Source organism: Flavobacterium sp. GNP011, assembly GCF_056428925.1.
Genome location: NZ_JBWJVJ010000016.1, coordinates 1 through 96,450, shown reverse-complemented (window position 1 = coordinate 96,450; position 96,450 = coordinate 1). Strand labels below are relative to the sequence as shown.

At 32.5% G+C, this 96,450-nt stretch carries 86 protein-coding genes, 1 tRNA gene and 1 pseudogene; 51 read left to right on the top strand and 37 right to left on the bottom strand.

Annotated elements, in window-relative coordinates; genetic code table 11:
• The 3 genes from AC061E_RS13120 to AC061E_RS13110 all read right to left on the bottom strand — a co-directional run.
• On the bottom strand, positions 1 to 814 hold an 814-nt coding region (locus AC061E_RS13120), incomplete at its 3' end, for a hypothetical protein (protein ID WP_478286648.1).
• Positions 815 to 1,157: 343 nt separating this feature from the next.
• Positions 1,158 to 1,628, bottom strand: coding sequence for a T9SS type A sorting domain-containing protein (locus tag AC061E_RS13115; protein WP_478286647.1), 471 nt, complete (start codon positions 1,626 to 1,628; stop codon positions 1,158 to 1,160).
• A 310-nt stretch (positions 1,629 to 1,938) separates the two neighbouring features.
• Positions 1,939 to 5,160: a cytochrome c biogenesis protein gene (locus AC061E_RS13110; protein ID WP_478286646.1), complete on the bottom strand. Its 3,222-nt coding sequence runs from the start codon at positions 5,158 to 5,160 to the stop codon at positions 1,939 to 1,941.
• Positions 5,161 to 5,355: 195 nt separating this feature from the next.
• On the opposite strand from AC061E_RS13110, the gene AC061E_RS13105 reads away from it, so the two are divergent.
• From AC061E_RS13105 to AC061E_RS13055, 11 genes are all read left to right on the top strand, one after another.
• Positions 5,356 to 6,129 (top strand): Rossmann-like and DUF2520 domain-containing protein, encoded by a 774-nt coding sequence (locus AC061E_RS13105; protein ID WP_478286645.1) that lies wholly within the window; start codon positions 5,356 to 5,358, stop codon positions 6,127 to 6,129.
• A complete protein-coding gene (locus tag AC061E_RS13100) occupies positions 6,113 to 6,640 on the top strand; it encodes a KdsC family phosphatase (RefSeq protein WP_478286644.1) in 528 nt (175 codons plus the stop codon). The genes AC061E_RS13105 and AC061E_RS13100 overlap by 17 nt, the downstream gene beginning before the upstream one ends.
• 70 nt (positions 6,641 to 6,710) lie before the next feature.
• Positions 6,711 to 7,631 (top strand): geranylgeranylglycerol-phosphate geranylgeranyltransferase, encoded by a 921-nt coding sequence (locus AC061E_RS13095; RefSeq protein WP_478286643.1) that lies wholly within the window; start codon positions 6,711 to 6,713, stop codon positions 7,629 to 7,631.
• On the top strand, positions 7,624 to 8,205 hold the full coding sequence (locus tag AC061E_RS13090) for a Maf-like protein (RefSeq protein WP_478286642.1): 582 nt from the start codon (positions 7,624 to 7,626) through the stop codon (positions 8,203 to 8,205). Before AC061E_RS13095 ends, AC061E_RS13090 begins: the two co-directional genes overlap by 8 nt.
• Before the next feature lie 5 nt (positions 8,206 to 8,210).
• Entirely contained in the window at positions 8,211 to 8,747 is a 537-nt protein-coding gene (locus AC061E_RS13085) for a mechanosensitive ion channel domain-containing protein (RefSeq protein WP_478286641.1), read from the top strand.
• Positions 8,748 to 8,900: 153 nt separating this feature from the next.
• On the top strand, positions 8,901 to 10,106 hold the full coding sequence (locus tag AC061E_RS13080; protein WP_478286640.1) for an AI-2E family transporter: 1,206 nt from the start codon (positions 8,901 to 8,903) through the stop codon (positions 10,104 to 10,106).
• 168 nt (positions 10,107 to 10,274) lie between these two features.
• Positions 10,275 to 10,592 carry a hypothetical protein gene (locus AC061E_RS13075; protein WP_478286639.1) on the top strand — a complete coding sequence of 106 codons (318 nt, stop codon included), beginning with the start codon at positions 10,275 to 10,277 and terminating at the stop codon, positions 10,590 to 10,592.
• 103 nt (positions 10,593 to 10,695) lie between these two features.
• Complete coding sequence (locus AC061E_RS13070; protein ID WP_478286638.1) at positions 10,696 to 11,196, top strand: hypothetical protein; 501 nt, start codon at positions 10,696 to 10,698, stop codon at positions 11,194 to 11,196.
• 164 nt (positions 11,197 to 11,360) lie between these two features.
• A complete protein-coding gene (locus AC061E_RS13065) occupies positions 11,361 to 11,894 on the top strand; it encodes a hypothetical protein (protein WP_478286637.1) in 534 nt (177 codons plus the stop codon).
• Positions 11,895 to 12,047: 153 nt separating this feature from the next.
• Positions 12,048 to 14,579: a PIG-L family deacetylase gene (locus AC061E_RS13060; RefSeq protein ID WP_478286636.1), complete on the top strand. Its 2,532-nt coding sequence runs from the start codon at positions 12,048 to 12,050 to the stop codon at positions 14,577 to 14,579.
• A 120-nt stretch (positions 14,580 to 14,699) separates the two neighbouring features.
• Positions 14,700 to 16,427 (top strand): sodium:solute symporter family protein, encoded by a 1,728-nt coding sequence (locus tag AC061E_RS13055; protein ID WP_478286635.1) that lies wholly within the window; start codon positions 14,700 to 14,702, stop codon positions 16,425 to 16,427.
• 303 nt (positions 16,428 to 16,730) lie between these two features.
• Here AC061E_RS13055 and AC061E_RS13050 read toward each other — a convergent pair whose 3' ends face one another.
• The 5 genes from AC061E_RS13050 to AC061E_RS13030 all read right to left on the bottom strand — a co-directional run bounded on the left by AC061E_RS13050 (position 16,731) and on the right by AC061E_RS13030 (position 20,375).
• Positions 16,731 to 17,576 carry a DUF2911 domain-containing protein gene (locus AC061E_RS13050; RefSeq protein WP_478286634.1) on the bottom strand — a complete coding sequence of 282 codons (846 nt, stop codon included), beginning with the start codon at positions 17,574 to 17,576 and terminating at the stop codon, positions 16,731 to 16,733.
• A 51-nt stretch (positions 17,577 to 17,627) separates the two neighbouring features.
• Positions 17,628 to 18,302, bottom strand: coding sequence for an HAD family hydrolase (locus AC061E_RS13045; protein ID WP_478286633.1), 675 nt, complete (start codon positions 18,300 to 18,302; stop codon positions 17,628 to 17,630).
• 63 nt (positions 18,303 to 18,365) lie between these two features.
• Positions 18,366 to 19,079 (bottom strand): tRNA threonylcarbamoyladenosine dehydratase, encoded by a 714-nt coding sequence (locus tag AC061E_RS13040; protein ID WP_144891724.1) that lies wholly within the window; start codon positions 19,077 to 19,079, stop codon positions 18,366 to 18,368.
• Positions 19,080 to 19,119: 40 nt separating this feature from the next.
• Entirely contained in the window at positions 19,120 to 19,773 is a 654-nt protein-coding gene (locus tag AC061E_RS13035; protein WP_478286632.1) for a TatD family hydrolase, read from the bottom strand.
• Entirely contained in the window at positions 19,773 to 20,375 is a 603-nt protein-coding gene (locus AC061E_RS13030; protein ID WP_478286631.1) for a DUF1684 domain-containing protein, read from the bottom strand. The genes AC061E_RS13035 and AC061E_RS13030 overlap by 1 nt, the downstream gene beginning before the upstream one ends.
• Before the next feature lie 211 nt (positions 20,376 to 20,586).
• Here AC061E_RS13030 and AC061E_RS13025 point away from each other — a divergent pair, with 211 nt between their 5' ends.
• The 4 genes from AC061E_RS13025 to AC061E_RS13010 all read left to right on the top strand — a co-directional run bounded on the left by AC061E_RS13025 (position 20,587) and on the right by AC061E_RS13010 (position 24,490).
• On the top strand, positions 20,587 to 21,810 hold the full coding sequence (locus AC061E_RS13025) for an MDR family MFS transporter (RefSeq protein ID WP_478286630.1): 1,224 nt from the start codon (positions 20,587 to 20,589) through the stop codon (positions 21,808 to 21,810).
• A 282-nt stretch (positions 21,811 to 22,092) separates the two neighbouring features.
• Positions 22,093 to 22,461 (top strand): BlaI/MecI/CopY family transcriptional regulator, encoded by a 369-nt coding sequence (locus tag AC061E_RS13020; RefSeq protein WP_478286629.1) that lies wholly within the window; start codon positions 22,093 to 22,095, stop codon positions 22,459 to 22,461.
• 37 nt (positions 22,462 to 22,498) lie between these two features.
• A complete protein-coding gene (locus tag AC061E_RS13015; protein ID WP_478286628.1) occupies positions 22,499 to 24,271 on the top strand; it encodes a M56 family metallopeptidase in 1,773 nt (590 codons plus the stop codon).
• A gap of 78 nt (positions 24,272 to 24,349) precedes the next feature.
• On the top strand, positions 24,350 to 24,490 hold the full coding sequence (locus AC061E_RS13010; RefSeq protein ID WP_478286627.1) for an SsrA-binding protein: 141 nt from the start codon (positions 24,350 to 24,352) through the stop codon (positions 24,488 to 24,490).
• On the opposite strand, the gene AC061E_RS13005 is transcribed toward AC061E_RS13010, so the two are convergent.
• Positions 24,487 to 24,999: an adenine phosphoribosyltransferase gene (locus AC061E_RS13005; RefSeq protein WP_478286626.1), complete on the bottom strand. Its 513-nt coding sequence runs from the start codon at positions 24,997 to 24,999 to the stop codon at positions 24,487 to 24,489. The genes AC061E_RS13010 and AC061E_RS13005 overlap by 4 nt on opposite strands.
• A 94-nt stretch (positions 25,000 to 25,093) precedes the next feature.
• On the opposite strand from AC061E_RS13005, the gene AC061E_RS13000 reads away from it, so the two are divergent.
• Positions 25,094 to 25,167, top strand: a tRNA-Arg gene (locus AC061E_RS13000).
• A gap of 210 nt (positions 25,168 to 25,377) precedes the next feature.
• Positions 25,378 to 27,531: a S9 family peptidase gene (locus AC061E_RS12995; RefSeq protein ID WP_478286625.1), complete on the top strand. Its 2,154-nt coding sequence runs from the start codon at positions 25,378 to 25,380 to the stop codon at positions 27,529 to 27,531.
• A 77-nt stretch (positions 27,532 to 27,608) separates the two neighbouring features.
• Here AC061E_RS12995 and AC061E_RS12990 read toward each other — a convergent pair whose 3' ends face one another.
• Positions 27,609 to 28,652 carry an NAD(P)-dependent alcohol dehydrogenase gene (locus AC061E_RS12990; protein WP_478286624.1) on the bottom strand — a complete coding sequence of 348 codons (1,044 nt, stop codon included), beginning with the start codon at positions 28,650 to 28,652 and terminating at the stop codon, positions 27,609 to 27,611.
• 240 nt (positions 28,653 to 28,892) lie between these two features.
• Here AC061E_RS12990 and AC061E_RS12985 point away from each other — a divergent pair, with 240 nt between their 5' ends.
• The gene (locus tag AC061E_RS12985) at positions 28,893 to 29,423 is read left to right on the top strand and encodes a pentapeptide repeat-containing protein (protein ID WP_478286623.1); all 531 of its coding nucleotides are present in this window, start codon (positions 28,893 to 28,895) and stop codon (positions 29,421 to 29,423) included.
• A gap of 74 nt (positions 29,424 to 29,497) precedes the next feature.
• Here AC061E_RS12985 and AC061E_RS12980 read toward each other — a convergent pair whose 3' ends face one another.
• Both AC061E_RS12980 and glyA read right to left on the bottom strand, forming a co-directional pair.
• Positions 29,498 to 30,091 (bottom strand): MiaE family protein, encoded by a 594-nt coding sequence (locus AC061E_RS12980; protein ID WP_478286622.1) that lies wholly within the window; start codon positions 30,089 to 30,091, stop codon positions 29,498 to 29,500.
• Between the two features lie 129 nt (positions 30,092 to 30,220).
• Positions 30,221 to 31,495 carry a serine hydroxymethyltransferase gene (gene glyA / locus AC061E_RS12975; RefSeq protein WP_478286621.1) on the bottom strand — a complete coding sequence of 425 codons (1,275 nt, stop codon included), beginning with the start codon at positions 31,493 to 31,495 and terminating at the stop codon, positions 30,221 to 30,223.
• A 108-nt stretch (positions 31,496 to 31,603) separates the two neighbouring features.
• Between glyA and fahA the strand changes: the two genes are divergently transcribed.
• From fahA to AC061E_RS12915, 12 genes and pseudogenes are all read left to right on the top strand, one after another.
• Complete coding sequence (gene fahA / locus AC061E_RS12970; protein ID WP_478286620.1) at positions 31,604 to 32,887, top strand: fumarylacetoacetase; 1,284 nt, start codon at positions 31,604 to 31,606, stop codon at positions 32,885 to 32,887.
• Between the two features lie 152 nt (positions 32,888 to 33,039).
• Positions 33,040 to 34,224, top strand: a complete 1,185-nt coding sequence (locus tag AC061E_RS12965; protein ID WP_478286619.1) for a hypothetical protein — start codon at positions 33,040 to 33,042, stop codon at positions 34,222 to 34,224.
• Between the two features lie 458 nt (positions 34,225 to 34,682).
• The gene (locus AC061E_RS12960) at positions 34,683 to 35,300 is read left to right on the top strand and encodes a GNAT family N-acetyltransferase (RefSeq protein WP_478286618.1); all 618 of its coding nucleotides are present in this window, start codon (positions 34,683 to 34,685) and stop codon (positions 35,298 to 35,300) included.
• A gap of 217 nt (positions 35,301 to 35,517) precedes the next feature.
• Positions 35,518 to 36,710 (top strand): annotated as a pseudogene (locus tag AC061E_RS12955) (argininosuccinate synthase).
• 223 nt (positions 36,711 to 36,933) lie between these two features.
• A complete protein-coding gene (argC, locus tag AC061E_RS12950; protein WP_478286617.1) occupies positions 36,934 to 37,911 on the top strand; it encodes an N-acetyl-gamma-glutamyl-phosphate reductase in 978 nt (325 codons plus the stop codon).
• A gap of 82 nt (positions 37,912 to 37,993) precedes the next feature.
• Positions 37,994 to 39,130 carry an aspartate aminotransferase family protein gene (locus tag AC061E_RS12945; protein ID WP_478286616.1) on the top strand — a complete coding sequence of 379 codons (1,137 nt, stop codon included), beginning with the start codon at positions 37,994 to 37,996 and terminating at the stop codon, positions 39,128 to 39,130.
• Positions 39,131 to 39,220: 90 nt separating this feature from the next.
• Positions 39,221 to 40,165 (top strand): N-acetylornithine carbamoyltransferase, encoded by a 945-nt coding sequence (locus tag AC061E_RS12940; RefSeq protein ID WP_478286615.1) that lies wholly within the window; start codon positions 39,221 to 39,223, stop codon positions 40,163 to 40,165.
• 76 nt (positions 40,166 to 40,241) lie between these two features.
• The gene (gene argB / locus AC061E_RS12935) at positions 40,242 to 41,027 is read left to right on the top strand and encodes an acetylglutamate kinase (RefSeq protein WP_478286614.1); all 786 of its coding nucleotides are present in this window, start codon (positions 40,242 to 40,244) and stop codon (positions 41,025 to 41,027) included.
• 81 nt (positions 41,028 to 41,108) lie between these two features.
• A complete protein-coding gene (locus AC061E_RS12930) occupies positions 41,109 to 42,179 on the top strand; it encodes a M20 family metallo-hydrolase (RefSeq protein WP_478286613.1) in 1,071 nt (356 codons plus the stop codon).
• A 154-nt stretch (positions 42,180 to 42,333) separates the two neighbouring features.
• Entirely contained in the window at positions 42,334 to 43,617 is a 1,284-nt protein-coding gene (argH, locus tag AC061E_RS12925; RefSeq protein WP_478286612.1) for an argininosuccinate lyase, read from the top strand.
• A gap of 150 nt (positions 43,618 to 43,767) precedes the next feature.
• Positions 43,768 to 44,766 carry a DUF2157 domain-containing protein gene (locus AC061E_RS12920; protein WP_478286611.1) on the top strand — a complete coding sequence of 333 codons (999 nt, stop codon included), beginning with the start codon at positions 43,768 to 43,770 and terminating at the stop codon, positions 44,764 to 44,766.
• A complete protein-coding gene (locus AC061E_RS12915) occupies positions 44,753 to 45,913 on the top strand; it encodes a hypothetical protein (RefSeq protein ID WP_478286610.1) in 1,161 nt (386 codons plus the stop codon). Before AC061E_RS12920 ends, AC061E_RS12915 begins: the two co-directional genes overlap by 14 nt.
• A gap of 70 nt (positions 45,914 to 45,983) precedes the next feature.
• Here AC061E_RS12915 and ytxJ read toward each other — a convergent pair whose 3' ends face one another.
• The gene (ytxJ, locus tag AC061E_RS12910) at positions 45,984 to 46,370 is read right to left on the bottom strand and encodes a bacillithiol system redox-active protein YtxJ (RefSeq protein WP_478286609.1); all 387 of its coding nucleotides are present in this window, start codon (positions 46,368 to 46,370) and stop codon (positions 45,984 to 45,986) included.
• A 197-nt stretch (positions 46,371 to 46,567) separates the two neighbouring features.
• Between ytxJ and clpB the strand changes: the two genes are divergently transcribed.
• From clpB to AC061E_RS12895, 3 genes are all read left to right on the top strand, one after another.
• Positions 46,568 to 49,174, top strand: coding sequence for an ATP-dependent chaperone ClpB (gene clpB, locus AC061E_RS12905; protein WP_478286608.1), 2,607 nt, complete (start codon positions 46,568 to 46,570; stop codon positions 49,172 to 49,174).
• 242 nt (positions 49,175 to 49,416) lie between these two features.
• The gene (locus tag AC061E_RS12900; RefSeq protein ID WP_478286607.1) at positions 49,417 to 50,286 is read left to right on the top strand and encodes a DUF808 domain-containing protein; all 870 of its coding nucleotides are present in this window, start codon (positions 49,417 to 49,419) and stop codon (positions 50,284 to 50,286) included.
• A gap of 99 nt (positions 50,287 to 50,385) precedes the next feature.
• Entirely contained in the window at positions 50,386 to 50,640 is a 255-nt protein-coding gene (locus AC061E_RS12895; RefSeq protein WP_478286606.1) for a hypothetical protein, read from the top strand.
• A 75-nt stretch (positions 50,641 to 50,715) separates the two neighbouring features.
• On the opposite strand, the gene AC061E_RS12890 is transcribed toward AC061E_RS12895, so the two are convergent.
• Positions 50,716 to 51,546: a M57 family metalloprotease gene (locus tag AC061E_RS12890; RefSeq protein WP_478286605.1), complete on the bottom strand. Its 831-nt coding sequence runs from the start codon at positions 51,544 to 51,546 to the stop codon at positions 50,716 to 50,718.
• Between the two features lie 569 nt (positions 51,547 to 52,115).
• On the opposite strand from AC061E_RS12890, the gene AC061E_RS12885 reads away from it, so the two are divergent.
• Complete coding sequence (locus tag AC061E_RS12885) at positions 52,116 to 54,827, top strand: S8 family serine peptidase (protein WP_478286604.1); 2,712 nt, start codon at positions 52,116 to 52,118, stop codon at positions 54,825 to 54,827.
• 46 nt (positions 54,828 to 54,873) lie between these two features.
• Here the strand turns inward: AC061E_RS12885 and AC061E_RS12880 are convergent, their stop codons facing one another.
• Entirely contained in the window at positions 54,874 to 55,443 is a 570-nt protein-coding gene (locus tag AC061E_RS12880) for a Crp/Fnr family transcriptional regulator (RefSeq protein ID WP_478286603.1), read from the bottom strand.
• 228 nt (positions 55,444 to 55,671) lie between these two features.
• On the opposite strand from AC061E_RS12880, the gene AC061E_RS12875 reads away from it, so the two are divergent.
• Positions 55,672 to 56,784 carry a pectate lyase family protein gene (locus tag AC061E_RS12875; RefSeq protein ID WP_478286602.1) on the top strand — a complete coding sequence of 371 codons (1,113 nt, stop codon included), beginning with the start codon at positions 55,672 to 55,674 and terminating at the stop codon, positions 56,782 to 56,784.
• A 181-nt stretch (positions 56,785 to 56,965) separates the two neighbouring features.
• Positions 56,966 to 57,853 carry a carbon-nitrogen hydrolase gene (locus AC061E_RS12870; RefSeq protein WP_478286601.1) on the top strand — a complete coding sequence of 296 codons (888 nt, stop codon included), beginning with the start codon at positions 56,966 to 56,968 and terminating at the stop codon, positions 57,851 to 57,853.
• A 75-nt stretch (positions 57,854 to 57,928) separates the two neighbouring features.
• Here the strand turns inward: AC061E_RS12870 and AC061E_RS12865 are convergent, their stop codons facing one another.
• Positions 57,929 to 59,455: a choice-of-anchor I family protein gene (locus tag AC061E_RS12865; protein ID WP_478286600.1), complete on the bottom strand. Its 1,527-nt coding sequence runs from the start codon at positions 59,453 to 59,455 to the stop codon at positions 57,929 to 57,931.
• A gap of 175 nt (positions 59,456 to 59,630) precedes the next feature.
• Between AC061E_RS12865 and AC061E_RS12860 the strand changes: the two genes are divergently transcribed.
• Entirely contained in the window at positions 59,631 to 60,671 is a 1,041-nt protein-coding gene (locus tag AC061E_RS12860) for an agmatine deiminase family protein (protein WP_478286599.1), read from the top strand.
• Positions 60,672 to 60,745: 74 nt separating this feature from the next.
• On the opposite strand, the gene AC061E_RS12855 is transcribed toward AC061E_RS12860, so the two are convergent.
• Positions 60,746 to 63,013 carry a M1 family metallopeptidase gene (locus tag AC061E_RS12855; RefSeq protein ID WP_478286598.1) on the bottom strand — a complete coding sequence of 756 codons (2,268 nt, stop codon included), beginning with the start codon at positions 63,011 to 63,013 and terminating at the stop codon, positions 60,746 to 60,748.
• A 155-nt stretch (positions 63,014 to 63,168) separates the two neighbouring features.
• On the opposite strand from AC061E_RS12855, the gene AC061E_RS12850 reads away from it, so the two are divergent.
• The 3 genes from AC061E_RS12850 to AC061E_RS12840 all read left to right on the top strand — a co-directional run bounded on the left by AC061E_RS12850 (position 63,169) and on the right by AC061E_RS12840 (position 65,240).
• Positions 63,169 to 64,020, top strand: a complete 852-nt coding sequence (locus tag AC061E_RS12850) for an aldose 1-epimerase family protein (RefSeq protein WP_478286597.1) — start codon at positions 63,169 to 63,171, stop codon at positions 64,018 to 64,020.
• Between the two features lie 9 nt (positions 64,021 to 64,029).
• Complete coding sequence (locus AC061E_RS12845; protein ID WP_478286596.1) at positions 64,030 to 64,581, top strand: GNAT family N-acetyltransferase; 552 nt, start codon at positions 64,030 to 64,032, stop codon at positions 64,579 to 64,581.
• A 107-nt stretch (positions 64,582 to 64,688) separates the two neighbouring features.
• On the top strand, positions 64,689 to 65,240 hold the full coding sequence (locus AC061E_RS12840) for a DUF3575 domain-containing protein (protein WP_478286595.1): 552 nt from the start codon (positions 64,689 to 64,691) through the stop codon (positions 65,238 to 65,240).
• On the opposite strand, the gene AC061E_RS12835 is transcribed toward AC061E_RS12840, so the two are convergent.
• Entirely contained in the window at positions 65,237 to 65,461 is a 225-nt protein-coding gene (locus AC061E_RS12835) for a VF530 family protein (RefSeq protein WP_478286594.1), read from the bottom strand. The two genes, AC061E_RS12840 and AC061E_RS12835, sit on opposite strands and share 4 nt — an antisense overlap.
• Positions 65,462 to 65,519: 58 nt before the next feature.
• Between AC061E_RS12835 and AC061E_RS12830 the strand changes: the two genes are divergently transcribed.
• Positions 65,520 to 66,005 carry a histidine phosphatase family protein gene (locus tag AC061E_RS12830; RefSeq protein ID WP_478286593.1) on the top strand — a complete coding sequence of 162 codons (486 nt, stop codon included), beginning with the start codon at positions 65,520 to 65,522 and terminating at the stop codon, positions 66,003 to 66,005.
• Between the two features lie 37 nt (positions 66,006 to 66,042).
• Entirely contained in the window at positions 66,043 to 66,495 is a 453-nt protein-coding gene (gene smpB, locus AC061E_RS12825) for an SsrA-binding protein SmpB (RefSeq protein ID WP_086454511.1), read from the top strand.
• A 190-nt stretch (positions 66,496 to 66,685) separates the two neighbouring features.
• On the opposite strand, the gene AC061E_RS12820 is transcribed toward smpB, so the two are convergent.
• Entirely contained in the window at positions 66,686 to 67,327 is a 642-nt protein-coding gene (locus AC061E_RS12820) for a protein-L-isoaspartate(D-aspartate) O-methyltransferase (protein WP_478286592.1), read from the bottom strand.
• A 144-nt stretch (positions 67,328 to 67,471) separates the two neighbouring features.
• On the opposite strand from AC061E_RS12820, the gene AC061E_RS12815 reads away from it, so the two are divergent.
• From AC061E_RS12815 to AC061E_RS12785, 7 genes are all read left to right on the top strand, one after another.
• Positions 67,472 to 68,437 (top strand): Gfo/Idh/MocA family protein, encoded by a 966-nt coding sequence (locus tag AC061E_RS12815; protein ID WP_478286591.1) that lies wholly within the window; start codon positions 67,472 to 67,474, stop codon positions 68,435 to 68,437.
• Between the two features lie 81 nt (positions 68,438 to 68,518).
• On the top strand, positions 68,519 to 69,406 hold the full coding sequence (locus tag AC061E_RS12810; RefSeq protein ID WP_478286590.1) for a 3-hydroxyacyl-CoA dehydrogenase family protein: 888 nt from the start codon (positions 68,519 to 68,521) through the stop codon (positions 69,404 to 69,406).
• Between the two features lie 82 nt (positions 69,407 to 69,488).
• Entirely contained in the window at positions 69,489 to 70,709 is a 1,221-nt protein-coding gene (locus AC061E_RS12805) for a DUF1015 domain-containing protein (RefSeq protein ID WP_478286589.1), read from the top strand.
• Between the two features lie 23 nt (positions 70,710 to 70,732).
• Positions 70,733 to 71,395 (top strand): YggS family pyridoxal phosphate-dependent enzyme, encoded by a 663-nt coding sequence (locus AC061E_RS12800; RefSeq protein WP_478286588.1) that lies wholly within the window; start codon positions 70,733 to 70,735, stop codon positions 71,393 to 71,395.
• Between the two features lie 67 nt (positions 71,396 to 71,462).
• Positions 71,463 to 72,824: an exonuclease domain-containing protein gene (locus AC061E_RS12795; protein ID WP_478286587.1), complete on the top strand. Its 1,362-nt coding sequence runs from the start codon at positions 71,463 to 71,465 to the stop codon at positions 72,822 to 72,824.
• A 219-nt stretch (positions 72,825 to 73,043) separates the two neighbouring features.
• Entirely contained in the window at positions 73,044 to 73,961 is a 918-nt protein-coding gene (gene miaA, locus AC061E_RS12790) for a tRNA (adenosine(37)-N6)-dimethylallyltransferase MiaA (RefSeq protein ID WP_478286586.1), read from the top strand.
• 31 nt (positions 73,962 to 73,992) lie between these two features.
• Complete coding sequence (locus AC061E_RS12785) at positions 73,993 to 74,733, top strand: acyl-[acyl-carrier-protein] thioesterase (protein WP_478286585.1); 741 nt, start codon at positions 73,993 to 73,995, stop codon at positions 74,731 to 74,733.
• 39 nt (positions 74,734 to 74,772) lie between these two features.
• Here the strand turns inward: AC061E_RS12785 and AC061E_RS12780 are convergent, their stop codons facing one another.
• The 12 genes from AC061E_RS12780 to AC061E_RS12725 all read right to left on the bottom strand — a co-directional run bounded on the left by AC061E_RS12780 (position 74,773) and on the right by AC061E_RS12725 (position 86,640).
• Positions 74,773 to 75,486 (bottom strand): response regulator transcription factor, encoded by a 714-nt coding sequence (locus tag AC061E_RS12780; RefSeq protein WP_478286584.1) that lies wholly within the window; start codon positions 75,484 to 75,486, stop codon positions 74,773 to 74,775.
• 3 nt (positions 75,487 to 75,489) lie between these two features.
• Positions 75,490 to 77,073 carry a sensor histidine kinase gene (locus AC061E_RS12775; RefSeq protein WP_478286583.1) on the bottom strand — a complete coding sequence of 528 codons (1,584 nt, stop codon included), beginning with the start codon at positions 77,071 to 77,073 and terminating at the stop codon, positions 75,490 to 75,492.
• A 59-nt stretch (positions 77,074 to 77,132) separates the two neighbouring features.
• Entirely contained in the window at positions 77,133 to 77,729 is a 597-nt protein-coding gene (gene coaE, locus AC061E_RS12770; protein WP_478286582.1) for a dephospho-CoA kinase, read from the bottom strand.
• A gap of 1 nt (position 77,730) precedes the next feature.
• The gene (locus AC061E_RS12765; protein ID WP_478286581.1) at positions 77,731 to 78,732 is read right to left on the bottom strand and encodes a glycosyltransferase family 2 protein; all 1,002 of its coding nucleotides are present in this window, start codon (positions 78,730 to 78,732) and stop codon (positions 77,731 to 77,733) included.
• A 124-nt stretch (positions 78,733 to 78,856) separates the two neighbouring features.
• Entirely contained in the window at positions 78,857 to 80,047 is a 1,191-nt protein-coding gene (gene fabV, locus AC061E_RS12760; RefSeq protein ID WP_478286580.1) for an enoyl-ACP reductase FabV, read from the bottom strand.
• Positions 80,048 to 80,127: 80 nt separating this feature from the next.
• Positions 80,128 to 81,780: a DNA repair protein RecN gene (gene recN, locus AC061E_RS12755; RefSeq protein WP_478286579.1), complete on the bottom strand. Its 1,653-nt coding sequence runs from the start codon at positions 81,778 to 81,780 to the stop codon at positions 80,128 to 80,130.
• A 41-nt stretch (positions 81,781 to 81,821) separates the two neighbouring features.
• Complete coding sequence (porD, locus tag AC061E_RS12750) at positions 81,822 to 82,706, bottom strand: type IX secretion system protein PorD (RefSeq protein ID WP_478286578.1); 885 nt, start codon at positions 82,704 to 82,706, stop codon at positions 81,822 to 81,824.
• A gap of 55 nt (positions 82,707 to 82,761) precedes the next feature.
• Positions 82,762 to 83,979 carry a bifunctional phosphopantothenoylcysteine decarboxylase/phosphopantothenate--cysteine ligase CoaBC gene (gene coaBC, locus AC061E_RS12745; protein WP_478286577.1) on the bottom strand — a complete coding sequence of 406 codons (1,218 nt, stop codon included), beginning with the start codon at positions 83,977 to 83,979 and terminating at the stop codon, positions 82,762 to 82,764.
• A gap of 8 nt (positions 83,980 to 83,987) precedes the next feature.
• Complete coding sequence (locus AC061E_RS12740; protein WP_026709525.1) at positions 83,988 to 84,305, bottom strand: DNA-directed RNA polymerase subunit omega; 318 nt, start codon at positions 84,303 to 84,305, stop codon at positions 83,988 to 83,990.
• 8 nt (positions 84,306 to 84,313) lie between these two features.
• On the bottom strand, positions 84,314 to 85,108 hold the full coding sequence (locus tag AC061E_RS12735; protein ID WP_478286576.1) for an outer membrane protein assembly factor BamD: 795 nt from the start codon (positions 85,106 to 85,108) through the stop codon (positions 84,314 to 84,316).
• Between the two features lie 131 nt (positions 85,109 to 85,239).
• The gene (dapA, locus tag AC061E_RS12730) at positions 85,240 to 86,121 is read right to left on the bottom strand and encodes a 4-hydroxy-tetrahydrodipicolinate synthase (protein ID WP_478286575.1); all 882 of its coding nucleotides are present in this window, start codon (positions 86,119 to 86,121) and stop codon (positions 85,240 to 85,242) included.
• 6 nt (positions 86,122 to 86,127) lie between these two features.
• A complete protein-coding gene (locus AC061E_RS12725; protein ID WP_478286574.1) occupies positions 86,128 to 86,640 on the bottom strand; it encodes a DUF6913 domain-containing protein in 513 nt (170 codons plus the stop codon).
• 53 nt (positions 86,641 to 86,693) lie between these two features.
• Between AC061E_RS12725 and AC061E_RS12720 the strand changes: the two genes are divergently transcribed.
• Positions 86,694 to 87,476, top strand: a complete 783-nt coding sequence (locus AC061E_RS12720; protein ID WP_478286573.1) for a 5'-nucleotidase C-terminal domain-containing protein — start codon at positions 86,694 to 86,696, stop codon at positions 87,474 to 87,476.
• A 145-nt stretch (positions 87,477 to 87,621) separates the two neighbouring features.
• A complete protein-coding gene (locus AC061E_RS12715; protein ID WP_478286572.1) occupies positions 87,622 to 88,533 on the top strand; it encodes a bifunctional metallophosphatase/5'-nucleotidase in 912 nt (303 codons plus the stop codon).
• A 716-nt stretch (positions 88,534 to 89,249) separates the two neighbouring features.
• Here AC061E_RS12715 and ligA read toward each other — a convergent pair.
• The 6 genes from ligA to AC061E_RS12685 all read right to left on the bottom strand — a co-directional run.
• Positions 89,250 to 91,268 (bottom strand): NAD-dependent DNA ligase LigA, encoded by a 2,019-nt coding sequence (gene ligA / locus AC061E_RS12710; RefSeq protein WP_478286649.1) that lies wholly within the window; start codon positions 91,266 to 91,268, stop codon positions 89,250 to 89,252.
• 290 nt (positions 91,269 to 91,558) lie between these two features.
• Positions 91,559 to 92,032 (bottom strand): DUF6495 family protein, encoded by a 474-nt coding sequence (locus AC061E_RS12705; protein ID WP_478286571.1) that lies wholly within the window; start codon positions 92,030 to 92,032, stop codon positions 91,559 to 91,561.
• A gap of 119 nt (positions 92,033 to 92,151) precedes the next feature.
• Positions 92,152 to 95,328, bottom strand: a complete 3,177-nt coding sequence (locus tag AC061E_RS12700) for a TonB-dependent receptor (RefSeq protein ID WP_478286570.1) — start codon at positions 95,326 to 95,328, stop codon at positions 92,152 to 92,154.
• 98 nt (positions 95,329 to 95,426) lie between these two features.
• Positions 95,427 to 95,867: a 50S ribosomal protein L9 gene (gene rplI / locus AC061E_RS12695; protein ID WP_086454223.1), complete on the bottom strand. Its 441-nt coding sequence runs from the start codon at positions 95,865 to 95,867 to the stop codon at positions 95,427 to 95,429.
• Positions 95,868 to 95,931: 64 nt separating this feature from the next.
• Positions 95,932 to 96,228, bottom strand: coding sequence for a 30S ribosomal protein S18 (gene rpsR, locus AC061E_RS12690; RefSeq protein WP_086454224.1), 297 nt, complete (start codon positions 96,226 to 96,228; stop codon positions 95,932 to 95,934).
• Positions 96,229 to 96,233: 5 nt separating this feature from the next.
• Positions 96,234 to 96,450 (bottom strand): 30S ribosomal protein S6 (locus AC061E_RS12685; RefSeq protein ID WP_478286569.1); only part of this gene is annotated, 217 nt, incomplete at its 5' end.

The following is a 96,450-nucleotide window of genomic DNA, read 5'->3' as shown; positions in this document are numbered from 1 at the left end:
CGCTAGTGTTGTCTACATTCGATAATCCCACCATCGTTTTATCAATTCCTGAAACCGTTCCTGTAAATGTTGGTGAAGCTAAATTCGCTTTTAAATCTAAAGCTGATTGTGTTGCTGTAAATAGAGTATTTACTCCTGTATCCACATACGATTTAACTGCTTTTACAGTTGGAAACTTAACATCCGAACTTCCATCTTGCACTAAATTAGTACTTTTATTGGCTATATCTTCTTTCAATTGGAGTGCAGTTTTCGTAGCATCACTAATTGGCTTTCCTGCGTCTGTTGTATTATCAACTTGATCCAGTCCCAAGTTCGTTTTTGCACCTATAATAGTTGTAGCATTCGTACCTCCATTTTCAACAGCTACAACACCTGTTACATTCGTACTATTTGTTGCGGCATAAGCAAACGGAACAGTCGTAAAAGGCTGATTGCTAATTTCAGTAAATGACGAACAATCACCGGAAATGTTAATACTCACAACCAACTTTTTTTGAGCCGCAACCCATGCTATATTATCAAAAGATGATGCATATCCTCCATTACGAGTACCAGTACCTATTACAAGATTTACCATCCCGTATTGATCTGTAGTGGTTTGCATCACTTCCTGATATTCGATTTTTGAAAACTCATCTACAAACTGGAATTGCATGCATACGTTTTTGTTTGCTACAGGCATATTTTCACTAGTTACTGAAGAAATTTTATTAGTGGGTTTCAAAATAACGGCCTGATAGGTAATTCCATTGCTTTGTGAAAAACCCTTTGCACAAAGAAAAAAGATGAAAAGCAAAATAATTTTTTTCATAATTTGATTCATTAAATGTGATACATTTTAAAAAAATAAGATTGAAGTTGTTCTAGAAAAAATTAGAATTGCCTATACGTTTTCGATAGCACTTTTGGAAGTTCCACCACAATGGGAAGCCTAACAAAACTTAAATTGCTATTTTGAATATTCTGATTGGAGAAAACTTTAATAATTCTGCATTGAATTAGAAGAAATTGTTGCAGAAAATCGGAGAAGAGTAAAGTCAAGTTTCGTCCGGCTGCAAACGGAAAAAAAATAAAAGCATGCTTGGACAAAAAAATTATTTTTTTTATTCTCAAAAATGTTGATAAATACTCAAATAAGGAAGTGTAATTTTTTGTCATAGTTTTATGATTTTGGTGTAAACTGAAAACGTTGAAGTATTTAAGTGAACTAGGTATTCTCCTCTTGATAAAAACGGAAGTAAAACAGTCAAGAGGAAATTATCTGCTTTTTTACTTTGATTAAAAACCAACCTACCACTGATATCAAAAACATTTACTTCAATATCTTCTGAAATAAGTTTTGAGAATTCAAAATTTAGTGTCCTAATAAATGGATTGGGATACGTATTAAATTTTATTTTCTCGGGTGGATTTGAGGCAATATACTTTCCCCAAAAACTCTGTTGAAATCCCTGCTGAATCACAAAATCAAAACTTAAAGTTCCAACATTACTGTTTTGGCCAATCGTTTGTGAAACTGAAATCCCATCTGGTAATTTTTTGGAAGCTCCTTGTGCAGAAACCATCTGATGATGTAAAACTTGACCTTGAAAAGTCACCGTAAATAATATAAGTAAGTACCTCATAAATATAATATTTTATACAATATTACATAAATAAAATGTATTTCAACGATAAAATTTGCATTTAATCGGAAATAATAAATATTAACAAGTGTATAATCACATATTATAAATACATGATTAACAATACAATATAAAATCGAAACTTTTCTTTTTAGATACAAAGTGAAAAGTAATTAGCAGCCTATCACCACACGTACAATTTTGAAATAACCAGTAAATACAAAACAAAAAAGTTCAAGGTGATATACGAAACAAAAAAAGGGTTTAACCCTACTACAGTTAAACCCTTTTCAATACATAGCAATAAAATTTATTTCTTATAATACTTTCTATATTTTGGATAGGATAAAGCACCAAATAATGCAATTACTCCACTAGTATACCAAATCCAACTTAGTGAATGTGCTTCACCACTTGCATACGAATGTAATCCTACCAAGTGAAAATTCACTCCATAATACGTAAACAATGTAGAAATAAAGGCGAACATACTCATTAGATTAAAAAACCATTTACCACGCAATGAAGGGACAAAACGAGCATGAATTACAAATGCATAAATCATAATGGTAATCAAAGCCCAAGTTTCTTTTGGGTCCCATCCCCAATACCTACCCCAACTTTCATTGGCCCATTGCCCTCCCAAAAAGTTACCAATGGTAAGCATGATAAGTCCAATTGTTAATGCCATTTCATTGATATAAGTAATTTCTTGAATGTTTAAATCCATTTTTACTTTATTTTTTTCAGTAGTACACATGATTAACAATAATGCAACAGCTCCTAAAATCATTCCTAAAGCTAATGGCCCGTAACTTCCTACGATTACCGCAACGTGAATCATTAACCAATACGAGTTCAAAACAGGTTGTAGGTTTGCGATTTCGGGATCAATCCAGTTCAAGTTTGCTGCAAATAAAATCATTGCTGTTACAAATGCTGAGGACGCCACAGTAAGTTTTGATTTACGGTCAAATGCCAATCCAAAAAACATAGTTGCCCATGCAATATAAATGATTGATTCATAAGCATTACTCCAAGGTGCATGTCCAGAAATATACCATCTTGCAATTAAACCTACTGTATGTAAAACAAAAAGTAAACCTATTATTATATGCATCCCATTTACAGAAAATTGCAACCATTTACGTTCTTTGAAAATTTGTAAAATGGTTAAAAACAACATTGCAATAGCCGCTAAAATATACCAAGTGGTCAATTTACTAAATATATCGTACTTATTATACAAAACCTCTGATGTAATTCTGTCCTCACTTGGTCTTACTTTACTACCAAAACGTTTTTGAAAGCCAGTAATACTCTCTACTAATTCATCAGCAGTTTTAAAATCTCCTGTAGTAGCCGCATTTGCAAGTGAGCCAAAATACAAAGGCAAAACATTTTTGGTATATGTAGCCTCTATGCCATTAAAACCAGCCTCGTTCAATTCTAAAAAGGAAACCCACTTATTGTTTTTATCCTCTGGAATAGGGAAAATTTTTAGGATACGACCACTCAATGCAGACTCCATAAGATTTACCCTTTTGTCTGTATCGATAAAATCTTTCTCAAATCGATTAGGATTAGCCGCTTTATAGGACTCGTCTAGGTATTTAGAAAGTTTGTAATTCCCTTTTTCGTCAAAAAATGCTACAAACGGAGCAACTTTGGCTTTCTTGTCTACCCCAATTATCTTCCGCAAACTGTCGTTTCCACTTCTTAAATGAATGATAGGAATCTCAATCCAATAATTGGCATACTGAGTTATGGACAAGAAAACTTGATCTGAATTCATATCATTGTAAGAATCACTTTGGCTTACTTTTCGCAATAATTCTGATGAAAAAGTGTTGATTGGTTTCATTCTTCCACCACCATCTTGAATCACTAATCTCCCAAACTTTGCTGCATGAGCCTCAGAAACCTTATATTTTGTTATTAAAGCCAATAATTCCTCTTGGCTTAATTTTTTCTTAGAATGACTGTTGTGTTGCGCTGGTGCTTCGCTCGCAGGCGCTTTAGTAGCTGGTGCCTCATTATGAACATGACCTTCATGTTCAGCATGATCGTGTTCTTGAGCCATACCACCGATGCTAAAAAACAAGAGGCACACTCCTAACAATTTTGCTTTTTTGGATTTCACAACATCTAATTTTCTTTTTAGATCAGCAAATCTTGAATATTTGGTAAACATAATGGCCATCATAGCAAAATACAACATAAAATAACCGATATACGTTAATAAAGTACCCCAAAAATCATGGTTTACGGATAAAATAGTACCTTTTTCATCCGGGTCAAATCCCGATTGAAAAAAACGATATCCTTCATAATCTAAAACATTATTCATATAAATTCGGGCATCAAATGGCTCTTTATCTTGAACCGTTACTTTACTTTCAAAAGAGGAATAACTTTTCTCTGTTCCTGGGTATTTTTGAGCAATAAAATCATTCAATTTTATTTTAAAAGGTAATACATAGGCTTTGCTTCCGTAGAAAAACGAATAATCTATTTTTCCAATTTTAACCGTTTTAGACTCCCCTACTTTACCTTTGGTTCCTAAAAGAGTAACTATTTTTTCCTGACCTTCAGCTTTTATTTTAAATGTAATAGCATCTTCATGCGTTTTAGCTTTAAAATCATTATCCGATTCGTAGTCTATTACTCCTTTTACGGCAGGATCTGGAAATACAAAACGCATGTCACCTATGCTGTATAAAGAACGCATCATTAAGGGTTGTGCATTATCCTTGGTCACTTTACCTTGTAACTTATCGGCCATGCGCATAAAATTCCCTTCAAATGGAGTTTGAATGGTATATTCCTTTCCAGTTGTGGTAATATTAATAGCTCCATCGGTAAACTTATTGAGTGAAAACAAAACGTTATGAATGTTTTGAACTTCACCTTCTTTAAGGAAATGTTCGTGCCTGCCACCATCACCGGCTTCAACAATTTTTAAGTATACAATTCCCTTAGGGTCAGGTTTTATAATTTCTTTGGCACCCATTACAAAGCTTTCATATTCAACTTCAAATGGGGTATCGGCAAATTTTCCAGTAATACTAAAATCATTATTTGTAACAGGTGAAAGTAAAACTTGTTTTTCAAAAACCCTACGCTTCATTTCTCCTTTATATTCGCCATCAACAAAGACAGTAAGAAACGTTTTCTCTGAAAAAATCTGATTTTCAGCAGCTCCTTCACGAATTGGCATTACTCCTTCATAACTGATGTAACGCGTTACAAATGCCCCTATAATGATGAAAATAAAAGACAAATGGAGCAACAAGGTAGCCCACTTTTCTTTTTTTAATAATTGATATCGCTTAATGTTACCAATAAAATTAATCACAAAAAAGACATGAACGGCCTCAAACCACCAAGCATTGTAAATTAGGATTTTTGCTGTGTCTGTATTGTATTTACTTTCTATAAAAGTTCCGGTACCCATAGCAACTGCATATGCTATAAACAAGAAAGCCATCAAACGTGTAGAAAACAAAAAAGAAACTATTTTTTTTTCCATTTTTAGGAGATTATGTTTTGTAAAATTGCCACAAAAGTACTTAAAAATGTTGAGTACTTTTAGCTGACATTTGTTAATTAAATCAAAATTAAGGAGGTGTTAAGAGAGAAAAACATTTATTTTCGGTTTCAAATGGTTACATTTTTACAGTAATCTCTAATTGAATTTTTTTTATATTTTTTTTTCTAATTTTGTATGATGCATAAAGTAGTTATTATAGGTTCTGGAAATGTAGCTCAACATTTAGTTGAGGCTTTTAAAATTGAGGAACAAAACAAAGAAATTGAATTAATACAAGTATACACAAGACAAAAATCAGCACTGTCTCACCTACTGTCTTGGAATCAAATTACAGATGATTTTAATTCCCTTGCCGAGGCTGATGTATACATTATATGTGTTGCCGATGATGCTATTGAAGAGGTTTCAGCAAAGCTCCCTTTTAAAAACCGATTAGTAGTACATACATCAGGTAGCATTCCACTTACCGCAATCCATGAAGACAATAGAAAAGGTGTTTTTTATCCTTTACAAACTTTTACAAAAAATAAAAAAGTAGACTTTTCTAAAATACCTATTTGTCTTGAAAGTGAAAACGCACCAGATTATCATATACTTCTTAAAATAGCACAATCTATTTCTAAAAAAGTGTATGCAATCAATTCAGAACAACGAAGAGCATTGCATGTTGCTGCAGTATTTGCCAATAATTTTACCAATCATTTGTTCCAGATAAGTCAAGAAATTTGTCAAGACAACCAAATTCCTTTTGAAATTTTGAAGCCATTAATTTTTGAAACTGTTGATAAGCTTGAAATTTTAACTCCACAAGAAGCCCAAACTGGGCCTGCAAAAAGGAACGACCAAAAAACCATTGAAGCGCATGAAACTTTTTTGGCACACAAAAAATATTTAAATATTTATACAATTCTAACCCAATCTATACAAGAAAATGTCAAAAAGTTATAAGGAAATAATGAATGATATCACTACATTTATTTTTGATGTAGATGGTGTGCTTACAGACGGATCAGTTTTTGTGACCAATGAAGGTGAAATATTAAGAACAATGAACATTCGCGATGGATATGCCATGAAAGCAGCTGTAGAAAGCGGATATAAGGTATGTATCATTTCTGGCGGAAGTAACGAAGGTGTTCGAGTACGCTTACGAAATCTAGGTATAACCGATATTTATTTGGGCACACCTAATAAAGTGGAAACCTTTGATGAATATACCGGTTTGTACCAAATAAAACCTGAAAACGTATTATACATGGGTGATGATATTCCAGATTATCATGTAATGAAATTAGTAGGTTTGGCTACCTGCCCGCAAGATGCTAGTCCAGAAATAAAAACTATTTCAGGCTATATATCTCATAAACATGGTGGTAAAGGGGCTGTGCGTGATGTTATAGAACAAGTTATGAAAACTCAAGGAAAATGGAATACCCATTTTGAAGGTAATCATGATTAGTTAATACTATTTTTTTTACTCATACTTCATAAAATCAATTTAGTTTTAAAATGATTTTAAACGTAAAATTATGCACTATTTAAAACTCATTCGATACCAAAATCTATTAATGCTTGCTTTGATGCAACTCATTTTTAGATTTGGTTATTTTCAATTCGAAAATGTAACATTGGCACTCAAAGATTGGCAATACCTTTTGCTTGTTCTATCTTCTGTATGTATTGCAGCGGGTGGCTATGTGATAAATGATATTTTTGATCAAGGTACAGATGCCATCAACAAACCCAGTAGAATGACCGTTGGAAAAAGCATTTCAGAATCTCAAGCTTACAATTTATATGTGGGACTCACAATTGTAGGTGTAGGAATAGGTTTTTATCTTTCAAATGTAATTTCTAAACCTGGTTTTGCCTCAATTTTTGTATTGATAGCAGCAACGCTCTACCTTTATGCAACAAGTTTAAAGCAAATGCTACTTATAGGCAATGTAACTGTAGCACTTTTATTGTCTTTTAGTGTTGTAATTATAGGTATTTTTGATTTATATCCTGCCACCGGACCTGATAATAAACAGCAAATGGGTATCTTATTTTCAATACTTCTTGACTATGCAGTTTTCGCTTTTATGATTAATTTTATGAGAGAAATAGTAAAAGATATTGAGGATAATGATGGTGATTTTAATCAAGGTATGTACACGCTGCCCATTGCGATAGGAAAATCTAGAGCTGCAAAAACTGTTTTTGTTCTAAGCTTTATTCCTCTTGCAGCGATACTATATTATATTAACAGTTACTTATTAAACTTATTTTTTGTAACTATTTATTTGTTAGTCTTTGTGGTAGGCCCGCTATTATTTTTTATTGTCAAAATATATACTGCAAACACAACAAAAGATTTTAAAAATTTGAGCGTTGTACTCAAGTGGATACTCTTTTTTGGAATTTTATCATCAGCTATTATCCGAATAAACATCAAATACAATGCTTAAAAACAAACTGAAAGATTACAAAATAATTTTGGCATCAGGTTCGCCAAGACGCCAACAATTTTTTAAAGATTTAGATCTCGATTTTGAAATACGACTCAAAGAAATAGAAGAAGTTTATCCGCCTGAACTAAAAGCTCATGAAATAACTGATTATTTAGCAGTTTTAAAAGCATCGGCTTTTGAAAACGAACTGGATAAAAATGAACTTTTAGTAACTAGTGACACCATTGTTTGGCATGAAGGTAAAGCTTTGGGTAAACCAAAGGATAAAGCAAATGCTTTTGAAATTCTAAAATCCTTATCGAATGCGACACATGAAGTAATTACATCGGTTTGTTTTAAAACTTCGGAAAAAATAGAGGTTATTCATGAAATTACAAAAGTTACCTTTAATATTTTGAGTGATGAAGCTATTGCCTATTATTTGGAAAATTACAAACCTTATGATAAAGCTGGATCTTACGGAATTCAAGAATGGATTGGTTTTATAGGAGTTTCAAGAATTGAAGGATCTTATGCAAACGTAATGGGAATGCCTACAGACAAAGTGTTTGATTACCTTTCAAAACTATAAAGCCTATGTTAATTCAATTGGTAAACGAATATTCTAAAGAAATTATAGTTACAGGAATTGTAGGTGTATTACTCTTTTTTTTACGATACGTCACAACAAAAATTGTGAGAAGATATGCAAAGTCTAATTTAACAATTGAGCACAGAACTAATTTAGTGATCAAATACCTTCACTTGTTCATCAATATATTGGTAATAATTGCGTTGATTATTGTTTGGGGAGTACAACCCAAAGATATTATTATTGCGTTATCTTCATTTACTACCGTTGTAGGTGTAGCCATGTTTGCGCAATGGTCTATTTTAAGCAATATTACCTCTGGAATTATTTTATTTTTTTCATTTCCGTTTAAGATTGGTGATGTGATAAAAATTCATGATAAAGATTTCCCCATTCAAGCAGAGATTGAGGATATAGGTGCATTTCATGTTTTTTTATTGACCGATGAAGGTGAAAAAATCATTTTTCCAAACAATTTATTACTGCAAAAAGGGATTTCGATTATTAAAAATAAACATGCTGATCAAGAATTTACAGATTAATAGATTCCTATAGTAAAGGGTAACAAGAATTGATTATGTGATAATATTGTAATCATTTGAAGTAATGATGTAATTACTAGTTGAGGTTTTTTATTGATTTTTGTACTGTAAATTGTTCTTATATATTTGTAAGACAACTCAAACTATTTCTATATGAACGAAGAACTGAAATTTCCTTTTTACGCAAAGCTTACTTTTATCACATTGGGTTTAATTGCCCTGATTTTTATATTTTACATGGGGCAAAACATCCTTGTACCCATCATTATGTCGTTTTTATTTGCTATTTTATTATATCCAATTGCTCAGTTTTTAAAGTTAAAACTTAGGTTTCCCAACGTCTTAGCAGTAATGATTGTTGTAATTTTATTTATCTTGTTCTTTATTGGACTTTTTGTTTTTTTATCCTATCAAATAAGTGATTTTGCTGAAGATTTTGATAAGATTGAGAAAAACTTAAACATCCATTTGTCAAATATTCAAGGTTTCATTAGAGATACGTTTCATGTAAGTTCAAGAGAACAAAAACAATATATTGATACTGCAGCCGAAGATTCATTAGAAAAAGGGAAAGAGATTTTAGGCACAACCTTAATGTCATTTACAGATACTCTTGTAAATTTAACCCTAATACCTATTTATACTTTTTTAATACTATTATACCGAACCCACTTTTTGATGTTTTTATCAAAACTTGTTGATAAAGAGCACCATCAAAAACTGAAAGATATTTTAACTAACATACGTATTGCTATAAACAGTTATATCGTGGGGTTAATTATAGAAATGATATTAGTAGCTACAATGACAACAATTGGATTGATTTTAATAGGTGTTAAATATGCCATATTATTAGGAGTGATGACCGGAATTTTAAACTTGATTCCCTATATAGGAATTCTTTTTGCGGGTGTTTTAAGTATCGTGGCCACTTTAACAGGCACACCAGATTTATCTATAATTATTGGTGTTATTGCAGTTACTGTAGTTGTTCAACTTATTGATAACAATATTTTGGTACCGTTAATTGTAAGTTCAAAAGTTGAAATCAATGCATTTATATCTATTATTGCTATTATTATTGGTGGTGCCATAGCTGGAGTTTCTGGAATGTTTCTTGCACTGCCACTACTTGCTGTATTAAAAGTAATTTTTGATCGAATAGAATCTCTAGAACCTTGGGGTTACCTCATGGGTGATCATTTACCCAAAACATATACGTGGCGAAATATAAAGTTACCCCTTTTTGATTCAGAGGAAGAGTCAAAACCCAATATAATAATCACTGAGGTTCAACTTCCAAAGTTTACTGAAACTACAACTGAAAATTCTGTATTAAACTCAAATGAGAAAAAATAATTTTACAAATTATTCTTTCTTAATACTTTTTTAGAACAAACTAATTCTTAAATTTAAATCTGAAAAACAGTGAATTAAATAATTTTTAAATGTAATTATGTAACAGGCACTTTTGAAAAAATAGGTAATTTTTCAATCAAAATAATTTTTAACCAAACTATAAAAAAAATGAATAAAGTAACTTTTTACCTTATGTTAATGTTTGTAACATTGAGCATGATCCCAAGTCAAGCATTTGCAGCAGAAAAAAATCCAATTGAAAATGTAAATTCTCCAAAAGAAGTTCCTGCAGAAGTTAAAGTTTTATTGAATCGTCTTGATGAGATAAAAGCAATGGACAAATCAGAAATGAGTCGAGCTGAAAAAAAAGAACTTAGAAAAGAAGTTCGAGCTATAAAAACAGAATTAAAATCTACGGGGAATGGTGTCTATTTATCTGTAGGAGCCATTATTATAATTATTCTTTTACTTATATTGCTTTTGTAAAGCAAATTTTAAAGATTTGAAGAGGAAACGTAAATGCGTTTCCTCTTTTTTTTTACATTATACCTACATTATATTACTAAAACAATTAAATAAATTTTAAATTATGAAAACCATTCAAACAATACTAATTGGAATACTATTTATGACTTGTTACTTTTCCATAAAAGCACAAGTATCTGTAAATGTAAATATCGGTTCGCCTCCCGCTTGGGAACCATCGGGATATACAGCTGTTGACTATTATTACTTACCGGATATTGAAGCATATTATGATGTAAGAGCAACAGAATTTATTTTTTTAGGTAATAGTGGATGGATCAGATCTAGAAATCTACCCAATCAATATCGAAACTATAACTTATATAATGGATACAAGGTAGTGTTGAATGATTATCGTGGTAAAACTCCTTACGCTAATTTTAAAACAAACAAAACAAAATATTATAAAGGGTACAAAGGTAAACCTCAAAAAAATATTGGAGTTTACAAAGTGAATAATTCAAGTTCAATCAAAGCCAATAAAAATTACAAAAGCGAACAAGGAAATCACGGAAATAATAAAAAAGACAAAGGAAATAAAGATCATGGAAAAGGTAAAAATTAATTTTTAATTATTTAATTACCAATAATTTAAATATAAAATAAACCTTTTGATATATTTCCCTCTTTCTTTAATAAATAGTACTTAATCTGTTTTGGCACAGTTGTTGAAAATTGTTTATAGATATAAAAAAACATTTTTTTAATAAATCAATAAAATAGAATAATATGAAAACGATTAAATTAATAGCTGCTGGAATTATTTTATTAGTTTCAAATTCAATACAAGCACAAGTTTCTGTAAATGTAAATATTGGTAGTACTCCTTCTTGGGGTCCTGTAGGAAATATAAATGCTGAGTATTATTACCTCCCAGACGTTGAAGCGTACTATGATGTAAGAGCTACACGATTTATTTATTTTGACAGCGGAAGATGGATACGCGCAAGGTTTTTACCAAACCAATATAGAAATTACAATCTAAACACAGGGTGTAAAGTAGTTCTTAATGATTATCATGGGCCAAGTCCTTACAATCATTTTAGAACCCATAAAGTAAAATATTATAGAGGCTATAGAGGTAATGAGCCCAGAAATGTAGTGTATCATGTAGATAGAAGAGTGTATGTAAAAAATAGAACTGATAATCGAGGTTATTATAGAGGAAATAGGGACAATGATCGTCGTGATGATCACAAATACTACAAACACAAAGATAAAAAAAACGATAGAGATCACGGACGTGGACATGATAGAGATTAAGTGATAACATATTTTCAAAAGGGAGAAAGACATTAGTTGTTTTTCTCCCTTTTGTCGTTTAAAAGATTTTATAAACAGTATTGAATGTTAAAAAATTTTGTAAAAAATATTTAATCCCTACATTTGGAGTTAAAGGAATAATATATTTAGATAATGTATAAAAAAAGCTACTTAATCAGTATTGTATTGCTAATTTGTTTGCAAATCACAAATGCACAACAACCTCAAAAACTTAATTCAGTTGAAATTTACAATCAAATTGAAAAACTCAATTTTCTAGGCTCAGTATTATACATAGCCGCACACCCTGACGATGAGAATACGAGACTTATTTCTTTTCTTGCCAATGATCAAAAAGCACGCACAGCTTATCTCTCCTTAACCAGAGGGGATGGTGGACAAAATTTAATTGGTACACAGTTACGAGAATTACTGGGTGTTATTCGAACACAAGAACTTATAGAAGCTAGAAAAATAGATGGCGGGGAGCAATTTTTCTCAAGAGCAAATGATTTTGGCTTCTCAAAAAATCCATCTGAAACCTTATCCATTTGGGAAAAAGAGAAAGTATTAGCTGATGTAATTTGGGCCATTCGAAAATTCCAACCAGATGTAATTGTAAATCGCTTTGATCACAGATCTCCGGGAACAACTCACGGGCATCACACCGCATCAGCAATGTTAAGCGTTGAAAGTTTTAAGATGGCTAATGATCCGACTGTTTTTCCCGAGCAATTACAATTTGTAAAGCCTTGGCAAACTAAAAGACAATTTTTCAATACTTCATGGTGGTTTTATGGTACCATGGAAAAATTCAATGCTGCTGATAAAACCAATTTACTTAGCCTTCAAACAGGAACTTATTACAGTAATTTAGGAAAATCAAACCAAGAAATTGCTGCTTTGAGTCGCAGTCGCCATCAATCACAAGGTTTTGGTAGTACAGGTGTACGCGGTGAGGAGACTGAATATTTAGAATTCATAAATGGAGAAGCTTTAAAAGATAAAAAATCTCTTTTTGAAGGTATAGATACTTCTTGGAATCGTGTAAAAGGAGGTGCTCCTATTGGCGAACTACTCGCAATCATAGCAAAGGAATTTGACTCAAAAAACCCTTCGGCAAGTATTCCAAATTTGACCAAAGTATACGCTATGATGCAAGCCTTAGAGCCTAATCAATGGTCACCTGTAAAAGCTGCCGCAGTAAAAGAAATCATTGCTGCTTGTGCTGGTTTATATTTAGAAGCCGTGACTCAAAACCAAGAGGCAACTACCGGTAGTACTCTAAAATTAAAACTAGAGGCAATAAACAGAAGTACCATTCCTATGGAGTTGATAAGTGTTAAAACAATACCAAACAACACTCTTTCAAGTCAAAACCAAGATTTAAAAAATAATGTACTCAAAATTATAAATCTTGATTTTAAACTTCCTGAAACCCTAAATTATACACAACCGTATTGGTTACAAGACAGTGGCACAACTGGAATGTATACCGTAAACGATCAAAATAAAAGGGGTATTCCTGATATTTTAAGAGAAGTGAAAGTAGAATTTAATATTCGTATCAACGGAATTGAAATTCCATATGAGCGTACCATTGTTTACAAATATAATGATGACGTAAAAGGTGAAGTTTACAATTACCTTGATATTGTTCCAGATGTAACTACTGCAATTACAGATAAGGTTTTGCTTTTTAAAGACACAAAAACGAAACAAGTAGGTGTTAAAATTAAAGCTGGTAAAGATAATATTAAGGGAAATTTAGAGCTTGAACTTCCAAAAAACTGGACAGTAACACCTCAAAACATTCCTTTTTCAATTGAAAAAAAGGGAATTGAGCAAATTTTTTATTTTGATGTTACGGCTCCAAAAAAAGCAGAGGAAACAATAGCAAAAAGTGTTGCAATTATTGATAATAAAAGATTTGATAAAGAACAAATTATCATTTCTTACGATCACATTACGAAACAGCAAGTACTACAAACAGCTTCGGCTAAATGTATCAAAACCGATTTAAAAACTAATGAAGAAAGAATTGCTTATATCATGGGTGCAGGTGATGAGGTGCCAAATAGTTTATCCCAATTAGGCTATAAAGTTACTTTGCTTAAAGCTGAAGATATCACTCCAGAAAAGCTAGAAAACTTTGATGTAGTAATGACAGGAGTTAGAGCTTACAATACCATTAATGCATTGGTTAACAAACAAACAATCCTTTTTGATTTTGTAAAAAACGGAAAAACCATGGTTGTTCAATACAATACTGCAGGTGATTTAGTGACCAATGACATAGCACCTTATCCTTTAAAATTATCTAGAGATCGTGTCACCGAGGAGGATGCTGAAGTTCGTTTTTTGGCTCCAAACCATCCCGTTATGAATTATCCTAATACAATAACGGCACAAGATTTTAAAGGTTGGAAACAAGAGCAAGGATTATATTACCCAAATGAATTTGACAAGGCGTTTACCCCTATTTTTTCATCAAATGATAAAGGAGAAACACCTAAAAATGGCGCTTTGTTAATTGCGCCTTACGGCAAAGGACATTATGTATATACGGGCATTAGTTTTTTTAGGGAACTGCCAGAAGGTGTTACGGGTGCTTATAAATTACTCTCAAATATTATCTCTTTAAAGCCTTCACAAACCATATCAATTCAAAACAACAAGCTCTAATTTATAACTATGGAACCATTGAAACAAAAAACTTGGAAGAAAAATTATACTTGGGTATTGGTGGCTAATGCTATCTACATTGCGATTTTTTGTCTTATTATGAAATTATACTCTTAAACTATGCAATTATTTGACTGGATTATACTAATTGTTACATTACTTTTTATTGTTGTTTACGGAGCTTGGAAAACAAAAGGAAGTAAAAACGTTGAAGATTTTATACTTGGTAATAACGAAACTCCGTGGTATGTCGTAGGACTATCTGTAATGGCAACGCAAGCAAGTGCAATTACTTTTTTATCTACTCCAGGTCAGGCTTATCATGACGGAATGGGTTTTGTGCAGTTTTATTTTGGTTTGCCTATTGCCATGGTTATTATTTGTGTAACCTTTATTCCTTTGTACCACAAGTATAAAGTGTATACAGCCTACGAGTATCTCGAAAAAAGATTTGATTTAAAAACTCGCTCTCTTGCTGCCATACTTTTTCTTTTTCAAAGAGGTTTAGGAACTGGACTAACTATTTATGCACCTGCAATAATTTTGTCTGCAATACTCGGTTGGAACCTTACTTATATGAATATTATCATCGGTTTCTTGGTAATTATCTACACGTTTTCTGGAGGGACAAAAGCTGTAAATGTGACTCAAAAACAACAGATGTTTGTGATCATGTCTGGAATGTTTATCACATTTTTTCTTATTCTGTATTATTTACCTAATGATATGACGTTTTCTAGTGCTCTTCATATTGCAGGTGCTAATGATAAAATGAACATTGTCAATTTCTCTTTTGATCCCGAAGAAAAATATACTTTTTGGAGTGGTATAACAGGAGGTTTTTTCTTGGCACTAGCCTATTTTGGAACAGATCAATCTCAAGTGGGTCGCTACTTATCGGGTAAATCTGTACGTGAAAGTCAAATGGGATTGATTATGAACGGACTTTTAAAAGTTCCTATGCAGTTTTTCATATTACTTACAGGTGTCATGGTGTTTGTTTTTTTTCAGTTTAATCCGGTGCCTTTGAATTTTAATCCAAATAATAAAACATTGATTGAAAAATCAGCATACAAAGGAGAGTACAACGCATTAGAACAAAAACTAAATGATCTTTCTGAAGATAAAAAAGTCATAAACTTACTATATATTGATCAGCTTAACCAAGATTATGACAATCCTATATTGAGAAAAGAATTGGTTGCATTGTCTAATAAAGAAAAAGATTTAAGAGACAAAGCCAAAGAAATCATTCTAAAAGCAGATGGTACTAGCGAAACCAATGATAAAGATTATGTGTTTTTTCATTTTATTCTTAATTATTTGCCCAAAGGCCTTATTGGGTTATTATTGGCTGTAATTATATCGGCGGCCATGTCATCAACTGCCTCAGGACTTAATGCCTTAGCTTCTACAACTGCTATAGATATTTATAAAAGAAATGTAAAAGGTGAAAAATCAGATAAACATTATTTGTATGCAACCAAGTTTTTTACGCTTTTATGGGGAGTAATTGCCATTCTATTTGCCTGCGTAGGAACCCTTTTTGAAAACTTAATACAACTCGTAAATATCATTGGGTCAATATTTTACGGAACAGTTTTAGGAATATTTTTAGTTGGTTTTTACATCCAGAAAGTACAATCAAAAGCTATTTTTTATAGCGCAGTGCTAAGCCAACTCACCATTTTTATTATTTTTTACTATGCTATTTATGTCTATCCTAGCGGGCAGGAAAAATTAGGCTATTTATGGCTGAATTTTATTGGCGCCATGCTAACTATAATTATTTCATTGCTGTTTCAGTTTACAATTTTTAGAAACTCCCAAAAAGAAGTAGCGCACTAAATCCTGTGCTTATTCCTGACAAAAAATCTTATTCTTGTTTTATAGTTTTAAAACCAGAATAAGATTTTTTTATTTAGTCTTCGTTCCTAAAATAATTAGACAAGTGAGAGTCAGCAAATTTTAGAACATTTATTGTCCAATTTATTCTTATTGAATTTAAACCTACAGATTATAGATAAGAAAATACCTGTTTACCGATTATTAAATAAGAAAGTAGCTTGTTTAAAATCCCATTCTACCATATATCAAAAAAAATCCCGAACTACCATGGTAATTCGGGATTTAAAATATTTGTTTTGCTTTTTAGCTTTTACTCCACTCTGCAATACTGTCTTTATTCATTTTTACATAATCTTGATTTTTTGCAATTTCAGCTGCTGCAAGAGATGCTTTTGCTGTTTCAATAGCACCTTTTTTATCGCCTAATTTTGCTTGAATCAACGATTTCAATCTGTTATACCAAAATGGTTTTTCTTTAGACATATCCAAAGCTTTGTTTACATATTCTAATCCTTTGGCATTATCACCATTTGATTGGAATAAAAACTGAGCTGCAGAGAAATAATCACCAGCAGATGGACCTGCCAACACTTTGTCTATATTAGCAGTAGTTTTTTGCTGTGTAGGCACTTCAAACTTTACTGCTGCATATGAATTTTCCCAATACATTTCTAAATAGGCAAAATTATTATCTAAGGCACTCAATCCAATGGTAAAAGTCTCTACTTTTTTGTTCAGAACTTCTGGTTTAACAGTTGTTTTTAAAGCAATATTTTCTTCTTTCCATTCTTCTGGATTACCCCAGTTATCAGTAGTTTTATAGAAAATAACATCCCAACTTTCAATTTTTGGAATTGTAAATAATGAATACTTCCCTTTTTTTAAGGTTTTTCCATCAATAACAACATCATCACTAAAAGAAACGATTGTATTTTCATTAGCTCCCGTTCTCCACACTTTTCCAAATGGAATTAAATTACCAAAAACCACTCGGCCTTTAGCACTTGGTCTGGAATATACAACTTCAACATCAGTCAAACCTACGGCCTGTGTTACTGTAGATTTTGGACTCGATTGTGGTGTTTTCAACTGCGCTTGTGCATTTAAACTCGCGATACATAACGCTAATGCAACGATAATTTTTTTCATGTTTTAATTTTTTTTGAATTCCAAATTTACAAATTCAACAGCTTTCAAATGTTAATTATTTCTTAATTTAGCCTTGATTTCCTGCACCATTTCAAAATTCAATTCGTTAAAATGATTGATGATCACATCTGCAATTGACAAATCTTGAGCAGCAGAATGAATACTGTTGTAACCTACACAAAAAATTCCTGCGGCATTTGCCGCTTTAATGCCATTGGTACTATCTTCAATCACGATACAATTTTCTTTTTGGCCAATAGAAAGGCTTGCGGCATGTTCAAAAATGGCAGGATGTGGTTTTGATTGTGCAAAATCTTCCCCGCTTATTTTATGGGTAAAATAGTCGTGTAGCTTAAACCTATTAAAAACACGTTCAATGGTTACCTTAGATGCTGATGAGGCCAAAATCAATTGCATCCCATTTTGATGTAATTCTTTGATTAAATTTTCAACACCTTCAAGCAATTCTAAATCAGCCTTACTGTCAAAAGCATCATTAAAAATAGTACGTTTCCGTTGAATTAATTCCTCTACTTCTTGGTCAATTGTAAATAACTCTTTCAATTTCTGAAAGGTATTTCGTGTGGAAAAGCCAGTAAATGAAGTGTACATTTCCTCCGTAACAGCAATATTTAGCTCTTCAAATTGCTTGAAATAGGCGTAGCGGTGAACCGGCTCTGTATCGACGATTACGCCATCCATATCAAAAATTACTGTTTGTATCATTTTAAATTATGAGTTATGAATTATAATTATTAATCCCTGAAAAGAGGAATAAAAAACAGAATATTATTTTTTTAGCAAGTATCGTATTACTGTTTCTGCGGCATACAAGCCAAATAATCCTGGCATGTAACTATTAGTTCCGTAAAACGATTTTTTATAATTAGATCCATCGGTCATTCTTAAACTGGATTCGTCTTGAATTTCAGAGGAGAAAACTACTTTTAATTTATCAATTTTCAGTTCTTTCAAGCGTCTGCGAATGGTTTTGGCAAAAAAACAATTTACAGTATTCGTAATATCAGTCACTTTTACTTTAGAAGCTTCCATTTTTCCACCCGCACCCATGCTGCTGATGATTTTTACTCTTTTGCGTTTCGCAGCAACAATTAAATTTAGTTTTGGCGTCACACTATCTATGCAATCCAAAACATAATCAAACTCCTCAGTAACAATCTCAAAAGCACGCTCAGGTGATAAAAATTCTTGTACTCGTGTTAATTGCAATTCTGGGTTAATATCCATCAATCTATCGCCCACGATAGTGATTTTTGGTTGCCCAACTGTAGAGTGTAAAGCTGGCAATTGTCTGTTAATATTGGTAATATCCACCACGTCTCCATCTACAATTGTCATTTTGCCCACTCCGGCTCTCGCCAAAAATTCAGCAGCAAATGAGCCTACGCCTCCTAATCCTACCACTAATACGTTTGCATTTTGTAAATTAGCCAAACCTTCTTTTTTAAATAAAAGTTCTGCTCGTTCTGTCCATTCTGCCATTTTTTATGTTTAAAAGTGTCCTGTTTTACATGTTATCCAATTAAAATTGAATTCCAAAAACAGTACTAAAGTTATTATTTATGATTTTTTGAATTTCTTCGACTGTGGTTTCTTTGTATTGGGCAGCACGTTCATAAACGGCTTTTATCCCATCTTCTACAGTATCAGTTTCTAGAAAAAAACGTTCATGGGGAATGCTTTTAAAAACCGACTCTAATGCTGGATTACGCAATAAATATTTTCCAAAAGAAAGGTAAAATCCCTGCTCTAACAATTTCTTGGCCACGATTGCATTTTTAGAAAATCCATGAATTAGTATCGGAACTGAGATGTTGAGCTTTCTTTTAATGACAATCAATTCATCAAAAGCAGCCACACAATGAATGACAACTGGTTTATTGTATTGTTGTGCTAAAAACAATTGCTTTTCAAAAACCAATTGCTGCAATTCTAGCGGGATGTCAATGCGTTTATCCAGGCCACATTCGCCTACTGCAAAACAATTAGATTTTTGTAATTGTGTTTCAATGATTTTTAAATCAGCGTCAACTCGTTCTTCTGTGATATACCAAGGATGAATCCCGATAGAATAAAAAGGGAATTTCGCATCAAATTCATAAGGATATTGATTCACCAACTCCAGTATTCCAGGTTGATTTGTAAAGTGATGCGTATGTAAATTAAAAAATTCCATTACTCGTGAAACTTTTTAACACCAGCCTTAATAGCTATACTCAAATCATTTTCTAATGGAACTAAGGGACAAGAATAACCGGGATTATAGGCGCAATACGGATTGTACGCCTTATTAAAATCTATTGTTATAACATCACCCTCAGGTATTTGTAAATCTATGTACCGCCCGCCAAGGTAACTTTCATCACCTGATGTTACATCCGAAAATGGTAGAAATAAGTAATTTACATATTCCTTTTGTTTAGACAATTCTATATTTTGATATACATTCAACTTAAATTTTTGCCCATCTATAGTAAAATAAACTTCTCCATATTTAATGTAAGTTGGTTTTCTATCGGTTGATGTTTTCATTAAAAAAGGTTGCTCCATAGGTGTTCTAACTAATTTTGCAGTCACAAAATAAGTTGGGTTTGCAGGAAAAAATTCCAAAGATTTAAAAACTGCTCGATCTTGTGCCGTGAGCGGACTTTTTTCTGGGTTTGAATACTGCGCATTTAATTCTTGTTGAAACTGAGCTACGGCCTTAGCATTATAGGACTCTTGCGCTGCAACAAAAGTGAGTTGTAAACAGATAAAAAAGGTCAGTACAGTTTTCAATGGTTTGATTTTTATGCAAAAATAGTGTAAAAGTTACAATACCACAACGAAAATTAAGGAGCAAGAAACGTCATGAAAAGCCTATTCCTTAGCCCAGATAGCAGCGAAAATCCTTGTATTTTTTTCTTTTAGAAAAAATACAAGATTGTAGCGAATAGCTGGAAAAAGCTCCTAAAAAACATTGTAAATTTGCAACTCACAAAACTACTTTATGCTGCAAACTGCTTTTCAACGCTATATCAATAATTTTAGAGGATTTACCAGAGAAATTTGGATCCTTACCTTAATTACTTTTATTAATCGTGCCGGAACCATGGTGCTCCCGTTTTTATCTAAATATTTAAAGGAGGATTTACATTTCTCCTACGCGCAAGTGGGCTGGATTATGGTAGCTTTTGGTTTTGGATCCATGCTTGGCTCTTGGTTGGGAGGTAAATTATCAGACAAAATAGGGTTTTACAAAATTATGATATTCAGCTTATTTACCAGCGGACTGCTACTTTTTATGGTTCAGTACATTCGGACTTTTTGGGGATTGTGTGCCGGGATGTTTGTGATCATGACCGTTGCAGATATGTTTCGTCCCGCCATGTACGTCTCGCTAGCCACCTATGCAAAACCTGAAAATCGTACAAGAGCCTTGACCTTAGTGCGCCTTGCGGTAAACCTTGGTTTTACGGCAGGACCAGCATTAGGAGGATTAATCATCATGAATATGGGCTACAGCGGCTTATTTTGGGTTGATGGGAGTTCCTGTATCATCTCCATTTTAATTTTTACACTGCTCGTAAAAGAACGCAAAAAACCATCTGATTTGAATAGCAGTACCAGTGAAACTGAGATTCCAGCATCAGTTTTCAAAGACAAAATATTTTGGATTTTTCTTTTTGTATGCTTTATAACTGCTGTATTGTTCTTTCAACTTTTCACCACTTTACCGCTGTATCACAATGAAAAATTTGGATTAACAGAGTTTCAAAGCGGACTTTTATTATCCCTGAATGGGCTTTTAATTTTCTTTCTGGAAATGCCCATTGTAAGTTTTAGCCAAAGAAAAGGCATTGAAAAACTCAAAATAATATTGTGGGGATCGCTATTAATGTCTCTCAGTTTTTACGTTTTAATGTTCAACATTTGGGCTGGAATCTTAGTGGTTAGTATTATTTTTATCACTTTTGGCGAGATGTTTATATTTCCCTTCTCCAATTCCTTTGCCCTTAGTAGAGCGCCAAAAGGTCACGAAGGCCGCTATATGGCTTTGTTTACCATGAGTTTTAGCTTAGCGCATATTGCAAGTTCAAAAACAGGTTTGGAAATTATTGACAGTTGGGGTTATCAAGTAAATTGGTTTGTCATGGGAACATTGGGCGTATTGGCCGTTGCGGGCTGCATGTGGTTGCAAAAACTGGTACAGCAGGAAAAACGATCTAAATAATTTTATAATTTGGGCGTGACCCTAATCTAAAAAAGGGGCTTATCAACATAGTGTTGAATATGCCCCTTTTTTAGATTACGGTCGGGCTATCTGCACCGCTGCGGCGGTTTGCTCCTATCCCTCTTGCGGCCCAACCTGAAATACTAAACCATACTAAAACAGATATTTACGTTATATAAACGACAATAACATATTTCAAAAACTATAATTTTAGTTAAATAACTATAAAAATAGTTTGCAAACTATAAAAATAGTTGTAAGTTTGAATCAAATAAAAACATCATGCAAAAATTGACCAATAAAGAAGAGGAAATCATGCACATTCTATGGAAGCTCAAAAATGCTTTTGTAAAAGAAATCTTAGCCGAAATCACAGAAGATCAACCGCATTACAACACACTCTCAACCATAGTGCGCAATCTTGAAGAAAAAGGATTTGTATCACACAATGCCTTTGGAAACACACACCAATACTTTCCCGTAGTATCCCTTGAAGAGTACAGAAAACGTTTTATGCACACCGCAATTGATCATTACTTTAACAGTTCTTATAAAAATATGGTAAGCCATTTTGCCAAAGAAGAAAAAATATCAGCAGCTGAATTGCGTGAAATTTTAGCCATGATTGAGCAACAAGAACAAAACAACTAAGCTATATTAAACCAACTAACCAAAAACCAAAACCAGCATGGAAGTACTTTACGTATATCTCATAAAATCCAGTGGCTTACTAGCACTTTTTTTCGTAGCGTATCATTTTTTGCTTCGCAAAGAAACTTTTTTTACCAGCAACCGATGGTTTTTAGTATTGGGTTTATTCACTTCGGTTGTTTTGCCATTGATGGCTTTTACAAAAATTGTTTGGGTTGAACCAAGCACCAACACCATTGACTGGTCCCAAATTCCACTAACCACTAGTTCTGAAAAGGATATTTCGGAAATCAATTGGTACTTAGTTATTGGAATGCTATACGCCATTGGCATGCTTCTTTTTATACTAAAACTTGCTTTGGATTTTTATAGTTTACACCGTGTATTAAAAGGAAAACACTTTAAAAATCAAGCCGATTTTAAATACATTGACACCACAGAAAATATAGCGCCCTTCTCTTTTTTTAATACTATTGTTTACAATTCATCCTTGTACAGCAAAGCCGAATTAGAAAATATTTTGGAGCATGAAAAAATCCACAGCGAGCAAAATCATACTGTTGACGTATTAATTTCAAGACTGTTTTGTGTTATATTTTGGTTCAATCCTTTTGCTTGGTTGTACAAAAAGTCAATCTTGCAAAATCTAGAATTCATTGCTGATAGTGAAGCAACTAAAAAAATATCCGACAAAAAAGCGTATCAATACACGCTCTTAAAAATAACAACACACGAAAATTGTGTTGCCATTACCAATCATTTTTATCAATCATTAATCAAAAAACGAATCGTTATGTTAAACAAAAATCAATCAAAAAAATGGAATTCATGGAAATATGCAGTAATTGCTCCAGCTCTAGTAGCGTTTGTACTTTTATTTCAAATTGAAGTAATTGCACAAGAGAAAAAACAAGTTACAAAAGAAACCACCTTAAACTCAGTCACCACTGAATTAGAAATAAACGCAACCTCAACAAAAGAAGAGCTAAATGCTGAAAAAGATTTTTTTAAAGAAGAATTTGGCATTCAAGTCACTTTCAAAGAATTAGTATACAATGACAACAATGAAATTATTCAAATAAACGTTGAATTAAAAAGCAGCAACAATGAAATAAAAATTTATCGAGTTAAAGAAACAACACCCATAAAGCCTTTTAAAATCTTTGCAAAAACCGAAAATGATAAAAAAGTTATTTTTGGTTTCAAAGCTGATAAAAAGAAAAATAGTCACCTGAGCAACCATTTTAAAGCCACAGAAAAGAATGATGAGAAAATTGAAATTGAAGTAAATGATAGCAATTCAGGAACAAACGAATCCAATCATGACGATTATTTATCAATTAATAATTTTGAAAAAGATGGAGTAGCATATTTACTCGTTATCAATGGAGTTAAACAATCAAAAAACCAACCCATTCACTTGGCAATTAATGATGACATAGTAAGTCAAACGATAGTAGAACCCAAAGAAGCTATTGCAAAGTATGGATCTGATGGTGCAAATGGAGCGTATGAAATTACAACTTCAATGAATACAATAAAAAACGAAAAAACAATTAGAACTGTAATAAATAAAAAAAGGAGTCTACAGGAACTAGAAATTCAAAATGATGAAATTCATAATATTATAGATAATGAACAAGCTAAAATAGATGCAATGCAAGCTAGAAAAGATGCCATTCAGGCTAAAAAAGATAACGAACTAGCCAGAAAAGATGCAATGCAAGCTAGAAAAGATGCCATTCAGGCTAGAAAAGATAATGAACTAGCTAAAAGAGATGCAATTCGAGACAATTTAGACAAACAATAATATAATTTTCATTATTACAAAAAAGACGGTCCAAATCATGACCGTCTTTTTTTATATCTTTGTGAAAAATTAAATTGCATGTATAAAATTCTTGCTCAAATCAACAGAATCATTCTTCCTAGCTTTACAAAACAACGTTTGGACTTGGCCAAAGCCAAAAAATGGCAGATGGCGATTATTGGTTACAGGTATTATGTTACCACTCGTGCCTTACGCTAGTAATTCATAGCGGCAAATACAACGTGATTTAAAATTTTATCTCTTCCGTTCAAAAAAGGCAGTTCCATCAAGAAATTACATTGAACAACCACACCGCCTAGCTTTTCTACAAGTTCACAAACTGCCTTTGCCGTTCCACCTGTAGCCAAAACATCATCATGGACAAGCACACGATCCCCTTTTTGTATGGCATCTATATGAATTTCTAGACTATCTGTTCCATACTCTAAATCATAACTAGCCGAAATGGTCTCATAAGGCAATTTATTAGGCTTCCGAACAGGGATAAAACCCACCTTCAATTCTTGAGCTAATAAAGTTCCAAAGAAAAATCCACGACTCTCTACCCCAACAACCTTATCAATTTCTAAATTTTCCACACCTGATAACAGTATTTTAAGGCATTCATTCCTTGCTTCGGGATCAAGAAGCAGTGGAGTGATGTCTTTAAACAAAATTCCTTCCTTTGGAAATCCCTGAATATCACGGATATAATTTTTTAAATTCATTTTTTTTATTTTTTTACAATTTTACACTTGCAAATTACACATTTATGCCTATATTTGCACCCGCAAGCAAGACAATATGTCGCTTCGCAAAAAAGGCCTTGTGGCGCAACTGAATAGCGCACTTGATTACGGCTCAAGAGGTTACTGGTTTGAATCCAGTCAAGGTCACAAAACTCCAGCATTTGTTGGGGTTTTTTTATGTTTTATACTTTTATAAAAAAACGTGACAGCAACTTCGAGAACTTTAAGCAAAGCCTTTAAACTTATACTAATTTAGCAATAGCGATCATCCTTTTTCTGTTTCATATTTCTATTTTGATATCTGTGTTAAATGTTCTAATTTAGAACAAAACTAATTTGTTACCAAAAAAAGATTTCATGAAAAAAATTATATGCTTTTTATTATTTATTCCCATTCATTTTGCAACCGCGCAAAACGAAAGTGATCGAATTGAACTAACCGATCTTTTAAAAATTAAAAACGTAAACAACATTACTAGTTCAACTGATGGCAAAAAAGCTGCTTTCACTCTTACCTCCATTGAAAGTGACGAAAACAGTTCATTAGATTACAGCTATCGCACCCAGATTTACTCTTGGACTAAAGAAAATCCAAACACTTTAAAACAAATTACATCAGATAAAAATGGCGCATCAAGACCAGCATGGAGTCCTGACGGCAAACAACTCGCCTTTTCAAGATTTATAAAAGATAAAATGCAAATCTTTGTTCTTAGTATGGAAGGCGGAGAAGCCACGCAACTCACTAATTTTAAATATGGTGCCAATAATCCAAAATGGTCACCAGATGGAAAAAAAATACTCTTTTCAGCTAGTATTTCACTACAAGAACTTTTGAAAGACTCCATTTTAAATCCTAAAAAAATAGTTCCGAGTTGGAATACTGAAAAACCTGGTTTTAAATCGAATGATTATTTAGCCAATACTAAAATCAAAGCCAATCCTAATGGTTCATTGGCAGAAGTAAGAGCGTATTTAAACCAAAATGCCACTGACAAAAAAGCTATTGTTTTAAATAAATTAAACTTTCAAAGCGAAAGTAATTTATCTTCTGAACTAAATTTTAACCATTTTTTTGAAACAGTAGCAGAGCAAAACAGCATCCCAAAAGCCATTACCAGTGGATTTTATAGCTTTTCATCGGCGGAATATTTTGCAAATGGAACTCAAATATTATTATCTGGTGACGTAGACAATCTCGAAAATCCAGACCGTTCCCAAGAAAGTGAATTATTTACGGTAGCCCCTGACGGTAGCAATTTTAAAATGATTTTAGGCGATAATGGAAAACGCTTTAGCAATGCTTCTGTTAGTAATTCTGGAAAATGGATCGCATTTTTATCTGGAGCAACTTCATTCGTGAGTATTCCAACTTTATCTATTATGCCACTAAACGGTGGGGCAGAATCAATTCAAACGATTCCTTTTGACCGCAACATCTCTAATTTAAAATGGAGTAAAGACGACAAATTCCTTTATTTCACATCACAAATGAACGGGGGAAACGTTTTAAACCGTGTATCATTGGCTAACAAAAAAATTGAGGCTTTATCGGCAGCCGATCAAGGTATCTCTAGTTATGATTTAGTTGCAGATGGTTTTGTTTACAGCAAGACTCAAGTGAGCAATCCATCTGAATTTTACACCGCTGACTCTAATTTTAAGAAAGAAAACAAAGTAAGCACATTCAACAATTGGGTTTCAACCAAAAAACTATCTTATCCTGAAAAGAAAAGTTTTGTAAACGAGTTAGGACTCATCGTGGAATATTGGGTTATGAAACCAACTCAAATCACAAGTGGTGAAAAAGCACCTTTATTACTAGAAATTCATGGCGGACCATCTGCCATGTGGGGACCCGGTGAAGAAAGTATGTGGCATGAATACCAATATTTTTGCAGTAAAGGATATGGCGTAGTATACAGCAATCCGCGTGGATCAGGAGGATATGGTCTTGACTTTTTGAGAGCCAATGTTAATGATTGGGGCAAAGGACCAGCAAGCGATGTTTTGACAGCTCTAGACAAAACTGTTGCCGATGGTTGGGCAGATAAATCTAATTTATTTATTACTGGTGGTTCTTATGCTGGATATTTAACAGCTTGGATCATAAGTCATGACAATCGCTTTAAAGCGGCTTGTGCTCAAAGAGGTGTTTACGATTTGAATACATTTTTTGGAGAAGGAAATGCATGGCGATTGGTGCCAAATTATTTTGGAGGTTATCCTTGGGAACCAAAAGTTAAAGAAATACTAGCGCGTGAATCACCTATTAACTACGTTCAAAACATTACAACACCTTTTATCATTTTTCACGGAGCCAACGATCGTAGAACAGGGTTTGTACAAGCAGAAATGATGTTTAGAAGTTTAAAAGTTTTAGATCGTCCAGTAGAATTCGTTGTTCACCCTGGAGCAACACACGAGATTACTCGTAATGGTGACAACAGACAACGTATGGATCAAATGTTGAGAACTTACGAATTTTTTCAACGTTTTTTGACCAAATAATAAAATCCACATAAACAAAAAAATCGCTACCAATAATTGCTGGTAGCGTTTTTCATCTTTTAAACAGTATCCTTTTATTATAATGTAGCCATATCAATTACAAAACGGTAACGCACATCTCCTTTTGTCATACGTTCATACGCTTCATGAATGTCTTTCATATCGATTAATTCAATATCTGATACAATACCATTGGCAGCGCAGTAATCAAGCATTTCTTGTGTTTCAGGCAATCCTCCTATTAATGAACCTGCTAAACTTCGTCTTCCTCCTATTAAACTAAAGGCATGAATTTCATAGGGTGTTGGCGGTACTCCCACACATATATGCACACCATTAACACGCAATAATGATAAGTAAAGATTTAAGTCATGAGGAGCAGATACGGTATCTAGAATAAAATCAAATGTTCCTGCTGCCTTTGCTAATTGTTTTTCATCTTTGGTCACAATAAAATGATGCGCCCCTAGTTTTTTTGCATCTTGTTCTTTATCTGGTGAAGTACTCAAAACAGTAACTTCAGCACCAAAAGCAACACCAAACTTAACAGCCATATGTCCAAGTCCACCAAGACCTAATACAGCCAGTTTATGTCCTTTTCCTACTTTCCAATGCCTCAAAGGTGAATATGTTGTTATTCCTGCACACAATAACGGAGCTACTGCCGCTAAATCTAATTTATCTGAAATATGCAACACAAAATCCTCATGAACTACAATGGTGTTTGAATACCCTCCGTATGTAGGTGTAACACCATCTTGACCAAGTGCATTATACGTATCTGTTCTTCCGTTGATACAAAATTGTTCTAATCCCTCTTTACAATTTTCGCAAGTTCTACACGAGTCCACAAGACAACCTGTTCCCGCTAAATCACCTACTTTAAAGCGTGTTACCTTTTCCCCTACTCCAACTACTTTACCAACAATTTCATGACCAGGAACCATTGGGTAAATAGATCCTCCCCAATCATTCTTTATTTGATGTAAGTCACTGTGACAAACACCACAAAATTGTATATCAAACTGAACATCATGTGGTCCAAGAGCTCTTCGTTCAAAATTCCAAGGCGCTAAATCTGATTTAGCATCATGTGCCGCATATCCTTTTGTAAGTATCATAATAAGTAAATTTAATTGTTATAAAATTATGAAAATTTAACTCATCAATAATTTTAAAGAGTTACATAATTCCCAGTATAAACTATTCAACCACATCTTTTATTATGAAACTGCCAGAGCCTTTTAAATAACATAAAATTACTTCTACTATCTGAAAACTAATTTTAAGAATAGATCTGTTTCCAGCAAGATAATTTGTTACTTTGTGCAACTACATTTTACAAATCATCAAACTTTTAAATGGCTTCATACACCTATGACAATCAATTTACTGACATTCTTTATAGCGAACATGAGTTAAATCATAAAGAGTTTGAATGTTGCACTTTTATCAATTGTTCTTTTTCCGAATGCCATTTTATATCCGTTACCTTTATTGAATGTACTTTTATAAACTGTTTTTTTACATCAGCAAAAATAAATCACGTGTCGCTAAGAAATGTAGTATTTGAACACTGCGAAATTAAAGATGTAAACTTTGCTATGTGTGATGCATTTATCTTTACAATTGGATTTAATAACTGCATTATTGATTTTTCGAAATTTTATAATTTAAATCTAAAGGAAACACAATTTACAAAATGCAGTCTCATAGCCGTAGATTTCATGAATACCAATCTAACTCATGCTATATTTGATCATTGTGATTTATATAAAAGTGAATTCTCAGGTGCAAATGCGCATCATACTGATTTTAAAACAAGTTATAATTATACCATTGATCCCAAAAAGACAAAACTAAAAACGCCCTTTTTTCAAAAAATGAAGTAAAGGGTCTTTTATACCAGTACGATTTAATAATTAATTGAATAACAACAATTCATGGCAAGTATAAGGAGCAACCATTAACCATGAATAGTTTCACTGTTTCCATATTTTGCAATAACTGATTCTTCATAAAATAGCCACTCTCGCCAGCGTTTTTCAACATCAATTCCTTCACCGTATTTACGTGCATAGGTTATAAAAGTGGTATAATGACCTGCTTCACTTTCCATTAATTCTCTATAAAAAAGAGCTAATTCTGGATCCTTAATATTCTCAGATAAAACTTTAAATCGCTCACAACTTCTGGCTTCAATCATTGCTGAAAAAAGCAAACGCTCTACCAAACTGGATACTCTACTGCCGTTACTGCTTTTTTTCATATACAGGTAGAGCTCATTTACATAGTCGTCTTTTCGCTCTCTGCCCAGTTTTAAGCCTCGCTTGATAATAATGTTATGCACTTGCTCAAAATGATCAATTTCTTCTTTAGCTAGAGCTAATAAATCTTGAACTAAATCCTGATGTTCGGAGTTGTTCGTAATAATTGTAATGGCATTTGTAGCTGCTTTTTGCTCGCACCAAGCATGATCTGTTAAGATTTCTTCAATATTTTTCTCCACAATATTGACCCATCTTGGGTCTGTTGGCAATTGTAATCGTAATACACCCATTTTTTTAGTCTTAAAGTTAGGAAGTCGAAAGTCATAAAGTCAAAAGTCGAAAGCCAAAACTAAGAAAGAATATTAAATTCTATACAAAGACTTTCGACTTTCGACTTTAAAACTTAAAAACATATTTATTTAGAAAACAAAAATAGCTCTTTCGCTCATCATTTCGTTAACTTCATTAGCTACCGCTTCAATTACATCTTCGTTTGTATGATCTACTAAAACTCTGTCAATTAAGGCTACAATAGTTTCCATATCTTCTTCAACAAGACCACGAGTGGTAATAGCTGCAGTACCTACACGAATACCAGAGGTAACAAATGGTGATTTATCATCAAATGGAACCATATTTTTATTGACTGTAATTTCAGCTTTAACCAAAGCATTCTCAGCCTCTTTACCAGAAATATTTTTATTTCTTAAATCAATCAACATCATGTGATTGTCAGTTCCTCCCGAAATAATTTGGTAACCACGTTTTACAAAAGCTTCAGCCATAGCCTTAGCGTTTTTTTGTAATTGTAACGCATAGGTAAAAAATTCGTCTTGTAATGCTTCTCCAAAAGCAACCGCTTTTGCAGCAATGATATGCATTAAAGGTCCACCTTGATTACCCGGAAAAACAGCCAAGTCTAGCAAAGATGACATCATTCTTATTTCTCCTTTTGGAGTAGTTAAACCAAATGGATTTTCAAAATCCTTACCCATCAAAATTAATCCTCCACGAGGTCCACGTAATGTTTTGTGAGTCGTTGTAGTAACAATATGACAATGAGGTAAAGGATCATTCATCAAGCCTTTTGCAATAAGTCCTGCAGGATGAGAAATATCAGCCAATAAAATAGCACCTACGCTATCAGCAATTACTCTAAAACGCTCAAAATCCATGTCACGCGAGTAAGCAGATGCTCCAGCTATAATCAGTTTTGGTTGTTCTCTAGTTGCAATTTCTTGAATTTTATCATAATCTAGTAAACCCGTTTCTGGATCTACTCCATAAAAAGAAGGAGTGTATAAACGTCCCGAAAAATTTACAGGTGAACCGTGTGTAAGGTGTCCGCCATGAGCCAAATCAAATCCTAATATTTTATCACCTGGCTTTATACAAGCATGATAAACTGCTGTGTTAGCTTGGGAACCAGAGTGTGGTTGTACATTGGCGTAAGCCGCACCAAAAAGCTCTTTGGCTCTATCAATAGCAATTTGCTCTACCACATCAACTACCTCGCAACCGCCGTAGTATCTTTTGCCAGGATATCCCTCGGCATATTTATTAGTAAGAACAGATCCTGCTGCTTCCATCACCTCGTCACTTACAAAGTTCTCTGATGCTATAAGTTCTAATCCGTGTATTTGTCTTTCTTGTTCTTCTAGAATAAGGTCAAAAATTTGTTCGTCGCGTTGCATTTTTTTGATTTTCGTTAATTTATAGCAAAAATACAAAAAAACGTTTGGTTAATACTTAGATTATAATATATTTGATGAGTAATTTTTTAACAAAATAATTAACATCATATGCCAATAACAGCAAACGATACCAATAGAAAATCATGGTTAGAAGTACCTGAAAACAGTGATTTCCCTATTCAAAATATACCCTTCGGAGTTTTTCTAACAAAAGAAAATATTGTAACTGTAGGAACAAGAATAGGCGATTATGCCATTGATTTAGGTGCACTACAACAACTCAATTATTTTGAAGGTATTGAACTTACTGATGATATGTTTATGCAGGATACGCTGAATGACTTCATATCAGATGGAAAAAAAACATGGAGACTAGTAAGAAACCGCATTGCTGAACTCTTTGATGCCAATGATACCAAACTGCAAAATAATATTAAGGACAGAGATATTGTAATCTTTAGAATGGAGGATGTTGAAATGCAATTGCCTGTTTTAATTGGTGATTACACTGATTTTTATTCTAGTAAAGAACATGCAACTAATGTTGGGAAAATGTTTCGTGATCCTGAAAACGCATTATTGCCTAACTGGCTTCATATTCCAGTAGGTTATCACGGCAGAAGCTCTTCTATAGTACCCTCAGGAATTCCTGTTCACAGACCCATGGGACAAACATTACCTCACGGGGAAACAAGTCCAGTTTTTGGTCCTTCACGTTCTGTTGATTTTGAACTCGAAACTGCGTTTATCACCACTGACGTCAATATCATGGGTGAAAATATTCCTGTAACCGAAGCCGAAGATTATATTTTTGGGATGGTGTTATTAAATGACTGGAGTGCTCGTGATATACAAAAATGGGAATACGTTCCGCTAGGACCATTTTTGGCTAAAAATTTTGCCTCTTCAATTTCACCATGGATCGTTACTATGGATGCACTAGAACCTTTTAGAACAAAAGGTCCTAAACAAGAGCCTACTCCCCTACCGTATTTACAACAAAAAGGAAAACACTCCTTTGACATTAACTTAGAAGTAGCCATTCAACCTGAAAATAGTGAGGCTACTGTAGTTTCTAAGTCCAATTTTAAATACATGTATTGGACAATGAGTCAACAATTAACACACCACACCTCAAATGGATGTAGAGTAAACTCTGGAGATATGATGGGATCAGGAACGATATCAGGACCTACTGAGGATAGTTTTGGTTCTATGCTTGAACTTACTTGGGGTGGAAAAAACCCAATAAAAATGAGCGACAACACAGAGCGTAAATTTATAAATGATAATGATACAGTTATCATGAAAGGTTTTTGCAAAAACGGTCATGTACGTATTGGTTTTGGAGAAGTTTCAAGCAAGCTATTACCTCCTTTTGTACGAAAATAAAATTTATATAAAATTACCTTTTAAAACCTAACAATTATACTATTTTTGTTAGGTTTTTTTTGGCATTATATTTGAATTTAGCTTTTTGAAATATTCTTTTCGCTACAATCAAAAAAATATTACTCAACATTCTACCTCTAAAATTAACGCTTATGAAAAAAATTACTACTCTATTTATCTTATTTATTCTAATTTCCTCTTGTGGAGTAAAGCAAACCCAAAATGCATTAAGCTCAGGCAATTATGATCAAGCAATTGATAATGCTATTTCAAGTTTAAGAAGTAACAAGGATAAAAAAGGAAAACAAGATTATGTTTATCTCCTTGAAGAGGCTTTCGCCAAAGCTAAAGATAGAGATCTTAACTATATTAACTTGTGGACTAAAGAAAATAATCCTGCACAGCTAGAGAAAATTTACAACACCTACGTACAGTTAAATCAAAGACAAGAAAACATAAAACCAATTTTACCCTTAAAATTATTAAACGAAGGTAGAAATGCCATCTTTCCCTTTGATGATTATAGTGATAAAATTGTAAGTAGTAAAAATGCACTAGCGGCTTATTTATATGCAAATGCAAAGAAATTAATGGTGTCTAATGATAAAATGAATTTTAGAAAAGCATTTAATGACTTAAATTATCTCAACCAGATCAATCCAAACTATAAAGACGTTTTAAAATTAATGGATGAAGCAAAATTTAAAGGCTGTGATTTTGTTTCGGTTACAACAAAAAATGAGACAAACATGATCATTCCTGTACGTTTGCAAAATGATTTGTTAGATTTTAGCACATTCGGATTAAATGACGCTTGGACGGTTTATCACAACAACAAACAAAAAGGTATTGTTTATGATTATGGAATGGTTATCAATTTTAGAGATATTTTTATTTCACCAGAACAAGTTAAAGAACGTGAATTTGTAAAAGAACGCGTTGTAAAAGATGGTGTAAAAAAACTTATTGATGCTAATGGTAAAGAGGTTCTAGATGAAAAAGGAAAAGTAGTAATGGTTGACGATTTAAAAACGGTAACCGCCAGAATTTATGAATTCAAACAATTTAAATCTTCGCAACTTACAGCTAAAATAGATTACGTTAATCTAAGAACAAATCAACTAATTCAAACATTTCCTTTGACAAGCGAGTTTGTTTTTGAAAATATTTATGCTACATGTAATGGAGACAGACGCGCCTCGGACGATAACTATTTTGCATATTTTGACAGAAAACCTGTTATGTTTCCAAATAGTGAACAAATGATTTATGATACTGGTCAAGATTTAAAAGCAAAAATTAAAAACATCATTACTCAAAATAGATTTAGAAACTAACCTTTATAAATCTTTCATTATCAAAACTCTTGGAGCGCTGCGTTCTAGGAGTTTTTTTTTTGAAATAACACAATAGCTCCATAATTTGTTACAAATAAAAATTAAATAGTTGTAATTCAAAAAAAAATGTACTTTTGCAACAGTGAATAATACAAACGTACATATAACTTCTTTGTCACGGACAAACATGCTAACCGCTTCTCCCGAAGTACGGACACTATAACTATAGTTTCCTAGAGCTGTTTCTCATTTATTCATACTTTCATTTTTTTTGTTTTGACATTATCAAACTCTATTGGATTATTATATCCTTTATTTTTTATAGTATTTACTGTATTTTATTGTAAATCAATACGGTACATCTATTCATTAGATTTTAGCGCAAATTCATATTGCCTAAAATTCGTTTTAGTTTCTAATCAAAAATCATTTTATAACATCCAAATTCTACTTTTGAAATGAATATTTCCATCGTCACAACTCAGGAAGAGCACTACAAATATGCGCAAGAAATATGCGAAACAATAGAGTTATCAGCACTTTTAAGAGGTACTGGTATTGCTAAAAGAACGCCTGAGTATATCCAGAAAAAAATGGAGACCAATGATGCCGTTATTGCACTTGACAACGGAAAATTTGCAGGTTTTTGTTATATCGAAAGTTGGCAACATGGCCAGTTTGTAGCACATTCTGGCTTGATTGTTCATCCGGATTATAGAAATCTTGGTTTGGCAAAAAAAATAAAGTCATTTGTATTTGATTACTCACTAAAAAAGTATCCAGAAGCAAAAGTTTTCGGAATTACAACAGGCTTAGCAGTAATGAAAATAAATTCCGAATTAGGATACAAACCAGTTCCTTTTTCTGAGCTTACAAATGACCCAAGCTTTTGGAAAGGCTGTCAAACCTGCACCAATTATGAAATTTTGAAAAGCAAAGACAACAAAATGTGCTTGTGTACCGGCATGCTATATGATCCAAATGAAAAACCAAAAGACCCTCCTAAACATCCTTTCAATGTCCGGATTTGGAACCGTTTGAAGAAAATAAAACAAGCGGTATTTTTAGATCAATAAATTCCCTCACCTCCCGAATCCTCAGAAGTTAAAAAGGGAAATGAGCCAAGAGATAGAAAAAAAGTCACATAAAATAATATTCCCTTTTGCCACTATTGGACTCAATACTTCAAAGAGAAGGCGACCAAGATAAAAAAGTTACATAAAATAATATTCCCTTTTGCCACTATTGGCTCCCCCTCCTTCGGAGGGGGCCGGGGGGAGGAAAAACAAAAAAATGAAAAAAGTAGTATTAGCATATAGTGGAGGTCTTGATACTTCCTACTGCCTGAAATATTTAAAAAATGAAAAAGGATTTGAAGTTCACACAGTCCTTGTAGATACCGGTGGATTTACTGCTGAAGAGCTAGAAAGTATAACAACAAGAGCGTATGAACTTGGAAGTGCAAAACACACCAATCTGACCATTGTAGATAAGTATTATGATAAAGCCATCAAGTATTTAATTTTTGGAAATGTATTAAAAAACAATACCTATCCACTTTCTGTGAGTGCTGAACGTGTTTTTCAAGCTATCGAAGCGATAAAATACGCAAAATCTGTTGGTGCAAGTGCCATCGCTCACGGAAGTACTGGGGCTGAAATGACCAAATTCGTTTTGATCTAATTTTCCAAACCATTGCACCCGAAATTGAAATCATCACTCCTATTCGAGATTTAAAATTATCAAGACAGGAAGAAGTAGATTATTTATCTAAAAACGGCGTTTCTTATTCTTGGGAAAAAGCACAATATTCTATTAATAAAGGATTGTGGGGAACAAGTGTGGGCGGAAAAGAAACTTTAACATCACATCAAGCACTTCCTAGCGAAGCCTACCCTTCTCAATTGGTAAAAGAGGGCGCAGAAAAAGTAACATTAGAATTTTCAAAAGGGGAATTAACTGCTGTAAATGGCATAAAAGACAAACCATCAGCTAATATCGTTGCTCTTGAAAAACTGGCTAATGCCTACGCAATAGGTAGAGACATTCACGTAGGTGACACCATTATTGGGATTAAAGGAAGAGTAGGTTTTGAGGCCGCTGCACCTTTAATCATCATCAAAGCACACCATTTATTAGAGAAACACACACTTGGAAAATGGCAGCAATACTGGAAAGAACAACTAGGCAACTGGTACGGAATGCTGTTTCATGAGGGACAATTTCTAGATCCTGTGATGAGAAATATCGAAACTTTTTTGCAAGACACCCAACACACTGTAAACGGAAAAGTAACTGTTACACTAAAACCATATCATTTTTCGCTTGACGGAATCGAATCTGAAAATGATTTAATGAATACGAGTTTTGGACAATACGGAGAAATGAACAATGCATGGACTTCTGATGATGCCAAAGGATTTATCAAAATTCTTGGAAATGCTCAAAACATATTTTCATCAGTAAATAATGAAACATACGAATAATAAGTAGCGTTTTTTAAGGAGCAGAAATATTTTGCATTTCCAGAAACATCGTCCCGCTTTACGCTACAATCTTTTCCTTTTTGAAAAAAAAGGAAAAGGATTTTCACTGCAATCGGGGCTAAAGTGAAAAATAGTGCTTTTTTAGAAACATAAAAAGAGCACTATCCAATTTGTGGAAATCAGTAAAAACTGTGACAAAAATAATTCGAAAAAATAGAAGATTATGATTACTATTGGTATAATAGGTGGATCAGGATATACAGCAGGAGAATTAATTAGAATTCTAATGTTTCATCCTCATGCAACCATTGATTTTGTTTTCAGTACAACAAATGCTGGAAAGCCGCTTTCTGTGGCGCACCACGATTTACTCGGTGATATCGAAATGAATTTTACCGATACCGTAAATCCAAACGTGAACGTAGTTTTCTTGTGTTTAGGTCATGGAAAATCAAAATCATTTTTAGAACAAAATCAATTTGCAAGTCATACTAAAATTATTGATTTGGGTAATGATTTCAGATTGACAAAAGACAAAGAATTCGATAGTAAATCATTTGTTTATGGTTTACCTGAATTGAACAAAGCAGCCATTAAAAACGCTCAATTTATTGCAAATCCAGGTTGTTTTGCAACAGCAATTCAGTTGGCATTATTGCCTTTGGCGAAAGCCGGAATACTCACAACTGACGTTCATATCAATGCTACAACAGGAAGTACGGGAGCCGGAGTTACCCCTTCAGAAACAACACATTTTAGCTGGAGATCAAACAATATGTCGCATTACAAAGCTTTTGAACACCAACATCTAGGGGAAATTAACCAAAGTGTCCACCAATTGCAAGCGGATTACGCAAACGAATTGATTTTTATACCCAACAGAGGTGATTTTGCCAGAGGAATATTCGCCACATTATACACAACAATAGAAGAAAGTTTAGAAGACATACTTTCAAAATATGAGACTTATTACCAAGACCAACCTTTTGTTACGGTTACTACCACAGGAATCAACATGAAACAAGTGGTGCAAACCAATAAATGTATTATTAGTTTAATGAAAAAAGGAAACCGGTTATTGATAACTTCAGTAATCGATAATTTAACAAAAGGAGCCTCAGGACAAGCCATACAAAACATGAATTTAATGTTTGGATTAGATGAAACCACAGGATTACATTTGAAACCAAGCGGATTTTAAAAATTTGTTTCAAGTTTAAAGTTTAAGGTTGCACTCGTAACTTGAAACTTTAAACCTTAAACCATTTAAACAAAAAAAGAAAATGAACTTATTTGACGTTTACCCATTATACAGCATCACTCCAGTAAAGGCGCTAGATTGCACTATTACAGACGAAAACGGAGTGGAATATTTAGATTTATACGGCGGTCATGGCGTAATTTCCATTGGACACACCCAACCAGATTATGTCACTGCCTTAAAAAAACAATTAGACAACATTAGTTTCTATTCAAATGCGATTCAGAATCCACTGCAAGTTGAATTAGCCCAAAAGTTAGGGAAACTTTCAGGATTAGAGGACTACACTTTATTCTTGTGCAGCTCTGGGGCTGAAGCCAATGAAAACGCTTTGAAATTAGCCTCGTTTCACAATCATAAATCGCGAGTAATTGCTTTTGAGAATTCGTTTCACGGAAGAACTTCGGCAGCAGTAGCAGTCACTGACAACAAAAAAATTGTGGCACCAATCAATGCACAGCAAATTGTTACTTTTTTACCCCTGAACAACATTGAATTGGTTGAAAACGAACTCAAAAAAGGCGATGTCTCTTCGGTAATAATTGAAGGTATTCAAGGAGTGGGCGGCTTAGACCAAGGTACCACAGCATTTTTTCAGGATTTAGAAAAAATATGCGCAGCTTATGATGTTGTTTTAATTCTAGACGAAGTACAATCCGGATACGGAAGAAGCGGAAAGTTCTTTGCACACCAACATCATGATATTAAAGCCGATATAATTTGCTTGGCAAAGGGAATGGGGAACGGTTTTCCTATAGGTGGGATTATGATTTCTCCAAAATTCACAGCTAGTTACGGATTATTAGGAACTACTTTTGGAGGAAACCATCTAGCGTGTGCAGCCGGTATTTCAGTTTTGGACGTAATGGAAAAGCAACAATTAATGGATAATGTAAATGACGTTTATGCCTATTTTCTGGAAGCAATCAAACAAATCCCTGAAGTAATTCAAGTTAAAGGAAGAGGATTAATGCTGGGCGTAGAATTTGATTTTGACGTAAGTACACTTCGTAAAAAGATGATTATCGACCAACATATTTTTACTGGAAATGCAAATAACAAAAACTTACTTCGAATTTTACCTCCTTTAACAATAACAAAACCAGCAATCGACTTGTTTATAAAGGCTTTAAAAGAAGCTTTAGTAGAGATTCAATAACATAAAGTAATGCTATTTGTAATAGAACTTAAACAACTAAAAATGAAGTTGCTATTATAAAATTAGTAAGACTTAATAAAAAACAAAATCATGAATTACAACGCTGTCAATAACATAGATGTACTGGAAACATGGGTTAAAAAAGCCTTAAAAATCAAGAAGAAACCCCTCAAAAATAAAAAGTTAGGTAAAAACAAAACACTAGGATTATTGTTTTTCAATTCTAGTTTAAGAACTCGATTGAGTACGCAAAAAGCAGCCTTAAATTTAGGAATGAATGTCATGGTGATGAACTTTACCAATGAAGGCTGGACCCTAGAATTTGAAGAAGGTGCTGTAATGAACTCGGGAGCCTCAGAGCATATTAAAGAAGCCGCTGCAGTTGTTTCTCAATATTGTGATGTCATTGCTATAAGAGCATTTGCTGGATTGGTTGATAAAGAAAAAGACAATGCCGAAATAGTACTGTCTAGTTTTATAAAATATGCAACTGTTCCTATTATTAATATGGAGAGCGCCACGGGACATCCATTACAAGCACTAGCTGATGCTATTACCATTGAAGAATTTAAACCCAAGCACCGACCCAAAGTGGTTTTAACATGGGCACCACATCCTAAAGCATTACCTCAAGCTGTTGCCAATTCTTTTATAGAAATGATGCAGTTACAAAAAAATATGGATTTTGTAATCACTCATCCAAAAGGGTATGAATTGAATCCTGAAATTACGAAAGATTCAAAAATTGAATACGATCAAGACAAAGCATTTGAAAACGCTGATTTTATTTATGCCAAAAACTGGAGTAATTATATTGAATACGGACAAATTACAAATTCTGATCCAAACTGGACGGTAACTGCTGATAAAATGAAATTAACTAACGATGCTAAATTTATGCATTGTTTGCCTGTAAGACGTAACATGATCGTATCAGATGAGGTGATTGATGGTCCTAACTCAATTGTAATTGAACAAGCCAATAATAGAACCTTCGCAGCACAATTAGTGCTTCAAAAAATATTAAAAAAATAAGGCACTGAGATACAAAGGTTCTAAGGCATTAAGTCCTCAGAGCCATTGCATCTAAGAACCTCAGAAACTTTTTTAAATGGAAAATAAAAAACCGATAACGATAATAAAAATTGGTGGGAATATCATTGATAACCCGATGGAATTGGCTCATTTTTTAACAGATTTTTCTAAGATCGAAGGCTACAAAGTACTCGTTCATGGCGGTGGACAATCAGCTACAAAATTAGCCGAAAGTATGGGTTTAGTTCCACAAATGATCGATGGAAGACGAATCACCGATGCCGCAATGCTAGAAGTTGTAGTCATGATTTATGCTGGTCAAATCAACAAAAATATTGTAGCACAATTACAAGCCAATTCCACCAATGCAATCGGTTTTTCTGGAGCTGACGGGAATTTAATTCAATCACACAAACGAAATCACCCCACAATAAATTATGGTTTTGTAGGTGATGTCAATAAAGTGAATACACCCCTACTAGAAACGTTACTTTTAAACAATTTAGTACCCGTATTTTGCGCCATCACACACGATGGTAGCGGACAATTATTAAACACAAACGCAGACACCATTGCTAGCGAACTAGCAATCGCTTTATCAGAAGTTTTTGAGGTAACTTTGAATTATTGTTTTGAAAAACCAGGAGTTCTATTCGATGCCGAAGACGATGCTTCACTTATTGAAAACATAAATTCCGAATTATATGCAAAATTAAAAGCCGAAAAAACCATACATTCCGGAATGATTCCCAAACTGGACAACTGTTTTAATAGTTTAAACAAAGGAGTTCAAAAAATAAAAATAGGGCATCACCGCATGTTGCAAGATGCAACTGCTAATTGTACAAATATCAAATTATAAAAGTGAAACACAAGTTTCTCCGATTTTGAAAAATTTCTTTATCGATTTTAAAAAATCTGCGAATCTGTGGCTAAAATAAGTATGAAAAACATAGAAATCCTTACACAAGAAGCCATTGCGCTATTAAAAGCACTGATTGAAACACCTTCATTTTCCAGTGAAGAAGATCAAACAGCACTTTTAATCGAAAATTGGTTTACACAAAATAACATACCTTTTAAACGCGAGAACAATAATGTTTGGGCTTTCAACAAACATTTTGATGCAAAAAAACCTACGCTATTATTGAATTCTCACCACGACACGGTAAACCCAAATCAAGGCTATACCAATGATCCTTTTCAAGCCATTGAAAAAGAGGGTAAATTATTTGGTTTAGGCAGCAATGATGCTGGCGGATGTTTGGTTTCTCTTTTATCTACTTTTGTTCATTTTTATTCCCATGAAAATCTACCTTACAATATGGTAATGGTAGCCTCAGCTGAAGAGGAAAGCAGTGGAAGAAACGGCTTAAACAGTGTTTTAAAGCACTTGCCTGAACTAGATTGTGCCATTGTGGGCGAACCCACTTTAATGCAATTGGCTATAGCCGAAAAAGGTTTATTAGTTCTCGATGTCATCGTAAAAGGGACCGCCAGTCATGCCGCACATCAAAATCTTGACAATTCCATTTATAAAGCAATTCCCGTAATCGAGTGGTTTAACAGCTACAATTTCGAAAAAATTTCAGAGGTTTTAGGTCCTGTTAAAATGACCGTAACCCAAATTAATGCCGGAAAACAACACAATGTAGTTCCTGCAGAATGTCATTTGGTTGTAGATATCAGGGTAAATGATTGTTACAGCAATCAAGAAATTCTAGAAACTGTAAGAGCAAATGTTGCTGCAGACATTAATCCAAGATCCATGCATTTAAACGCTTCTTCCATTCCTGTTTCTCATGGATTGGTGCAGGCCGGAATCGCATTAGGAAGAACCACCTACGGCTCGCCTACCCTTTCAGATCAATCGGTTTTGAGTTGCAAATCATTGAAACTAGGACCTGGTGAAACCCTGCGGTCACACTCTGCAAACGAATTTATATTTATACATGAAATAACAGAAGGAATCAAACTGTATATCAACATACTAACTGATTTTTTAAAACAATAAAATGATTAGGAGCTAATCCCGCTATCCGTTACAATCTTTTATTTTTTTAAAGAAAAAAATAAAAGGATTTTCACTATTATCGGGGCTATGGAAACGATTCCTATAGATCATGCAAGTTTCAAGATGAAACTTTAAACCTGAAACAAAAAACAATATGAAACTTTGGGAAAAAGGAATACCAACAGATAAACAAATCGAACATTTCACTGTAGGAAACGACAGGGAACTGGACTTGGTTCTCGCAAAATACGATGCTTTAGGTTCAATTGCCCATGCAAAAATGTTGGGACAAATCGGGCTTATAACAGACTCCGAAACCGTTTATTTAGTTTTGGCTTTGGAAGAAATAATAAAAGACGTTGAAAACGGTAATTTTGAAATCGAAGACAGTTTTGAAGACGTACATTCCAAAATCGAATATTTACTGACCGTAAAACTGGGAGACGCTGGAAAAAAAATACACACTGCTCGTTCTCGCAACGATCAAGTTTTAGTAGATGTTAATTTATATTTAAAAGATGTCGTTAAAGAGTTGAAAGAGCAAGTAAAAAGCCTTTTTGATTTACTGATGGCATCAGCAGAGAAACATCAAAATGTATTATTACCTGGCTACACCCATTTACAAATTGCAATGCCATCTTCTTTCGGGATGTGGTTTTCTGCTTATGCCGAAACTTTGATTGATGATATTACAATGTTGAATGCCGCTTTGAAAATTGTAGACCAAAATCCATTAGGCTCTGCCGCAGGCTACGGTAGCTCCTTCCCTATTGATAGAACTTTTACAACTCAAGAATTGGGTTTTGAAACTTTAAAATTCAATTCAGTTGCCGCTCAAATGAGCCGTGGCAAATCAGAAAAAACGGTCGCTTTTGCTATGAGTAGCGTGGCTGCAACTTTAGCTAAATTTTCTATGGATGTTTGTTTGTATATGAGTCAGAATTTTGATTTCATTACTTTACCATCGCATCTTACAACAGGTTCCAGCATCATGCCACACAAGAAAAACCCGGATGTTTTTGAGTTAATTAGAGGGAAATGCAATAAAATCCAAGCCTTACCTTATGAAATTACTTTAATTACAAACAACTTGCCGAGTGGTTATCACAGAGATTTACAATTGTTGAAAGAGGGATTATTTCCAGCCATTCAAAACCTGAAAGCCTGCTTAGATATTGCAATTTTCTCCATAAAAGACATTGAAGTAAAAGACAATATTCTTGCTGATCCAAAATACAATTATTTATTTACGGTTGACACTTTAAATGAAATGGTCGTTGCAGGAATGCCTTTTAGAGATGCATACAAAGCAGTTGCAGAACAATTGGAAAACGGAACTTTTACATCCCCAAAAGAAACCAAACACACACATGAAGGTAGTATCAACAATCTATGCTTTAACGAGATTATAGAAAAAATGAGATTGACCTACTACTAAATAACAATCACAACTATTTTTATAAATCCATTCTGTAAAAAGAATGGATTTTTTTGTTTCAATAAAATTCAACCTTAATAAATTTTACTCTTATTGAGAAGTTAACACTTTAAACCTATATTTGAATTTAAATTTTAAGACAGTATGAGTATGAAAAAATTTAAAGAAGAGGCAACAAAAAGTCTTTTAGAAAAAGAATTAATAACCCCTGAACAATATGATCAAGTGCAGGCCTATCGAAATTTAAATCTTTTTTCATTACATACTGAGCTTAAATTATTTTTGTACGCCTCTGTATTACTATTTACTTCAGGTATCGGTATTTTAATTTACCAAAACATAGATAGCATTGGACACATCGCTATTTTGGCTATACTATTGTTGATTACCGTTTTTTGTTTTTACTTCTGTTCTAAAAACGCTATCGGATTTAAAAAACAACAAACTCAATTTGAAAATCCTATTTTTGATTACCTCATTTTAGCGGCAGTATTATTAAGTTGCATTTTTGTTGGCTATCTACAATTTCAATACACTGTTTTTGGTACCCATTACGGATTAGCTACTGTTGTTCCTACTGTAATAGCTTTCTTCTGTGCTTATTATTTTGATAATAAAAGTATCTTATCAATCGCAATCACGGGTTTAGCAGCATATATTGGTTTATCCGTTTCTCCACAGTCTTTACTTCACAATGATTTTAACGAAAACAATACCCTGAGCTATTCAGCTATTTCATTAGGTATTTCATTAGTAATTTGGACTATTTACAGTTCAAAAAATGACTTAAAAAAACATTTTAGCTTAGTATTTCTCACTTTTGCTTTGCACATTATAAGCATCGCTTGTATCAATAATTTATTCGATAGCTATTGGGGCATTTTTATAATACTATTGGCTGGTTCCTGCTACTATTTTTACCCTACCAGTTACCTCATTAAATCGGTTTCTTTGTTTGTCTTTACCTTAATTTATGCCTATATCGGTCTAAATATATTCTTGTTCAAATTATTAGAATTGAGCAATATTGATAGCGAATTATTTATCTCTTTCTTTTTCTTAGTTCCCTTTTACTTTATTGGTTCTATCATTTACTTTATTCGACTTATTAAACAATTCAATAAAAAAGCTAGTCATGATACAATATAAAAAAACCGAATTAGAGCAAGAGTTTCTAGTTTCAGAAGGCCACTCTTTAAAAAATGCAGGATTTATAGACGAAAGTCAATTTCGCATAATTGATAAAAATTTAACCATTCTTAAAAGTCAAAAAAACATCTTAATACGAATTGGATTTTTTCTGTTAGGGAGCTTTTTATACTCCTCCATTTGTGGCTTTCTTACTTTAATCAGCCTAGATGCTATTAGTGAAAATTATCAATTTCTGGTTTATCTTTTTGCTATTATTGGTTTCATTGGCACTGAAGTTTTAACCAATCAAAAATATTATGGTTATGGACTTGACGATGCGTTTCTACTAGGTTCTCAATTGTGCTTAGCAATTGCAATAGGCATTTCTTCAGAGGGAAACGAACTTACCATTTCCCTAATACTCTCGATAACCTCTTTGCTATGTTATCTTAAATATGTACAGCTATCAATGGCTATCATATTTTGTGTAACACTCACTTGTTCAATACTTTTCTTGATGTTTGAATTAGGCGCTTTCGCAAAAACGATACTACCTTTTACTATGATGTTTTTTGCAATTGCTATCTATTTCAGCAGCAAAAAACTACTAGCAAAATTAACACTTCCATTTTATTACAATGGCATTATTTTTACCCAAGCTTTTGCACTGATTTTATTCTACTTATCAGGAAATTATATGGTGGTTAGAGAACTTTCAAGCGAATTAATGGGTGTAATTGTTGGTGCAAATAACGATATTCCGTTTGCCTTTTTCTTTTATGGATTCACCTTTATAGTCCCATCGAGTTATTTGGTTTTGTCTTTATACAAAAAAGACCGCTTTATGCTTTGGATAGGAATCCTAGCTCTTTGTTTTTCAATATACACCATTCGTTTTTACTATGCCGTTTTACCTGTTGAAATTACCCTAACCATTGGTGGTTTTGTATTATTTGCATTTACTTTTTTTGCTATAAAAAAGATTAAAAACAATACTAATGGTGTTACTTTTCAACCAGATCGTTTCTCAAACGGAAATCTATTTGGCACAGCCGAAATACTTATGGCGACACAATTGGGATTAAAACCAGAAACTACGGTGGAATCTCCAATGGAATTTGGTGGTGGAGATTTCAGTGGTGGAGGTTCTAGAGGAAGTTATTAAAATAAAAAACCAAGGATAAACAAACTAATATTTGTAAATCCTTGGCAATTTCTTTGATTGGTTATTGCAACTATAATTTAGCTCCCAATTCTCCTGCATCAATATCACTGTGAGAAACATTGTATACCGCCTTACCATCTTGAATCAAAATCAATTGTGGTGATTGATGCGTAACCCCAAAGCGAGAAGCAATCTCATTTGAAACATCACGAAAAGCAATTAAATCTAAAAAATAAGGCGTCACTTTCTCAGGAAAGTTAAACTCATTCTCAAACTGTTTCAAAGCCATTCTACTTACACTACAACGAGTACTATGCTTAAAAATGGCAACAGGTTTTACTTGAGATTGAGCTACTATTTCATCTAGTTGTTCTAATGCTTGCAAAGGCTCCCAAGTCATTGAATTAGTTTCGTCGTTAGAATCACTACTACCAAAAATATTTTTTAAAAAACTCATAATTTGTCGGTTTTTCAGTCATTTTGACTGTTCAATATGATATAAATCATATTTAAACAGCCATTTTGTCTGTAATTTTACTATGGAATATTAATTGAATAATCAGATACAAAGATAAAATAAATTAATAAGAAACTGTGATTAAAGTATTTTACTAACAAAAACAGGCAAAAACTTGTTGCAAAAAACTAAAAAAAATGAATATCAATAAATTTACCATCAAATCTCAAGAAGCTATCCAACTTTCGCAACAATTAGCACAAAGCTATGGACAGCAACAAATTGAAAACGAACATCTTTTTAAAGCTATTTTAGAAGTTGATGAAAACGTAGCACCATTTATATTAAAAAAACAAAATGTAAATGTTCCCTTATTTATTCAAATACTTGAAAGTACAATTCAAAATTTCCCGAAAGTTACTGGTGCCGAAATAATGCTTTCTAGAACTGCAAATACCACGCTAAACGAAGCCGAAATAATTGCAAAAAAAATGAATGACGAGTACGTTTCGGTAGAGCACTTGATACTTGCTATTTTTAACTCGAATACTAAAGCGTCTCAGATTTTAAAAGATCAAGGTGTGACCGAAAAAGGATTGAAAGCCGCTATTGATGAACTGAGAAAAGGAGAACGTGTTACCTCGGCTTCTGCTGAGGAGACTTATAATTCATTAAATAAATATGCAAAAAATCTAAACGAACTTGCTAAATCTGGTAAGCTAGATCCTGTAATAGGTCGTGACGAAGAAATAAGACGTGTTTTACAAATACTAACGCGCAGGACTAAAAATAATCCGATGCTAGTTGGAGAACCTGGAGTAGGTAAAACTGCCATTGCTGAAGGATTAGCACATAGAATTGTAGATGGAGATGTGCCTGAAAATCTAAAAGATAAAATTGTATTTTCACTAGATATGGGTGCATTAATTGCAGGTGCTAAATACAAAGGCGAATTTGAAGAACGTTTAAAATCAGTAGTGAAAGAGGTTACCGCTGCCGATGGGGACATCGTTTTGTTTATTGACGAAATTCACACGCTAGTTGGTGCTGGCGGTGGCGAAGGTGCTATGGATGCGGCAAATATTTTAAAACCAGCATTGGCACGTGGAGAATTACGCGCTATTGGGGCAACTACATTAGACGAATACCAAAAATATTTTGAAAAAGATAAAGCGCTGGAAAGACGTTTTCAAAAAATACAAATTGAAGAGCCAGATACTGATAGTGCTATCTCCATACTTCGTGGTATTAAGGAAAAATACGAAACCCATCACAAAGTTCAAATAAAAGACGAAGCTATCATAGCAGCTGTTGAATTATCCCAACGTTACATCACAAACCGATTTTTACCAGATAAAGCCATCGACTTAATGGATGAAGCAGCTTCAAAAATCCGAATGGAAATTAACTCAAAACCAGAAGAGCTGGATGTTTTGGATCGAAAAATAATGCAACTTGAAATTGAGATTGAAGCCATTAAAAGAGAAAAAGATGAAAGTAAACTCAAATCTCTTGGTCTAGAACTGGCTAATCTTAAAGAGGATAGAAATACAATTTATACCAAGTGGAAATCAGAAAAAGATGTTGTTGATGGCATTCAATTGATTAAAAAAGAAATTGAAGATTATAAATATGATGCGGAACGCGCTGAACGCGATGGAGATTACGGAAAAGTAGCCGAAATACGTTACGGTAAAATTAAAGAAGCTCAAGAACGACTTGGAATTTTACATCAAGAACTTATTGTTAATCAAGCCGGTGGAAGTTCCTTAATTAAAGAAGAGGTTACACGCGAGGATATTGCTGAAGTTGTAGCAAAATGGACTGGAATTCCTGTGCAAAAAATGCTTCAGGGAGAAAGAGAGAAACTTTTACATCTTGAAGAAGAATTACACCGCCGTGTAGTAGGTCAAGAGGAAGCCATTGAAGCCGTAAGTGATGCTGTACGAAGAAGTCGCGCGGGATTACAGGACATGAAAAAACCGGTGGGAACCTTTCTTTTCCTTGGGACAACAGGAGTGGGAAAAACCGAATTGGCAAAAGCCTTAGCTGAATATTTATTTGATGATGAAAACGCTATGACCAGAATTGATATGAGCGAATATCAAGAACGACATAGTGTAAGTAGATTAGTGGGTGCGCCTCCAGGATATGTGGGTTATGACGAAGGCGGACAACTAACAGAAGCCGTACGCAGAAAACCATATTCTGTTATTTTATTGGATGAAATTGAAAAAGCACATCCAGATACTTTCAATATTTTATTGCAGGTACTTGATGAAGGACGTTTAACAGATAATAAAGGTCGTCTTGCTGATTTTAAAAACACTATTATCATCATGACTTCTAATATGGGTAGCCAAATCATTCAAGATAAGTTTGAGAACTTAAAAGGAAATGTTGAGGCTGCTACCGAGGCAGCCAAAGTTGAAGTTTTAGGTTTATTAAAACAAACTGTCCGACCAGAATTTATTAATCGTATTGATGAAATTGTGATGTTTACTCCTTTGACAAATGCTAACATTACTAAAATTGTTAGTTTACAGCTTAAATCTGTAACTAAAATGCTGGCACTACAAAACATCACTATGGATGCCACACCTGAAGCAATAACTTATTTAAGTGCTAAAGGCTATGATCCGCAATTTGGCGCCAGACCAGTAAAACGTGTCATTCAGCGTGAAGTACTTAATGCTTTATCCAAAGAAATCCTTGCTGGGAAAATAACTACCGATAGCATTATACTGCTTGATGCATTTGATAACAAACTAGTCTTTAGGAATCAAAGCGAGTTAGTTTCTTAAATTTTTTTAACCACCAGTTTGACACTGGTGGTTTCTTTTTTTGCTTCAATGATTCATTATAAATTGAAGCCTCTCCCTAATTAAGACATGAAGATTATAACTAGTGTAAATTTTTACTTTTTGGCATTTTTAAAATTAATTTTTAAATAAAAAGTTTTAGCTTCGCAAAACATAAAAATCAAAAATTAAATAACCTTAAAATTCATATTTAGGGTAATCAAACAACTTTTAAAAAGAACATAATGGCATCAGGTTTCCTCGTACTTTTGGATGATATAGCTGCAATAATGGATGACGTTGCTGTAATGAGTAAAGTGGCTGCAAAAAAAACTGCAGGTATTTTAGGAGATGATTTAGCTGTAAACGCTGAAAAAGCTTCTGGATTTATTTCCTCTAGAGAATTGCCAGTTTTATGGGCTATTGCTAAAGGGTCTTTGGTAAATAAAATCATAATTCTACCAATAGCTTTTTTGTTGAGTAACTATTTACCAATTGCTGTAATTGTAATACTTATACTAGGAGGAATCTATCTGGCCTATGAAGGAGCTGAAAAAATATTTGAATATTTTTTCCCACATGAACACAAAAATGAAGATATAACTTCCCAACCAATGACCGAAGAAGAAATTCTATCTTTAGAGAAAGTAAAAATTAAATCTGCAATTGTCACTGATTTTATTTTATCTATAGAAATAGTAATTATCGCTCTAGGAACTGTAATAGGAGAACCTATTTCATCACAAATAGTGGTTGTTTCTATCATTGCACTCGTAGCAACGATAGGTGTTTACGGTATAGTAGCATTGATTGTACGCATGGATGAAGCAGGTCTTAAATTAATCAGTATGAGTAAAAACGAGAACAGTATAGGAACAAAAATCGGTAGTGTATTAGTAAAAGCGTTGCCTATGGTTATTAAAAGTTTATCAGTAATTGGTACAATAGCTTTATTACTTGTTGCCGGAGGTATTTTTATGCATCAAATTCCTTTTTTACATGGAATATTACCTCAAATACCTTTAATCATAACTGAATTTACTGTAGCACTAATCATTGGATTAATTACACTAGGTTTTGTAATGCTTTTCAAAAAGTTATTTGCAAAAAAATAAACAACACTTTTCATTTTTAATCATTTTTGCTTTTGAATAATTAATCCCTAAGTCAAAGCTAACTGCAAATAAATCGTATCATTTTTAATTTTCAGAATTATGGACATCGTAAAATTTAAAATCACTCCCAAAACAATTAAAGTTGAAGTACGTAACTCTAATAATTATGTTTTTGATTTTAACAATACAGTATCCATTGCCAAAGAAGATAAAGATGTACTTTTGAAACTGTATAATGCACTCGATTTACTTTTCAAAAAAGAGGCAACTGTTGAAGTAAAAAACTATATTGCTCCAAATCAAACAAATATCTTAGATCAAATTAAAGAAGTGGGTGAGACAAACGAAGATTAAAATTAAAAATCAAAAGGCTGTTTCTAAATAAGAAACAGCCTTTTTTATATTTTGTAAAGTGTTCTTAGTTATTTACTAATATAAATAATTCAAAGCAGTAACATCGTTACTATTAAAAGCTCCTGTATCACTTGAACTAAAACATGCTCTCATGTATGAAGTAGCATCATAACCAGATGGTGTTCCAGGAATAAGTACGGCTCCCACGCCAGCAGTTCCCTCATTACTATTTTGTCCACAACTTTGACGGCTAAACCAGTCTGTGTGACGCAAACCTATACAATGCCCAATTTCGTGAGCAGCAACATGTGAATTCACTCCTACTGAGTACGTATCCATTCCAGAATATAAAGTCACAGAGTTAAAAGGATTACCACCAGATGGGAATCCAGCTACTCCACCTGCGCTACCAGTAGCTCTTCTAACTACGATGTTAGCACCAGTAGTGTTAGTACTAAAAGTTAATGTAAAGGTAAGAGACAAACCTAAACTGTTGTATCTATTAACAGCTGCTTGCAATCCTGAACGCATGTTTGCACTTAAAGCAGACGTTCCTGTTCCTGATAAACCTACAATTCTTATAGTTCTTGGTCCAGAAACAAGATTGTTTGTATGGTATTGCTCAGTAGTAATGCCTCCGTGTAGATCCATCTTATTTAATTGATCTTTGGTCATAACAATATCGCCTTCTATCAAGAAAGCATCTTCTGTAGTGCCATTAGGGTTAGTATGCTTAACCACTTTCACATCTTTATTATTTAAAGACAAAGCACTAATTTTTGCTAAAATTTCAGGAGTTATTTTAGTTGCTTCTGGTTGTGTTTGATTGTTTTCATCATCTTTACTACAAGATATAAATGCCATAACTGCGCATGACATTACTAAAATTGATTTAATTTTTTTCATTGTTTTGGTTATATTTGGGTTAATTAATGAATTGTATTGGTGAACACTTTACAAAATCATTACATCGAAAGTAGACAATTATTTTTGTACGAATATAATAAATATATAAATATAACAATTTTAACACTTATTGTTATATATTTATTTTAAAAAAGCTTCCAAGGCCAATGATTACGTTTTTTTCTCATTTCACAATTTTAACAATACTTCAGTCAAAATGTTAAATACAAACACAATTTATAGATATGACAAATATATAATTACTTATTTGAATTTTTTATTAGTATATGTGAAACATGTTTTACATAAATTGATTAAATTTGATTTTTAAAAATGTTAGTTTTCGAAATTTAATTTTACTATAAAACTAAACTTTTAAAGATTTAATACATAATATTAACGTTTATTTTGTAGGAATTAAAAGCTTCTAAAAATACGTTTTAAGCATCAAAAAAAAGTATTTCAAGGCTTTTTTTTAAAATAAAACGATTATTTTGGATGTAAATTGTTAACACCTATTTTACATTAAATTAAGCCTGAAAAACTTTATTAAACACACCTAAAAGTTGATGAAAACTAAATTTACTATACTGTCCATTATTTTACCATTCATCCTTTTTTCTCAAACAATAGAAAAATGGAAACAGTTTATTAAAGAAAAAAAGATAGATACAACAGAGTCATTTTACTTATTAGAAACTAAAAGTGCTATTTTAAATAATTGTAAGATTGAAAAAAAACTTGACAATAAATTTAGCGTAATTTCCTTTTCAAGAAATTTGATTAAAGATCCAAATCTTACATTGTATCCAGTTAATAATATGTGGAAATTACCAAACAATTTAAAAAAGCATTCTTCAAAAAAAAAGTATACCATTGTAAGTAAAGATATTAAAACCCTAACGGAGAAACTCAAATCTTTAAAAATAGAAAATACAGTACAATCTGATTTAGTTTTCATAAACACTGATTATAAAACGTTAGTAAACCTAATTATCCCAATTCAAAACGTATTATCCATTACGCTAGAATCCTTCACTCCTATTGTTGAATCTAAGATTATAGATCAAAACTTTAGTCTTAATCAAATTAACATGCTATCCAAAAATTTTGCTGATGTTTCTGGATCAAATCAAATTGTTTCTATTAAGGATGCATTTTTTGATACCAACGATATTGATTTGTTAAATAAACATATCCCCTCTAATACTCAATCAAATCAGGTATCAAACCATGCTACTGCTATGGCTACAATTGTTGCAGGCATAGGAAATAGCTCTGTTTTGGGTAAGGGTGTTGCTCCAAAAACAAAAATTCAATCATCTAATTTTCTTTCTCTATTTCCGGATGAATTCACTTCACTTCAAGGAGCTACTATTCAAAATCATTCCTATGGTACTGTAATTGAAAATTTTTATGGCACACTTGCGGAGGCATTTGACAAAAACCTTTACGAAAACACAACAATAAACCATATTTTTTCAGCAGGTAATAGAGGTACTGTGGGATATAAAAGCATTACAGGAAATTTTAAACAATCAAAAAATGGTATTGTTGTGGGGAGCATAGATTCTAATGAAAATAGCATGGTATTTTCATCTAAAGGCCCCGCTTATGATGGCAGAATAAAACCTGAAATTGTAGCCTACAGCACAGAGGGTACATCTAATTCGACCGCTATCGTTTCGGGTATTATTTCACTAATGAAAGAACTTCATAACAAAACAAATACAACACCATTACAAAACTCAACTACAAAAGCAATCTTGATTAATAGCGCTAAAGATTTGGGTAATATGGGTCCAGATTTTACATATGGTTATGGAAATGTTAATGCGTTAAAATGCTTAAACACCATACAAAACAAGAGGATTATAACCGGATTCATAAACTCTGAGCAAAAAAACTTGCATCAAATATCAGTACCTTCAAATAGTGAAAATTTAAAAATAACATTAGTTTGGACAGATCCACCAGCACCAGTAAATTCAAATATTTGTTTGATAAATGATTTAGATTTAGCTTTAATTTCTCCAACAGAAACTTTTTTACCATGGATTTTAAATCCAGATTTACCACAAATACCTGCATCGAAAGGCATGGATAAAGTAAATACCGTGGAGCAAATAGAACTTAAAAATCCTCAATATCAAACCTATACCATTTCCGTTAGTAGCTCAATTTTAAACACAAATAGTCAAAATTATAGTATTGTTTATGATTATGATTTAAAAAATAAATTTGAATGGAATTATCCTATTGAAAATGACAATTTCCCTATAGACGGTAGAACAATTTCACCTATAAAATGGAACTCAACAATTACAGGAACCAATGGCGAGTTATCAATAAGTTATAACGATGGACTAACTTGGGAATTAATCAAAACAAATATCAATCTTCAAAACGAGAAATACTTGTACCTCCCTTTACAAGAACTTTTTACAAGAGCTAAACTTAAAATGAAAATTGGTAATGAAGAGTTTTTGTCGGATAGTTTTATAATTTCCTACGATTTAAATACAACCACTTCACTTGTTTGTAATGGAACAACTGAAATCAATTGGTCAAAACCTTCTAACGTTTCACGTTTTAACATTTATGAATTAATTAATGACTCCTTACAATTAAAAGAACAAGTAACAGGTACATCATACACCTATACAAATGGGAAAAATCATGCTGTTGCACCATTTTTTGAAAACACTGAGGGTATTAAAAGTGAGTCAACATTTCGATATGAAAATAATTCCAATTGTTATTTTGAACTAACAAGTGCCGAAATTACAACTGAAAATCAAATAGCTGTTACAGTAAACCTTTTTAGCTTATTTCAAATTAAAAGAGTCGAGCTAATAAAAATAACTAATAACAAAGAGGTTATCATTGAAATTGTAAACAAACCAAACGCTAAAAATTTTACTTTTTTTGACTCAAATCCATCTGAAGGATTTAATAAATACACCATTAGACTAGTTCTAGATGATAATTCAGAAATAAATTCAAAAGCAATTGATATTATCTTTATGGGAAAAAATGATTTTTTTGTATTTCCAACTATTTTAAAAACAAATCAAGATATAAATATTGAGACTAGAACAGAAGAAGAATCAATTTTCTATCTTTTTAATTTGAATGGTCAGAATAATATTGAGCAAAAGTTAACTTCAAAAAGTAATTCTATTTCTTTAATTGGCATAGAAATAGGGATTTACATTTATAAAATTACTTCTAAAACAGGAAAGACTATAACAGGAAAAATTTTCATTCAATCTCCTTAAAAAAAACATTGCTTTGAATTATTGTTTGTTAAGTAGTAACCAAAACCTAAATTGTTTTTTTTATTTTACATAAAAACTCATGAGAAACGCCTAAATAAGAAGAGAGATTCCTATCATTTATTCGTTGAGCTTTTGTAGGGTATTTATTTACGAAATCTAAATAACGCTGTTTTGATGTTTTATTTAAAACATCAAGTAATCTATCTTGCATAACTATATTTGTTTTTTCTATCAGCAGAGTATGAAATTTTAACAACTTAGGAACTTCTTTAAATAATTTTGATTTATTAATTTTATTAATAACTAAAATTTCACAATCCTCTAGTGCTTTGATATTATATCTCGTAAGCTTATCATGGTAAAAACTTTCAACATCACTTATCCAATCATTATCAAATGCAAAAAAAAGAATACACTCAGCACCATTTTCTTTCAAGTGATAAATTTTGAATGCTCCATTTAAAACAAAAGCTTCATATTTACTATTTGAATCCTGAATTTGTAAGTAATCATTTTTTTTTAACTTAACATGCTTCACATTCTCTACTATTAATTCCCATTCAAAATTTGTTAAAGGGATATTTTTTTCTATATTATTTCGTAATAATTCGTACATTTTTGGGGTTTGATTTAAATTATTTGACCATAATTTTTATCGAAAAACAGTAGGTTATGCAATCGATTACGTAAAAATAATAAAATTATATTATTTTTAATATAACATTGAATAAAAAACACAAAGTTTAATTAATTACTTGTTTTATTGAACAAGTTCAATAAAAATAGGTTTTTTTATAGTTTATTTTGTAATGCTTTAAATCATTAATAATTAAAAAAAAGTATTATGAAATTAAAATTAAAATTATCAGTTTTAATTGTGAGTCTTTTCTTTGGACTTACAAGTTGTAACAATGAAGAAACCGCAATAGAAAATACCATTGAAGCAAAATTTGAGACAAAAGAATCAAATAGTAATGCAAGAGTTGGCGATTGTGCAGCTGTTCCTGGCTGGGCATCACAAAATGGTGGAACTACTGGAGGTGGCAACGCTACAGAAACAGTAGTAAGTACTTATGCGCAATTAAAAGCTGCAATAGAAAACACTTCGGTAAAAGTCATTAAAGTAACTGGAACCATTACTATTCCTGCTAATTCAACGGGTCGAATTGCTTTTCAAGATCAAACTGGAAAAACAATTTATGGCGCCAGCGGTGCAAAATTAGTTTCGACGGATCAAACCAAAGCCAATTCTGGAATTTTAAATATAAAGAGATGTAAAAATATTATTCTTAGAAATCTAATTTTTGAAGGGCCAGGTGCATATGATACAGATGGTTGGGACAATGCAATAATTGATAATTGCCAAAATGTTTGGGTAGATCATTGTGAGTTTAGAGATGGAGTTGATGGAAATTTAGATATCAAAAATCAGTCAGACTATGTTACAGTCTCTTACACTAAATTTACATATCTAAAAGCTCCACGACCAGGTGGATCAGGAGGTTCACCAGATCACAGGTATTCAAATTTAATAGGGTCTAGTGATGGCGCAACAGCTGATAGAGGAAAACTTAGAGTAACTTTTGCAAGATGCTGGTGGGCTACTGGATGTAAAGAAAGAATGCCAAGAGTACGTTTTGGTAAAGTACATATTGTAAACAACTACTTTAACAGTTCTGCTAGTAATAAATGTGTAGCTGCAGGTCTTGAAGCTAGCATTAGAGTTGAAAATAATGTATTTGAAAATGTAAATCAACCTATTGACCTTATGACGGGCTATACTGCTGTTACAGTTATTGGAAACATATTTACAAACACAACAGGTAATACTGCTGGAAGCAATACGGCTTTTACACCAAGTTATACCATACCGTTACTATCTGCTAGCGCTGTAAAAGCTGATGTTACAACTGGAGCAGGTGCTACATTTACTGGAAATATTTGCGGATCTTTTTAATTAATTTCAAATTTTTGTAACAACACTTCTTGCAAAACAGGAAGTGTTGTTTTTTTTCACTAACTATAAAGCAGTAGAAACCTTAATTCAAAATTCTTTATTAAAGTTCATTAGCAAACACATGAAGCCTATTTTATACTAGCCATAAAATTTACTATTTTTGCATTCTAAAATTTATGTAATGTCAAATAAAAAATATAAAATAGCTGTTATTCAACTAAACCTGAATGATGTAGCTGAAAATAATTTAAAAAAATGCATTAGTTGGGTTCGCGATGCCGCAAAACTTGGAGCCGAAGTAATTTCTTTACCCGAATTATATAGCAGTCATTACTTTTGTCAAAGTGAAGACGTAGATAATTTTGCTTTAGCTGAACCGTTGTACAGCACTTCCTTTACTGCTTTTAGCGCTTTGGCAAAAGAATTAGGAATTGTAATTATTGTACCTTTCTTCGAAAAGAGAATGGCTGGCATCTATCATAATAGTGCCTATATCATTGATACTGATGGTTCAGAGGCAGGATTGTATCGAAAAATGCATATTCCAGATGACCCTGCATTTTACGAAAAATTCTATTTTACACCGGGTGATTTAGGATTTAAAAACAATCGTACCAAGAAAGGAAATATAGGAACATTAATCTGTTGGGATCAATGGTATCCAGAAGCAGCACGCATAACAGCTTTAAAAGGTTCCGAAGTATTGTTTTACCCAACAGCAATTGGTTGGCATCCACAAGAAAAAGAGCAATATGGTGAAAACCAATATGGCGCTTGGATGAATGTTATGAAAGGTCATGCCGTTGCAAATGGTGTTTATGTTGCAGCAGCAAACCGTATTGGTTTAGAAAAGTATTTACCCGAAACTCCTGGAATTGAATTTTGGGGTGCTTCATTTATCTGCGGGCCACAAGGAGAAATTTTGGCGCAAGCCTCACATGATAAAGAAGAAATTTTAATTGCTGAAGTTGATTTAGACTTACAAGAAAATGTGCGCCAAAACTGGCCATTTTTTAGAGACAGACGCATAGATGCCTTTGGAGATATTACAAAAAGAGCAATTGACTAACTGCTCTTTTTAAAACAAAAAATCCCTGCTGAATTCTTTATTCAAGCAGGGATTTTTTTATTTCGAGAGTACTTTTTAGTTCAAATCTGGCTGGAAAACTTTCACACTTCCGTCACCTTCACTACTTACCACAAGCAAACTTCTTTTTGTTGGACTTTTTGAAGCAGGAATATATAGTAGACCCTCAGGAGCATCACCCGTTTTTATAGTTTGCATTAGTTTTGGTGCAGCAGGATTTGAGATATCATAAATCATTACAGCATCGGCGCGTTCAAGACCTACAAAAAGTATTGTTTTAGTTCCCATTTTTGTAACTACTACAGATTCTGGCTCAGCCCCTTTATCATCACTTCTGCCGTCATCATAAAAACCTAATTCATGTGATTTTTTATCCAATTCATTTTTACTATCATAAACTAAATCACCAGTTGTACCATTCCAGATTGAAAACGACCTCGACCCAAACGATACTAGCTCATCAAAATCGCCATCGCCATCAGTATCTCCCATTTTAGTATTGATATTTAATCTTCCTAGACTAGACTCCGCTTTTAGTGCTGTAGCATCTGGAAACGCTACAGGATCAAGAATTACTGATGAACTACCTACTCTTTTTACATCAACAAAAGCGCTATATTCTCTAGCATCACCTTCATTTGCAGTTACAAAATAAGATATTTTATTTACTTCAAAACTACTTATTGCATCTGGTTGATACATTCCTTTTATTTTCCAAGGTTTCATAAATATCCCTCCATCTTTATCACTAACATCAATTGCATTGTCAGCAAGGTTATAGTCTTTTAGACCCAAAGGAAAAATATTCGTAATCGTTTTGCTACTCAAATCAATTTTAGCAACGCCATTGTTTTCTTGTAAAGTTACCCAAGCTGTTTTAGAATCAGCAGATATAGTAATGTATTCTGGTTCAACATCTGATGCGAAATTATTAGTTACGCTAGCAATTCTAAAACCTTTTGCCTTGAGCGTATTTAACTGGTTTGCAAAACCTGCAAAATTTAAAGTTGTAACTGCATAATTATTATTTACCGCAATTATAGATACTGAACCCTCCGGGTCAATCGAGTAAGTGTCATTTGGCTCGCCTTCATTGGCAGTCATGATAAAATTTCCATCAGGAGAAAATGTAATCATATCAGGTAATGCACCAACCGTAATTTCTTTAATAAGAGCGTATGTAGTGGTATCAAAAACCAAAACTTTACCAGCATCTTGCTTATTCGGTTTTGCCTCTAAGGCTACAGCTAATTTACCATTAAAGGTAGCAACGCTATTTGAGGCTCCATTATAAGGTGTCAAATCAATACTGGTTACAAATTTTGGACTCGTTGGATTTGACAAATCAATTACATCAATTCTATTCGTATTGCTATTGTTGACAGTAAATAATTTCTTAGATACTTCGTCATATGCACTAATTTCAGCAGCACCTGTTCCTCCTATTGTAAGACTTCCAATTTCTTTAAATGAAGCAGGATTTTCATTCACAATAGTTTCTTGATCGTTGCTTGAATTATCCTCTTTAGTACAACTAGACAAAATCAAAATTGCAGCTAGAAGTGAAATACTGTATTTTTTCATAAATTATTTTTTACCAAAAATAGAAATGAACAAATCAACTATAATTAACACAATATTATTTAATCATTACCTTAATACTATAAATGAAAACGCAGTTTTAAAAAATTGCAATGTTTGCTCGTTTTTTAAGTGAGTCTGAATCATTATATTTGCACCTTTGATAAACGTATATAATATGACTACAAATACTAGGCGTTTTCCAGCCGAATGGGAAAAACAACAAGGAATGCTACTGTGTTTCCCTCATAATGGGAAAGATTGGCCTGGAAAATATGAAGCAGTTCAATGGGCTTTTGTAGAATTTATTAAAAAAGTAGCAACTTTTGAAACTGTTTTTTTGGTTGTGGCTGATGAAAACCAAAAAACAAAAGTAAACACCATGCTGGAAACAGCTCATGTTGAACTAGCAAATGTTTCGTACATCATTCATAAAACCAATAGAAGTTGGATGCGTGATTCTGGACCAATCATTATAAAGAACGGAACCGAAAGAGAAGCTTTGAATTTTAATTTTAATGGCTGGGCCAAATACAAAAACATACAATTAGATAAATTTGTTCCTGCAAAAGTGGGCGAATTTCTAAATATTCCTGTAACTCAAGTCATGTACAAAGGAAAACCGGTGATTGTTGAAGGTGGTGCCATCGATGTAAACGGACGTGGAACCTTATTAACATCCGAGGAATGTTTAATGCACCCAGACATACAGGTTCGAAATGCAGGCTTTACAAAAGAAGATTACGAAGCCGTTTTCAAGGAATATCTTGGTGTAACCAATGTGATTTGGTTAGGCGACGGAATTGAAGGCGATGATACTCATGGACATATTGATGATTTGTGTCGATTTGTTAACGAAGATACTATTGTTACTATTGTAGAAAACGATCCGCTTGATAAAAATTATCAGCCGCTTCAAGACAATTTAAAACGTTTACAAAATGCAAAACTTGAAAATGGAAAATCTCCAATTATTGTAGCCTTGCCAATGCCGAAGAAATTAGAATTTGACGGTTTGCGATTACCTGCGAGCTATGCTAATTTTTTGATTTTAAACCAATGTGTTTTAGTACCTACTTTTAATGATAGTAACGACCGCAAAGTTTTAAACATACTAGCAGAATGTTTTCCCGATAGAGAAATTATCGGCATCAGCGCAACTGATTTTATTTGGGGTTTTGGAACCCTGCATTGTTTAAGCCAGCAAATACCTGAATAAAGAAATAAAAAAAGACTTGTAAAAATTACAAGTCTTTTTTTTATGACAAAAGCTTCCTTATGGGTAACCAAAAATTATTTATCTCTGGTAAAAGGAATTTTTTGACCACCTGGAACAGTCATATCAAAACCATTTAAACTTTCGTTGAATTCAAACTTAAGTCCTGCTTGTTTTGATTCAAAAGCATTTTTTCCAATGTTCTCCACAGAAAAAGAAGGATAATTTGTAATCAACGTAGTAAGAGCTCCATTTTTTTCAGAAAAAGTGATTTTTAAAGGAGCCATTTGAGTTGAAAAAATCCCCAAATAACCATCCAGAATTACATCTTTTTCAAGCAAACCTTTGTCAGCAGTCCATACATTATTGGCTGTATTAGAATCTGGAAATGCATGATCCGGATCCAATGTGATGCTTTCAATTTCTTCAGTAGAATTATGTTTAAACGACCAAGATTTATTTTTTTGCCACACTTCAACTGGTAACTTTATTCTTGTGATTTTTCCACTTTTAGTTTTCACGTCAAGAGATACAGGCATAACCATTTTTTCGAAGTTCTCAATAGTAATGATAACTCCTTTACTAGGATCATTTTTTACATATTTTATTGAATTTACACCTTGATCTAAGCGCCAATTGTATTGAAACCAACCTCTCCAGAACCAACTCAAATCTTCTCCAGCAACATTTTCAATTGTTCTAAAAAAATCATCTGGCTGTGGATGTTTAAAAGCCCAACGTTCAACATATGTTTTCAATGCTAAATCAAAACGCTCAGGTCCTAAAACTTGCTCTCTTAAAATCACTAAACCTGCACTAGGTTTAGAATACGCCAAAAGACCAATGTTACGCTCCTTCATGTTATCTGGTGAACTCATTATTGTTTCCAAAAAAGGACTTGTATACATTTCTGCTCTTTGCTGTAAATCCGCTTTTGGCTCTTTATATTCTCCATTATTAAAATCAACAGAACTTAATGAATTGATAAAAGTATTAAAACCTTCGTCCATCCATGCAAACAATCGTTCATTAGATCCTACAATCATAGGAAACCAAATGTGACCAAACTCATGATCTGTAACACCCCATAAATCAGCTCCTTTTGATTCCCAGCTACAAAAAACAATTCCAGGATACTCCATTCCACCTTCATTTCCAGCAACATTTACAGCTGCAGGATAAGGGTACTCAAACCATCTTTTAGAATAGTTCTCTATAGATGCTTTTGTATATTCTGTAGATCTACCCCAAGCTGCATCACCTGCACTCTCAACTGGATAAACGGACATAGCTAACGATTTTTTCCCACTTGGCAAATTGATTTTGGCAGCATCTAAAATAAAAGAGGCTGATGATGACCAAGAAAAATCACGCGAATTATTTATTTTAAAATTCCAAGTTTTTGTAGTACTTGATACTGATTTTGAAGTATTAGCAACTTCATCGGCAGTTCTAATAAATACCGTTTTATCACTTTGCTTCGCTTGTGCTAACCTACTTTGCTCCACTGCTGAATATACTGCTGTAGGATTTACCAATTCACCAGATGCAACCACAATATGATTTGAAGGTGCTGTAATACTTACATCAAAATCACCATACTCTAAATAGAATTCAGATGCACCTAAATAAGGATTCACGTTCCATCCACGGACATCATCATATACACACATACGAGGATACCATTGCGCCATGGTAAATATTTTTCCATTTTTAGTTTCAAGAACTCCCATTCTATCCGATCCTTCATAAGGAGCAATAAATGAAAAGTCTATTTTAATTTTTGTAGAACCTCCTTTAGCATTCAGCGCTTGAGGCAAAAAAACTTGCATTCTAGTATCTGAAATCAAATATTTTGCAGGTGTTTCTGTAGCTACACCTTTATTAGTACTAATTACAGATACTGATTTTATTTTGTGACCTCCGTCAAAAACTTGACCTTGCGCACCATTTCTACTACCTGATAATGGTACTATTGCACTTCCACGAGAATCAGCTTTAAAAAGATTTTGATCTAAATTCATCCAAACAAATCCTAATTTATCAGGACTATTGTTGGTGTACGTTATAATTCCAGATCCTGAAATTTCATTGTTTTTCTCGTCAAGTTTAGCTGTTAGTTTGTAACTAGCACTATTTTGCCAATATTCTGACCCTGGTTGACCACTTGCTGAACGTGTTGCGTTTCCATTTTTAGTGTAAAAATGAGGTCCAAAAGCATCGTGATAGTTGTACTTTGATACTGTATTAGCAGTGTTTTCAGGAGTTTGCTGTGCATTCAAATTTATTATTCCAATAAATAATAAGCTCGCATGTACAAAAAATCCAAGATTGATTTTCTTCATAGTTAATTGATTTTGTTTACAAATTAATGAAAAAAAAGAGAATTATGCGTATAAAAAGATTAAGAATTTTAGCACTTTGAGAAAAAAACATCTTGTGATTAAATATTGAATATATTTACGGTAAATTTAGAGTATCTCAGTAAAACAAAATTATTTTGACTACAATTTTAAAAAACAATAAACTAACTGCAGCAATACATCATCATGGTGCAGAACTCATTTCTCTTAAAAGCAGCAATACAAGGGAATACATGTGGAATGGTAATCCCGAATTCTGGGGCAAACATTCCCCTATTTTATTCCCAATAGTAGGAACTTTAAAAAACAATTCTTTTCATTATGAGAATAATGATTATAATTTAACCCGTCATGGTTTTGCAAGAGACATGGACTTTGAAGTTATTGAAGCAAATGATGAGAGAGCTATTTTTTCATTATCACGCACCAATGATACATTAAAAAATTATCCTTTTGATTTCCAATTGCAAATCATTTACACTCTTGAAGAAACAAATTTATCAATTTCCTATATGGTTAAAAACTTTGGAAACAGAGCTATGCCCTTTTCTATTGGGGCACATCCAGCATTTGCTTTACCTTTAAAGTTTGAAGAATATGAAATTGAATTTGATCAAGAGGAGCCTCTAGAATATCATTTGTTGAAAAATGATTTAGTTTCAAATGAGACAAAAAAAATGAAACTAACAAATAAAAAAATAAAATTAAAATATGATTTATTCGAACTTGATGCCTTAATTTTCAAAACAATACAATCTAAAAAACTCACTATTTTAGAAAACAAAAAGCCGCTTTTAAAAGTTGAATATGAGGATTTTCCAAGTTTAGGAATTTGGACAAAAAAATCAGCTCCATTTATTTGTATTGAACCTTGGTTTGGATATTCTGATGTACTAGAGAGCGCCGGAGATTTACTACTAAAAGAGGGGATTCAAATTTTAGAACCAAACGCAACCTTTCAATCCATATTTACTATCAAAATTCTTTAAAAAAATTCTATGTTGACCATCAATTTCACACCATTTCCAAATCTTGAAACCGAACGTTTACTTTTAAGAAGAGTAAACGCAGGAGATGTAAAAGAAATTTTAATGTTACGATCTAATCCAGAAACAATGCAGTATATCCCTCGTCCATTGTTAAATACAGACGAAGAAGCTTTAGAGCATATTGCTATGATTGATCAAAAAATTGAAGCTAATGAAGGTATAAACTGGGCTATAACTTTAAAGGACAACCCAAAACTTATCGGGATTATTGGTCATTATCGCATTAAACCAGAACATTATCGAGCCGAAATTGGATATATGCTACTTACTGATTATCAAAGAAATGGAATAATAACCGAGGCTATCAAGGCTACAGTGGATTATGGGTTTAACGACTTAAAACTACATTCAATAGAAGCGGTTATAGCTCCAGAAAATCTTGCATCAGCAAAAGTTTTAGAAAATAATAATTTTGTAAAGGAAGCTCATTTTAAAGATTATGAATTTTACGAGGGCCGATTTTTAGATTCAGCTATTTACTCCCTAATCAACAAATCATAATTTTCATAAACTTAAAATCAACAAATTTTACTATGATTTTTGAAAATTACTGTTACTTTTGTTGATGAAAAATTCCTCTTTAAAACATTATCCTACCGACCTTTTTTATGAAAAAATTAATTGTTCTTATAATTTTAATTTCTAGTGCTACCCTTTCTGCTCAAACTTATGTTAAAGTAAATGCTTTTACAACGATTTTAACGATACCAAATGTAGGTATTGAAACGAGCATAGGTAAGAAATCAACTTTTCATTTTGATGCTTTGGCCTCTTTTTGGAAATCAGTAAACGGTAAACCCAGAGAATTTTACACCTTTACTCCTGAATATAGATACCATTTCAAAGAAAAATACAATGGGTTTTATGCAGGCGCGCATATAGGAGCTACTATTTTTAATTTCCAAAAGTGGAACTATTTAAACACTAATTTATACGAAAAGGGGTTTGGTTATTTTGCTGGTGCAACTATAGGATATCAAGTAAAAGTAAATGAAAAATTTATGATTGACTGTTTCCTAGGTGGTGGTTGGCATCAAGGTTTTTACAAAGGATATGACTTAACCACAGGACAACGCTATGAAAACGTAAAAAATTACAACAAAAGTGGAGAATCACTTCCTTACAGAGGTGGTGTAATGATTTCTTACAAAATAAATTAAAATTTATATATACTTTTAACATATAAATCTTCAACTTGTTTACGAGCCCAATCTGTTTTTCTTAAAAAAGTCAAACTGGATTTAATGCTTGGATTACTTGAAAAACATTTAATTTTAATCAGTTCACTTAAGGTGTCAAATCCATAATGACTGACAAGTTTTTCTACAATTTGCTGAATTGTGATTCCGTGTAGCGGGTCGTTTGATTTTAATTTTTCCATTGTACAAATATATACATTCTAAAATTTATGATTTATTAACCCCCTAAAAAATCTAACCATGAAAAAAAACCTACTCATCCTTACCCTACTGTTTTTTAATATTTGTTTAGCGCAACAAAATGTTACTACCTATTATTTTATCAGACATGCCGAAAAAGTAGATGATTCCAAAAATCCTGATTTATCAGAAATTGGATTAAAAAGAGCCAATCAATGGAATGCTATTTTTGCAGATGTTCATTTTGACGAAATTTACAGCACCGATTTTAAAAGAACCACACAAACTGCAGCACCTACACCTACAGCTAAAAATATAAAAACTAAACTGTACGATCTTAAAGATTTAAATATTGAAAATTTCAAAAATGAAACTCTAAATAAAAAAGTATTGATTGTAGGACACAGCAATTCAATACCCAAGTTTGTAAACCAAGTTATCAAATACAATTTGTTTCCTGATATTGAAGATACGGTTTTTGGGAACTTGTATGTAATTACAATTACTGGTGATACCATAAGTTACCATTTATTGAAATTGCCATAAACATTGCTTGATATTTTAATTTTGCTACCTTTGCACCATGTTAAAAACAATTAATATTTACAATAAAAGAGCCAAATTCGATTATGAAATTATCGAAACATTTACGGCTGGAATCGTTTTGGCTGGTACTGAGATTAAATCAATTCGTTTAGGTAAAGCCAATATTACAGAAAGTTTTTGTGAATTCAGTAATCTTGAATTGTTTGCCATAAACACCTACATTGAGGAATACTCTTTTGGGAATCAATTCAACCACAAAGCCCGTAGCGAACGTAAATTACTCTTAAATAAAAAAGAACTTAAAAGTTTATCTAAAAGTGTTCAGGCTAAAGGCTTAACAATAGTTCCTCTTAAATTATTTACAAATGAAAAAGGAATGGCAAAACTTCAAATAGGACTTTGTAAAGGAAAGAAAACTTATGACAAACGAGAATCTTTAAAAGAACAGGATACAAAACGAGACTTAGAACGCATAAAAAAATCATTTTAAATTAAAATGATTTTTTTTGTTTTTGGTAAAGGCTATTTTGATGAAAAATCACAATAGCTAAGCAGATTAAAATATCTTATTTTCTATTCCAAACCATTAAAAACAAATCTTTTTGGGCTAAGCCAAAAAAAAAAAAAAAAATCATCTTCAACTCTTTTGTAATAAAGCGCTGAAGATGATTTTTTTTGTTTTAATTCTTGTCTTCTAATAAGGGAACAAATCTAAATTCTCCAAATTCGTGCTTTTCAAATTGAGTTTCATTAATTCGAATCAGCAAGGTCATAATTTGCACGTCTTCACCAAGTGGAATTACTAGCCTTCCTCCTATTTTTAATTGCGCCATCAACGGTTTAGGAATAATTGGCGCACCAGCCGTAACAATAATGCTGTCGAATGGAGCGTAATTAGGCAACCCTTTGTAGCCATCACCAAACGAAGTGTGTTTAGGACGAATATTGAGTTTAGGAAATAAATTTGTAGTTTTTTTAAACAATTCATTTTGGCGTTCTACACTATAAACTTTAGCGCCCATGGTACATAAAACTGCTGTTTGATATCCCGATCCTGTTCCAATTTCTAATATTTTATCTTCCTTTTTTACTTCTAATAATTGGGATTGAAAAGCAACGGTGTACGGTTGTGAAATAGTTTGCCCTGCTCCAATAGGAAAAGCCTTATCTTGATAAGCATAATCTTCAAAGCTTGAATCCAAAAATAAGTGACGTGGTATCTTTTTTATGGCATCCAAAACATTTTTATCGGTGATCCCTTTTTGCTCTAAAACGCTTACTAATTGATTCCGAAGTCCTTGATGTTTGGCTGTATCTTTCAAAATTTAAATTTTTATTTCTGTAAAAATAGAAAAGAAAAACTGAAATCAAATATTGGTTTTTAAATAATAATTTAGCGCACAATTTGTCTTAATTCAACAATAGATTAATCATTTAATTGCTATTTTTGTAAAAAATACACCCTTATGCTAAAAATTGGAGTATTAGGTGCTGGTCACCTAGGAAAAATACATTTGCGTTTATTACAACAATCTGACAAATATGAATTGGTGGGGTTTTATGACCCAAATCAAGAGAATGCTGAAAAGATATCAAAAGAGTTTGGATACAAACATTTTAGTACTATTGCAACTCTTATTCATGCTGTAGATGTAATTGATATTGTTACCCCAACACTTTCTCATTACAAATGTGCAAAAGTAGCTATCAAATCAGGTAAACATGTTTTTATTGAAAAACCTATTTCAAACACAATAGAGGAAGCAGAAGAAATTATCGCTTTGGCAAATGAATACAATGTCAAAGGTCAAGTAGGTCATGTTGAACGCTTCAATCCTGCATTCATAGCTACTAAAAACATGATTGAAAATCCCATGTTTATTGAAGCGCATCGTTTGGCTGAATTTAATCCTCGAGGAACTGATGTCCCAGTGGTCCTAGATTTGATGATTCATGATATTGACGCTATTTTAAGTGTAGTTAAATCAAAAGTGAAGAATATTAGTGCCAGCGGCGTTTCTGTGATAAGTGACACCCCTGATATTGCAAATGCCAGAATTGAATTTGAAAATGGTTGCGTAGCCAACTTGACAGCTAGCCGAATTTCGATGAAGAACATGCGCAAATCTCGTTTCTTTCAAAAGGACGCTTACATCTCAGTTGATTTCTTAGAGAAAAAATGTGAAGTGGTTAAAATGAAAGATGCTCCGGAAGTTCCTGGCGACTTTGATATGATTTTACAAAATGCTGAAGGTGTTAAAAAACAGATCTACTTCTCCAATCCCGAAGTTGAGCAAAACAACGCCATTCTGGATGAGTTAGAATCGTTTGCAGATTCAATCAACAACAATACAACTCCAATAGTGACATTAGATCAAGCAACTGAAGCATTACGAGTTGCCTATCAAATTATTGATTGTTTTAAGAAATAAATAAAATTACTTTAAAGTTTAAGGTTTTCAGTTACTCAAAATAACTTTAAACTTTAAACTTTTAAACTTTAAACTCAAAATATGAAAACAATAGCCGTAATCGGAGCAGGAACAATGGGTAATGGTATTGCACATACCTTTGCACAAAGTGGTTTTACCGTGAAATTAATTGATGTTTCTGAACAATCTTTAGATAAAGGAATGGCAACTATTGCTGCTAATTTAGATCGAATGATTGCTAAAGGTACTATCACCGAAGAAGACAAAACAAAAACAATAACTAACATTATTACTTACAATGATATCGAAGATGGTGTTGTAGGCGTTGATTTAGTTGTTGAAGCTGCCACCGAAAATGTGGCTCTAAAATTGAGCATTTTTGAAAAATTGAACAAACTTTGTTCTCACGATACCATCTTAGCCACAAATACATCGTCTATTTCTATCACTCAAATAGGTGCGGTTGTTGCACACCCAGAGCGTGTCATAGGCATGCATTTTATGAATCCGGTGCCTATTATGAAATTAGTAGAGATTATTCGTGGATACAACACTTCAGATGAAGTAACAAAAACCATCATGAGTCTTTCTGAAAAATTAGGAAAAACAGCTGTTGAAGTAAATGATTATCCGGGTTTTGTAGCCAATAGAATTTTAATGCCAATGATTAATGAAGCAATTGAAACCTTGTACAACAAAGTTGCTGGTGTTTATGAAATTGACACGGTTATGAAACTAGGAATGGGTCAACCCATGGGACCTTTACAACTTGCTGATTTTATAGGTTTAGATGTATGTTTAGCCATTTTAAACGTAATGTATGATGGGTTCAAAAATCCAAAATATGCTCCATGTCCATTATTAGTAAATATGGTTCGAGCAGGAAAACTGGGAATAAAATCAGGTGAAGGTTTCTACGATTATTCAGAAAGTAAAAAAGCAGAAAAGATTTCTAAACAATTTATTTAATGTCATAAAATTTAAAAGTCAAAAGTCTTAAAGTCCACTTCTTTTAACTTTTGACTTTTAAATTTTGACTTTTAACTTAATTATGGCCAAAATAGTTCCTTTTAAAGCAGTAAGACCTACCCGAGACAAAGTATGCCTTGTAACCTGTAGATCTTATGAAGAATATGTAAATGCTGAATTAGCAGCACAACTGGATTTTAATCCACTTTCGTTTTTACACATTTTAAAACCTGCTTATACCAATCAAGAAACTGTTTCATTTGAAAAAAGATACAAGCAAGTTCATCAAAAATACCAAGAGTTCAAAAACGAAATCATTCTTGTAAAAGATAAAAAACCAGCAATTTACATCCATAAGATTGTTACTAAAACACAATCGTTTATTGGGATCATCGCGGGTACAAGTGTTGCTGATTATTGCAATGAAATCATCAAAAAACACGAAGATATCATAGCATTTAGAGTTCGATTGCTCAAAGAATACATGCGATATTCAGAGTTTAATACAGAACCCGTTTTGATGACTTATCCTGACAACAAAACCATTGAAAACTGGATTTTTAATTGCACTCAAAAATTAGCCGATTTTGAATTTTCGACTACAAAAAAAGAAATTCATTATTTATGGAAGATAGAAGATCCACTTGAAATCAATTGGATTCAAAATATTTTTGAAAAAACAGAGAGTTTATATATCGCAGATGGACATCATCGTACCGAAGCTTTAAAATTATTATCTGAGGAAAATACCGATACTCAAAACACGTCTAAGAATCATATATTAAGCTACTTAATTTCTGAAAACAACGTAAAAATTTACGAATTTAATCGTCTTGTAAAAGATTTAAATGGTTTGACTAAGGAAGAGTTTATGATTGCGTTGCAAAAGAATTTCAGTATTGAAAATAAATTACAACAACCTTTTCAACCCTCTCAAAAACATCACTTTGGGATGTATCTTGATAATGAATTTTATAGTTTAGTACTTCGTAAAGAAAAGGAAGTATTCCATTCTGCTTTAGACAGTTTAGATACTCAAATTTTATACAAAGAAGTTTTATTACCCATTTTAGGTATTGAAGATTTACGAAATGACGAACGAATTGAATACCTTTCTGGAAAACAATCCGTATTAGAAGTAAAAAATAAAATAGATCAAGGCGAATTTGAAATCGGATTTATATTATTTCCTTCAAACATAGGGGAAATTAAAGCATTGGCCGATGCTAATTTAATCATGCCTCCAAAAAGTACGTACATAGAACCAAAATTCAGAAGTGGATTAGTAGTTTATGAACTTTAATTTATAAAAATCACGAATTCATCATGTCAATAGCTACAAATTTACTTGGAATTAAAACTTCTTTACCTGAACATGTAAACTTAGTTGCAGTTTCAAAGACCAAACCGGTTTCGGATTTGATGGAAGCTTATGAAGCTGGTCAACGCATTTTTGGAGAAAACAAAATCCAGGAAATGGCTGATAAATGGGAAGAAATGCCCAAAGATATCGAGTGGCACATGATAGGTCATGTTCAAACGAATAAAGTAAAGTTTATGGCACCATTTGTAAGTTTGATTCATGGCGTAGACAGCCTTAAACTATTACAAGAAATCAACAAACAAGCGTTAAAAAATAAACGAATTATAGATTGTTTATTGCAAATTTACATTGCCGAGGAAGAAACTAAATTTGGTCTTGATCAGGACGAACTTGCTTCCCTCCTAGCATCAAATGAGTTTGAAGAATTGAAAAACATTCAAATCGTTGGATTAATGGGAATGGCTACTTTCACTGATAATAAAGATCAAATCAAGAAAGAATTCACGCAATTGAAAACAATTTTTGACAAAACTAAAAATTTAGAAATTGAAAACTGCCCACTAAAGAGCCTCTCAATGGGAATGTCCGGCGACTATCAACTTGCAATTGAATGCGGCAGTACCATGGTTAGAATAGGAAGTAGTATCTTTGGGGGAAGAAATTAATTTCAATTTCAAAGTCGATAATGCTGTTAGAAACTGAATACTAAAAACTGAACACTGAATACTTATTTTGTACGCAATACTCGACATAGAAACCACTGGGGGGCAATTTAACGAAGAAGGAATCACTGAAATTGCCATTTATAAATTTGATGGACATGAAATAGTGGATCAATTCATCAGCTTGGTAAATCCTGAAATTCCCATTCAACCGTTTGTTGTAAAACTTACCGGTATCAATAATGCCATGCTCACATCAGCTCCCAAATTTTTTGAGGTAGCCAAACGCATCATTGAAATAACTGATGGGTGTGTGATTGTGGCTCATAATGCTTCTTTTGATTATAGAATCTTGAGAACAGAGTTTCGCAGATTGGGCTATGATTTTGAAGCCAAAACACTATGTACTGTAGCCCTATCACAAAAATTATTACCAGAACAACCCTCACATAGTTTAGGAAAATTAGTGCGAGCACTTGGCATTCCAATGGCCGACAGGCATCGTGCCAGCGGAGACGCATTGGCTACCGTAAAATTGTTTAAAATCCTTTTAGAAAAAGATTTAGAAAAAGAAATTGTTAAAGATTTTATCAAACTAGAAGTTCAAAAAGGAATTGCACCAAAACTATTAGACATTGTGTCAAGTTTACAAGCAAAAACTGGTGTATACTACATACATAACGAAAAAGGAAATCTCATTTACATTGGCAAAAGCCGAAACATAAAGAAAAGAATCAACCAGCATTTTACAGGCACTACCAACAAATGCAAAAAAATTCAAGCCGAAGTTTACACCGTAACTTATGAAGAAACGGGTAGTGAGTTAATTGCACTTTTAAAAGAAAGCGAAGAAATAAAAATCAACAAACCCATCTATAACAGAGCGCAACGCAAAAGTATTTTTCAACTTGCGCTCTATGCTGAGAAAGATGAAAAAGGCTATTTGAATTTAAAACTTCAAAAAGCCGATGGCCGTAAAAAAGAAATCACGTCTTTCACTTCTATCCAAGAAGGTAAAAATGCTTTGTTTAGAATCACATCTCATTACAATTTATGCCAAAAACTAACGGGCTTGTACGCTAGTAAAACAAACTGCTTTCAATACACCATAAAAGAATGTGATGGCGCTTGCATAGGCAATGTAACTCCAGAGGAATACAACGCTAGAGTTCAAGCTTTTATTGACAAAAACAGTTTTGAAAATCAAAACATGATTTTAATTGACAAAGGCCGAACCATAAGCGAACGCTCAGCGGTTTTGATAGAAAACGGAATTTACAAAGGGTATGCTTTTTATGATCTAAACTATCAAATAAACAATATAGAAATCCTAAGAAACATCATTATCCCAATGCAAAATAATCGGGATGTTAAGAATATTATTCAAGGCCATATCCGAAAAAATAAAACGTTAAAAATTATCCATTTGTAAGACAACAGTGAAACTCACAAAACATTATTAAAAAAATAAATAACATTTATAACATTTGATTTTAACAATAAGGAGCAATTCCAGCTGTACACTGCAACTCCTCGTGACTTCAGTTGTTTTTCTAAGGCATAAAAGGAGCTTCCTGCGGTCGCTCTTTTACACCAAGAAAAACGAACTTCAATCCCTGCGGGGTTTACGTTGCCATCTGGGCTAAAAAATATGAAATACTTAATCACTATCGTCGGTCCTACAGCTATCGGAAAAACTTCCTTGAGCATTGTCTTGGCAAGCCACTTTAATTGCGAAATTATCTCCTGTGATAGCCGGCAATTTTTTAAAGAAATGACCATTGGCACCGCCGTTCCAAGCCTAGCTGAATTAGCAGCAGCCAAACACCATTTTATTCAAAATAAATCTATTTTTGAAAATTATACCGTTGGCGATTTCGAAAAAGAAGCCCTTGCTAAACTTAACGAACTATTTCAAGATAATGATTACGCCATTTTAGTTGGCGGTTCTGGTTTATATGTTGATGCCATTCTAAAAGGCTTTGATGAATTTCCTGAAATTGATTCAACAGTTCGTACAGATATAACTACCAATTATGAAAAACTAGGAATTGGATATTTGCAACAAAAACTAGAAATTTTAGATCCTACGTATTACAAAACATTAACATCAGATAATCCACAAACCTTGCAAAACCCGCAGCGCATGATGCGTTTTGTAGAAGTATGCTTAGGAACGGGAAAACCGTATTCCTCTTTTTTAAACCAGAAAAAAAACAATCGAAACTTCACTCCTATTTTAATTGGTTTGGAAGCTGATCGGAAAATAATCTATAACCGAATCAATCAGCGTGTTGACATCATGATGAACGAAGGCTTACTAAACGAGGCCAAAAATTTATATCAAAACAAAGAATTAAACGCTTTACAAACTGTTGGATACAGAGAGTTATTTAGTTTTTTTGACAAAGAATTTTCATTAGAATTTGCCATCGAAGAAATAAAGAAAAATACAAGACGATTTTCTAAACGTCAATTAACCTGGTTTAAAAGAAATGAAAACACCAAATGGTTTGATTTTGAAACACCATATACAACTATTATCGATTACATTAAGCAATATAAATAATTCATTAAAATCATAATTCACACTTAAATACATGCCTATATCCCCTAAATTCACCTCTATTTTAAGCAAAGATTGGGAAATCAATTTTACACAATGTGCGCCCAACGGATATTTAAAATACACTGATTTATGTAATATTTTGCAATTAACTGCTGCGGCTCATTCTGAAGTAGGTGGTATCAGTTTTACTGACATGCAAGAGTTTGATCAAGCATGGGTGTTGAGCCGTATGCGTGTTGAAATTAGTAAATTACCTAAATGGGGGGATACCGTTACGGTAAAAACATGGATCAATTCTTTAGAAAACTCGCGATCAGTAAGAGCACTTGAAATGTATATTAACGGAGAAAAAATAGTAGGATCTGAAACTTTTTGGGCCGTTTTTAATACCGAAAAACGACGTCCAGAAGCCTTAGCTCTTCCATACGAACACTTTGAGTTATACCCTGATAAAAAACCAACAATAGAACGTTTTTCTAAAATAAATTTTACGAATGAGAAAGAAATAGTGTTTGAAAAAACCGTTTTTTTATCAGATTTAGATATAGTAAATCATGTTAACAATGTCAAATATCTAGAATGGTGTCTAGATGTTGTTGACGAAAAATTGTTATTAAAACAAAAAGTAGCCAGCATTGAAATGAACTTTCTAAAGGAATTATCATTAAAGGATACTGTTTTAATTCATGAAAGTATCCAACAAGATGAAACAGTGTTTAGTATCACAAAAGATGACAAAACATGCTTTGCTTTACAATTAAACTGGAAATAACATAAAAAAAGCCTCAAAAATTTTTGAGGCTTTTTGTATTTATGCAACTTTATTTTTTATAACTAATCTAAATCCTTCTCCATGGATGTTTAATATTTCTACATCCTCGTCTGGTTTTAAATATTTTCTCAATTTAGCAATGTACACGTCCATACTTCTTGAGGTAAAGTAATTATCATCTCTCCATATTTTTGTCAAGGCTAACTCTCTAGGCATTAAATCATTTTCATGCAGAATTAACATTTTCAATAACTCATTTTCTTTTGGTGACAACTTAATAGGCTCATCTTCAGCGAAAGTTAAAAAGCGCAACTTTGAATTCAAATGAAATTTACCAATGTTAAATTCAAATTGTACATGTTCAGCCTTAGTATCAGAAGCTTTTCTTTGAATAATTGCCTTAATTTTCATTAATAAAACTTCAGAGTCAAAAGGTTTGTTCAAATAATCATCTGCTCCAGCTTTGTAACCTTTTAAAACATCCTCTTTCATAGATTTTGCTGTTAAAAAGATAATAGGCACTTCATTGTTTTTCTCTCTAATTTCTTTGGCTAGTGTATATCCATCTTTGTATGGCATCATCACATCAAGGATGCACAAATCGTAGGTATCTTTTTTAAATTTTTCAAAACCTTCCATACCATTTTTCGCTAAAGTCACATCAAAGTCATTTAACATTAAATAGTCTTTAAGAACTGCTCCAAAATTAAGATCATCTTCAACTAATAGTATTTTTTTATTTGTATTTTCCATATTTTAATTTATTAATGGTAATTTTATTATGAAGGTACTTCCTTTTCCTTTTTCACTTTCTACGTAAACGTGACCGTTATGATCATCTACTATTCTCTTTACATACGCAAGGCCTAAACCATGACCTTTTACGTTGTGTATATCTCCCGTGTGCTCACGGTAAAATTTTTCAAAAATTCTTTTTTGAGCAATTTTGCTCATACCTAAACCTTTATCTTTTACTTTTATAATTACCATGTCCTTGATATTTTCAGTAAAAATTTCAATTTCTGGAGTGTTAGGTGAATATTTAACTGCATTTTCAAGTATGTTTACAATTACGTTTGTGAAATGAACATCATTGATTAATACTGTAGTTCTAACAGCTTTAAAATCACACTTAATTTTGCCTTGTCTATCTTCAATTATTAAATTGACATGATCAATAGCATCTTCTATTATTTCATGTATGTTGTTAGAGTCTTTTGAAATATCTAACTCTTTCTTTTCTAATTTTGATATTCTCAATACATTTTCAACTTGTGCATGCATGCGTTTGTTTTCGTCCTTGATCATTTGCAGGTATCTCAAGACCTTTTCTTTATCATCGATAATTTTAGGATTCCTAATGGCATCAAGAGCTAAATTTATGGTTGCAATCGGAGTCTTAAACTCATGCGTCATATTGTTTATAAAATCATTCTTGATTTCAGATATCTGACGTTGTCTTATTAATTGATTCAATGCACTCGAATAAGCAATAATTATAATAAGAGTAAACACTATTGAAAGTATTGTAATACTAACCAACTCTGATAATAAAAATTTCTTTTTATGAGGAAACGTCACTAACAATTGATACTTACTATTCCCTTCATTATCTGTAAATATTGGTATAGAATAGGTAGCTTCTTTATTGTACTTAAAATCTCCAGACTTCACATTAGTTGCTAGATTATTGTTGTACACACTGAACTCAAATTTAGTATCTACTCCAGATTCCATCAATTCTTTGCGAATCATTTTATTTAAGGTCTCCTTAGTAACGCGCTCTTGTATTGGTAATACCGATGCGAAATCTTTATAAAATATTTCAAAAGATGCATTATCAAGAACATTCAAATTTCCTGATTTCTCAATTTTTATATCCGGAATCAAACTTTGATTTCCACCAATTTTATCAATAGATTTGTCACTGTAAACTTCAGTAACTCTTTTAGCGCTAAAAGTTTTAAATTTTTCGCTATCAAATTTTTTATCAAAGAACGTAGGTGAAATATTATAATCTTCTGAAATTATACTATTCGAATAAATAATAGTTTTATTCGTTTTTGGATTTTTTTGAACGTAATAAAATTCTAATAAATCATCTTTTTTCGGAATTTTTCCAGTACTGTCTTTAATACGATTAATTTTATCATAAAAATTGTACGCTTCTTGCTTTTGAATTTTTTCTGAAACGTTACCTAGCACTTGGTTTACATGAAATTTGAATTGCTCATCGTTATTTTCAAACGATGTATTAAACCAATATACCTGCACCAAAATTATCCCTATAAGAGATAAACTCATCAATAAGACTAGTAATCTAAAAAAAAGTTTATTCATCAATACAAATTTAGTATTTTAACAATATATTAAACGATAGATTAACCAAACATTAACACCTAGGCTTCTTTTTGTTTAATCTTTAAAATTTTAAGAATTTTATCAACTTCCTGCTTTGATGATTCCAAACTAATATTTTCAATCACAAAATCACTTTTTTCTACACGCTGTGCATCAGTCCATTGTGCATTTATACGCTTCAAAACAAGATCTCTAGTTGTAACATCACGCTCAAGAACCCTATTAATCCTAGTTTCTAAAGGCGCTACTACCGATATTATTACATCACAATCTTTGTACTTATTACTTTCAAACAAAATAGCAGCTTCATAAATCACGTATTGGGCTTTATCATTTTGCTTTAACCATAACTCAAAATCTTGTTTGATAGCAGGGTGAACAATTTTGTTTAATAATTGTAACTTTTCTGGATCGCTAAATACAATCTTGGCAAGTTCAGCTCTATCAAGTATTCCATCGTTAAAGACTATATTACCAAAAACCTCTTTTATACTGTTCAAAACCAATGCTTCTTGCATTACTTTTTTTCCAGCATCATCTGCAATATAAATAGGAATACCTGCTGCCTTAAAAAAACCAGCAATTGTTGTTTTTCCGCTGCCTATACCTCCTGTTAACCCAATAATTTTTGTCATATTACACTTTGAAAAACATTTCAGGAAATGCTGTTTGAGGATCTTTTTTCAAAACAATAATCTGAATATACGATTTTAAAAAACCTGTTCCGTACCCATAAAACTGTTTCCAAACAGCTATCAAGGACAAATACCCAATTTTTATACTTTTATTTTGAATTGATGCTACAAAAAAGAGTATGGCAAAATATAAGAAATAGAGCTGCAAAAGGATATCAAAATTAAAGAACAAGACCGCTAAAAAAGCTACAAGTATTCCTAATATAAAAACCGTAGGAAAGAAAAAAGTAAGTTTATTGTGTTTAGGATACCAGCTGTTTAAAATAGGTCTTGCTTTTCCAAATTTATGTACTTGAACTGAAAATTTTTCCCAATCTATTCGTCTCTTATGATATACGTATGCTTTTGGAAAAAGTTTTGTTTCAAAACCTAAATTCCACAAACGAATGGATAAATCAGGATCTTCGCCAGGATGAATATTTCCAAAACCTTTTGAAACTATAAAGGCTTTTCTAGACAATCCCATATTAAAACTTCGGGGTTGAAATTTATCTATTTTTTCTGAGCCTCCTCTTATTCCTCCCGTGGTAAGAAATGAAGTCATGGCAAAATTAATTGCTTTTTGAATGTCTGTAAAACTATCTAATGCGCTATCTGGACCACCAAAACAGTCCACATAATTTTTTTGCAAAGCCAATTCAACTTCTGATAAATAATTCTCTGGAATTATACAATCTGAATCAAAAATGATAAAATAATCTCCTCTGGCTTTACTCATTCCATAATTTCTAGAATCACCAGGACCCGAGTTTTCTTTGTAATAATAAGCTATATCTAATCTATTACCATATTTACTAGCAACATCTTGACACCGAATTGTAGACCCATCTTCGATTAACACAATTTCAAAAATTTCTTTATATGTAGTACGTGATAAACTTTCTAAAAGTTCATCAACCTCGTCAGGCCTATTGTATACGGGAATAATTAAGGAAAACATCATTTTATTTACAGTGGTATTTGTGGTACTGAATGTGATTTAAAAATTTTAACAAAGATAATCTTTATCCATAAAAAAACCATCAACTATTAATTGATGGTTTTAAATATTATTTCATGAAAACGTATTATACTATACTTTCAATAGCTACAACTTCATTAGCATCTGCTGCGTAATCAACTCCAGCTACATCAAATCCAAATAAGTTATAAAAATCTTTTCTATATCCTTCTAAATCTGATATTTCCTGTAGATTTTCAGTAACTGCTTCGTTCCATAAAATAGCAACTTTCTCTTGAACATCAGATCTCATTTCAAGATCGTCAATTCTAATCCTTCCTTTTTCATCTACCGGTATTTCACCTCCAGTGTACAAACGCTCTTGGTACAAACGTTGAATTTGCTCTATACAGCCTTCATGAATTCCTTCTTCTTTCATGATTTTGTACAACAACGAGATATACAATGGAATAACCGGAATTGCAGAACTAGCTTGTGTCACCAATGCTTTATTAACCGATACAAATGCTTTTCCATCGATGCTTTTTAATGCATCTGTAATAGCAAATGCGGTTGCTTCAAGATGATCTTTTGCACGACCAATTGTTCCTTTTCTATATACAGCCTCTGTTAATGATGGACCAATATAAGAATAAGCAACAGTTGCAACTCCCGGTGCCAATAAATCTTCAGCTTTTAAAGCATCTATCCACATAGCCCAATCTTCACCACCCATAACTGCTACAGTATTTTCAATATCTTCACCACTGCAAGGAGCTATCGAAATTTCAGATACTTTACCTGAGTGAAAATCAACAGTTTTGTTTGTAAATACATCACCGATAGGCTTTAACACTGATCTGTGTAAAACACCTGTAACAGGATGCATACGCACTGGCGAAGCTAAACTGTAAATTATAAGATCAATTTGTCCTAAATCAGCTTTGATAAGATCAATAGTTTGTTGTTTTATTTCATTCGAAAAAGCATCACCGTTGATACTCTTAGCATACAAACCTGCTTTATGTGCTTCATTTTCAAAAGCTGCTGAATTATACCAACCCGGTGAGGCCGTTTTTCCTTCACTAGGCGCTTTCTCAAAGAAAACACCAATGGTTGCAGCTTCAGATCCAAAAGCACTTGTTATACGAGAAGCCAAACCAAATCCTGTTGATGCGCCTATTACTAAAACTCTTTTGGCTCCATTAATAGTTCCTTTAGCTTTAACATATTCTATTTGATTTTTTACATTTTGCTCGCATCCTACTGGGTGCGACGTCGTGCAAATAAATCCTCTCATTCTTGGTTCTATAATCATATTTTTGGGTATTACTTTTATAAATAAATGTTTTTAGTTTTAAGATTGTGATGAAAAACGAACAAATATAATAGAAAAAATTAGTTCAACAAGGCTTTTGCATGATTAAGAGCTGAGTCTGTAACGGCTGTTCCTGATAACATTTGCGCTATCTCAACTACTCTTTCATCAGTGGTTAATAACTTTAATTCTGATTGTGTATCATCGTCAATTGTAGATTTAAACACTTTAAAATGCGCATCTCCCTTAGCCGCAATTTGAGGCAAATGGGTAATTGCGAAAATTTGCATCGATTGACTCATTTGTTTCATGATTTCTCCCATTCTAATAGCTATTTCTCCTGAAACTCCGGTATCAATTTCATCAAAAATTAAAGTTGGCAATTTTGAATATTGTGCTAAAATAGCCTTAACAGCCAGCATGATACGAGACATTTCTCCTCCAGATGCTACTTTTTTCAATATCCCGAAATCAGTTCCTTTATTTGCAGAAAACAAGAATTGAAGCTCGTCTTTCCCGTTTGCAAAAAATGATTCTGATGTTGATAAAATAATATTAAATCGAACATTAGGCATTCCCAGCGTACTTAAAATTTGAATTAATTGCTCAGTTAAAACAGGTATAGCAGCGGACCTATTATTGCTTATATCTAATGCTAACTTGTTAAGATCATTCTTTTTCTTTTCTATGGAAACCGATAAATTTCCAATTTCATCTTCCATACTACCAAGCTCCATGACAGCATTTTCAAGTTGAGATTGAATTACTAATAACTCTTCAACAGTAGCAACTTGGTGCTTTTTTTGAAGACTGAAAATTAGTTGTAATTTTTGACTTATTAAATTTAGTTGCTCTGGATCGTTGATTAATCTATCCGAAAGACGAACCATCTCCTCTGTAATATCATCAAACTCTATTGTAATACTTGTAATTCGGTCAAGCAAAGATTGGTATTCAGTTGAAAACGAGGCAATTTTTTGAACCGAATTTTTAATTTCGTTCAGATTGTATAATACTCCTATTTGTTCTTCATTGGCTATAGCCAAAGATTTACTCATAGATTCTTTAATAATCTCTACATTATTTAGCTTCTCAAAATCAGATTCTAAAATTTCTTGTTCACCAGATTTTAATTTAGCCTCAACAAGTTCATTTAGCAAAAAGGTATTGTATTCTTGCTCTTTCTTAGCTTCACTTTGTTTTTTTAATAATACATTTAATTTTGATGTATCCGATTTGTACCCTTTTAAAAGCAATTGATATTTAGTAATAATCTCCTTATTACCTGCTATTACATCTATAATATCAAATTGAACATTTTCATCTGAAAGTTCTTGAGTTTGCTGTTGCGAATGAATGTCAAGTAAAAAAACACTCAAATCTTGTAATTCTTGAAGATTTACAGGACTGTCATTTACAAAAGCTCTAGATTTCCCCGAAGGCAAAATTTCACGTCTGATAATGGTATCATTTTCAAAATCCAAGTCATTCGATTCAAAAAAGGAATTTAAACTGTATTTTGAAATATCGAAGTGAGCTTCAATTACACATTTTTCTTCTTTGTTTTTTAGCGAAGTTAAGTCGGCTCTTTTTCCTAAAACAAGACCTAGAGCACCTAAAATTATAGATTTACCTGCTCCTGTTTCTCCTGTTATAATAGAAAAACCGCTAGAAAAATCAATAGTTAATTTCTCTATCAAAGCATAGTTTTTTATCGAAAGTGACGTTATCATGTAATTGTTATTTGGAAATAGGTGTACAAATATAGTAAACCCTAGAATTTAATAGAAGACCATTTACTTGAATTCAATGGTGACGTTTTGTTGAGACCATCAACTAAATCTGAAATAGGGATGCTCGGACCTCCTGAAAATATAGAGACGATTTCATCCGATTTGGCGTCAAAAAAAACACGAGTTAAAAAAGCATTTGGTCGTGATCCACTAATTTTAGACAAACCAGCTAGTGCAAGTTTTACTTTTTCTTTTCCAAGTTTCAAATCCTGACTCATTATATCTAGACCCAAATGATAATCCAACATTGTCTCTCTAATTTGTTTAAAAGGGGGTGCTAATAAATCGTTTATTAAAAAAAAGCGGTTTTGATTCCCATCAGCTTGACTCCAACCTCGAGCACCACTTTGTTGGGCAACATTACAAATATTTTGAGCAATCTCTAAATTTGGATTACCTGATTCTAACACAAACGTATCAGCATCCAAACCTAAAATTAAATAACTGTAAAAAGCCACAACTGACACCAAGTTTGAATCAAATGAAGCTGGATTGAAAAATATATTTTCAAACTCTATATATCTAAAATTAAAATCCTTATCGTTAAAATTGAAAACTGGTGACGCGTATGTAGAATTAAAAGTAGGCCTAGAAGACTGCACTTGTATGCTCGCTGTAAACTGATCTGCACTATTAGAAAGAATAGTAATATACATAGAGCAGTTTATTTTTTCAACTTGCTTCATGGGTTGTCCTGTCCAATCAGTTTTGTTTACAAATTCATTTAATGAGGTTTGTAGTGTTTTAAAAACTTGTTGATTGGTGGCACTCAATCGTTGTGAATCAACCGTAACTGTACAGTTTAACTGTTGCGAATGAACAATTCCACAAATAAAGAATAACAAAAAAGGGATTATTTTATTCATCTTCAAATTTCTGCTATACGATTATGTTTTGATTAAATTGAATTGAAAAATAGAATTATAACTTTATTTCAAAATATTGACTTACTTTATCCATAATATCATCTGCAACTTTTTCTTTGGATTTTAAATCCATTGGAGATACTTGGAATGATTGATCTATAAAAGTTACTTTATTCGTTAGCTTTCCAAAACCTGCACCTTGATCTTGTAACGAATTAAGAACGATCAAATCTAAGTTTTTTTTCTTGATTTTCAACTTTGCATTTTCAATTTCATTTTCAGTTTCTAATGCAAAACCTATTAAAAACTGATTTTTTTTCTTTTCTCCCATGGAAGCAAGAATATCTTTAGTTTTTTCTAGTTCAATTGTAAAGCTTTCTTCTGTTTTTTTAATTTTTTGTTCAGCAATATTTTTCGGTCTATAATCAGCAACTGCTGCGGCTGCAATGGCAACATCAACTGAATCATATACATTATGACATGCCTGATACATATCCTCAGCAGATACTACTGGTATCACTTGTATCAAACTATTACTAACTTTAAAATGTGTAGGTCCTGTGATTAAGTAAACTGTTGCTCCTCTATTTGCTGCACTAATTGCAATATCAAAACCCATTTTACCAGATGAATGATTCCCAATAAAACGAACTGGATCTATAGCTTCATAAGTTGGACCAGCGGTAATTAAAATTTTTTTTCCTTTTAGTGGTAACTTACTATTTAAATCATTTTCAATAAACGCAATAATATTTTCAGGCTCAGCCATTCGGCCTTCACCAGATAAACCGCTAGCCAATTCACCTGTTTCGGCAGGAATTAAAATATTACCATAACGAATTAACGATTCAAAACTTTTTAAAGTAGAATCATGTTTATACATGTCTAGATCCATTGCTGGTGCAAAGTAAACAGGACATTTTGCTGATAGATAGGTAGCAATTACAAGATTATCACAAGTTCCATTAGTCATCTTAGACAATGTATTTGCAGTTGCCGGAGCAACTATCATTAAATCAGCCCAAAGTGCTAATTCAACATGATTGTTCCACTGCTCATTATCATTTTCTTGATCATAAAAATTAGAGTGAACTGGATTTTTTGATAGAGTAGATAACGTAAGTGGTGTCACAAAATCCTTAGAAGCAGGTGTCATTATCACTTGGACATGTGCACCTGCTTTAATAAAAAGTCGTACTAATGTAGCTGTTTTATAGGCTGCAATTCCACCAGAAATTCCAAGTAGAACTTTCTTACCTTGTAAAACTGACATCGTACTAATTATTTGTTTGAATCTCTATGATATATTTTACCATCTAACCATTCCTGAACTGCTAAAGCATGTGGTTTAGGTAATTTTTCATAAAATTTAGAAACTTCAATTTGTTCTTTATTTTCAAAGACTTCTTCAAGACTATCATTATAAGTAGCAAACTCTTCTAATTTCTCTGTCAATTCTTTTTTGATTTCAGAGTTAATTTGATTTGCTCTTTTAGCCATAATCGTTATTGCTTCATATACGTTACCCGTTGGTTCTTCAATTACAGTTTTGTTGTAAGTAATTGTGTTTACAGGAGCATTCGTCTTTTTTAAATCCATGACTTTATTTATTTAGTAAAATTTTGTAACTCTTTTTCTATTCTCACTAACATGTCGTTAGCTTCTTTTTTGTATTTTGTTTCTGGGTTAAATTTCACCAAGTTAGCTTGTGCAACTTTAGCAACATTTAACCTCTCTTGCATTTTTGAAGGAATACTGTTAATGGCTAGTTGATAGGCCGAATCCAGTTTGTAATACAAAGCGTCTTCTTTGTATTTCGTACCTGGATAATCAACTATAAAATTTTCAAGTGAAACTATTGCTGATTTATAATCAGAAATGGTGTGATACCCTTTTGCGTTTTGATATACTTTTTTCTCGATTTTTTCACTCAAATCCTTTACTACTAAATTAGCCTCTTTTGCATATTGTGAATTTGGATATGCATCTATAAAGTTTTGAAGTTTATCTAATGCCTTGTTAGTATCCGTTTGATCCAAACTATAAACAGGAGATAACATCGAATAACTTTTTGCTCCTAAATAGGCTGCCTCTTCCAGTTTTTCGCTTTTAGGATAACCAGAGACAAAATTATCAAACTGATACCCTGCTAAGTAATATTGCTTTGTTTTGTAATAGGACTGCGAAAACATAAAAAATAGTTTTTCAGCTTGCGGTTTTCCTCTGTATGCAGGCGCTATTTGTTCAAAAATCCTTAATGCTTTAGAGTATTTACCAGCATCATATAACTTGGTTCCCATTTCAAATTTCACAGCAACATCCTCAGATTTTAATGCTTTTTGATATTCATTACAAGAGCTGAGTAAGGCAACAGTTAAAACGAGATATATTATTTTTTTCATTTTCATATTTTATAATGATTTGCAAGCTAAAAAAACCTACCTATCATTCCGAAGTTTCGGTGGCAAATTTAGGTATTAATTCAGCGAATACAAAATATATTTTTTTTGTTAAAAAAATCGATTTCAAAAAGCTATCCGTTGATTTTTTTTACAAATGTATCAATTCTTTTTTCTAGTGATTCATCCACGGTTACTAATGGTAATCTTACCGTATTTGAAGCAATTCCTAAGGATTGAAAGATTTGCTTAATTCCTGCAGGATTTCCTTGTTCAAAAATCATATCAATGCTATCAGCAAGTAGGTATTGGGTTTTAAAAGCTTCGTCAACTTTGCGTTCTAAACCAAGTCGAATCATATTTGAAAATTCCCTTGGGAAACCTTGACCAATCACAGAGATCACACCTGCTCCTCCCGCCAACACCATTGGTAAAGCAATCATATCATCGCCAGAAATTACTAAAAAGTCCGATGGTTTATTCTGTATCAAATGCATGGCTTGCACTAAATCACCAGCTGCCTCTTTTATAGCCACTACATTTTTAAATTCATGAGCTAAACGCAATACAGTACTTGGCAGCATATTACTTGACGTTCTTCCTGGAACATTATACAAAATTACAGGTATCGGAGATGCCTGTGCAACTGCTTTAAAATGCTGATAAATTCCTTCTTGAGTTGGTTTATTATAATATGGTGATACAGATAAAATTGCCGTAAATGCTGATAAATCTCTAGTCTCTAACTCTGCAACAACCTTAGCAGTATTGTTTCCTCCTACTCCTAAAACAAGTGGCAATACACCATTATTAGCTTCAATGACAGTTGCTATAACTAGTTCTTTCTCCTCTTGTGATAAAGTAGCATTCTCTGCAGTAGTACCTAATACTACCAGATATTCTATTCCACCTTCAATGGAATAATTGACTATTCTTTTTAAAGCATCAACATCTATTGAAAAATCGCTTTTAAAAGGAGTTACAAGAGCAACACCTGTACCTATTAATGATTGCATATTGAATTATATTTTATTTAGTAATTTTAAAATTTTAAAAAACTCTTTTACAAAAACCACATAATTTTCAAGAGTAGTTTGTATGGTAAAATGATGTAATCGAGTATCAACTGAAGCAAAACCTACTTTAAAACCAGCCTTTGTTAAATGTGTAAGTTGCATTAAAATAGCCTCTTCTAGATCATAATAACTTATTAACACATCATACTTTTTACTCAAAAACTCTTTTGGAGCAATACCACTAAACTCTCCGTTCCATTGTAAATGAGCGTGTTCCAAATTCGGAAACTCATCTTTAATTTGATTGACCGAATCTTTATTAAGCTGAAGGATAGCTATATTTTCACGAAGAATTCCTCCCAACACAAGTTCCTTAATCAAAAGTTTTGTTTTTGAAAAACCAACTCCATCAACTAGAACTCCAATAGTTTTTACCGATGAAGGTACCACCAAAAGAGATGAACTTTGTAATTTTTTATTTAATGTTTTTTTTACCCAAAAATTTTTAATGTGATTCAAAAACATATTACTTTTACCTGATTACAAAATTAATTAATAAAGTCGCATTTAAAATGGTAAATCTAAAAAAGTATAACGATGTTTCTAAACTTTTTGTTATATTCTTAACATTTTTTTTTATTGCATCCTGCAGTAAACAAAGTTACACTGTTACTAAAATAGAAGGTAAAAGAGTTACAGTAACTGATAAACAAGGAACAAACCTTGAAATAGAAAATTTTGTCAAACCTTATAGAGAGCATATCAATAAAGATCTTGACAGCGTACTTGCTTATTGTCCAGAAACATTAGATAAAAGCAACGGAAAATGGCAAACAAAAATTGGCAATCTTATGGCTGATGTGACTTTGTCACGTGGAAATATTGTTTTTCAGGCCAGAGAAAAAAAGAAAATTGATATTTGTATTTTAAATAGCGGCGGAATAAGGTCTATATTACCCAAAGGAAATGTGACGGCAAGAACTGCATTTGAAATCATGCCTTTTGAAAACAGTCTAGTTGTTATTGCCTTAAAAGGGGAACAAATACTTGAGATGGTTACTTTTTTTATTGCTGAAAAAAAACCACATCCATTGGCTGGAATAACCTTTACTATTGATGCTAATAACAATGCTAAAAACATAATGGTTCAAGGAAATCCTTTAGATGCAAACACCACTTATTATGTAGGAACTAATGATTATCTTGCTAATGGTGGTGATAACATGAACTTTTTCAAAAAAGGAATTCAAAAGTTTGATTTAGAATACAAACTTCGTAACATCTTAATCGATTATTTTAAAGAAGTAGATACCATACCTGTGATTGATGATGTTAGAATTACTGAAGAAAAGTAACCTCTAATTTTATTAATGATTTTAAAATAGACACTAGATAACAATACCTTTAAAAAAAAAAAAAACGCACCTGCGTTTACAGCAAAAAAAATAAAAAGAAATCCTAATTCATTTTCAAGAAAATCAATTAGACAAAATATACACGATGAAAAGAAGAGAATTTATAGAAAAAACTGCTGCTGGATCAGCATTATTGAGTTTAGGTTTATCCCTAAGTAGTTTTGATACAACCACAGCAAAACAGCTTACCATTTTACACACTAATGATGTTCACAGTTATATAGATCCATTTCCTGCCGATCATCCTCGTAATGCTAATATGGGCGGAGTAGCACGAAGAGCTGCTCTTATTGAAAGCATTAGAAAAGAAAATCCAAATGTACTTCTACTAGATGCTGGTGATATTTTTCAAGGCACACCCTATTTCAATTACTACGGCGGTGAACTGGAATTTAAATTAATGAGTATGATGCAGTATGACGCCTCCACTATAGGTAATCATGATTTTGACAATGGCGTTGATGGACTGCGCGCTCAAATGCATCACGCAAAATTTGAATTTCTTTCGGCCAATTATGATTTTAAAAATACAGTTATGGATGGATTTGTAAAACCATTCAAAATTTTTAATAAAAACGGCATTAAAGTTGGAGTTTTTGGACTAGGAATTGAACTTGCAGGACTTGTAGATAAAGGCATGTATAAAGAAACTGTTTACAATGATCCTCTAGAAATAGCTCAAGACATGGTTCGAGTTTTAAAACAAGAAAATAAATGCGATATTGTGATTTGTTTGTCTCATTTAGGTTATAAATACAAAGACGAAACAAACAAAATTTGTGATTTGAAACTTGCTGAATTAACACAAGATATTGACTTAATTATTGGCGGACACACGCATACGTTTCTCGATAAACCTTCGGTTGTGAAAAATAAAGTAGGGAAAGAGGTCTTTGTAAACCAAGTGGGATGTTACGGAATTAATTTAGGTAGAATTGATTTTTATGTAGACAATGATAAAACAAAAGTTTTTGAAGGAAAATCAATAGTGGTTTAAATCAAACTAATTATTTTACTTTCTCTTTAAGGTTCTTTTCAGTATCAATTACAAATCGGTAAAAAGAGTAATAACTGCTTACATATAACACCAATCCTAACGGTCTAAAAAACGTGGGTGGAAAAGTAGATAAAAAACATTTTTCAATAAAAACTGTGAAATATAACGCAGTAAATAGTAGCCCGTAAATATACAACCAAGGTGAATAGTTATGTTCATTCATATAATAATTTGATATCACAAGCCCAGCTATAATTGATATTATAATATTTTGAATCATAATTCCATAAAAACTGGATCTATTAATTTCATCAGCGATAGAAAGTAAATATGAAAAAATAAATAAAGTGGGGATAATTGCTATAACTACTGGTATAAAATCTTTTACTTTATTTATTTTTATAATATAAGCAATCAACAAAGACCTATTTATCAATAAACAAATTAGCGCTGAAAGGGAAAAATAAGATGAATTCGGTATTAACAAAACACTCACAATAAATAAAAAAATACTAGCTAAAATAAAAAGTATATTTCTAACTTTTGAAGTAATTAAATACAAGAGCAAAATTAAAAGGGATATAAAAGGTTTAAAAACAAAAAGTATCAATTCAAAAGATATCAATTCAGCAATTACCACAATTAAAGCAAATACAAACATTAAAGTTGTTAACGCCTTTACTATTACACGCCTTTTAACATTATAAAGTTTCATTTTAAGGTTTTAAAAGGTTTAAAAAATCTTCTTCAGAAATAATAGATACATTTAACTTTGTTGCCTTATCCAGTTTTGCCGGACCCATATTATCCCCAGCAACAACATAATCTGTTTTAGCTGAAATGGAACTACCTACTTTTCCTCCATTATCTTCTATCGCTTTTTTTAATTCGTCTCTTGAGAATTTTTCAAAAACTCCCGAAACAACAAATATCTTTCCTGAGAAAATTGTGGTTGCATTTGGATTCACATTTTGAATCAATTCAAATTGAACACCAACATTTTTCAACTTATCTATTATAGCAATATTATTTTCATTTTCAAAAAAAGAAACAACACTTTGTGCAATACGCTCCCCAATTTCATCAACTTGTATTAAATCTGATATTGTTGCAATTTGCAAAGCCTCTATGTTTTTATAATGAAGTGCTAATTTTTTGGCTACTGTTTCTCCCACATACCGTATCCCTAATGCATACAGAACTCTTTCAAAAGGTATGTTTTTTGAATTCAACACACCGTTTACTAGATTTTCAGCTGATTTTTGAGCCATACGCTCCAAGGGTACTATGTGTTCCACCTTTAGATCATAAAGATCTGCATAATTTTGAACCAAATTATTATTGAAAAGTAGCGCAACCGTCTCACCACCTAAACCCTCGATATCCATTGCCTTTCTAGATATAAAATGCTGTATTCGGCCAATAATTTGAGGAGGACAACCATAAAAATTAGGACAGTAATGATTGGCTTCACCTTCATTTTTTATTAATTCTGTTTTGCATTCTGGACATTCTGTAATATAAACCGTTGGTGTTGTATTTTCAGGTCTAAAACTCAAATCTACTGCAATAATTTTTGGAATAATTTCACCACCTTTTTCAACAAATACAGTATCTCCAATTCGTATGTCTAATTTTTCAATTTGATCAGCATTGTGTAGGGAAGCTCTTTTTACAATTGTTCCTGCCAGTTGTACTGGAGACAAATTTGCAACTGGAGTAATAGATCCAGTTCTTCCTACTTGATAAGAAATCGAATTCAATCGAGTAGAAACCTGCTCTGATTTGAATTTGAAAGCTGTTGCCCAACGAGGCACTTTTGCCGTATAACCTAATTCTTGCTGATATTGAATAGAATTAACTTTTATTACGACACCATCTGTTTCATACGGCAAATTATGTCGATACACATCCCAATAATTAAGATAATCCATTACCTCTTCACCTGATTTACAAATCCTAGATTGTTCAGGAACTTTAAATCCCCATTCTTTAGCTTTTACGAAACTTTCAAAATGAGTTTCAAAAAAAGTATTATTTGTTGAATCTATAATAACAGAGTAAATCAAAAAATCCAATGGTCTTTTAGCAACTTCAGTAACATCTTTTAATTTCAATGTTCCACTTGTTGTATTTCTTGGATTCATAAACATTGGCTTACCTTCTTCCAATCTTTCTTCATTAATTTTTTTAAATTCAATAATTGGTAAAACAATTTCTCCTCTTACATAAAAATCAGAAGGAAATTTTCCTTTCAGTTTTTTTGGTATAGATTTAATAGTTTTTATGTTTTCTGTTACATCTTCTCCTGAATAACCATCACCTCTTGTCAAAGCTTGAAATAATTCTCCATTTACATATTGCAAACTTATTGATGCACCATCATATTTTACTTCACAAGTATATTCAAAATTTTCAACTCCTAAAATTCTTTGATTTTTCATCTCCCATTCTTCAATATCCTCTTTCGAATAAGAATTCTCAAGCGAATACATTTTTTCTTTATGCTCAAAAGTCTGAAAAAATTTTGAAGAAGTTTTACCCTTAGCATTTTTATTCTTATTTTCAGGGAATTTAAATCCTACTATTTGAGTTATACTTGTTGGGACGACTTCTCCAATAAGTTCTTCCAAATCTTTTAGAATTTTATACAAAACATCATATTGATAGTCTGAAATCTTACTTACATTTCTTTCATAATAGTTTAAGTTATGCTCTTTTAAACTTTTTCGCATACCTTTTGTTATTGTTTTAACTCCATCAAGTGATATTTTTTTTCCTTTTAAAACAGAAACTAATATCTCCTTATATTTAGAGTTGACTTTAAGTATATCAAAATCAATCCCTCTTTCTTCAGAAAATAAATTCCCATCAATTTGATACAATTCAACTTGCTCTAAAAAAAACTCTTTATAATCCTCTTTATAATCTTCCATCGCTTTTTAATAATATAACACAAAAAATTGGCTATCTTAGTACTTGAAATAAGGTACTAAAATAACCAATTTAAAATTTAAACAATGAATTATCCCTCAATAATTGTATTTATTTGCTGGTATAATTGACCGTCACTTAAAAAAGAACCTTGTTGAATCAATTCAAAAATTGAAGAGTTGCGTTCCTCAGTAAATTCTTTTTTACCTACTTTCATTTCAATTGTATCTGTAAACATATTGTCACTAAGCCATTGCAATCCCTCACGAGTTAAAAAATCAACATCTGGAACCAGAGACTTTAAAACAATAGATTGTACATGTGTATCAAAACAATGAAAAAGAAAAATATGATTTTTAGAAAAATGTTCTAAATAAGTTGCTTTAGAAAGCACGCCTTCCCAAATCAAATCTGAGAAAACATCTAGTTCTTGCTCAGCAACTTCTGGTTTTTCTAATTTTATCTTATCCCACTCTGCTTTGTCTATGGCTTGAGCGGCTAAAAAATTTGTAAATTCCTGCGTCAGTTCTTCAAACTGCTCTTTGGTCAATCGAGTATATTTCATTGTATAATTGTTAATCTAAAATTATAATTCAAAAATGCTTCTTGCGAATGCAAATTTAAAACTTAATCATAAAAAAAGCCTTCTTTTTCAAGAAGGCTTTCATTTAATTTCTAAATAGACTAGAAAATATATCTAATTCCAAACTGTGCTTGCCATCTAGATAATAAACTAGCATCGTAATTGAACGTTTTAGTTTGTGTTCCATTAAAAGTATAAGTTGGAATTTTTGTGTTTTGATCCACAGTAACTCCTATTGGTTGTATACTTGTAGGTACTTGAACCAATCCCCAATCAGAATTCAATAAATTTCCAACATTTAAGATATCAATACTAAACTGAATTGTATTTGTTTTATCTGAACTTGATGAAGGTTTAAAATTATAATCTTGAATTAATTTCATATCCCATTTTCCTCTCCATGGTGCTAATGCTCCATAACGCTCAGCATATTGCCCTCTTCTTTCACTTAAATATTTATCTTGATTGATAAAAGCATCAAATGCTGCACCTTGACCTGCACCTGAGAATACCATTGTATTAATCTGTGCAGTTGTTGGTACATAAATTAAATCATTTGTTCCAGATCCGTCATTATTTACATCACCTCCATAGATATAGTTAAAACGTCCTCCTTGTGCATACTCAAAAAATGTAGAAACTGTGGTAGCCCATTTATCATTTGTACCGTATTTCCATTTTTTAGATGCTACACCAATAAAACGGTGCGTATCTCCGTATTTAGAATTAGACAAAACCGCATTGTTCACATTCCCTAAAGCTGGATTAAATGCAAAAGCGTCACCAGTAATTTCAGCCTCAATTGAATTGACATCTTTAGCTATTAAATAATTATAAGCTAAACTTCCGTATAAACCATTATCAAAAGTTTTTTGTAACTTAAATGATGTGTTTAAAACATATCCTTTATTAGAATTAGTCATCACATAAGCGTTATTTGCGCCTTTATCTGTAGCATTGTAAATTGCTCTATTATCAACACCCGCAAGAATTCCAGATGGGGTTCTTAAACCCCAGTTTTGCACATGAACACCATTTATGTCTTTGTTGTACGACATATCGAATGTAGCAATATAATTATTTTGAAAACGGTGATCTAAACCTAAACTTGATCTCCATACTTGAGGCCACTTAAAGTTTTTATCCATAATTTGAAAAAAACCATCGTCAGCACCACTCACTTGATTTCCTAACCATACAAATGGAAGTTTTCCAGTAAATATACCTGATCCTCCACGTAATTGAGTAGTTTTATCCCCTTTAACATCCCAATTGAAACCCATTCTTGGTGACCAAAGTAATTTATCTGTTGGTAATGTCGTTGAAATTAATGTTTCATTAGCCTTCGTTTTAGGATTATAATACAAAACACTGTTATTTCTTGTAGCTCCGTTTTGAGTGTCAATGTATTTTTGAATTAAATCAGAAGTATCAAAATACAACGGTTTGTCAACTCTTAATCCTAATGAAAGTTTTAAATTATCTGTAATATTCCAATCATCTTGAGCGTATAATGCAGCTTGACCTACATTAAGCTCAGCTAATTTCCAACCATTATCTGCTCCAACTTCAAAATTATTCTTAGCTGCATCAGTAGTTTGTGCATATAATAAATTTTGAGCAATAATACTTGTTGCAAATGGTTTAGCAGCATCATTCAAAAAGTCTTGAACACTAAAGTATGGAGAGAAAAAAGTTCCAGCATATCCATTTGGGTTACCAAAATTGTCGTAACCACCTAAGTTAAATGAATTTTGAAATTGATATTTCTCAAAAGAAGCACCAAAAGTAAAAGCATGTTTACCTGCTGTATAACTTAAATTATTAGTGATTTGAAGAACTTTTTGATCTAGAGTATTGTTGATAGAAAAAGGTTCGTGTCCAGCGATAATGTAATTTGAACCATTACTTTGAATATTAATTACTGGAGCTGGCTCAGAAAAAGGATCTCTAAAATCATTAAAATGAGTATAACCTGCTTGTAATTTATTCGAAACAGTTTCGCTTATTTTTGAATTTAACTCTACTAAAAAAGACCTTAATTCATTGTTAATTTGATATCCAGATTTTTCAAATTGAAGTGTATTTGCATCCGGGCCTCTAAATCCTAAAGCTGATGGATGAGCTGGTTTGTCTTTTGCAGCATTTAAAAAGTTATAAATAACAGCAAGCTTATTGTTGTCATTAATGTTCCAATCTAATTTTACAATTCCTTTATTAGAATTGGTATTGTGCTTAAAACCTTGGTAAGCACCTGTGTTGTAACCCAGTCTACCTAAAGCAGCAGATACTGCAACTAAATCAGATTCTAAAACTCTTGATTCATTTACACCTGTAACACCATCACCATTATTAGCAACAAAATTAGATCCTAAGTCACTACGCTTATCAATTTCATAATTAGCAAAGAAAAACAATTTGTCTTTTACTATCGGACCTCCAAAGCTAAATCCAGCTTGCGTTTGTTCTAAAGAAGGCACAAAAATCTCTTGTCCTTTTATTTTACTTCCTGTTAGATCTTGATTTCTAAAGAAAGCATAAGCAGTTCCATGAAATTCATTGGTACCTGATTTAGTAACTGCATTTACAGATGCACCCGTAAAACCAGATAACGTAACATCATAAGGCGCTGTAGCCACCTGAATTTGTTCTATTGCATCCAATGAAATAGGTTGCGAACCAGTTTGTCCTCCAGGAGTAGCAGCATCTAATCCGAAAGGATTGTTAAAAACGGCTCCGTTTAAAGAATAACTGTTGTATTGATCGTTACGTCCTCCAAAAGAACCTCCACTTGCAGATGGTTCTAAACGTGTAAAATCATCCGCTGACCTTGAGATTGTTGGTAACGAAGTTAATTCTTTTCTTCCAATAGTTGTTTCGGCACCTGTTCTTCCATTTCCGAATACTTTATTCTTAGAACCTGTAACTTTTACTTCAGTAAGCTGTTGGCTCACATCATTAAGTTGCGCATCTAAAATTAAAGCTTTACCTAACTCTAAATATACTTCATTGTATACCTGAGATTCATATCCTACAAAAGAAATAGTAATTTTGTAAGGTCCTCCAATACGCATATTAAGCATATTGTACCTACCGTCTACATTTGAAACTCCAGAATACTTAGATCCTGTAGGTGTGTGAATAGCTAAAATAGTGGCGCCTGGTAGTGTTTCACCCGCTGTACTTTTTACAATTCCTTTAATACTTGATGTTGTAGTTTGTCCCATCATGGTAACAGTACTACAAAAAATCAGAAGTAGTGTAATAATTTTTTTCATTTGTTTAATTGTGTGTTATTTGTGCCACAAAATTAAGCAAAAAAAAATCACTCCGAAGAGTGATTTTACTATTTCTTTAACAAAAAGTTAAGGAAATTTTATTTTTCTGCAACGATTTCATAGTCTAATTCAACTATAACATCTCTGTGTAAACGAACACTTGCATTGTATTTACCAGTACGCTTAACAATACCGCTAGTGATAAATTTTCTATCAATTGTTTGACCACCTTTAGCTAATGCTTCAGCAATGTCAATATTAGTAATAGAACCAAATAATTTTTCACCACCTGCCTTAGCAAATATTTTAATTTCAATAGCTTTTAAAGCTTCACCTAAAGCTTTTGCATCAGCAACTACTTTAGCTTCTTTGTGAGCTCTTTGCTTTAAGTTTTCAGCTAATACTTTCTTTGCAGATGAAGTAGCTAATTGAGCAAATCCTTGTGGAATTAAATAATTACGACCATAACCGTTTTTTACAGTTACTACATCATCTTTAAATCCTAAATTTTGAACATCTTGTTTTAAAATAAGTTCCATGTTGTTGTCCTTTATTATAGAAGTTAGGTTTCAAGATTAGAAAACCAACAACTGAGTTTTAATATTATTTAAGTAAATCCGCCACGTAAGGCATCAAAGCAATGTGACGTGCTCTTTTCACAGCAACTGAAACTTTTCTTTGGTATTTCAATGAAGTTCCTGTTAAACGACGTGGTAAAATTTTACCTTGCTCATTAACGAATTTCAATAAGAAATCAGCATCTTTGTAATCAATATACTTGATACCTGATTTTTTGAAACGACAATACTTTTTAGTTTTGTTAGTTTCTATGTTCAAAGGCGTTAAATATCTAATATCTCCGTCTTTTTTTCCTGAAGCCGATTGTTGTAATGTTGCCATAATAATTAAGCTTTTGTAGATTTTAATTTAGTTCTTCTTCTCTCAGCCCATGAAATAGCATGTTTGTCAAGACTTACAGTCAAGAAACGCATTACTCTTTCGTCACGTCTAAATTCAGTTTCAAAAGCGATAAGAACCTCACCAGCTACTTTAAACTCGAATAAATGGTAAAAACCACTTTTCTTGTTTTGAATTTCGTAAGCCATTTTTTTAAGACCCCAG

Coding starts and splice junctions, on each gene's coding strand:
- argB (WP_478286614.1), top strand. CDS start 40,242: ATGGAAAATAAAAAACCGATAACGATAATAAAAATTGGTGGGAATATC.
- AC061E_RS12940 (WP_478286615.1), top strand. CDS start 39,221: ATGAATTACAACGCTGTCAATAACATAGATGTACTGGAAACATGGGTT.
- AC061E_RS12945 (WP_478286616.1), top strand. CDS start 37,994: ATGAACTTATTTGACGTTTACCCATTATACAGCATCACTCCAGTAAAG.
- AC061E_RS12960 (WP_478286618.1), top strand. CDS start 34,683: ATGAATATTTCCATCGTCACAACTCAGGAAGAGCACTACAAATATGCG.
- AC061E_RS12870 (WP_478286601.1), top strand. CDS start 56,966: ATGTCAAATAAAAAATATAAAATAGCTGTTATTCAACTAAACCTGAAT.
- AC061E_RS13035 (WP_478286632.1), bottom strand. CDS start 19,773: ATGGAATTTTTTAATTTACATACGCATCACTTTACAAATCAACCTGGA.
- AC061E_RS13050 (WP_478286634.1), bottom strand. CDS start 17,576: ATGAAAAAAATTATCGTTGCATTAGCGTTATGTATCGCGAGTTTAAAT.
- coaBC (WP_478286577.1), bottom strand. CDS start 83,979: ATGTCAGTTTTACAAGGTAAGAAAGTTCTACTTGGAATTTCTGGTGGA.
- rpsR (WP_086454224.1), bottom strand. CDS start 96,228: ATGGCAACATTACAACAATCGGCTTCAGGAAAAAAAGACGGAGATATT.
- AC061E_RS12900 (WP_478286607.1), top strand. CDS start 49,417: ATGGCATCAGGTTTCCTCGTACTTTTGGATGATATAGCTGCAATAATG.
- AC061E_RS13045 (WP_478286633.1), bottom strand. CDS start 18,302: ATGATACAAACAGTAATTTTTGATATGGATGGCGTAATCGTCGATACA.
- AC061E_RS13065 (WP_478286637.1), top strand. CDS start 11,361: ATGAAAACGATTAAATTAATAGCTGCTGGAATTATTTTATTAGTTTCA.
- AC061E_RS12860 (WP_478286599.1), top strand. CDS start 59,631: ATGACTACAAATACTAGGCGTTTTCCAGCCGAATGGGAAAAACAACAA.
- AC061E_RS12885 (WP_478286604.1), top strand. CDS start 52,116: ATGAAAACTAAATTTACTATACTGTCCATTATTTTACCATTCATCCTT.
- AC061E_RS12815 (WP_478286591.1), top strand. CDS start 67,472: ATGCTAAAAATTGGAGTATTAGGTGCTGGTCACCTAGGAAAAATACAT.
- AC061E_RS12890 (WP_478286605.1), bottom strand. CDS start 51,546: ATGAAAAAAATTAAATCAATTTTAGTAATGTCATGCGCAGTTATGGCA.
- AC061E_RS13055 (WP_478286635.1), top strand. CDS start 14,700: ATGCAATTATTTGACTGGATTATACTAATTGTTACATTACTTTTTATT.
- coaE (WP_478286582.1), bottom strand. CDS start 77,729: ATGACAAAAATTATTGGGTTAACAGGAGGTATAGGCAGCGGAAAAACA.
- ligA (WP_478286649.1), bottom strand. CDS start 91,268: ATGCGAAAAAGTTTAAAAGAGCATAACTTAAACTATTATGAAAGAAAT.
- AC061E_RS13110 (WP_478286646.1), bottom strand. CDS start 5,160: ATGGAAAAAAAAATAGTTTCTTTTTTGTTTTCTACACGTTTGATGGCT.
- AC061E_RS13040 (WP_144891724.1), bottom strand. CDS start 19,079: ATGGCAGAATGGACAGAACGAGCAGAACTTTTATTTAAAAAAGAAGGT.
- porD (WP_478286578.1), bottom strand. CDS start 82,706: ATGAATAAAATAATCCCTTTTTTGTTATTCTTTATTTGTGGAATTGTT.
- AC061E_RS12985 (WP_478286623.1), top strand. CDS start 28,893: ATGGCTTCATACACCTATGACAATCAATTTACTGACATTCTTTATAGC.
- AC061E_RS12875 (WP_478286602.1), top strand. CDS start 55,672: ATGAAATTAAAATTAAAATTATCAGTTTTAATTGTGAGTCTTTTCTTT.
- AC061E_RS13020 (WP_478286629.1), top strand. CDS start 22,093: ATGCAAAAATTGACCAATAAAGAAGAGGAAATCATGCACATTCTATGG.
- AC061E_RS12830 (WP_478286593.1), top strand. CDS start 65,520: ATGAAAAAAAACCTACTCATCCTTACCCTACTGTTTTTTAATATTTGT.
- AC061E_RS12835 (WP_478286594.1), bottom strand. CDS start 65,461: ATGGAAAAATTAAAATCAAACGACCCGCTACACGGAATCACAATTCAG.
- AC061E_RS12700 (WP_478286570.1), bottom strand. CDS start 95,328: ATGAAAAAAATTATTACACTACTTCTGATTTTTTGTAGTACTGTTACC.
- AC061E_RS12865 (WP_478286600.1), bottom strand. CDS start 59,455: ATGAAAAAATACAGTATTTCACTTCTAGCTGCAATTTTGATTTTGTCT.
- AC061E_RS12990 (WP_478286624.1), bottom strand. CDS start 28,652: ATGATACTTACAAAAGGATATGCGGCACATGATGCTAAATCAGATTTA.
- AC061E_RS12995 (WP_478286625.1), top strand. CDS start 25,378: ATGAAAAAAATTATATGCTTTTTATTATTTATTCCCATTCATTTTGCA.
- fabV (WP_478286580.1), bottom strand. CDS start 80,047: ATGATTATAGAACCAAGAATGAGAGGATTTATTTGCACGACGTCGCAC.
- AC061E_RS13005 (WP_478286626.1), bottom strand. CDS start 24,999: ATGAATTTAAAAAATTATATCCGTGATATTCAGGGATTTCCAAAGGAA.
- AC061E_RS12980 (WP_478286622.1), bottom strand. CDS start 30,091: ATGGGTGTATTACGATTACAATTGCCAACAGACCCAAGATGGGTCAAT.
- AC061E_RS12895 (WP_478286606.1), top strand. CDS start 50,386: ATGGACATCGTAAAATTTAAAATCACTCCCAAAACAATTAAAGTTGAA.
- dapA (WP_478286575.1), bottom strand. CDS start 86,121: ATGCAATCATTAATAGGTACAGGTGTTGCTCTTGTAACTCCTTTTAAA.
- ytxJ (WP_478286609.1), bottom strand. CDS start 46,370: ATGAGTTTTTTAAAAAATATTTTTGGTAGTAGTGATTCTAACGACGAA.
- AC061E_RS12840 (WP_478286595.1), top strand. CDS start 64,689: ATGAAAAAATTAATTGTTCTTATAATTTTAATTTCTAGTGCTACCCTT.
- AC061E_RS13090 (WP_478286642.1), top strand. CDS start 7,624: ATGCTTAAAAACAAACTGAAAGATTACAAAATAATTTTGGCATCAGGT.
- recN (WP_478286579.1), bottom strand. CDS start 81,780: ATGATAACGTCACTTTCGATAAAAAACTATGCTTTGATAGAGAAATTA.
- argC (WP_478286617.1), top strand. CDS start 36,934: ATGATTACTATTGGTATAATAGGTGGATCAGGATATACAGCAGGAGAA.
- AC061E_RS12880 (WP_478286603.1), bottom strand. CDS start 55,443: ATGTACGAATTATTACGAAATAATATAGAAAAAAATATCCCTTTAACA.
- AC061E_RS13075 (WP_478286639.1), top strand. CDS start 10,275: ATGAATAAAGTAACTTTTTACCTTATGTTAATGTTTGTAACATTGAGC.
- AC061E_RS12775 (WP_478286583.1), bottom strand. CDS start 77,073: ATGAATAAACTTTTTTTTAGATTACTAGTCTTATTGATGAGTTTATCT.
- AC061E_RS13095 (WP_478286643.1), top strand. CDS start 6,711: ATGCACTATTTAAAACTCATTCGATACCAAAATCTATTAATGCTTGCT.
- rplI (WP_086454223.1), bottom strand. CDS start 95,867: ATGGAACTTATTTTAAAACAAGATGTTCAAAATTTAGGATTTAAAGAT.
- AC061E_RS12735 (WP_478286576.1), bottom strand. CDS start 85,108: ATGAAAAAAATAATATATCTCGTTTTAACTGTTGCCTTACTCAGCTCT.
- AC061E_RS12780 (WP_478286584.1), bottom strand. CDS start 75,486: ATGGAAAATACAAATAAAAAAATACTATTAGTTGAAGATGATCTTAAT.
- AC061E_RS13060 (WP_478286636.1), top strand. CDS start 12,048: ATGTATAAAAAAAGCTACTTAATCAGTATTGTATTGCTAATTTGTTTG.
- AC061E_RS12705 (WP_478286571.1), bottom strand. CDS start 92,032: ATGAAATATACTCGATTGACCAAAGAGCAGTTTGAAGAACTGACGCAG.
- AC061E_RS12810 (WP_478286590.1), top strand. CDS start 68,519: ATGAAAACAATAGCCGTAATCGGAGCAGGAACAATGGGTAATGGTATT.
- AC061E_RS12715 (WP_478286572.1), top strand. CDS start 87,622: ATGAAAAGAAGAGAATTTATAGAAAAAACTGCTGCTGGATCAGCATTA.
- AC061E_RS13015 (WP_478286628.1), top strand. CDS start 22,499: ATGGAAGTACTTTACGTATATCTCATAAAATCCAGTGGCTTACTAGCA.
- glyA (WP_478286621.1), bottom strand. CDS start 31,495: ATGCAACGCGACGAACAAATTTTTGACCTTATTCTAGAAGAACAAGAA.
- AC061E_RS12740 (WP_026709525.1), bottom strand. CDS start 84,305: ATGGATTTAAAAAAGACGAATGCTCCTGTAAACACAATTACTTACAAC.
- AC061E_RS12800 (WP_478286588.1), top strand. CDS start 70,733: ATGTCAATAGCTACAAATTTACTTGGAATTAAAACTTCTTTACCTGAA.
- smpB (WP_086454511.1), top strand. CDS start 66,043: ATGTTAAAAACAATTAATATTTACAATAAAAGAGCCAAATTCGATTAT.
- AC061E_RS13100 (WP_478286644.1), top strand. CDS start 6,113: ATGTCAAAAAGTTATAAGGAAATAATGAATGATATCACTACATTTATT.
- AC061E_RS12805 (WP_478286589.1), top strand. CDS start 69,489: ATGGCCAAAATAGTTCCTTTTAAAGCAGTAAGACCTACCCGAGACAAA.
- AC061E_RS13070 (WP_478286638.1), top strand. CDS start 10,696: ATGAAAACCATTCAAACAATACTAATTGGAATACTATTTATGACTTGT.
- AC061E_RS13025 (WP_478286630.1), top strand. CDS start 20,587: ATGCTGCAAACTGCTTTTCAACGCTATATCAATAATTTTAGAGGATTT.
- AC061E_RS13010 (WP_478286627.1), top strand. CDS start 24,350: ATGTATAAAATTCTTGCTCAAATCAACAGAATCATTCTTCCTAGCTTT.
- AC061E_RS12920 (WP_478286611.1), top strand. CDS start 43,768: ATGAAAAAATTTAAAGAAGAGGCAACAAAAAGTCTTTTAGAAAAAGAA.
- AC061E_RS12785 (WP_478286585.1), top strand. CDS start 73,993: ATGCCTATATCCCCTAAATTCACCTCTATTTTAAGCAAAGATTGGGAA.
- AC061E_RS12720 (WP_478286573.1), top strand. CDS start 86,694: ATGGTAAATCTAAAAAAGTATAACGATGTTTCTAAACTTTTTGTTATA.
- AC061E_RS12965 (WP_478286619.1), top strand. CDS start 33,040: ATGAAAAAAATTACTACTCTATTTATCTTATTTATTCTAATTTCCTCT.
- AC061E_RS12915 (WP_478286610.1), top strand. CDS start 44,753: ATGATACAATATAAAAAAACCGAATTAGAGCAAGAGTTTCTAGTTTCA.
- AC061E_RS12845 (WP_478286596.1), top strand. CDS start 64,030: ATGTTGACCATCAATTTCACACCATTTCCAAATCTTGAAACCGAACGT.
- AC061E_RS12765 (WP_478286581.1), bottom strand. CDS start 78,732: ATGATGTTTTCCTTAATTATTCCCGTATACAATAGGCCTGACGAGGTT.
- argH (WP_478286612.1), top strand. CDS start 42,334: ATGAAACTTTGGGAAAAAGGAATACCAACAGATAAACAAATCGAACAT.
- clpB (WP_478286608.1), top strand. CDS start 46,568: ATGAATATCAATAAATTTACCATCAAATCTCAAGAAGCTATCCAACTT.
- AC061E_RS12855 (WP_478286598.1), bottom strand. CDS start 63,013: ATGAAGAAAATCAATCTTGGATTTTTTGTACATGCGAGCTTATTATTT.
- AC061E_RS13085 (WP_478286641.1), top strand. CDS start 8,211: ATGTTAATTCAATTGGTAAACGAATATTCTAAAGAAATTATAGTTACA.
- AC061E_RS13080 (WP_478286640.1), top strand. CDS start 8,901: ATGAACGAAGAACTGAAATTTCCTTTTTACGCAAAGCTTACTTTTATC.
- AC061E_RS13115 (WP_478286647.1), bottom strand. CDS start 1,628: ATGAGGTACTTACTTATATTATTTACGGTGACTTTTCAAGGTCAAGTT.
- AC061E_RS13105 (WP_478286645.1), top strand. CDS start 5,356: ATGATGCATAAAGTAGTTATTATAGGTTCTGGAAATGTAGCTCAACAT.
- miaA (WP_478286586.1), top strand. CDS start 73,044: ATGAAATACTTAATCACTATCGTCGGTCCTACAGCTATCGGAAAAACT.
- fahA (WP_478286620.1), top strand. CDS start 31,604: ATGCCAATAACAGCAAACGATACCAATAGAAAATCATGGTTAGAAGTA.
- AC061E_RS12930 (WP_478286613.1), top strand. CDS start 41,109: ATGAAAAACATAGAAATCCTTACACAAGAAGCCATTGCGCTATTAAAA.